This window comes from Enterobacter sp. Bisph1 (assembly GCF_000814905.1).
Classification (GTDB): Bacteria; Pseudomonadota; Gammaproteobacteria; order Enterobacterales; family Enterobacteriaceae; genus Kosakonia.
On record NZ_JXAG01000048.1, the window covers coordinates 57,144 to 159,882 of the forward strand.

Genomic DNA, 102,739 nt, shown 5'->3' on the forward strand with positions numbered 1-102,739 from the left:
TTTTCAACGCAAAGACCCCGGTAATGGATAGCCTGTGGGCAACGCGTCCGCATACGCTGATTGACGCTTCCGGCCTCGAAGTCGGTCTGCCGGATCGCCAGATGGGTAACTCCGAAGTCGGCCACGTAAACCTCGGCGCGGGCCGTATTGTTTACCAGGATCTGACTCGCCTCGATAAAGAAATTAAAGAACGTACTTTCTTCAGCAACCCGGTACTGAGCGGTGCGGTTGATCAGGCGGTTGCGGCGGGCAAAGCCGTGCATATCATGGGTCTGCTCTCCGCAGGCGGCGTGCACAGCCATGAAGACCATATTCTGGCGATGGTGGAACTGGCGGCAGAACGCGGCGCAGAAAAAATCTACCTGCACGCCTTCCTCGACGGTCGCGACACCCCGCCGCGCAGCGCGGAATCTTCCCTGAAAAAGTTTGAAGACAAATTTGCCGCATTGGGCAAAGGCCGCGTCGCCAGCATTATTGGTCGTTACTTCGCTATGGACCGCGATAACCGCTGGGATCGCGTTGAACAGGCTTACGACCTGATGACCCAGGCGAAAGGCGAGTTTACGGTGGATAGCGCCGTGGCGGGTCTGCAAGCCGCTTACGCTCGCGATGAAAACGACGAATTTGTCAAAGCGACCGTGATTCGCGCCGCAGGCCAGGCCGATGCGGCAATGGAAGATGGCGATACGCTGATTTTCATGAACTTCCGCGCCGACCGCGCACGCGAGATTACCCGCGCGTTTGTGAACGCCGATTTTGACGGTTTTGCGCGTAAAAAAGTGGTTAAGCTTGCTAATTTCGTCATGCTGACGGAATACGCCGCCGACATCAAAACCGCCGTTGCCTACCCGCCCGCTTCTCTGGCGAACACGCTGGGCGAATGGATGGCGAAGCATAACAAAACCCAGCTGCGTATTTCCGAAACGGAAAAATATGCTCACGTTACCTTCTTCTTTAACGGCGGCGTTGAAGAGCCGTTCCCGGGTGAAGACCGCATTCTGATTAACTCGCCGAAAGTGGCGACCTATGATTTGCAACCGGAAATGAGCTCCGCTGAACTGACGGAAAAACTGGTCGGCGCCATTACCAGCGGTAAATACGACACCATTATTTGTAACTACCCGAACGGCGATATGGTCGGTCACACCGGCGTGTTTGACGCCGCTGTTGCCGCGGTTGAAGCGCTGGATCACTGCGTTGAGCAGGTGACTAAAGCGGTTCAATCCGTTGGTGGCCAGATGCTGATCACCGCCGACCACGGTAACGCGGAACAGATGCGCGACCCGTCAACCGGCCAGGCGCACACCGCGCACACCAATCTGCCGGTGCCGCTGATCTATGTTGGCGACAAAGGGTTGAAAGCCGTTTCCGGCGGTAAACTTTCCGACATCGCGCCGACCATGTTGACGCTGATGGGCATGGAAATCCCGCAAGAGATGACTGGTAAGCCGCTGTTCATCGTGGAATAATCGCTCCCCATGAGGGGAAAGGCGATTTTTTCAATTACATGGGCCGGGATCCGGCCCATGCTCTGCGCCAGCGCACTCAGCGCTGGCGTTTTGCTGTGCGCCGTTTCCGCCCACGCGGATGACCGCGATCAGCTCAAATCTATTCAGGCCGATATCGCCGCGAAAGAGCGCGCGGTACGCCAGCAGCAACAGCAGCGCGCAGGCCTTCTGGCGCAGTTAAAAGCGCAGGAAGAGGCTATCTCTGCGGCTACTCGCCAGCTGCGGGAAACACAAAACACCCTCGCTCAGCTCAACAAACAGATCGACGAGATGAACGCCTCGATCGCCAAACTGGAACGTCAGCGCATCTCGCAGGAGCACAACCTTGCCGCTCAGCTCGACGCCGCGTTCCGTCAGGGCCCCCATACGGGTATTCAGCTGATTTTAAGCGGTGAAGAGAGCCAGCGCGGCCAGCGTTTGCAGGCCTATTTTGGTTATTTAAACCAGGCGCGGCAGGAAACCATCGCCCAGTTAAAACAGACGCGTGAAGAAGTCGCTACGCAAAAATCAGCGCTGGAGGAGAAGCAGAGCCAGCAACAAACGCTGCTGTACGAACAGAAAGCACAGCAGGCGAAGCTGGAACAAGCGCGCAGTGAGCGGCAAAAAACCCTTTCCGGCCTTGAATCCTCCATTCAGGAAGGCCAGCAGCAGCTGAGCGAAATGCGCGCTAACGAATCCCGTCTGCGCGCAAGCCTTGCCCGCGCCGAAGCCGCGGCGAAAGCCCGTGCCGAACGCGAAGCCCGCGAAGCGCAGGCCGTGCGCGACCGTCAAAATGAAGCCAGCCGCAAAGGCACAACCTATAAACCCACCGAAAGCGAACGTTCGCTGATGTCCCGCACCGGCGGCTTAGGTTCGCCATCGGGCCAGGCGTTCTGGCCGGTTCGCGGCCCGCTGCTACACCGTTATGGCGAACAATTGCAGGGTGAACTACGTTGGAAAGGGATTGTTATTGGTGCCTCTGAAGGTAGCGAAGTCAAAGCGATTGCCGATGGCCGCGTGATCCTTGCCGACTGGCTACAGGGTTACGGGCTGGTGGTGGTGGTTGAACACGGTAAAGGCGATATGAGCCTGTACGGTTACAACCAGAGCGCGCTGGTCAGCGTGGGCACCCAGGTTCGCGCCGGTCAGCCGATAGCGCTGGTAGGGAGCAGTGGCGGTCAGGGCCGACCTTCACTCTATTTCGAAATTCGCCGTCAGGGTCAGGCGGTCAATCCACAGCCGTGGTTGGGAAGATAAGGTTTGCTTCAATTTCGTCGTATTGTTTTCACCCTCGCCAGCGCGCTGGCGTTTTCCGCTCCGGTCCTTGCCGGGAAACTGGCTATCGTTATCGACGATTTCGGCTACCGTCCACAAACTGAAAACCAGGTGCTGGCGATGCCGCCGGCGGTTTCCGTTGCCGTGTTGCCTAACGCAACCCATGCACGCGAGATGGCGACCAAAGCGCATAACAGTGGTCATGAAGTGCTAATCCATCTGCCGATGGCACCGCTGAGTAAACAGCCGCTGGAAAAAGACACCCTGCGCCCGGATATGAGCAGCAACGAGATCGAACGCATTATTAGCGATGCCGTAAGTAAAGTGCCATTTGCCGTAGGGCTGAACAACCATATGGGCAGCGCAATGACATCAAGCCTGTTTGGTATGCAAAAAGTGATGCAGGCTCTCGATCGGTATAATCTCTATTTTCTCGATAGTATGACCATCGGCAACAGCCAGGCGCTGCGTGCCTCTACCGGTACCGGCGTGAAAGTGATTAAGCGCAAAGTGTTCCTCGACGATACGCAAAACGAAGGGGATATCCGTCGCCAGTTTGACCGCGCGGTACAGCTGGCGCGCCGCAACGGCTCCGCTATTGCCATTGGTCACCCGCATCCGGCTACCGTTCGCGTATTGCAGCAGGCGCTCAATAATCTGCCGGCGGATATTACGCTGGTGCGCCCAAGCGAGCTGCTGAACGAACCTCAGGTCGATACTTCAACACCCAACGCAACGCCGCCCGGCAGCCCTGTGCCGCCGCCGCGCAACCCGTTTCGCGGGGCGAAACTGTGCAAAGCGAAGCATAAACCTGAGCCGGTGTATGCCAGCCGCTTCTTTAGCGTAGTGGGTGAAAGCGTGAGTGAAAGCACGCTGGTGCAGTATATGCAGAATCAGTGGCGTGGCTGGGCTGCGCAGAAAAAGTAATTTCAATTTTTTACGCCGGTCAGGTGCGCGGCAACAGACGGTGCCCGGCGCGTATTACGCAGGGTTAAAGTAAATAATCAGAAGGTTAAGAGATGGCGCAACGCTATAAGATACTGCTGCTCGATACGGGTAAAGAGTGGGGTGGCGGTACTAACAGTATGCTTGAGCTTCTGAAGCGTATCGATCGGCAGAAGTTCGATATAACCTGCTGTTTTTACAGTAACTATGCTCGCGCACAAGGGCAAACCATCGAGCAGGTTTTACACAGTATCGGCATCCCGCTGGTGGTTATTCCACAACGTAAACAGCCCTGGTGGGCCAAACTCGCGAAAGAAGCGGGCCGTGGCGTACTCTTTTTCTCGCGAAACGGGCGTAAATCCCTTACCCGTTATATTGACCGGCTGTGGCGCATACAGCCGAATGTTCAGCGTATCGAGAATCTGTTGAAACAGGGCGGCTACGATACGCTCTATATGAACAATCAGCCCGGCTCCAACGAAGAGGGCTATCTGGCAGCGGCGAGATTGCCCATCCGCCTGATTCAACACTGCCGTATTGAGCCGGTGTTGAATGACGCACTGGTAACGTTGGTCAACCGTCATGTCTCGCAGGTTATTGCCGTGTCTCACGGCGTTGAACGCGTTTTATTGCAGCATGGCGTTAAGCCAGAATTGTGCACAACGGTAAACAATGCGATTGATATTCATCAGAAAATGCCCGACCGCCTCGCGATGCGTCAACAGTTGGGGCTGGATGATGATACCTTTATTTTTGGCAGTATTGGCTCGCTTATCCCACGCAAAGCCAACCATCATACTCTGAGCGCCCTGAGCACATTTAGCCAGCGTCATCCTGAGGCGAAATGGAAGATGATCATTGTCGGTGAAGGCGCGGAACGCAACGCATTGATGAATCAGGCACAATCGCTGGGGATTGCAGATCGGCTGGTGTTCACAGGTTTTCAGAACCAGCCTTTTGATTACCTGTCCACTTTCGATGCTTTTATCCTGGCATCGCAAAGCGAAGGTTTACCGCGCGTTGTGCTGGAAGCCATGCTGTTAAAAATCCCTGTTATCGGATCCGCCGGTACCGGCACGGCCGAGCTTATCGAAGATAAGGTCACCGGATTATTGTTTCCATGGAGTGATATCGCACAGCTTTCATCCCATCTGGAGCAGATCTGGGCCAGCGAAACGCTACGCGCGCAGCTGGTCGCCCGAGCCTTCGAAAATGTGTGCCGTCATTACGCCATTGAACATTACGTGGCGGGCGTTGAAGCCGTGCTAGCAAACCCATCTTTCGAACGAGAGCGCCATGTTTAAATTTCTCAACTCGCGATACCGCCATCTTACCGGCCGCCATAATATTCCTTACGCAAGCCTTTCGCAGGACGAGAAACGCGTCGCGGTGGATTCCGTCGTCATTCCCTGCACCGGCGCGGATTACATTGAGGAAGCGTTGTTGTCGGCGATGTTTGCCGAGCGTTATGCGAAAGAGATGGCTGAAATTGTTATCGTCAGCGACCAGCCGGCATCGGCATTTGGTCAGCTTCCGGCTAAAACACGCGTTGTAACCCTCGATTTGCCGAAGCGTGAAGAGACCTATCGCTATAAACAGATTTACCTGAGCCGTCTGGTTAAGCTTAATGCCCCTCTCCAGGCAAAAGGTGAAGGTATTTTGATGATCGACTCCGACCTGAATTTACTTAAAATGCCTGAGATTCAGATGACGGACATGTCCATTTATTCCAGCTTCCGTCAGGGAAAAATGATTGCCAAGCTGGATGGTGCCCCCACAGAAAAGGTGCCGGCTTATTATAAAGAGACCGTGCGCCCCTATTTAGTAGATCACGTTAATGGCGCATTCCTCGCTGCAACGAAAAAAACCTGGCGGCGTATTTGCCCACTTTGGCTGACATTGTTTCAAGATACCTGGGAACTGATGGATGACAGCCAGCCGCCAACGGATCAATTACCCCTGGCTGCGTTACTGGATCTGCTTGATCTTAAAACCATCAATTTAGGTGACTGGATGAACTGGCCAGTTTCCAAAAAAATCGGCGGCCAGGAATCCATAATCCCTAAAGAGGTTATTGGTGCCCACGGCGGTTTCCCGCTTTCCGAATGGCAAAAATATCTCGACTCGGTAGAGCATAAGCTGCTGTTTAAAGGCCAGGATTATACGCGCAAAGTGCGCTACCTGACCGATGCCGAAAAGTTGCAGAAATAGTACAGGGGCTGCGGCCCCTTATCTTTGCAGCAAAAAGAAAGACTTATGGTGACGTTTTCTGCCGCTCTCCCGCCGTAGCTGAAGCTTGTGCTTCCCTAACGGCATACCAGGCTTTGAAGTATTTCATAAAGCTATACAGCGTGGCATACAGCCCCGTTGCCGCGCCGACTTTACCTGTGCGCCATGCGCCGCTGAACAGATACCATTTAAAAAAGGCACCGATAGCGCTGATAATTCCCCGGGTCAGAGAAGGTCTGACGCGGCGATATTTCACCAGCCGCGTGGTGTAGCCATTCACCTTATTAAACATTTCATGCAGCGTATAAAAGGTGTCATGGCGAACGCGCCCCGGAATTCTGCTGCTGCTAATGCTGCCGACAACCTGGTCATCAACCGGGCGGTCATTAAACTGCGCATGCTGACGGTTAAATAATCGTACGGGGAAATCGGGGGATGAAATAGGGTAAATAGTACGAACTTCTTGCCCCAGTACATACCAGTAGCGCGGCAATCGCCAGCTGCAATCCGCGGCGGGTTCCTCGCCTGCTTTCAGCTGGAGAAGATACTCCACCACTTCTTCATTAAGAATTTCATCGCTGTCCATACATAACACCCAATCATAGGCAGCGAGCTTAACGGCATGATTCATCTGCTGACCATGCATATCAAAAGGGCGATGGTGAACCTGCAAGCCATACTGGCGGCAAATATCAATGGTTGCGTCGCTGCTGCCGGAATCGAGCACCACAAAGTCGTCAGCAACGATAAGCAGAGGGGGTAAAACTTCCTGTAACAGTCGGGCCGAATTAAACGTTAAGAGACATACCGAGAGTTTTAACATAAGGAAAACCTCATGCAGAAGTTAAACGCTTGCTCAACAGAGTAGTCGCCCCGGCGAGAAAGAGGAGGAATATTTTACCTGGTGGGTGAAAAGGTCCTGAATAAAAAAGGGATAAAAAAGGCGCCTGACAGCGCCTTTTTCATTATTAATTCCAACTGAGAATGACTTTCCCGGACTGACCCGAACGCATCGCGTCAAATCCCTGCTGGAACTCATCGATACTGAAATGATGGGTAATGATAGGGGTCAGATCCAGACCAGACTGGATCAACGCCGCCATCTTATACCAGGTTTCAAACATTTCGCGGCCGTAGATCCCTTTGATAAACAGCCCCTTGAAGATGACCTTAGTCCAGTCGATAGACATATCGGACGGCGGAATCCCCAGCATGGCAATGCGGCCACCGTGGTTCATGGTATCGAGCATGGTACGAAACGCCGGCGGCGCGCCGGACATCTCCAGACCGACGTCAAACCCTTCCGTCATGCCCAGCTCCGCCATCACATCCGTCAAATTCTCTTTGCTGACGTTAACCGCACGGGTAACGCCCATTTTACGCGCCAGATCAAGGCGATACTCATTCATATCGGTGATCACCACATGGCGCGCGCCAACGTGTTTTGCCACCGCGGCCGCCATAATGCCAATCGGGCCTGCGCCGGAAACCAGCACATCTTCGCCCACCAAATCAAAGGAGAGCGCAGTATGAACCGCGTTACCGAACGGGTCGAAAATCGACGCCAGATCGTCAGAGATATTGTCCGGGATTTTGAAGGCGTTAAACGCCGGGATGACTAAATACTCGGCGAAGCAGCCGGGACGGTTAACACCGACGCCGGTGGTATTGCGGCACAGATGGGTGCGCCCGGCACGGCAGTTACGGCAGTGGCCGCAGGTAATATGACCTTCACCGGAAACGCGATCGCCAATTTTGAAACCCTTCACTTCCTGACCGATACCCACCACTTCACCGACATACTCATGACCGACAACCATCGGCACTGGAATGGTTTTTTGCGACCAGTCGTCCCAGTTGTAGATATGCACATCGGTGCCGCAAATCGCGGTCTTGCGGATTTTAATCAGCAGATCGTTATGACCGACATCCGGCTCCGGTACGTCGGTCATCCAGATGCCTTCTTGCGCTTTCAGTTTAGACAACGCTTTCATTACACATCCTCAGGCAATCACACCCAGTTGTTTACCAATGCGGGTAAAGGCAGCTACCGCACGCTCAATTTGTTCAGGCGTATGCGCTGCAGACATCTGCGTACGAATACGCGCCTGGCCTTTTGGCACCACCGGGAAGAAGAAACCGGTGACGTAAATCCCCTCTTTTTGCAGCTCACGCGCGAAGTTTTGCGCTACTACCGCATCCCCCAGCATCACCGGAATAATGGCGTGATCCGCCCCCGCAAGGGTAAAGCCTGCGGCGGTCATTTTTTCGCGGAACAGGCGCGCGTTATCCCACAGGCGCTGACGCAGCTCGGCGCCGGACGCCAGCATTTCCAGCACCTTAATAGATGCCGCAACAATGGCCGGTGCCAGCGAGTTGGAGAATAGATACGGGCGCGAACGCTGACGCAGCCATTCCACCACTTCTTTACGCGCCGCGGTGTAACCACCGGATGCGCCGCCGAGCGCTTTGCCCAGCGTGCCGGTGATAATGTCTACCCGGCCCATCACTTCGCAGTATTCATGGGTGCCGCAACCGTTCTCACCGACAAAACCCACCGCGTGAGAGTCGTCGACCATCACCAGCGCGTCATATTTATCCGCCAGATCGCACACGCCTTGCAGGTTGGCAATGACGCCATCCATGGAGAAAACACCATCGGTGGCAATCAGGATATGGCGCGCACCGGCGTTACGTGCTTCCTGCAGACGGGCTTCCAGCTCCTGCATATCGTTGTTGGCGTAGCGATAGCGCTTCGCTTTACACAGACGAACGCCGTCAATGATCGACGCATGGTTCAGGGCGTCGGAAATAATGGCATCTTCAGCGCCGAGCAGGGTTTCAAACAGCCCGCCGTTGGCGTCGAAGCAAGAGGAGTAAAGAATCGAATCTTCCATACCGAGGAATTCGGCCAGTTTTTTCTCCAGCGCTTTATGGCTGTCCTGCGTACCGCAGATAAAGCGGACCGACGCCATACCGAAGCCGTGACTGTCCATGCCGGCTTTCGCCGCAGCAATCAAATCAGGGTGGTTGGCAAGGCCAAGATAGTTATTGGCGCAGAAGTTAATGACATGGCCCGCGTTCGCCACGGTGATATCAGCCTGTTGAGCCGACGTGATAATGCGTTCTTCTTTAAACAACCCTTCCGCACGAGCGGTTTCCAGATCGTTCGTTAACTGTTTATAAAAATCCCCACGCATCGCAATTCTCCAGACTGGGCAAATTTCGGCACATATTACCGAAAGGTATACGCTGATACGAGATGACACATCATCCGTTACTCATTTTGTAGCATAAATCACGCATAGCCATCCCCTTCACTGGGTGAATGGCTGTAGGGTCGCTAATGTGATGGTATGATAAGAGTCATTAGTGTCTGAGGTAGTCTCAACGCTCCACTTTTCAAAGGTACAGTTATGATCATCGTGACCGGCGGCGCAGGTTTTATCGGCAGCAACATCGTTAAGGCTCTGAATGATAAAGGTATCACCGATATTCTGGTGGTGGACAACCTGAAAGACGGCACCAAGTTCGTCAATCTGGTCGACCTGCATATTGCCGACTATATGGATAAAGAAGATTTCCTGATCCAGATTATGTCCGGCGAAGAGTTTGGCGATATTGAGGCGGTGTTCCACGAAGGTGCTTGTTCTTCTACCACCGAGTGGGACGGTAAGTACATGATGGACAATAACTATCAGTACTCCAAAGAGCTGCTGCACTACTGCCTGGAACGCGAAATTCCGTTCCTGTATGCCTCCTCTGCTGCCACCTACGGCGGCCGTACGTCTGACTTTATTGAATCCCGCGAGTATGAAAAGCCGCTTAACGTTTACGGCTACTCAAAAATGCTCTTCGACGAATACGTGCGCAGCATTCTGCCGGAAGCGAATTCACCGATTGTCGGCTTCCGCTATTTCAACGTGTACGGCCCACGCGAAGGACATAAAGGGAGCATGGCGAGCGTCGCTTTCCATCTCAATACGCAACTGAATAACGGCGAAAGTCCGAAACTGTTCGAAGGCAGCGATAACTTCAAACGCGATTTCGTCTACGTGGGCGATGTAGCGGCGGTAAACCTGTGGTTCTGGGAGAACGGCGTGTCCGGTATCTTTAACCTGGGCACCGGGCGAGCGGAGTCTTTCCAGGCCGTTGCCGATGCGACGCTGGCTTTCCACAAAAAAGGCAGCATCGAATACATTCCCTTCCCGGATAAGCTGAAAGGCCGCTATCAGGCGTTTACCCAGGCAGATCTGACTAACCTGCGCGCCGCCGGCTACGACAAGCCGTTTAAAACCGTGGCCGAAGGCGTAACCGAATATATGGCCTGGCTGAACCGCGACGCGTAAGTATGAAAATTTTGGTTATCGGCCCCTCCTGGGTCGGCGACATGATGATGTCGCAGAGTCTTTATCGCACGCTTAAAGCGCGCTTTCCCCAGGCGATAATTGATGTGATGGCACCCGCGTGGTGCCGTCCGCTTTTATCACGCATGCCGGAAGTTAACGAAGCGATCCCGATGCCGCTCGGTCACGGCGCGCTGGAAATTGGCGCCCGCCGCAAACTCGGTATCAGTCTGCGCGAGCGCCGGTATGACCGCGCTTACGTGCTGCCAAACTCCTTTAAATCGGCGCTGGTGCCGTTCTTTGCCGGAATCCCGCACCGTACCGGCTGGCGCGGCGAAATGCGTTATGGCTTGCTCAATGACGCTCGCGTGCTGGATAAACAAGCCTGGCCGCTGATGGTGCAGCGTTATGTCGCGTTGGCCTATGACAAAGGCATAATGAACTCGGCGCAGGATCTGCCGCAGCCGCTGCTGTGGCCGCAGTTGCAGGTTAATGACGGCGAAAAATTGCAGGTCTGCGCGACGTTTGCTATTTCCGCCGAGCGCCCAATGATTGGCTTTTGCCCCGGCGCAGAGTTCGGTCCGGCCAAACGCTGGCCGCACTATCACTATGCTGAGCTGGCAAAACAGTTAATTGACGAAGGCTACCAGGTGCTGCTGTTTGGCTCGAAGAAAGACCATGACGCAGGCAACCAGATTCTGGCTTCTCTAAGCATCGAGCAGCAGGCCTGGTGCCGCAATCTGGCAGGCGAAACAGAACTGGAACAGGCGGTAGTGCTGATTGCCGCCTGTAAAGCGGTGGTCTCCAATGACTCCGGTTTAATGCATGTCGCCGCCGCCCTTAATCGCCCGCTGGTGGCGCTTTATGGCCCCAGCAGCCCGGATTTCACGCCGCCGCTGTCACACCAGGCGCGCGTCATTCGCCTGATTTCCGGCTACCACAAAGTGCGTAAAGGCGACGCGGCCGAAGGCTACCATCAGAGTCTGATCGATATTACGCCGCAGCGCGTGCTGGACGAGCTAAATGCGCTATTGCTGGACGCGGAAGGATAACCGATGCGGGTACTGATCGTTAAAACCTCTTCGATGGGCGATGTGCTGCATACACTGCCCGCCCTTACCGACGCCGTACAGGCGATTCCAGATATCCATTTTGACTGGGTGGTGGAAGAGGGTTTCGCCCAAATCCCCTCATGGCATGCAGCCGTGGACCGCGTTATTCCGGTAGCGATTCGCCGCTGGCGCAAAGCCTGGTTCTCCGCGCCCATCGCGGCAGAGCGCAAAGCCTTTCGCGAGGCGGTACAGGCGATAAAGTACGATGCGATTATTGATGCGCAAGGGCTAGTAAAAAGCGCCGCGCTGGTCACCCGACTGGCCCGTGGCGTGAAGCACGGTATGGACTGGAACAGCGCACGCGAACCGCTGGCGAGCCTGTTTTACACCCGCCGACATCATATTGCTAAACAGCAACATGCGGTTGAACGTACGCGCGAGCTGTTCGCCAAAAGCCTCGGCTATGCTAAACCCCAAACGCAGGGCGATTACGCCATTGCCCGCCACTTTGCTGACGGGGCTGCCGCGCACTCGCCGTATGCGGTTTTTTTACACGCCACCACGCGCGATGATAAACACTGGCCGGAAGCGCGCTGGCGCGAATTGATTCAACTAATGCAACCAACCGGTATCCATATTAAACTGCCGTGGGGCGCTGAACATGAACGCCAACGCGCTGAACGTCTGGCGGCGGGTTTTACCCATGTCGAGGTTCTGCCTAAACTCTCTCTGGCGCAGGTTGCAAAAGAACTGGCGGGCGCGCAATGTGTCGTTTCCGTCGATACGGGACTGAGCCATTTAACGGCCGCACTCGATCGTCCAAATATCACCCTGTTTGGCCCAACCGATCCGGGATTAATTGGCGGATACGGTAAAAATCAGCACCAGGTGGTAAGTCCTACAAAGCGGATGGGAGATATAACAGCGGATGAAATTATCACGATGCTTCAGAACTTTCAGCCATTGCCGGACAGAGATCCTTAACCAATGAGCTATATTTTTCTGCTGATTTTAATGCTGCCGGTGAAAATTATCGGCAACTTTTTCCGGAAGGAAACCGGACGGAATTTGGTCATTCAAACGGCTAAAATCGGCGATTTTATCAACGTAACACCGTTGTTGGCGTATTTGCAGAAAAGTGATGTTTTGATAAGCCGTAGCGTTAGCCCACTTGCAAAGCATGATGAGACCATCGAAACGGTTTATTTTATTGAGCAGCAAAAACGCAATCTGTGGCAGAAGCTCAGCTTCGCCTGCCATATCATGAACCGCTACGATAATATTTATCTACTGCAACCCAATAACGCTAACCTGTTCTTTGCCGCTGTCTGTAACGCGCGTAATAAGCAGTTTCTCAGCACCTACGCGCGCAAATGGTATCACTGGATTTTTTACCGCACCGCCGACGGCATCGTCAAACATGGAAAGAAGACGCTTTCGGTCAACAATTACCTGCAGCTGGCTGACCGTTCCCTGTGCTGGGAGAGTTCGCCCAAACATGCAACAAAACCCCTGTTCCGGCCTGCCGTTTATCCGGACATTCTCGATAAACCCGACGTCATTCGCATCGGGATTAGCATCTCTGCGGGGAATAAAGCCAAAACGGTTCCCCCGATAATCTGGAAGCGTATTGTCGATCGCCTTGCCGCGCTGCCCTGTCTGTTTTATGTGTTTGGTGCGCCTAACGAACAATCCTGGATGGATGACATCACCACCGCCTACGGCGAGATCCCCAATTTTATTAATATGATAGGGAAGATTGCGCTGGAAGAACTGCCCTGGGCTATTTCGCGGATGGACTGCTACATCGCCTCGGATTCTGGAAATGTGTATATCGCCGATGCGGTTAATGTCCCGGTGATATTGCTGTTTGGCCCCTGTTGCCATTATGAACAGCGTCCGTTAGGAAAAACGCTGTTGATTGGTGATGATAAGAATATCTGTTCTTACGTATTTGAAACGCAAAACTATTTTCAGCAGGATCGTGAAGAACTGTTTGCCGTTACCGACACCTCGCTCGAGCAGATGGAACACTTCATTCGTGATTTGCCCAAAGCTAACGCCTTACTAAATACCGGCGACGCATAAGGACACTTATCTAATGGCTTTTCTAAGCGTCATTATTGCCGCACATAACGCTGAAAAAACACTTCCCGCGACTCTTGAAAGCCTGCTGGCAGCTATTGGTGGCCGCGCGAAAGCGCTCGAAGTGATTATTATCAATGACAGCTCACAGGATGCAACCCAGGCCATTATTGACGCCTGGGCAGATAAATTACCGCAGCTTATCGTCCGCCAGGTCAATTACCGCAATGTGGGTCAGGTGCGTAACTGCGCCGTATCCCTGGCAACAGGCGAGTACATCACTATGCTCGATAGCGATGATCTATTGAAAGCAAATAGCCTGGCTGACGCGGTGGATTTCCTCGAAGTACAGCGGCCAGATATGCTGTTGACGCGGTTGCTGGAAATCCGCGATAGACGCAAAATATCCCCGTCATGGCAAGGCTTTAGCCCAATTCCATTATCAACCAATGATGCCGTGCGGCGTTTTCTGCAGCATAAAGATTTTCAGGCGCATCTTATTGGGCAATTTATCCAGCGTAAGTTGTATACCGAAAATCCGATTCCTGCGATGATCTGTTACGAAGATTTTGCGATATTTCCTGCGATGTTGATGCAGGCAAAGAAAATATTTTATCAGCGTCAGGGCCACTATTATTACATCAAACGTAGCGACAGCCTTTCCAGCGACCTGAATGCCAGTAAGATCGCGCCGCTGGTTGAGTGCACATTACGCATGGAACAAACCTTTCCTACGCAGTTCCGCCATTTGATGAATTGCCACTGGTTTGATATTTACCGCAATCATAAAAAGCATCTCTCTGCCGATCAGCTTCGAACAGTAAAGCAGCGCGTCGATGCGCTTTACTCGCTTTCATTTTTTCTCTCGAAAGACGTACGTTTCAGCTATAAAAAAAGGGTTATTAAGGCGTTGTGGAAAAAGTAAGATTACGGCTTTATCAACATTAGGTTACTGTTTGAAAAAAGGATTCCCTTTCTTCCTTTTACCATTGCGCTAATCATTGTTTTGCCAGGCGTGCTCAATTAATAACGAACCGGCTGAAAATGAGATCATGATAAATACGGCCCGATTTCTCGGGCCATGTTTATTTTTGCTGCTGATAAAACTCCGCCAGCGTCATTCCCTGCGTTCTGCCCGCCAGCCATGTAAACAACTGCTCCAGATCCTGATACAACCCGTCAATGGCGGCCTCATCCTTAAAGGTTGGGCTGCCGCCCGGCATAAATTCTGAAGAGTGCAGCATAAATTCGACGTAGCCATTGCCCTGATTCAGGCATTTTTGCGCCACATCAATCATCTGTGCCGCGTTTCCACCCGCAGGACGAAGCCAGTTGACTGAAGGTGAACGGTATTTACCGCGCAGCCGGTCATAGCTCTGTTTAACCGCATTAAGCCAGCCTGGATGTTTATATTGAATGCTCATGGGAACCTCAAGCAGCGTGCTGGTTCCCGGCTTCGAAATATCGTCAACGTCAATGAAATAAGCATGCTGTGGGAAATGCTGATAATCCGTACCACCGGAACCTTGCGGCGCGCCTTTAGCGTTACGCCAGTTCACACGAGGCGTCACCGAGCAATCCACCTGGTATCCCAGCTCGATAAGCAATTTGGCATAGCGGCTGTCGAACGCCCAGCGTCCGGCGCGATGACTCAGCATTTTGGTATTGAACGTCTCTTCCAACAGCTGCGTCATAAAACGGACTTTTTCACGCATAACGTCGAGAGGGTATTCAATCAGATAGGGTTGCCAGCGCCAGTCATCGCCCGTTAAGTCATGATCGGGCGGACTGTTCCAGGCATGCAGATGCATGCCAACCTCGCCTGCACCACGGGCAATAACGTCTTTTGCGAATTCGACAAAGAACGGATCCGTTGCCATTTCATAATTGGTTAGCCACACGGGCTTGAACCCGAAGCGATCGCACAATGCCTGGAAACGTGCCAGGTAGCGCGCGTTCTCGGTTTTGATCTCACGCCGATTTTGCCAGAGGTTATCGCCCTCGGTATCAATCGTGATGATAAACGCAGGTTTATCCATATTTAGCTCAGATTTTATAAAAGTCAGCGCTATGTTAAGCATTCCTACAACATTGAGTAAACCAGAATAGATAAATTCCTGAGAGTATGGAGAAAGAGTGCAAGAGCCCATCAGGTCTATTAGAATTGCAGGTACGTTGTTGCCGATAAAACGATGATGAATAATTTACACAACACGCCAGATTTACGCATTTTACTGATTAAATTACGTCACCATGGTGACATGTTACTGACAACGCCATTGATTAACTCGCTTCGCCAGCGCTGGCCCGCTGCGCAGATCGATGTGCTGTTGTATGAAGAGACACGCGACATGCTGGCAGCGCATCCGGCGATTCACAGGGTTTATGGGATCGATCGTAAATGGAAGCAGTTGGGTGCGGTTAAACATATGCTTAAAGAGTGGCAGTTGCTGCGCACTCTTCGGGCACGCCACTATCATCTGGTGATAAATCTCGCCGATCAATGGCGCAGCGCGATTGTAACTCGTTTTACCGGCGCGCCGGTTCGTCTTGGCTTTGGCTTCAATAAGCGTAAAAATGCTTTTTGGCGTTTTTGCCATACGGAGCTTGCTTCGGTCAAAAACCATCAAGCGATGCATACCGTGGAGCAGAATTTATCGATTCTCGCCCCGCTAGCCATTCCTGCCGTCTCAAATGTGACCATGAGTTACAGCGCGGACGACTGGGAACATGCCCGTCAAAAGCTTATCGCCCACGGCATTGACGATCGCTACATTGTGATTCAGCCAACATCGCGCTGGTTCTTCAAATGCTGGGACGAAGGCAAAATGGCGCAAACTATCGCCGCGCTGCAGCAGGAAGGACATACCATTGTGTTGACCGCCGGGCCGGATAAAAAAGAGCTTTCGATGATTGACCGTATCCTCAGCGCCTCGCCGCAAAGCGGCGTGGTTTCGCTGGCAGGCCAGCTTTCGCTGCGCCAGTTGGCTTCCCTTATCGATCATGCCGAGCTGTTTATCGGCGTTGATTCCGTGCCGATGCATATGGCCGCCGCGCTGCAAACGCCTTGCGTTGCCCTTTTCGGCCCGTCAAAACTCACATTCTGGTCACCCTGGCAGGTCAATGGTGAAGTTATCTGGGCGGGTGATTATGGTCCCCTTCCCGATCCTGACGCCGTCGATACCAAAACCAGTGAACGCTATCTCGACGCCATACCTGTTGATGCGGTGGTCGCTGCCGCGAAGAGGTGCCTGGCATGAAACGTCATCGTCTGGCGATTGTTCGGCAAAAATACCGTCCTGATGGCGGTGCGGAGCGCTTTGTCTCCCGCGCGCTCATGGCCCTTGGCAATCAGGATCTGGAATTAAATGTCATTACCCGCGAGTGGCAAGGGGAGCGCCAGCAAGATTGGCATCTCCATATTTGCAATCCCGCGAAATGGGGGCGCATCAGCCGCGAACGAGGCTTTGCTAAGGCGGCACGCGCGCTCTGGCAGGCGCAGCAGTTTGATATCGTGCAGAGCCACGAGCGCATTGCGGGCTGCGATATTTATCGCGCTGGCGACGGTGTGCATCAGCGCTGGCTGCAACAACGTGCCCGCATTCTTCCCGGCTGGCGGGCAAAAATGCTAATGCACGATAGCTATCACCGCTATGTGATGCACGCCGAACACGAAATGTACCAGGCACCAGAGTTGAAAGCGGTGATCTGTAATGCACAGATGATCAAAAAAGAGATCGTTGAAGACTTTAGTGTTGACGCAAAAAAGATTCATGTCATTTATAATTCGATTGATTCCAGCCGTTTCGTTCCAGCAGAAAGCACCCAGCGCGCACTGTTGCGCCAGCAGTATGGGTTGCCTGCCGCGGCCACTGTTTTTTGTTTTGTAGGATCCGGTTTTGAACGAAAAGGCCTCGCCGCGGCGATTGAGACGGTAGCTGGCACCCCAGCTTACTTAATCGTCATCGGCCAGGATAAAGCAGAAAAGCGCTATCAGGCGCTCGCCCAATCTTTGGGCTGTAAAAATCGGATCCGTTTTATGGGTATGCAAAAAGAGACGCTGCCTTTTTATCAAGTTTCCGATGGGCTGTTACTGCCCACGCTATATGATCCTTTTCCCAACGTCATTCTGGAAGCGATGGCCTGCGGTTTGCCCGTCATCACTTCAGATAGCTGCGGTGGGGCGGAATTTATCGAGCAGGGCAGAAATGGTTTCTTCTGTGACGCGCTGGATATCAACCGGTTACGAGACGCTGTAATGGCCGTTCCGGCACTGGAAAAGAGTAATGAAATGGGCATGAAAGCCCGGGATAAGGTTAAGGACTCAACCCCAGAAAAGCTGTCGACCCAGCTAATTTCGCTTTATAAAAATATTCTGGATTAATATGCGCATCCTGATGATTATTGATGGCTTACCCGGTGGAGGCGCTGAAAAGACTGTCCTCACGCTCTCCAGCGGCTTAGTGAAAATGGGACACCAGGTCTCACTTTTTTCCTTGCGAAAAGTTTGCGATTACCCCATTCCGGAAGGTGTGGATTTTCAGGTAATTCAGGATAAATGCAAAAAACCATGGCGCAAGCTCACGGAGATCCCGCGCCGGGCAAAGCTGCTTGATAAAGCCATTACTGTGGCAGAGCGCAGCGGGAAGTTTGATATTGTCTTTTCCCATTTGCACAAAACCGATCGCATCGTTGCCCACAGCCGCGCGCTCGTTCGCGATAAAGTCTGGTTTTGTATTCATGGCATGTTCTCTTTCTCCTATCTTTGCCACCGCCGTGGAATTTCGCGCTGGTTTAAGAATTTGAAAATTCGCCATACCTATGAAAACCGTAACGTGGTGGCCGTCTCTTCAGCCGTACTGCGCGATCTTACCGACACGCTGGCGATTCCTCTGCGCCGCAGCGCGGTGATTCATAATCCTTTCGATATTGAAGCTATTCAGAAACTGGCCGAACAGCCGTTTGAAATGCAGGGACGTGAATACCTAATCCACGTCGGGCGTTTCCACGAACATAAACGGCACGATCGCCTGCTGCGCGCGTATGCCCTCAGTAAAATCGACGCCCCTTTAGTGATGATGGGGAACGGCTCTGAGGAGAAAATAGTCCAGTTAAAGGCCCTTGCCGAAAGCCTCGGCATTGCTGATCGGGTCACGTTCCGTGAGTTTGTGCCTAACCCCTATCCGTGGATCAAAGGTGCGCGCCTGTTAGTGTTAAGTTCAGACTGCGAAGGGTTTGGTAATGTGCTGGTCGAAGCGATTATTTGCCAGACGCCGCCGGTGAGCACTAACTGCCCGGGCGGACCGGCCGAAATTTTGACGGGACCGCTGGCGCGAGGGCTGAGCGAACTCAGCGACGCGTCGTTGGCAGCCACCCTTGCGGATATTTACGCCACGCATCCCCAGGGTTTGGATAGCGAGAAAATTTTGTCCTACGGTATCAATGCGATTTGTCAGCAGTATATTGCGCTGGCGGAAAATAATAATTAGTCAGGTTTCTTATGCAAATTTCAACGCCGGTGTTAAGCGTGGTGGTTGCCGTTTATAACGGCGAAGCGTTTCTCGACCAGTTCTTCACCTGTTTGGTGGCGCAAAAAATCGACAGTATGGAAGTGATCATCGTCAACGATGGTTCAACGGATAGATCCATGCAGATTGTTGAACAGTGGCGCGATCGGCTGCCGCAGCTGCAGGTTATTGAGCAACAAAACCAGGGCGTTTCGGTTGCCCGTAATACCGGGCTTGCCCAGGCAACAGGGCAATATCTCTCTTTCCCGGACATTGATGATGTTTTCAAACCCGGGATGTATCAGCGCCTGCTGGATATGGCGATAACGGGTAATCTGGATGTGGCGACCTGCAACGGAAACTATGTCTGGGAAAATAATAAGAAACCAACCCGACCGATTCTTCCGCCCGAAAAGGTGCAATCAACGGGCGTGATGACCGGTCCGGCGTGGCTTAAACAGGCGCTGGATTCGCGTAAATTCCTCCACGTCACCTGGCTCAATATTTACCGCCACGATTTTATTCGTCAGCATAAATTTCACTTCGAGCCGGGCCTTCGTCATCAGGATATTCCGTGGACCACGGAAGTTTTGCTGGCGGCCGAGCGCGTGCAATATACCAGTGAACAGTTCTACGATTATTACATTCACTCTGCATCTGTATCGCATATGCCGGACACTGACGACACGCTGATTCGCTCGGCGCGCCATTACATGAAAATTCTGCAAATGCTCGACGCCATCAACCAGCGCTATGCGGATAAAGTCAAAAATATCCCCGCCTGTTACTGGCAGATAGCCAAAGAAGGGCTCGGCATCATCCACACCTTTGATAACATGAAGGATGAGAGCAAAAAGGCGATGATCATTCGCGAATTTTTCGACAAGGGTATCTGGAGCCTTATCTGGAAAAGTGCTAAAAGCCCCCGTTTGCGCTGGCGCCTTGGTCGCCGCTATTTCCGTCTCAGAAGGTATCTGGCATAAGGTATAGCTTTAAGCGGGCTAAATGCTTAGAATTTGCCCGCCGAATCTTAAAAAAACGGATAGTCGCTTGGAATTGCTGTATACCACCCTGCTTTACTTAATTCAGCCTCTGGTGTGGGTGCGATTATTACTTCGCAGCCGCAAAGCCCCCGCTTATCGCAAACGCTGGGCTGAACGCTATGGTTTTTGTCGTAACAAAGTGAAGCCGGACGGTATTCTGCTCCATTCCGTTTCAGTGGGCGAAACCCTGGCGGCGATCCCGCTGGTTCGCGCGCTGCGCCATCGCTACCCTTATTTACCTATCACCGTCACCACCATGACGCCCACCGGCTCAGAACGGGTGATGTCCGCGTTTGGTAAAGACGTGCATCATGTCTATCTACCCTATGATTTGCCCTGCGCGATGAACCGTTTCCTTAATAGCGTTCGCCCGAAGCTGGTGATCGTGATGGAAACCGAACTGTGGCCGAACATGATTTCCGCCCTCAAAGCCCGCCAGATCCCCTTAGTGATCGCCAACGCGCGCCTGTCAGCGCGTTCTGCGAAAGGGTACGGCAAGCTGGGTAAATTTACGCGCCGCCTGCTGAGCAAAATTACGCTGATCGCTGCGCAAAATGAGGAAGATGCCGACCGTTTCCTGCAGCTCGGCCTGAAGCGCAGCCAGTTGACGGTGACCGGCAGCCTGAAATTCGATATCTCCGTCACGCCGGAACTTGCCGCGCGTGCCGTGACCCTGCGCCGTCAATGGGCACCTCGCCGCCAGGTGTGGATTGCCACCAGTACCCATGATGGCGAAGAGGAGATTATTTTACAGGCACACCGCAAGCTGCTGGAAAGTTTCCCTGATTTGCTGCTGATCCTGGTGCCTCGCCACCCGGAACGTTTCCCCGATGCGCGCAACCTGACGCAGAAAGCCGGGTTCAGCTATACCCTGCGCAGCTCGGGCGAAATCCCATCTGCCAGCACGCAGGTGGTGATTGGCGATACGATGGGCGAGCTTATGCTGCTGTACGGTATCGCCGATCTGGCGTTTGTTGGCGGCAGCCTGGTCGAGCGCGGCGGTCATAACCCCCTTGAGCCTGCGGCGCATGCGATCCCGGTGCTGATGGGACCACATACCTTTAACTTCAAAGATATTTGCGCACGCCTGCAAGAAGCGGAAGGGTTAATTACCGTGACCGATGCGGATTCGCTGGTGAAAGAGGTTTCTACCCTGCTGCGCGACGAAGATTACCGCTTATGGTACGGCCGTCATGCGGTAGAAGTGCTGCATCAGAATCAGGGCGCGCTGGCCCGCCTGCTTCAGCTTTTGCAACCCTATTTGCCTCAGCGGAGCCATTAATGTCCAAACGTTTGTCGGTGGTGATGATCGCCAAAAACGCGGCGCATCTGCTGCCCGATTGCCTGGCGTCTGTCGACTGGGCCGATGAGATCGTGCTGCTCGATTCCGGTAGCACAGATGACACGGTGGACATCGCCAGCCGCGCGGGCGTAAAAGTGTTCAGCCATACCGACTGGCCGGGCTACGGGGTACAGCGCCAGCTGGCACAGCGTTACGCCAGCGGCGATTACATCCTGATGCTGGATACCGACGAACGGGTCACCGAGGAGCTTGCCGCGAACATTCGTGCCACCCTGGCTGCGCCGCAGCCGGGAGCCGTCTACAGCATCGCCCGACGTAACTATTTTCTTGGCCGCTTTATGCGCCACAGCGGCTGGTATCCGGATCGCGTAACGCGCCTGTATGAGCGCGAGCGCTATCAGTACAATGACAATCTGGTCCATGAATCGCTGGATGCGCCGCAGGCGCAAGTGATCGCCCTTAGCGGCGATTTGTTGCATCTAACCTGCCGCGATTTCGCCAGCTTTCAACGTAAGCAGTTCAATTACGCCACGGCGTGGGCGCAGGAGCGTCATCAGCGCGGTAAAAAAACCTCGCTGGCGGGGATTTTCGCGCATACTGTGGGCGCGTTTGCCAAAACGTTGCTGCTGCGCGGCGGCGTGCTGGATGGTAAACAGGGCTGGCTGCTGGCGGTGGTTAACGCGCAGTATACTTTCAATAAATACACCGAGCTGTGGGCGCTGAACCACGGTTATTCAGAGAAAGAATAAGCGATGAGCACAAAAGCGATTTATCCCGGCACCTTTGATCCTATCACTAACGGCCATGTCGATATTGTCACCCGCGCCGCCACGATGTTTGATGAAGTTGTCTTAGCGATTGCCGCCAGCCCCAGCAAGAAACCGATGTTTGATCTGGACGAGCGTGTGGCGCTGGCGCAAGCAGCGACGGCGCATCTGTCGAACGTTACGGTGGTCGGCTTTAGTGATTTAATGGCTAATTTTGCCCGCGCCCAGCAGGCCAACATTCTGATCCGCGGTTTACGCGCGGTAGCGGATTTTGAATATGAGATGCAGCTGGCGCATATGAATCGCCATCTGATGCCGGATCTGGAAAGCGTCTTTCTAATGCCGTCCAAAGAGTGGTCATTTATCTCTTCCACGCTGGTGAAAGAAGTGGCGCGCCATCAGGGCGATGTCACCCACTTCCTGCCGCCTGCGGTTCACCAGGCGCTGATGGAGAAGCTAAAGTAAGCTCCCGCTTATTTCTGGCAGCCCCGGCAATAAAAGGTGGAACGCTGCGCATGTTTTGCCGCCACGATCGGCATGCCGCAGACGCGACACGGTTTGCCTTCACGGCCATACACCTGCAGCTCCTGAGCGAAATAGCCCGGTTTTCCGTCGCTTTGCAAAAAGTCTTTTAGCGTCGTGCCGCCCTGTTCAATCGATCGCAACAGTACCGCTTTGATCACCCGCACCAGAATTTCACACTCCTGCATTGAAAGTGACGAGGCCAGCCGATCGGGATGGATCCCGGCAGCAAACAGTGATTCGCTGGCGTAGATATTGCCCACGCCGACCACCAGCTTGTTATCCATCAGCCAGGGCTTAATCGCGGTCTTTTTCTTCGCGCATTTCCGCCGCAAATAATCCGCGTTAAACGCGTCGCTAAGGGGCTCGGGGCCGAGGTGCGCCAGCACGTTGTGACCTTCCAGCTCTTTTGTCCACAGCCACGCGCCAAAGCGACGCGGATCGGTGTAGCGCAGCACTTTGCCATTGCTCATCACCAGATCGACATGGTCATGCTTTTCAGCGGGCAGTTCATGGGGAAGAATACGCAGGCTACCGGACATGCCGAGGTGAATGATTATCCAGCCGTCAGGCAGCTCAAGCAGCAGATATTTGGCGCGGCGCTGAACGCTCAGTACCGGTTTATCGCTCAGGCTATGGATCTCTTCGGAAACCGGCCAGCGCAAACGCCCGTTGCGCACTACCGCATGAAGAATGGTTTCGCCAACGAGGTGCGGTTCAATGCCTCGGCGACTGGTTTCGACTTCGGGTAACTCAGGCATCTCGTCTCCGCTTTACGGGTGGTCAGAAATGCAAAAACCCCGACAGTGCGGGGTTTTTGTGCAAGAAAACTAAAATTATTTGATTTTAGCTTCTTTGTACAGCACGTGCTGACGGACAACTGGATCGAATTTTTTCAGTTCCAGTTTTTCCGGCTTAGTACGTTTGTTCTTCGTGGTGGTGTAGAAGTGACCAGTACCAGCGGAAGAAACCAGCTTGATTTTCTCACGAATACCTTTAGCCATGATTTATATCCTTTAAGTACTTAGTACTTTTCGCCACGGGCACGCAGTTCAGACAGAACTGTATCGATGCCTTTTTTATCGATTACACGCATACCTTTAGCAGATACACGCAGGGTGACAAAACGCTTTTCGCTCTCAACCCAGAAACGGTGAGAGTGCAGGTTCGGCAGGAAACGGCGTTTAGTCGCGTTCAGTGCGTGGGAACGGTTATTACCGGTCACCGGACGCTTGCCAGTAACTTGGCAGACTCGGGACATGTCTATTCTCCAAAAATCAAATTAGCTCGAGCTTCGTATGGGGTATCGGCGCCTCGTCAGGCTTTACAGCCCGGTCATCGCAGTTCTATGTGAACTCTCGATTGCCAGGCCCAATTGCCAAACCCGAGATTCTCAAAGGTGGCGTAGTATACGCTGAGTCGGCGGTGTGCTCAAGTCCCGAACAGACAAAGATCCCGATGGATCGCGCAAAGCCGCCTAAATCCATCCCCGTTCGGCAAATGAAACATACTCACCACGGCCGATAACCAGATGATCGAGCACCCGGATATCCATGAACTGGCAGCATTTTATTACCCGCTCGGTAATCTGCCTGTCCGCTTTACTCGGCTCAGCATTACCCGACGGGTGATTATGCGCGAGGATCACGGCGGCCGCATTGACTTTTAACGCTTCGCGCAAAATTTCTCGCGGATGCACCTCAACCTGATTAATGGTGCCGGTAAAAAGCCGACAGTGTTTCAGTATCCGGTTCTGGTTATCCATCAGAATCACCATAAACACTTCGCGCTCTTCGCCGGACAGCTGGCTTTGTAAAAACTCGCGCGTCATCTCAGGGCTCAGCAGCGAGCTATCCTCCAGCAGGCGCGCATTATAGTAACGCCGCGCCAGTTCGCCGATACCGCGTAGCTGAGCGTATTTGGCGAGGCCGATACCCTGCACATCTTTAAAATCCTCAAAATCGGAGGAGAGCAGCGTATATAACGAACCAAAATGCTTCAGCATCTCGCGTGCCACGGTAAGTACGCTCTTGCCGTGGGTGCCGGTGCGTAGAAAAAGCGCCAATAACTCTGTATCGGACAGCGACTCAATACCGAACTGCAACATCTTTTCGCGCGGCTTCAGCGGGTTAATAACAATATCCATCTTCACTCCTCCTCATCCCGAATCCATGCTGCCACATCTGCCGTGACCCGCAACTGCACCGCGATATCGCTGCGTAACGCCTCGCAAAGTGGATTGCGGGCAAGCACGCGACGACACAATGATTGTGATAAAATGCTCAACTTCTGGTGACATCCAACAGGAAAGAATCATGATCAGTCTGGCGGGTAAAAAGATTGTCCTCGGTGTGAGCGGCGGTATTGCGGCCTATAAAGCGCCCGAACTGGTGCGCCGTCTGCGTGAGCGCGGCGCGGAAGTGCGTGTCGCCATGACCGAGGCGGCTAAAGCCTTTATTACGCCGATGAGCCTGCAGGCGGTTTCCGGCTATCCGGTTTCTGATAGCCTGCTGGATCCCGCCGCCGAAGCGGCAATGGGGCATATTGAGCTGGGTAAATGGGCCGATTTGGTTATCCTCGCGCCCGCCACCGCCGATTTAATTGCGCGCGTTGCTGCCGGTATGGCTAACGATCTGGTGTCGACAATCTGTCTTGCCACCCCTTCGCCTGTTGCCGTGGTTCCCGCCATGAATCAACAGATGTACCGTGCCGCCGCCACCCAGCATAATTTGCAGGTGCTGGCCTCACGCGGGCTGCTGCTGTGGGGGCCGGATAGCGGTAGCCAGGCCTGCGGCGATGTTGGTCCCGGTCGCATGCTCGATCCGCTGACCATTGTGGATATGGTCGCCGCGCATTTCTCGCCGGTGAAAGATTTGCAGCATCTGAACATCTTAATTACCGCCGGTCCAACGCGTGAGCCGTTAGATCCGGTGCGTTACATCACCAATCTTAGTTCCGGTAAGATGGGCTTTGCCATTGCCGCCGCCGCCGCAAGCCGCGGCGCGAAAGTCACGCTGGTTGCCGGTCCGGTCTCGCTGGCGACGCCGGCGCTGGTCGAACGGGTCGATGTCACTACCGCGCTGGAAATGGAAGCCGCCGTTCAGAGCCGTGCCCAACAGCAACACATTTTTATTGGCTGCGCCGCCGTGGCGGACTACCGCGCTGCCAGCGTGGCTGAGGAAAAAATTAAAAAGCAAGGCGATGAAATCACGATAAAAATGGTGAAAAACCCCGATATCGTCGCCGGTGTCGCTGCGCTTGCTGAGCATCGCCCTTATGTCGTTGGGTTTGCCGCCGAAACAAATAATGTGGAAGAATATGCCCGGCAAAAACGCGCCCGCAAGAACCTTGATCTGATTTGCGCCAACGACGTTTCGCAGTCAAATCAGGGCTTTAATAGCGATAACAATGCATTACACCTCTTCTGGCAGGAGGGTGACAAACGCTTGCCGCTGGAGCGCAAAGAACTTCTGGGACACCTATTACTGGACGAGATCGTTACCCGTTATGATGAAAAAAATCGACGTTAAAATTCTGGACCCGCGTGTTGGCAAGGATTTCCCGCTGCCGACCTATGCCACCTCCGGCTCCGCCGGACTTGACCTGCGCGCCTGTCTCGACGACAACGTCGTTCTGGCGCCGGGCGCGACAACATTAGTACCAACCGGCCTGGCGATTCATATTGCCGATCCCTCACTGGCGGCGGTTATCCTGCCGCGCTCAGGGCTTGGGCATAAACACGGCGTGGTACTGGGTAACCTGGTTGGGCTGATTGACTCAGATTATCAGGGGCAACTGATGGTCTCCGTCTGGAATCGCGGGCAAGAGAGCTTTACTATCACGCCGGGCGAGCGCATCGCACAAATGGTCTTTGTGCCGGTTGTGCAGGCAGAATTCAACTTGGTGGAATCCTTTGACGCGACCGCACGCGGTGAAGGCGGCTTCGGCCATTCAGGGCGTCAATAACCCGCCCTTTTTAACGCATCACACGGCGAAATAATGCGATAACATCCCCGCAAACACCTATCGTTTGCGGGTCGCCCTGTGGTTGCTCGCCAGACAAGTGCTTATTTTCAGGGGTATTTTGCAACATGGCAGAAAAACAAACCGCGAAAAAGAACCGTCGCGAGGAAATACTGCAATCTCTGGCGCTGATGCTGGAATCCAGCGATGGAAGCCAGCGTATTACGACGGCAAAACTGGCGGCGTCCGTTGGCGTTTCTGAAGCGGCGCTGTACCGCCACTTCCCCAGTAAAATGCGCATGTTCGACAGCCTGATCGAGTTTATCGAAGATAGCCTGATTACCCGTATCAACCTGATTTTAAAAGATGAGAAGGATACGACTTCGCGCCTGCGCCTGATCGTGTTGCTGATTCTGGGCTTTGGCGAGCGTAATCCGGGTTTAACGCGCATTCTGACCGGGCATGCGCTGATGTTTGAACAGGATCGCCTGCAGGGGCGCATTAACCAGCTGTTCGAGCGTATTGAAGCGCAGCTGCGCCAGGTGCTGCGTGAACGTAAAATGCGTGAAGGCGAGGGGTATGCCAACGACGAAACGCTGCTGGCAAGCCAGATACTGGCCTTTTGCGAAGGCATGCTGTCACGCTATGTGCGTAGCGAGTTTAAATATAGCCCGACGGACGATTTCGACGCTCGCTGGCCGCTGTTGGCGGCGCAACTACAGTAATATTTTATGCAGCCCTTGTGGCTGCATTCTCATTTCCCCGCATTCTGTGAAAAAGCCCAACCTTATTCGTTAATATGCCAGATGTTTTGGCGACGCCGTTTTTCTACCCTCCCTCTGGCAGTCTCATTCTACTTAAGCGAAATAATCCTCAAAATACCCTACAAATAAGGAGACGCTTGATGGCAACATCACGTCGGGAACTGCTTAAACTCAGCGGTATCGCTACCGCATCCCTGCTTATCAGCCACAAAAGTCTTGCCGCCTGGGCTCCCTCGGCCCGCTATCCCGATCCCGCCATCGTCGCGCTGGATGACTCATTTCGCGACTATATGGTTGCCAGCGCTAAAGTGGAGCAGATTGCCACCGGATGCCGCTGGGCGGAGGGTCCGGTGTGGTTTGGCGATGCACGCATGCTGCTGTGGAGCGATATTCCCAACAACGCAGTGATGCGCTGGGATGAAGCCACCGGTACCACCAGCGTCTTTCGCCAGCCCTCAAATAATGCCAACGGTCATGCACGCGACCGAGAAGGGCGACTCATCAGTTGTGAACACGATACCCGACGCATAACGCGTACAGAATATGACGGCACCGTCACCGTACTGGCGGACAGCTATGACGGGAAGCCCCTGAACTCCCCGAACGATATTGCCGTCAAATCAGACGGCTCTATCTGGTTTACCGATCCACCGTTTGGCATTGCCGGGTTTTATGAAGGTCATAAAGCGACTTCGCAGCTGCCGCAAAACGTTTACCGCCTGGATCCTGAAACACGCAAGCTGGACGTTGTGTTGGGCGACGTTAAAGGGCCAAACGGCATTTGCTTCTCACCGGATGAAAAAACGCTTTACGTGGTGGAGAGCCGCGCCACGCCAAACCGCCTGATCCTGGCGTGGGATGTTGAGGCGAATACGCTAAAAAACCGCCGGGTGCATATTGATTGCGGTAACGGTACAGCTGACGGCATCGCTATCGATATGCAAGGCAATTTGTGGTGCGGCTGGGGAATGGGAACAGAGGAGCTGGACGGTGTGCGGATATTCAATCCACAAGGCAAAGCGATTGGCATGATCCATCTGCCGGAGCGCTGCGCCAATTTATGCTTTGGCGGCGAACAGCGAAATCGCCTGTTTATGGCATCCAGCACCTCGGTCTATGCGCTCTATGTGAATACTCAGGGGGCAAAACTGGTCTGAAATTGACCCGGCAGGCTCGCTGCCGGGCTCATTTTTATACGCCGTACTGCTCGCGATAAGCGCGCACTGAGGCCAGGTGATCGGCCATCTCCGGTTTCTCTTCCAGATAAGCAATCAGATCTTTCAGCGTGATAATCGAAATTACGTTGCAGCCATAATCGCGTTCCACTTCCTGAATCGCCGAAATATCGCCGCGTCCGCGCTCCTGGCGATCCAGTGAAATCAATACGCCAGCGAGGGTTGCGCCGTTCGCCTGGATGATCTCCATCGACTCGCGAATCGCCGTACCGGCGGTGATCACATCGTCCACCAGCATCACGCGGCCCTGCAAGGCGCTGCCCACCAGATTGCCGCCTTCACCGTGGTCTTTCGCTTCTTTGCGGTTAAAGCAGTAAGGCACATCGCGCTCGTGATGTTCAGCCAGCGCCACCGCGGTGGTGGTAGCGATAGGAATGCCTTTATAGGCCGGGCCAAACAGCAGATCAAAATCGATACCGGAATCCACCAGCGCTTCGGCGTAAAAACGGCCTAACAACGCCAGATCGCGCCCGGTATTAAACAGCCCGGCGTTGAAGAAATAGGGGCTTTTGCGCCCGGATTTCAGCGTAAACTCGCCGAACTTCAGTACCTGTTTGTTAAGCGCAAATTCAATAAACTGACGCTGGTACGCTTTCATGGATCCGCTCCTCATCTCACTTTTCATCGTTTACAGATTACGTCACACACTTCGCGCCGCCTTGTGTTATCGGCCTGAAGTATGATGCGCAAAAAAAAGGGCGACTTCTCAGTCGCCCTTAAAATTAATTCGCTAACGCCGCTTTCTGCGTAGCGATAATCGATTCGATCCCCCCTCTGGCCAGCGCCAGCAGGGTCATTAGCTCTTCATGGGAGAAGGGTTCGCCTTCTGCCGTGCCTTGTACTTCAATCATACGGCCGTCTTCGGTCATCACCACGTTCATGTCGGTTTCAGCCGCGGAATCTTCCACGTACTCAAGATCGCAAACCGCTTCGCCATTAACGATGCCCACGGAAACTGCGGCAACCATGCCTTTCATCGGGTTCGTTTTCAGCTTCCCGGCAGCAACCAGTTTATTCAGCGCATCCGCCAGCGCAACACATGCGCCGGTGATCGACGCCGTACGCGTACCGCCATCGGCCTGAATCACGTCGCAGTCGAGGGTGATGGTAAATTCACCCAGCGCGTTTAAATCCACCGCTGCACGCAACGCGCGTGCAATCAGGCGCTGGATTTCCATCGTGCGACCGCCCTGTTTCCCTTTCGCGGCTTCGCGCGCATTACGGGTATGGGTCGAGCGCGGCAGCATGCCATATTCGGCGGTGATCCAACCTTGTCCCTGACCTTTCAGGAAACGCGGAACGCCCTCTTCAATGGAGGCGGTGCACAGCACTTTGGTATCACCAAATTCAACCAGCACGGAACCTTCAGCGTGTTTTGTGTAATTACGGGTCAGGGTAACGGGGCGCACTTGAGTGGCGCTACGGCCTGCTGGACGCATGATAATTTCTCCGGCTTATCGAATGTGGCTGCGCATTATACTGGCTAAGCCAGGTTATTCCTATCCTGATAAGGCCATGAAAGCTATAATCCCCGCATCTCTCTATTAAAAACGGGAACGTCTATGATCCGCAGTATGACCGCCTATGCCCGGCGTGAAATCAAGGGCGAATGGGGCTCTGCCTCCTGGGAACTGCGCTCGGTTAACCAGCGTTATCTGGAAACCTACTTCCGACTGCCTGAGCAATTTCGCAGCCTTGAACCGGTGGTACGTGAACGTCTCCGTAATCGACTGACGCGCGGTAAAGTTGAATGTAATCTCCGTTTTGAGCCCGATGTCAGCGCGCAAAGCGAACTGATCCTCAACGAAAAACTGGCTAAACAGCTGGTAACGGCGGCGAACTGGGTAAAAATGCAGAGCGACGAAGGCGAGATCAACCCGGTTGATATTCTGCGCTGGCCAGGCGTTATGGCAGCCCAAGAGCAGGATCTGGACGCTATCGCCGCGCAAATTCTCGGCGCACTGGATGGCGCGCTGGATGATTTTATCATCGCCCGTGAAACCGAAGGTCAGGCGCTGAAATCTCTGATTGAGCAGCGTCTGGAAGGTGTAAGCACCGAAGTCAGCAAAGTCCGTGCCCATATGCCGGAAATCCTGCAGTGGCAGCGCGAGCGGCTGGTTTCTAAGCTGGAAGAGGCGCAGGTGCAGCTTGAGAACAATCGTCTCGAGCAGGAGCTGGTGATGATGGCGCAGCGTATTGACGTGGCGGAAGAGCTGGATCGCCTCGAAGCGCACGTGAAAGAGACTTACAACATTCTGAAGAAAAAAGAGGCTGTTGGTCGTCGTCTCGACTTTATGATGCAGGAGTTTAACCGCGAGTCGAACACGCTGGCTTCCAAGTCGATTAATGCGGAAGTGACTAATTCTGCCATCGAGCTGAAAGTGCTGATTGAGCAAATGCGCGAGCAGATTCAGAATATCGAGTAATACCCTTAACCGTAAAATATATTCTATAACGCCCTGAAAAAAGGGCGTTTAACGCCTAAACACTTCATAAGTGTGTCCACTTGAATCCAACAACGTCCCGCTTACTCTGGGTAGTAAATTGGGTACTAAATCTCTTTACTTCCCCTTCTAGGTACCATATAAACCGTCTACTACCCACACCCTTTCCAGAGCTACCTATCCGTGCATGGGCTGAACAGAGGCTTATATGGGAACGTTAACGGTTAAAGAAGTGCAGGCTATCGTCAGGAAGGGTAAAGCTGGGCGCTATGGAGACGGCGAAGGTCTTTACCTAATGCTTCCACCTAAAGGATCCCCATATTGGATGATCCGCTACACTATCAACGGTAAAAGAAAAGCGCTTACCCTTGGCAAGCAAACGGATTTATAGCTTGCGGAAGTTCGGTCTGAAGCAGACGCAGCACGTAAAAAGGTAAGAGCCGGTAATGACCCAGTCGCGGAACGCAAGTTAAGCCGTCCTGCAGCTATCACCACTGTGAATGAACTCTTTGACGACTGGTTTGTTGAATTACAAAAAAGACTCAAAAATCCTCAAATCCCAGAACGAGTGTTCAAAAAAGACATTTCACCTCAGATAGGTCTACTCGCAATCGACAAAGTTACACCTCTGCACGTAAGAGCGATCATTCGAAAAATATTTGATAGCGGAAGGCCTTCAATTTCCAATGACGCTTTGCTTTACATGAAGCAGCTGTTCAATCATGCGATTAAACTTGGCCTTACCATGCACAATCCCGCAGCGGCCTTCAGAGTAAACGACGCAGGCGGAGTGGAGAAAAGCAGAGACAGAGCACTGACACTTGACGAGATTGGCTTCGTTTTCAAAAAATTCAAGGAAAACTCAGATAGCTTCAGTAGAGATAATTATATCGCATGCGCCCTTTTGATTTTGTTGGGGGTCAGGAAGACAGATCTGACAGAAAGCAAATGGACAGAATATAAACTGGAAGATAGCAAGTGGGTGTTACCTGCTGACAGAAGTAAGATTGGCAAAGAGATTGCCATACCTCTTTCACCACTTGCATAAACTTTTTTCAACGAACTAAAAGTTCGTGCATGTGGTTCAGAGTATGTATTTCCAAACAGACGAGTAAGCAAAACACCTCATATGGGCAAAGATACGCTTAACAGAGCGATAGCAAAACTATTCGGTCAGGAGCCTGGTAAGAAGATTCAGCCACCCAATAAAATGGAAAATCTTGAATATTTCACCGTTCATGACTTGAGAAGAACCTGCCGAAGCTTGCTCGCTTCATTGTCCGTACCACCTCATATTGCAGAAAGGTGTCTGAATCATAAAATAGAAGGCGTGCGGGGAGTTTATGACCGTTACGATTATTACAATGAGATAAAAGAAGCTTTAAATAATTTAAGTATAAATGTGAGAAATATTTTTTGAAAAAAATAACTAGAAATATATTTGATGAATCAAAAAAAGGATGAAATTATATTAAGAAAGGAGATGAAAGAATGAAAAAAACAACAATATTTTTATGCTTTTCTATTATCGCAAACATTGCTTCTGCCGCTTATTTTTATGAGCAGGGAACAACAGAAGTTAGTGGCTTGTGGGGGAATTTAGCATCTGCGGTTACCGGAATTAGCGCGTCACTATTCCCTATAATAATAATGATTGGATTAGATATGAGAAGTAAAGCAAGGGTTAAAGGAAAGAATTAACTGCCCACAACCCTCATTTTTTATTTTCAGATTAGCCTACTTAATTGATTCTTCTCTATAAGCAGAAACCGCTTCTGAGAAGGATATGCAACACTTCATTACAGCTGCAACAGCTAAACAAAAAATATAAACAGCACCCAAGGTTGAATTAAATATAGAATAAAGGTCTTGGTTGGTTAAATCCAACCTATATTTGACGATTAGATATGCGGCAGCGATAGATGCAGGTAAATATAAAACAGTATCTACAGCTGACTTTAAGAATTTCTTAAAGCTCGGGTATATAAAGCGAGTAAGGGCGATACCAAATATCAATGGTAAATCAATTAGTAAGTATCCCCACCAATTGAGATTTAACTGACAGGCCACAAAAGCCATAACAAAAAAATAAATCAGCACTAATAATATAGCAAAATTACGCTCCTTGCTAAAAAGCTTATTCTTCATAAACTAAACCTTTTAAATTAATTTTTATAAAAAACTGGAAAAAAATTATCGATAAAATCATAATTTAAAACCTTTCAAATTGTAAAGGAAATCTTATGAAAAATTGGTCCACGGAAGACACCAAGGCCGTCAAAACATGGTTAAGCATTGAAAAATACAAAAGATTTGAAGAAACCACTTTAAACTGTTTGTACCATGAACTCTGGGCGAGAGCCCTCCTCTTCAAACCATGGTCTACAGTAGAAGAGAAGAGCGGCCTTGGCGGATACATGAGTCAAATTTTTAGTGGCAAGCCATTCCTCTTTGAGCGTAAACAGCTCGACTACTTGCAAAGTGAGCAAACTCTTCAAAGCGTTCCTCACATCTTCATTACAGATATAACCAGACTTGCTGAACTCAGTGTAACTGGCCTCAGAGCTAATTTGTTCACTTGGGAGGAAGGTAGCGACGAGTACTGTGTCAATCTTCCTGACCACGAGGACTACGTATCAACGGTTATGACAGCGATATGTGAGAAGACAGTTCTATTAGAGATAGATCTTGCGAGCGGAACGGACGACGAAATTGCTGAATCAATCAGAGCGGCGTTACCGCAGTGGCGCAAAGTCTTAGGAGTGGAAGAGAAGAGCTGTCAGGCATGGTTCGCTTCGGATATGGGACGATAAAGAAAATTATCACTTACAGGCTAATCGCTATGCTCGACGTGCTTCTATGGGCAAAAATGAATGATCTGCGCCTCTCTGACGATAGGCTGTCGAGACTCTTGTACACAGACGAAGACGACGAGGCAATGATTCGTCTGAACTACCATATCAAAGACGCAGACAGGCCCTTGGCTATGAAAGCAGCAACGATAGACTTCATTAGGCAGTTCAACTTCTTCATAAATCGAAACCCTCATCTTAAAAAGATGAAGGTTTAGGAAGTTATGAAATTACAAGTGCAGATTAAATCATTTACATTCTATAAAATTTAAATAAAGAGAGGAATTGTGTGGGAAGTGACATGATCTTGGAAAGACTTAAAGAAAAATGGAAACAAAACTTCGAGTCCAGATTTGAATTTTTCTTAAACCTTACAGGAGAGGAAAGGAAATTCACAAAAGACATTTACGAAGCATTTTTAATTTCGCTGGAACAAATTTATAAAGATTTTATACCTTATAAAGACAAACACTTTGACATAGAAATCTTATCAAAAGAAAGCGAAAAATATGACCAACGTATTGCCGAAGTTTTATTCAACTTTCATTTAAGAAGAACAGGTTTTGTCGATATCAAGAGTAAAAACGAAGGACCTGATTTCTTTGCCACAAAAAATGGGCACAAATTCTGTTTTGAGGTTGTAACACCGACTCCAAATCAAGAAATAAAAAAATTAATCAACAAAAAAGAGCTTAATGATTCAGAGAGGATATTACTGTATAAGGAGCGTTTGTTAACGGTAACTTCATCGATATCTAGAAAGCTTGAAGACTTAGAAAGATTCAAGGAAAAAGGAATTGTAAATGAAGATGAAAATTACATAATTGTCATTAATGATTCTTTATTATTACCCTATGACGCCCCATGGTATGGCGTCATTAACAATGTATGTATATCTGACAGCACCCTACCGATTTCAGTAGATGCCACGATGGGAAGATCTGAAATAGATTTTGACATGGAACTATATAATGAAAATTATGAAAATACAACTTCCAAATCAAACATAAAACTTAAAAAAATGGTTGTGAAGAATAATATAAGCGTAACATTTAACAATCAGACGTCAACTGGAAGCGATAGCTTTTTATACATTAATGTGAAAGAAATGATACCAACCCGCAAAGCTTCAAACACGATAATTGTCGATATATCTGAATCGACAAATGCTGCAGGGTTTTATCAAATAACACTTAGAGAAGATATTTTCTTTTTATTAGTATTTGAGCACATGAGGACTAACTTGCCCAAATCAGCATTAATAAGCAGGACTCAAGAAAAATATATACTTAGAAAAAACATTCCATATTATGTTTTTTATAATATACACGAAGATAAGGTTCAACCCGATATATCTCCTGCATATATTTTAGGTAAAGATTTAGACCATTTTAATAATCAAAGCATATACAATAATCTATATAGTAAATTTATCAAAAAAAAATAGAAACATAAGGCTTTCGCAGCAACTGAAATTCTCGGGTTCCAGCTGACCTATCCTTCAGTGGCTCTGTTTTTTCGAGCCACCCTAACCCGACTCTCCCTCTCTCAAGTACATTTGCTCTCGTCGAAAACGAACCAAGGAGAGCAACATGAATCCGCAAAACACCAACCTAATGCAGAGGCCTGAGTGTGAAGCGCAGACGACGTCGTAAAGGTCTGGCGACTGAGCGGCTTCCGCTTCTTCGCCCGGATGCGCCGAACCTGACATGGTCGATGGTTTTTGTCATGGATGCACTTGCCAGCGGCCGTCGGATTAAGTGCCTGACTTGTGTGGATGATTTCACGAAGGAGTGTCTGACGATCACCGCTGCTTTCAGTATTTCAGGCGTTCAGGTCACGCGTATTCTGGACAGCATCGCGCTCTTTCGTGGCTATCCGACGACAATAAGAACCGATCAGGGCCCGGAATTTACCTGCCGCGCGCTCGATCAATGGGCCTTTGAGCATGGTGTGGAGTTGAGACTTATCCAGCCAGGTAAGCCAACGCAGAACGGATTTATTGAGAGTTTCAACGGTCGCTTTCGGGATGAATGCCTGAATGAACACTGGTTCAGCGATATTCTTCATGCCCGGAAAATCATTAATAACTGGCGGCAGGACTACAACGAGTCCAGACCTCATTCATCGCTGAATTACCAGACGCCGGCTGAATTTGCAGCAAGCTGGAGAAATGGAAAATTAGAAGGTAAACAAACCGACTTTACTAACTGATCGTTGTATCTAATACTGGGGGCAGGTCACATTATTTATATTAATCACCATTCAGATTCAGAATATCGAATAACGTCCAGCACAACGCATCAATAAACAACGCTTAAAAGCCCGTCATTCGACGGGCTTTTAATTATCCAGCGTTATCAAAATTCGGCAATAGAATGCATATTTCTGCCGTATACAAGGTTGTACTCCTGCATTTTCCCTTCGCTTTAGGGACGCCACATAAATAACCCGAAAAGATAAATTTCATCTGATGCGAATAAGCTTACGATTCGGAACCTTTATCGCCTTATGGACGCCGTTGCCAAAACGGACAAAAGCCTTCACCTGTTACACATAGACCGTTCGCATTAATGGATTTAACCCGACTTATTTTGGTGAATAATCTTATCCATTAAAATAAGCCCTTTACTGCTGACGGCTTCTAATGTGCAGAATTAGCAACAAAACTCTCTTTTTAATGCATTAGTTAAACTTATCCAAATTAGCCACCCTTAGAAAAACTCAATCGAATACCACAGCGCAAATCGTTACCCTGCCGCCTCTGATTAGCGAGGGCGGCATGCTATTACACACTCTTTATCTTATTGGCATTACGGCCGAAGCCATGACCGGCGCGCTGGCGGCGGGTCGGCGTAGAATGGACACCTTTGGCGTTATCATTATCGCCACGGCCACGGCGCTGGGCGGCGGTTCGGTACGCGATATCCTGCTCGGGCACTACCCGCTCGGGTGGGTAAAGCACCCGGAATACGTCATTATTGTGGCCGTGGCAGCAGTATTAACCACGATTTTTGCCCCGCTGATGTCCCATCTGCGTCGCCTGTTTTTGGTTCTCGACGCCCTCGGTTTGGTGGTGTTTTCCATTATCGGTGCGCAGGTTGCCCTTGATATGGGTGAAGGCCCGGTTATTGCCGTGATTGCTGCCGTTACCACCGGCGTATTTGGCGGCGTATTGCGGGATATGTTCTGCAAACGTATCCCGCTGGTATTCCAAAAAGAGCTGTATGCCGGGATCGCTTTCGCCTCTGCCGTCCTCTATATCGTTCTTGATCGGCTGGTGTCCGGCCACGATATGGTGGTCATCGCAACGCTACTGTTTGGCTTCACCACCCGTTTACTGGCGATCCGCTGGAAGCTCGGCTTGCCGGTGTTTCACTATAAACACAACGTTCACTGAAACGCTTTTATCCCCTGCGCCCCCAGCCACGCCGCCAGCCGCTGGATATCAGGGGCATGGATAAAAGCCACTGCCTGCCGGGCTTTTTCCGCACCCATTGCCGGGAAACGCTGCCACGCCTGTTCGTTACGCTCGCGCATCTGCTGCCAGCTTGTGTCGCCAGCGGCTCTCATTGCGGACTGCGGCAAGGGTGTACCCAAAGCAACAAGCCAGCGCGGAAAGGGTCTGTCTCGTACTAGCGTAAAGCGATGCCAGAGCTGCAACCCGCGCGCCGGTGAAATGCCCGGCGTCGACTGCAGTTGCTCCTTCGTTAGCGCCAGCCAGGAAAAAAGGTGTTCGAAGCGATGCGCCTGATGCAGCGCCCGCCAGCCGCTTTCGCCAAGCCCTTCTATGCCCAACGCTCTTGCCGAGCTGAGCCACACCAGGCGGGCAACAAATTGTTCCTCGCACTCGGCGCTGGCAAAAAAGCAGGTTAACGGGGTAAAGCGTGGCGCGGGCGGCACAGGTTTATCCCGGACAAGGGAGCGCCAGACCACACCGTCAATGCGCGGAATACCCTGCCCGGCAAGGCTAATGGCTATATGATCGCCGGGCGCAATATCCTGCTCCTCCCAGCGCCTGACGGATCCCAGATTGACCCGCTGAACCCGCTTGTCATCAAGCTGTACCGGTTCGAGCAGTGCCACCGCAGAAATTTTGCCGGTACGTCCAATGGCGAAGCGAATATCTTTTACCGTTGCCACTTCCTCAACCGGGTCATATTTCCATGCCACAACCCAATGGCTTTGGCCCGGCAGCCAGCTATTACCCGCCGGTTCGCTGCCATAACGCACCACCAAACCGTCCGTGACGAACGGCATCGGGGAGGTAAACCAACGGCTGCGTAGCTGTTCAACTTCCTGTAGCGAACTTACCGGCACGCTATAGTGTATCTCTTCGCTAAACCCGGCTTTGCTCAGCTCAATCAGTTTCTGCGCAAGGGTTGGCGGACCGTCTGGCCAGGCCCAGACAAAGAATACCAGCTCATTAAGGATGGCGGGATCGTTGCGGCGCATCATCGCGCCCGCCACTTTTGCCCTCGCATTCAGCCCGCCCGCCTGTTTTTGGATATGGTTTTCGAGGCGTAAAAACAGTTCACCCTGCAAGACGCTGTTTGTCAGCGCGCCGCTCACCGTTTTGGGTATCGACGGAACGGCGCGAATTCTTGCCGTCCAGTCTTCCCCGGCTAGCCCATCCCCACGGCTGATGGCCTGGGCCAGTTCACCGTCGCGATAGACCAGCGTTACCGCGACGCCATCCACTTTGGGCTGTGCCCAGAGATCGTTTTTTCCGGCCATCCAGCGCTGGAGCGCATGTTTATCCGACAGTTTTTGCACCCCCGTGTGCGCCACCGGATGTTTTATAGTGCCTGCGGGCAAGGCAGGCATAGACGTTGCTGGCTCAAGGGAAAAACAGCGTTGCCAGTTCGCCAGCCGCGCGCTCAGCTGATCATAAACCGTATCGCTGACCTCGCTTGCCCCTTGCTTCCAGTACGCCTCGTTCCACTGGGCAAGCTGCTGTTGCAAACGGCTGACTTCTTCCTGCGCCCGCGAGAGCGACCAGACCGGGCATACGGCCTGGCTCACCATGCTTACCAACAGCAGACAAACAGCGATTCCGGCTTTTTTCCACATCATCCTTTCTCCTTGTGATAGCGCCGCCGTTATAGCGCGGCCAATGCCGCAATGACGACGGCGAAAAGAGAGGAGTGCGAGGACGGTTCCGGCAAATCAGCGTAGCAGTGAAAATTTGCAAACAAATCAGGGAAGCCGAGCGTAAAATGTCAACCGCAGCGGGAAAAAGTGTGACAAAGGCTACGTCACATAGCGCTGATGTGTATAATAGGCACGTATGTAAGTTTCCTTTCGCAATTCACATACAAAAGACTCTCATGGCTCAAGGCACGCTCTATATAGTTTCCGCCCCCAGCGGCGCGGGTAAATCAAGCCTCATCCAGGCTTTGCTGAAAACCCAACCGTTATACGACACGCAAGTTTCTGTCTCGCACACCACGCGCGCGCCGCGCCCGGGTGAAGTGCACGGTGAACACTATTTCTTTGTTAATCATGACGAATTTAAATCCATGATCGGCAACGATGCGTTTTTAGAACATGCGGAAGTCTTTGGTAACTATTACGGCACCTCGCGCGCCGCTATCGAACAGGTACTGGCGACGGGCGTAGATGTCTTTCTGGATATCGACTGGCAGGGCGCGCAGCAAATTCGCACCCGCATGCCGCAGGCGCGCAGCATCTTTATTCTGCCGCCGTCGAAGCTGGAACTCGATCGCCGCCTGCGCGGGCGCGGTCAGGATAGCGAAGAGGTTATCGCAAAGCGTATGGCGCAGGCCGTTGCGGAAATGAGCCATTACGCCGAATATGATTATCTGATTGTGAATGATGATTTCGATACCGCATTAGGCGATTTGAAAACCATTATTCGCGCCGAACGTCTGCGTATGGCCCGCCAGAAGCAGCGACATGACGCTTTAATCAGCAAACTATTGGCAGACTGAGCCTGGTTTAAGTATCATGCCCAGTCATTTCTTCATCTGTGGAGCATTTTAAATATGGCACGCGTAACTGTTCAGGACGCTGTAGAGAAAGTAGGTAACCGTTTTGACCTGGTGCTGGTCGCCGCGCGTCGCGCTCGTCAGATGCAGGTTGGCGGTAAAGATCCTTTAGTACCGGAAGAAAACGATAAAACCACCGTTATCGCGCTGCGCGAAATCGAAGAAGGTCTGATCAACAACCAGATCCTCGACGTGCGTGAGCGCCAGGAACAGCAAGAGCAGGAAGCCGCAGAACTGCAGGCTGTTACCGCCATTGCTGAAGGTCGTCGTTAATTAACCTGCAGGTCACCCTTGTATCTGTTTGAAAGCCTGAATCAGCTGATTCAAAACTATCTGCCTGAAGACCAGGTTAAGCGTCTCAGGCAGGCTTATCTCGTTGCACGTGACGCTCACGAGGGCCAGACACGTTCAAGCGGTGAACCTTATATCACGCACCCGGTGGCGGTAGCCTGCATTCTGGCCGAGATGAAACTCGACTACGAAACGCTAATGGCGGCGCTGCTGCATGACGTGATCGAAGATACCCCGGCCACCTACCAGGATATGGAACAACTGTTTGGCAAAAGCGTTGCCGAGCTGGTGGAAGGGGTGTCGAAACTTGATAAGCTCAAGTTTCAGGATAAAAAAGAGGCGCAGGCCGAAAACTTTCGCAAGATGATTATGGCGATGGTGCAGGACATCCGCGTCATTTTAATCAAGCTTGCCGACCGCACCCACAATATGCGCACGCTCGGCTCTCTTCGCCCGGATAAGCGTCGTCGCATCGCCCGTGAAACCCTAGAAATCTACAGTCCGCTGGCGCACCGTTTAGGTATTCATCACATCAAAACCGAGCTTGAAGAGCTGGGCTTTGAAGCGCTGTATCCCAATCGCTATCGCGTGATTAAAGAAGTGGTAAAAGCCGCACGCGGCAACCGCAAAGAGATGATTCAAAAAATCCTCTCTGAAATCGAAGGGCGTTTACAGGAAGCCGGTATTCCGTGCCGCGTCAGCGGGCGTGAAAAGCACCTTTACTCCATTTACTGCAAAATGGTGCTTAAAGAGCAGCGTTTTCATTCGATTATGGATATCTACGCGTTTCGCGTTATCGTCCTCGATCTGGATACCTGTTATCGCGTGTTGGGTCAGATGCACAGCCTGTACAAGCCGCGTCCCGGCCGCGTAAAAGACTATATCGCCATTCCCAAGGCGAACGGCTATCAATCTCTGCACACCTCGATGATTGGCCCGCACGGCGTGCCGGTTGAGGTACAGATCCGTACGGAAGATATGGATCAAATGGCGGAGATGGGGGTTGCCGCGCACTGGGCTTATAAAGAGCATGGCGAAAGCAGCACTACCGCGCAAATCCGCGCCCAGCGCTGGATGCAAAGCCTGCTGGAGCTGCAACAGAGCGCCGGTAGCTCGTTTGAATTTATTGAGAGCGTTAAATCTGATCTGTTCCCCGATGAGATTTATGTTTTCACCCCGGAAGGCCGCATTGTCGAGCTGCCCGCTGGCGCGACGCCGGTGGACTTCGCCTATGCGGTGCACACGGATATCGGCCATGCCTGCGTCGGCGCGCGCGTCGATCGCCAGCCCTATCCGCTGTCGCAGTCCCTCGCCAGCGGCCAGACGGTAGAGATCATTACCGCACCTGGCGCACGCCCGAATGCCGCGTGGCTGAACTTCGTTGTCAGCTCGAAAGCGCGGGCCAAAATCCGTCAGATGCTGAAAAACCTCAAGCGTGACGACTCCGTAAGCCTCGGTCGCCGCCTGCTGAATCACGCGCTGGGCGGAAGCCGTAAACTGGCGGAGATCCCGCCGGAGCATGTGCAACGCGAGCTGGACCGCATGAAACTCGCCTCCCTCGACGATCTGCTGGCAGAGATTGGTCTGGGCAACGCTATGAGCGTGGTGGTGGCGAAAAACCTGCAGCAAGGGGAAGCCACTCAGGTTGCGCAAGCCTCATCCGGCACCAGCAGCGGTCATCTGCCGATCAAAGGCGCTGACGGCGTGCTTATTACCTTTGCCAAATGCTGCCGCCCCATTCCTGGCGATCCGATTGTCGCCCACGTCAGTCCTGGCAAAGGGTTGGTGATTCACCATGAATCCTGCCGTAACATTCGTGGCTACCAGAAAGAGCCCGAAAGATATATGGCCGTCGAATGGGACAAAGAGACCGCGCAGGAGTTTATCACCGAGATCAAGGTCGATATGTTCAACCATCAGGGCGCGCTGGCGAACCTGACGGCGGCGATTAACACCGCCTCTTCGAACATTCAAAGCCTGAACACCGAAGAGAAAGATGGCCGCGTCTACAGCGCGTTCATCCGGCTGACGGCGCGCGATCGCGTTCATCTGGCGAATATTATGCGCAAAATCCGCGTGATGCCGGATGTGATTAAAGTCACCCGCAATCGAAACTAGTCTTAAACACACAGCCATTTGCATGCCGTCATAACGCGCTGGCCCTCACCCCGAAGGGACGAGGCGGTAAGCCGAATAACGCGCAAGCGAATGGGTGCCCGGTCACGTGAAGAACAGGTAGCCGGGGTGAAAAGGCCGTTTAAAGGATGAAGTTTTTATGAATTCACAGCGTTATGCACGGATACGCGAAATGCTCGCCAGGCGTCAGCCTGATCTGACGGTCTGCATGGAGCAGGTGCATAAACCTCATAACGTCTCCGCCATTATCCGCACCGCCGACGCCGTTGGCGTGCATGAAGTGCACGCCGTCTGGCCAGGCAACCGCATGCGTACCATGGCCTCTTCCGCCGCAGGCAGCAACAGCTGGGTGGAAGTGAAAACCCACCGCACCATCAGCGATGCCGTTGGCACGCTAAAAGCGCGCGGTATGCAGATCCTCGCCACCCACCTTTCTGACAAAGCGGTTGATTTTCGCGAGATCGACTACACCCGCCCGACCTGTATTTTGATGGGTCAGGAGAAAACCGGGATCACCCAGCAAGCGCTGGATCTGGCGGATCGGGATATCATCATCCCGATGACGGGCATGGTGCAGTCGCTGAACGTCTCCGTTGCTTCCGCCTTGATCCTCTATGAAGCGCAGCGCCAGCGGCAAAACGCCGGAATGTATCAGCGCGAGAACAGTATGCTGCCGGACGAAGAGCAGCAGCGCCTGCTGTTCGAGGGGGGTTACCCGGTGCTGGCTAAAGTGGCGAAACGCAAAGGCCTGCCTTATCCTCACGTTAACAGTGAAGGACAAATCGAAGCCGACCCAACGTGGTGGGCAACTATGCAGGCCACGGAGTAATCAATGAAAGGTAAGCTGCTCGATGCTGTGCCCTTAAACTCGCTGACCGGAGTCGGCGCGGCGCAGAGCAGTAAGCTGGCGAAAATCGGCCTTAACAGCGTGTCGGATCTCCTGCTTCACCTTCCCTTGCGCTACGAAGATCGTACCCAGCTCTACCCGATTGCCGACCTGCTGCCGGGCATTTACGCCACGGTGGAGGGCGAAGTGCTGAACTGCAATATCTCCTTCGGCGGCCGCCGGATGATGACCTGCCAGATAAGCGACGGCACCGGCATTCTGACCATGCGCTTTTTCAACTTCAATGCGGCAATGAAAAACAGCCTTGCCACCGGCCGCCGCGTGTTGGCCTATGGTGAAGCGAAGCGCGGAAAGTACGGCGCAGAAATGATCCATCCGGAATACCGTGTGCAGGGCGATCTCAGCACGCCGGAGCTGCAAGAAACCCTGACGCCGGTTTATCCCACCACCGAAGGCATTAAACAAGCCACGCTGCGTAAGCTTACGGATCAGGCTTTAGAACTGCTGGCCACCTGCGCCATCAATGAACTGCTGCCGCCGGAGCTGGCTCAGGGGTTAATGAGCCTGCCGGAGGCATTGCACACGCTGCACCGCCCGCCGCCGACGCTGCAGTTAAGCGAACTGGAGAGCGGTCAACATCCGGCGCAGCGCCGCTTAATTCTTGAAGAGCTTCTGGCGCACAACCTCAGCATGCTGGCGCTGCGCGCCGGGGCACAGCGTTACCATGCCCAGCCGCTGGGCGCGAAAGATGAGCTTAAAAACCGGCTGCTGGCCTCCCTGCCCTTTAAACCGACCGGCGCACAGGCGCGCGTGGTGGCAGAGATTGAGCGCGATATGGCCCTTGATATGCCGATGATGCGCCTGGTGCAGGGTGATGTCGGTTCCGGTAAAACGCTGGTGGCCGCGCTGGCGGCGCTTCGCGCGATTGCCAACGGCAAGCAGGTCGCCATGATGGCACCCACCGAACTGCTGGCTGAACAGCATGCCAATAATTTCCGCAACTGGTTTGCCCCCCTCGGCATTGAAGTAGGCTGGCTGGCGGGTAAGCAGAAAGGCAAAGCACGACAGGCGCAGCAAGAGGCGATTGCCTGCGGCCAGGTGCAGATGATTGTCGGTACCCATGCGATTTTTCAGGAGCAGGTGCAGTTTAACGGCCTGGCGCTGGTGATAATTGATGAACAGCACCGCTTCGGCGTTCACCAACGCCTGGCGCTGTGGGAGAAGGGCCAGCAGCAGGGTTTTCATCCCCACCAGCTGATCATGACCGCCACGCCAATTCCGCGCACGCTGGCAATGACCGCCTATGCCGATCTTGACACTTCGGTGATTGATGAACTGCCACCGGGGCGTACGCCGGTCACCACCGTCGCGATTCCCGATACGCGTCGCAACGAGATTATCGACCGCGTGCGCAGCGCCTGTACCGGCGAAGGTCGCCAGGCGTACTGGGTATGTACCTTAATTGAAGAGTCTGACCTGCTGGAAGCGCAGGCGGCGGAAGCGACCTGGGAAGAGCTGAAACTGGCGCTGCCGGAACTGAACGTCGGGCTGGTGCATGGGCGCATGAAGCCCGCCGAAAAACAGGCGGTGATGCAGGCGTTTAAACAGGGCGAGCTGCATCTGCTGGTGGCGACAACGGTGATTGAAGTGGGCGTCGATGTGCCCAATTCCAGCCTGATGATTATTGAGAATCCCGAGCGGCTCGGTCTTGCGCAACTCCACCAGCTGCGCGGGCGCGTCGGGCGCGGTGCGGTCGCCTCCCACTGCGTGCTGTTGTATAAATCCCCGCTGTCAAAAACGGCGCAAAAGCGTTTACAGGTGCTGCGCGATAGCAACGATGGCTTCGTGATTGCGCAAAAAGATTTAGAGATCCGCGGTCCGGGTGAATTGCTGGGTACCCGCCAGACCGGCGCTGCGGAATTTAAAGTCGCCGATCTGCTCCGTGACCAGGCGATGATCCCGGAAGTGCAGCGTATCGCCCGCCATATTCATGAACGTTATCCGCAGCTTGCCGAAGCGCTGATCGACCGCTGGATGCCGGAAACGGAACGCTATTCCAACGCCTGAGTTTAGAACCTTATGCGGCAAAACAAACATCCCTTAGAAAAGTATGTTTTTAGCAAAGCAACCGTTTGCTTTTAGCAAACAGTCCGCTAGAATCAGCGCTTTTCCATCAGGGGATTGCTTGAGATGTCCGTAAATACCATCGAGTCAGCAGATGCGCAACCGGTTGCGCAGACTCCTTCCAGTGAATTGATCTACCGCCTTGAAGATCGCCCGCCCTTGCCGCAAACCCTGTTTGCCGCGCTACAGCACCTGCTGGCGATGTTTGTCGGCGTGATCACCCCGGCATTACTGATTTGCCAGGCGCTGGGTTTACCGGCTCAGGACACTCAGCACATTATCAGCATGTCGCTGTTCGCCTCCGGCGTCGCATCCGTTATACAAATCAAAGCCTGGGGTCCGGTCGGCTCCGGGTTGCTCTCCATTCAGGGCACCAGTTTTAACTTTGTCGCGCCGCTGATTATGGGCGGTACGGCGCTGAAAACCGGCGGGGCGGACGTGCCGACAATGATGGCTGCGCTGTTCGGAACCCTGATGCTGGCCAGCTGTACCGAAATGGTTATTTCGCGCATTCTGCCGCTGGCGCGCCGTATTATTACCCCGCTGGTGTCCGGCGTGGTGGTGATGATTATCGGCCTGTCGCTGATTCAGGTAGGTTTGACTTCCGTCGGCGGTGGTTATGCAGCGATGGCGAACCACACCTTTGGCGCACCGAAAAACCTGCTGCTGGCAGGGGTGGTGCTGGGGCTGATTATTCTGCTTAACCGCCAGCGCAACCCGTATCTGCGTATTGCTTCGCTGGTGATCGCAATGGCGGTGGGATATGTGCTGGCGATGCTGCTGGGCATGCTGCCGGAATATAATGCGCCGGAAAGTACCTTTATGGTGCCGACACCGCTTTACTATGGCCTGAGCATCGACTGGAGCCTGCTGCTGCCGCTGATGCTGGTGTTTATGATCACTTCGCTGGAAACCATCGGCGATATCACCGCAACCTCTGATGTGTCAGAACAACCGGTGACCGGTCCGCTGTATATGAAGCGCCTGAAAGGCGGCGTGCTGGCAAACGGCCTGAACTCTTTTGTCTCTGCCGTTTTCAACACCTTCCCGAACTCCTGTTTCGGCCAGAACAATGGCGTGATCCAGCTGACGGGCGTTGCCAGCCGCTATATCGGTTTCTTTATCGCCATGATGCTGATAGTGCTGGGCCTGTTCCCGGCGGTTAGCGCTTTTGTGCAGCAGTTGCCTGAGCCGGTACTCGGCGGCGCGACGCTGGTGATGTTCGGCACCATTGCCGCGTCCGGCGTGCGAATTGTCTCTCGCGAGCCGCTGAACCGTCGCGCCATCCTGATCCTCGCCCTGTCGCTGGCCGTGGGTCTGGGCGTATCCCAGCAGCCGCAAATCCTGCAGTTTGCCCCGGACTGGCTGAAAAACCTGCTCTCTTCCGGCATTGCCGCAGGTGGTATTACGGCGATTGTGCTGAATCTGATTTTCCCACCCGAGACGAACTGATTACCCTGCGGCAACGGCATTAAGACCGTTGCCGCCGTCACCTTCTTTCATCATTCCGCCCTTGAGCATTGCGCATAAATCGTGCATAACTGCCTGTCTGGCACGTGGAGATGGAAGATCATGAAATTTATTGGAAAGCTGCTCCTTATCGTTGCTATCGTTCTGCTGGTAGCGATACTTATCTGCTATTTCCTGCTGCAGACCCGCTGGGGTGCAACGCAGGCCAGCAAGTGGGTGAGCGACAACAGCGACTATCACCTGACCTTTGACGCGATAGATCATCGTTTCTCTTCCCCTTCTCATGTGTTGCTGAAAGGCGTGAATTTTGGCCGTAAAGGCAAACCTGCAACGCTGGTCGCTAAAAGCGTCGATATCGGCCTGAGCAGCCGCCAGATAACCGATCCGTTGCATGTCGACACCATTGTGTTAGAAGACGGCACGCTGAACTTTTCCCCGGCCACCGCGCCGCTGCCTTTCCAGGCCGACCGCCTGCAGCTGAAGAATATGGCGTTTAACAGCCCAACCACCGGCTGGGATCTCAGCGCCCAGCGCGTGACGGGCGGCGTTGCGCCCTGGCAACCCGTTACCGGCAACGTGCTCGGCAGCAAAACACAGATTCAGATGAGCGCCGGTTCGCTGACCTTAAACGGCGTTCCCGCCAGTAATGTTTTAATTCAGGGCAGCATCGATAAAGATGTCGTCACGCTGACCACCATTGGTGCTGATATGGCGCGCGGTTCCCTGACCGGTGATGCGCGCCGCGCCGCTGATGGCAGTTGGGTAGTGAATACGCTGCGGTTAAACGATATCCGTCTGCAGAGCGATAAATCCCTGCTCGATTTCTTCCGCCCGCTGACCACCTTGCCCTCGCTGAAAATCGGCCGTGTTGAAGTCACCGATGCGCGTTTACAAGGCCCCGGCTGGGCAGTTACCGATCTGGATTTAAGTTTGCGTAACCTGACGCTGATAAAAGACGACTGGCAAAGCGAAGATGGCAGGCTTTCGATGAACGCCAGCGAGTTTATTTACGGCTCGCTGCACCTGTTCGACCCGATCCTTAACGCCACGTTTTCACCCCAGGGCATTACGCTACAGCAGTTCACCTCGCGCTGGGAAAACGGGATGGTGCGCACCTCGGGGAACTGGTATCGCGCCGGCCACGCGCTGGTGCTGGATGACGCCGCCTTTGCCGGGCTGGAATATACGCTGCCGGACAACTGGAAACAGCTGTGGATGGAGGATCTGCCGGACTGGCTAAAGACCATAACGCTGAAAAAATTTAGCGCCAGCCGCAACCTGGTGATCGATATCGACCCGACATTTCCGTGGCAGCTGACGGCGCTGGATGGCTATGGCGATAACCTGCAACTGGTGCGCGAGGGTAAATGGGGCGTGTGGGGCGGAACGGCGAAACTGAACGCCGCCGCCGCGACCTTTAACCGGGTGGATGTCCGTCGTCCTTCGCTGGCGCTCAACGCCAACAGCAGTATCGTCAATATCACCGAGCTAAGCGCCTTTACCGGCCAGGGCTTACTGGACGCCAAAGCGGTGGTCTCGCAAACGCCGGATCGCAGCGTAAACCTCAGCCTGAACGGGCGCGGCGTACCGGTAAATATTTTACAGGAGTGGGGCTGGCCCGTTCTGCCCATCAGCGGCGACGGTAACTTACAGCTGACCGCCAGCGGCACCGTACGCGCCGATGCTCCGTTAAAAGCGTCGGTAAACGGTGAACTTTCGGTGATTAACGTCCAGAAGCAGCAGATCAAGCAGAGTATGCACGGCGGCGTCGTGTCCGGTGGCGTGGTTGCGCCACCGGCAGAACCAGCGCCAGCCCCTTCACCTCAGCCCGCGCCCTGAAACCTGTCTGCATGCCCTCTCCTTTACGGGAGAGGGCACAGCAAACTTACAGCGTAATGCGAATTTCACTCCCCTGAGGCGTGAGTACCACGCCCGCTTCGCTCCCCGCTTGCGTGGCGCCCTGCACGCCAGCAATCTGCGCGATATTGCGCAGGCACAGCGTCCAGTGATGGCACTCCCCTTCCGTCCGCACGGTGATAGCGCCCGCGTCGCGTGTTGCGCGCAAGCGGAAGATAACCGTACCGCTGGCGTCCGGGATTTCGCACTGTGCTTCGCGCCCCTCTTCCAGCGCAAACAGCTGGAAAGCGGTGCCTTCATGCCAGGCGTAATCCGGGCGTTGATCGTTCTCGCCCAGCGCCAGCAACGTGTTGCTGCGCACATAGACCGGCAGGCTCATAAAGTCGTGGCGCTGTTTATGCCAGCGGCTACCGCTGAGCGTGTCGTTGTGCCACAGGTGCGTCCAGCTGCCTTCCGGCAGGTAAAACTGCACATCGCCCGCCTCGCTAAACACTGGCGCGACCAGTAGCGCATCACCGAGCATATATTGCCTGTCGAGATAATCGCATGCCGGATCGTCCGGGAAAGCGAGCATCATGGCGCGCATCATCGGTAAACCCGACTCATGGGCCAGCGCCGCCTGGCGATAAAGGTAGGGCATCAGGCGACATTTAAGCTGGGTGAAATGGCGCACCACATCGCAGGACTCTTCATCGTAAGCCCAGGGCACGCGGTAGGATTTGCTGCCATGCAAGCGGCTATGGCTGGAGAGCAGACCGAACGCGCACCAGCGTTTGTAGACATGGGCTGGCGCGGTATTTTCAAAGCCGCCAATATCGTGGCTCCAGAAACCAAACCCGGACAAGCCAATGGATAACCCGCCGCGCAGGCTCTCCGCCATCGATTCGTAGTTGGCGTAGCAGTCGCCGCCCCAGTGCACCGGAAACTGCTGTGCGCCAACGGAGGCCGAGCGGGCAAACAGCACCGCCTCCTGTTCGCCAACGGTCTCTTTCAACACCTTCCACACCAGTTCGTTGTAAATATAGGCGTAATGGTTGTGCATTTTCTGCGGGCATGCGCCGTTGTGCCACACCACATCGGTGGGTATACGCTCGCCGAAGTCGGTTTTGAAGCAATCCACGCCCATCGCCACCAGTTCTTTGAGTTTATCCGCATACCACCGGCAGGCTTCCGGGTTAGTGAAGTCATAAATCGCCAGCCCAGGCTGCCATTTATCCCACTGCCACAGCGAACCGTCCGCGCGTTTCAGCAAATAGCCCTTCTCTTTCAGCTCACGGAATACCGGGGATTTCTGGCCGATATACGGGTTGATCCAGACGCAGATTTTCAGCCCGCGCGCTTTCAGGCGTTTAATCATCCCGGCCGGGTCCGGGAAGGTCACCGGATCCCATTCGAAATCGCACCACTGAAAAGCCTTCATCCAGAAGCAGTCGAAGTGGAACACATGCAGCGGCAGCTGGCGCTCCGCCATGCCGTCGATAAAGCTGTTCACCGTCGCTTCATCGTAATTGGTGGTAAAGGATGTGGTGAGCCATAAGCCGAATGACCACGCAGGCGGCAGCGCCGGACGACCGGTAAAGTGCGTATAGCGGTTCAGCACCCCTTGCGGCGTTGGCCCGTCGATAACGAAATACTCCAGGTATTCGCCTTCAACGCTGAACTGCACTTTTGAGACCTTCTCCGAACCAACTTCAAATTCCACCGCTTCCGGATGATTGACCAGCACGCCGTAGCCGCGATTGGTCAGGTAAAAGGGGATATTTTTGTACGACTGCTCGGTGCTGGTACCGCCATCGCGGTTCCAGGTTTCCACCGTCTGGCCGTTACGCACCAGTGCGGTAAAACGCTCGCCGAGGCCATAAACCGTTTCACCAACACCCAGATCCAGCCGTTCGAAAAGGTAATTGCGCCCGCTGTTATTGTCCTGCACATAACCGTTGTTTTTCAGCTGGCTACCGGTGATGCGCACGCCATCGCGCAGGAAATCGAGGGACCAGTTTTCGCCTTTACCCACGCGCACACTGAGCGAGCCGCTTTGCAGCTCGGCAAACTCTTTTGTCTCGCGTATGGCGATATTCACGTCCTGCGCAATATTAAGGGGAAAGTGCGGACCCTTATCCACCGCGCCCTGAAAATGCTCAATGCGCACGCCAATAATACCTTCCTGCGGCGAGAAAAAGCGCAGGGTAAACAGCGGGGTATCCAGTTGCCAGGTGCGCTCGCGCACATCGCGCGGAGCGGCATACACCACCATTTCGTTGCCCTGCTGCTCAACGTCAAATACCTGAACCGGCTGAATCAACGTTAATCCGGGCTGGATAAGCCAGTTGCCGTCACTGATTTTCATGGAATCCTCCTTACAGTAATTCTTCCCGCGCAGAAACATGGCCAACGCCTTGTTGGCCGCGGCGTTCTCCGCGTGCCAGTTGCGCCATAATGGATTTCAAATACGGTGTTTTCAGGCTGTAGTAGCGTTTGGCGATAAAGGCGCTCAGCAGATAGCAGACGGCGGGGACCAGCGTGAACAGCGCAATAATGATGCTGATGGTGGTGCTGTTCTGGCTCTGGGCTGCGGCATTGTACCCGCCTCCGGCCAGCGCCCAGCCGATCAGCGCGCCGCCGATGGCGAGACCGAGTTTCAATACAAACAGCGTACCGGCAAAGCTGATGCCGGTGAGGCGCTTGCCGTTGCACCATTCGCCGTAATCAACGGTGTCGGACATCATCACCCACTGAATGGGCGTCACCAGCTGGTGCAGCACACCAATGGCGAAGATAAAGATAAACATGGTAACGCTGGCCTGAATCGGCACGAAGAACATGGCAACGCTCAGCACAGTGAGCGCAGCGTTGGTCCACCAGAAGATGGTGACTTTGCATTTCCAGTCCGTCAGCGGTTTCGCCAGCGCGCTACCGATCAAGTTGCCGACGCAGTAAGTGGTGAGGAAAGCGGTGAAAATCGCGGCATTACCCATGATCCAGGTGACGTAATACATCATCGCTCCGCCGCGCACGCATACCGCGAGGATATTAAGGATGGTCAGCAGGCCCACGATGCGCCACTGGTCGTTTTGCCAGATATCCCGCAGGTCTTCACGTATAGCAGTCGTGCTCGGCGGCACCTGAATGCGCTCTTTGGTGGTGAAGAAGCAGAACGCCAGCATCATAAAGGCGACCACCGAGAGCACTGCGATACCGCCCTGGAAGCCGAAGACTTTGTCATCGCCACCGATCAGTTTTACCAGCGGCATCATCAGCACCGTGGAGAGCATGCCGCCCGCCGTTGCCAGCACGAAGCGCCAGGACTGCAACGAAATGCGTTGCTGCGGGTCGTTGGTGATCACGCCGCCAAGAGCGCAGTAAGGAATGTTAACCACGGTGTAAAGCAGGGTGAGTAACGTATAAGTGACAGCGGCATAGATCATTTTGCCGTTCAGGCTGAGATCCGGCGTGCTATAGGCGAGAACGCAGACAATGCCGAAGGGCAGCGCACCGAAGATAATCCATGGGCGGAATTTCCCCCATCGGCTGCGGGTGCGGTCGGCAAGCAGCCCCATACAGGGATCGGAAATGGCGTCTAAGGCGCGCGCCAGCAGAAACATGGTGCCAACAAAGCCGGCGGGGATGCCGAAGATATCGGTATAGAAGAACATCATGTACAGCATTACGTTATCAAAGACGATATGGCTGGCGGCATCGCCCATTCCGTAGCCAATCTTTTCTTTCACCGAAATAATCTGACTGTCCATTTTTGTTTCCTTTACGCATGAAAAATACGCAAAAAGCGGTATCTTTCGTTGTAAACGATTGGTTTTCAGCCGGGTATTGCGAATTCTGGTTATCGAATTACGTTTCTTCTTTTCTGTGATCGCGGTTGTTTTCACGCAGGCAAAAATGCTAAGTCTTGGAAAAAATAGGGATTTATCCTAAACCGGCTTTTGTGGTGGAAGCACAATGCGAAAAATTCTGAGAAGAGTGTGTGGTAAATGTATGAAAGTAGCTATAATGCGCCCCGCCTCCATGTAGCAATGCAGGCGCGGAAGATCGTCATCTCCGGTGAGGTGGCTGGACTTCAAATCCAGTTGGGGCCGCCAGCGGTCCCGGGCAGGTTCGACTCCTGTGATCTTCCGCCAATTTGCTTCCCTATCCGCCCTTTTATTACTAAAAAACAAAAAGTTAAAATAATTATCGTCGATATGTGACTATAGTCGGTTTCTGAAATCCGCTTAAAAAATGTATATTAATATGTACAGGATGTCGTGGCTAACACAGGGCTATACATATGGCACTCACAAATCCTGAGGTAAAGCGGGCTCGACCTACAGGAAAAGTTAACTAATTTTTCATGGTTGAAAAGAACATGTATTATAGAATCAACAAGTGATAAAAATATGCACATTCCATTATTTAAATGGCATTGATAAATAGGATGACTATATGGAGAAAGATAACTACAGAGATGAACTAATCCAAGCATATAAGTCTAAATCACTCTTTGAAAAAATTACCCAGATATATTTAGCCGAAATTAGATCAAGCTCTAAAATTCTACCAACTCTACTTGCGGAGATACATAATGAAAAATTATTGGATTTAAATAAATTTTTTCAAATCCTAGATACTGAAAGCAATAAACGAGATCTTTATATTTTATTCAATACTTATTCATTAGCATTACCGATGATGTCATGCTCAATAGAAGATGTATTAATAACAATAGAACAACTAAATAAGAAAAACAAATCTTCCATTGACATTCACGATGGCATTTACAACTTTTGTAAACACGATTTGCTCTATGCTCAACAAGGGCTCTATTATATTAAGGAAAACCCTGAGAATTTAACATCGTACATCTCATCGGTCATTTCCTCAGCAAATAGTCATGATCCGACATGGTGTCTTTCTCAGACACAAAGCTTGATAAGCAGTAGCGATCACTCTATTAGGTCTCAAGCTTATTGGACAATAGGCAGGCTACAGTTAACAAATGAATGTGATATTATTTTAGCCAAATCGTTACTTAACGCCTCAAGTGATAACGAAGATAACAATATTGCTAATATAAACTTACTCAGAGCGCTCATTAATTTTGGGAAAAATCATAGCCAATGTTGGCATGATATAAAGAATAGCATTTCACATATTTTACACAAAAATGATGATGACATCTTAACTAGCGCAGCACAACAATGTCTTTGGGAATTTCAAAAAATCCCTAACGATATTTTCCATTTATTACTTGATGCCGTTAAAAAAAACCCACTAAAATCTGAAGCATTAAATAGTATCGACTTACTATTTATTGATTTAATTAAAAATAATCAACACGATTTAGCAATAGCTTTGTTGGAAGATATTTTAGCAAAAAATAACAATATCGGAATTACAAGCTTTGACTCCTTTAATCATTACCTCATTAAAGAAAACAATACTCTTTTTTGTAAGTTGGTAACTAAATGGTTGTTATCAGGAAAAAACCAGTTGTGCCGAAGCGTATTAGATTTATTTAATAATATTCATGATGAAATACTTGAATCTCATGTTGATAAAGAATTATGTGCCGATCTATCTGAAAATATCAAACTTTACCTTTCAAGAAAAATTATTGGCTGGTTGATTACCAAACCAACGGATGTATTTACACTTATATCATCTGTTTACGTAATCTCGTCGCATCAACTACAAAACAAACTTGAGGATCTTTTATTCGACCCACTGTTTATTAATTACCCACGTGATTTAGGGAAATATTTAGAAATTAGAAAAGAAAAAGAGGGTGATAATTCTTTGATTGCCTTGATCCATAATCTAGAAATTAGAATGAAAAACTATGTAAATGGATATGAGCAAGTTTACTCTATAAAAGAATTAAAAACCCCTGATAACAATCGACATCTATACTGGAAAATGTCAGATAGACTAATGCAGAAGGCAAAAAATAATGGTCCTAAATCGATATTTGAAGATATGTTTAATATTAAACACCTTCTTTATGGGAATAGCTCAATTTACTATATGCATAGCTCAACCAATGAAAAACCGCAAAGGACAGAAACCCCTATGCACACTTTCTCTTATTCATCAGAAATACCTAACATGGATATAATTGATCCATTTAACTTTAATTATCGCTTGCTTAGATTCAGGATTGAAAGGATCGAAGATGAAATTAATAATTAAACAATATCTTTCTTCGCTAAAAGAACGCAGTGAGCTTGACATTATACTACCAAGTTTATTGAGCCATATGGGACTTAATGTCTTTGCCAGGCCTATACGTGGCACTAATGAATATGGTGTTGATATTGCTGCCGTTGGTAAAATTAATCAGGATAAAGAATGCGTTTATTTATTCTCTGTGAAATCAGGGAATTTAACACGATCTACTTGGCACAGTGGTACAACTGATCAAACTCTGCGCCCCTCATTAGAAAGTATTTTAGATTCGTACATTCCACACCGTCTCCCCCCTGAACATAGAAACAAACCTGTCGTAATCTGTTTATGCTTCGGTGGTGATATCCAAACAAATGTTAGGCAAGAAGTAACTGGATTTACCAATAAGTATACTACCAATAATATTTCTTTTGAAGAATGGAATGGCGATAAATTATCAGATCTTATTATAGAACATCTCTTAAATGAGGATTTATTACCTAAAAATTGGCAATCATTACTAAGAAAATCAATAGCATTGCTTGATGAACCTTATTCATCTCATCAAAATTTCAGGCAGTTAGTTTTAGAAATATCTAGAACTATCGGAGAAAATGATAAATCACAAGTAACTCTTATTAATACGATAAATATTTGTTTATGGATTTTATATTCCTGGTGCAGAGATGAAGATAATATTGAATCAGCATATTTATCTGCCGAATCAGCAATACTCTATGTTTGGGACGTGCTCAAAAAAAACTTTACTTTAAAGCAAAAAACCTCTTTCGATGAATTAATTTCGACATATCAAAAAATAACAGAAGAGTATGTACAAAAATGCATACTACCATTTTGCAAAAATCTGCATGCTATATCTAGAGGCATCAATACCCAATGTTCTATTGATATAAACTTAAAGCTCTTCGACATTCTTGGTAGAGTTGCTATGCATGGCGAATGGTTACTCTATAGATTACAGAAATCGCACATTGCTTTTCCTCCTTCTGAAGGTGAAAATCAAGAGCAACTTGAGATTAGAAGTCAAATCGAAAGGATTTCAAAAACAATTCAAGAACTTGTTTCTAACAATCCTTTGTTGTTATCACCCTTCAAAGATGATCAAGCTATAGATATAAGTCTTGCAGCACACGTTTTATTACAGAACTCAAATAATGAAATTTTCCTACAAGGCTGGATAAAAAACCTGGCTGACAGAATAATGTTTTCATATAAAGCCAATATACCATCTATCTATATGCACGCTACTACGCTGACAAATTACGATGAAATTTTAGAATATAAGAATGACGATAACCATAAATTATTGCGAGAGAAATATACTCAAGGAAGCATCCTATATCCTACATTAATGATGCTTGCAGAAATACTCATAAAACCAAAATTCAAAGAAGACATAGTTGAGTTTTGCAATGAAAATCTTAAACATTGCACTTTACAATTCTGGTTTCCGAATCACACCTCAGAAAACTATTATTATAATAATAATGAAATACATGGTTCCTCCTTTTCAGAGATTACGGAAACACAGTATTTTTCCCTCCAAAGCATCTTAATGGAATGTAAAAGTAGTTCAATTGATAAGTTATCTGCAATAAAACATGGATATGCCCCACTGTTACTTTTAGCCTCCAGACATTATCGCTACCCTGTTCCACTTCATTTCTTTACAACTATTATTGAAGATACTCTGGATAACAATAAATTGTAACATTCTAATCTTCATTTTTTTAAGCCGTACAATTGTCATAAGTTGGCGGTTTTTAACACTCAAACTATAACTTTAATATGATAGGATTAAATTAATAATGATAGAGCTATTCCGAACTGAATGATAAGGAGAGTTTATGATTCACGAGTCAAGTTATTGGAAGAATGATCTTTTAAAACGGGCTAACCGATTAGCGCTGAGATTGATTCAAACCAGATGGGGAGAAAAGAATTTTTATACTATAGAAAAAGAAATATTTATTTGTTTTTATTCCATCCGCGAATTAATATAATCCCAAAAAGTATCTGACTCCATAAAACAAAAAAATATGTACTTAAAGAATTTCTCTATAATAGAAATCATGGCTCTATTATAGATCCTTATAAGTTAACAGATTATTCTTTCAATAAAGTAAACACATCAAAAAACAGCATAGCATCATTATGCAATCAATTTATCCACAGTTATCACTTCGTTCCATTTATTCCTAACGGTAAAAAATTTTATTGGTGTATTCTTCAACTCTGACTATAAACGGGCAACAGGTCTATATTTTATAACTTTGTTTGATATTGTAGACATTTTTAGATGTGTAGGTAAAAATCATCCATCATCTATGCATGTTATGCGCACTCAAAATGGAAAAATCATCACAGAAATAGAATGAATGAGTTAATATGAATGATATTTATCATATCTAAGTTGAATAGGTGTACTATAGCCTGAAAAGTAAAAATTAACAGGCTATATTTCAACAAGAAAGGTGATAACTGATGATTTAATGATCGCAAATTTCTTTCAGATACTTAATGATCGGTACTTTATGAATATCGACATGCCCTAAATTTGGCTTTAAAATTTGCTTCCAGTATAGATTTGCGTTATAAGGTTTACTCTTGTCACTTGTTTGAACAAAACGCAACTCTTCAGGGACACAATCATTTTGATGTGCAGGCTCGAATGTTGTCGAATGAACTCTTAATATACCAACAAAATTTTTATTTTTAGACTTATCTAGTTGATATTGTTCAGAAATTGTTTTTTGAATCCCTTTATCAAAAAAAGGACATCCATCAACGTCATGACTAATAATAGTAGCTTGATCAGTATCAAATATGGCATGGTATTTAATATTAAATTTAGAAAATATTTTCTGATAAAAAGGAATATTATTTACTGTGCCACAGTTCATTATAAATATATTTTTATTAATTTGTTGTTCCTGTAAATAGGCTCTTGAGATAATTTCCTCTGTAGGCCCTTCGATAAGTACTACCTCATCAGCATAAAATGATTCGCACATAAATGGATTGAACCTAAGAACCTCATACATTTCTTGTTTGAGCTCTTCATCTGTTTTTATATCTTTTGCTTCTTTTAAAAAAGAATCGTTTATTTGGAATATTTTAGTCCCGTTACTGGTTTTAACAAGTCTAATTATTGAAGATTTTGGTTTCGATATGTCGATCATTGTTGGTGAATGGGAAGCACATAGCACCTGATAAGGTAAATCTTCAGTACTTACTTGATAAATTAGCTCCCTTAACTCCTTAACCATTTTTGGATAAAGGAAAAGCTCTGGCTCCTCAAAAAGAACCATATAATCTTTCCTACCAGCCCTCCTTTCGAATTTTTCAGCTACATCTTTCATTAACAATAAAGTGAAAATAGCCGTGCGAATTGTTCCATGCCCTACACTATTGTGTGAACAAGGAATTTCATCATCTCTTTCTCCATCAATTGTAGTCTTGACAAACTCTATATCAAATTCTTTCCCAAGTTTGTTTTCTGTCCAAGCTAATCGTTCTTTTATATCTTTAAATGCTACACGAGTATCATCAAATATTTTCTTAAAATAATTATTTACTGAATCTTGATAAGATGCAATAGTTTCTGTGTTATACATTTTATCTTGAAGTTCTTTTATTTTAGCCCTAGCATCTTCTAATTCCTGAAGTTCAGCAACTTTCAAAGTACTTTCGGCCATGGTTTTTAATATTTCATTTAATGTCTTCTTAGCTTCCTCTTCTGTAGGCATTGCTTTAATAAATATGGGTTTTGGCATACACGACTGAAAGACCCTATGCAACCCTATAGAGGCATACCCAATTTCTTCATAAGAATTTTTTTCATAATCGAATGTGTAATTTTTGACTTTTACTTTTCCCTTTTCAAGGAACCATATTTTCTTTATTCTTATATTATTATTAACTGCATATTTTTTATAACTTTCCTTTTGTTTAGGTGCGTTCGTTTCTATCCTATCTCGATCTAGTGCATCGAGCTCAACCTCTAACTCAAATTCTATACTATTTTGTAAGTTTTTCCTGTAAAAATCATCTTTAGAAGGTTCCTCATCATTATAAAAAAATTCGTATGCTTTGAGAAAACTTGATTTCCCTGCATTGTTCTGGCCATATATAAACAGCGTATTTGTGTCCTTGAATATTATTTTGTTTATATCAAGGCCTCCAGATATTCCACGAAAATTATTAACTGAAAAGAAGGTTATTTTCATCTTAATGCCTTGTGTTAGTAAAAACACAACAATAGCAATTAATAGAATTTGTTAAATGTCCTATTTTCAAATAGTTGCGCAAGGTCAAACTCACACAAGATAATTTATATGTAATTCGGGTGTTATCAATTGCGCGTGGCTTTTCTCAACCATTTTGCGTTATATTGGTCACTTTGCGGCAAAACCGCAACCGGAATTGGCGTTCCGAATTATCACGAGTGTCGGTAGCGATGTTTGCAGAGCTACTGGCGCGGCCTGTGCTCGCCCCTTCAATGGTGGCTCAGGCAGGGGCTTCGAAAGAAGCGCCGGGTCGTGATAACCGGTACGCCAACCCTGTCTGGGTCATCACCAGTGAGCCTGGCGTCTCCGGTGATGGCGTTAACCTGCTTATCACGAAGCGGAGCGTTGTGTATGTACCCCGTCCTGCTATCCCCGTCACATTTGCCTCCGCCGGAGGTATCTATGAAAATTACGATAGAACAACCCTCAGCCCGAGAATTAGTTGATCGCTCCCGGGTTCTTGTACATGTTATGGTTGATAATCCTGATGAAATCGGCCCGAACTATGTGCTATTGCTCGTTCTGGCTGAACAGTTGCAGCAACTACGCGATATCTTTGAAGAGGATGAAGTCCGGAGGTTGAGGGACTAAAAATTACCTCGGTAATTACCTACCTCTTACAGCATCAGGGAAGATGCTGTCCTTGCCTCGAGCCCCCAAATTATCCCCCACTTTCTTTTCCCTGGCTGACGTCCCCATTTTCTGGGACAAAAAAGCAGGAAAAACACAACTGGTGAGGCATTGGGTGAAATCCCCCACTTTTCCCGGCTAAATACGAAAATAGTGGGGGACAACGTGACTTTCCGGCATATTTCCCCACTGTTCAGGTATCCCCCCATTATTCCCCCACATCAGCCAGTCGGATCTCTTCATCATCGAGAACAATCAATTGTTCGCGCAGCAGCTTTTCAAGCCAGCGGGAAAATTTCTTGTCCATGTTCATACCTCTGGCACGCAGGTCGTCGCGCAGCAGTGCCCGCCTAAAGGACTGGTTCCGACTGATACGCCGATTTATACATTTCCAGAGAGCGGCATGGTTATGCGTCATATAGGGCACACCGTGTGATACCGGAATCCAGCCGCGCCTGAATATTACTCTCGATATGCGATGATTTTAGATGCTGGAGATCCTTAATCTGGATATTCAACCTGTGCAGATGCTGGCTTAAACGTCCGGCAATGCGGATACGGTCATGGATGGTTTTAAAACTGCCGCCAGCCAGCAGGGCGAGTTTTTCTATGCGTTGCGTAAGTCTCGGCATAGCACTTCTCCACTCAGTCCTCCGGCGCGCGGTCTGGTCACAGCGTGCTGTGTCGAAAGATACCGGTGCGCCGGAAGATGCGCGGATGAGGTATGACGGGGTACGGTGATGCACGAATGCAGCCGCCTGCCAGAGCAGGTAAATCCCCACAGGCACGATTGCCTGTCCTCCGGTATCGGTTCGGTAAAGCTGTTTACTCCTCTGTTTTTGGGTTGAAATTCTGACAGCCGTTTTAGGTGTCAGTCGGATTGTTGCTGTAATTTTGCAGACAGGTACTGGGCTGGAGCGGCGTTGCGCACTGGCGTCACTTTCACCCGCTTACGCGTATTAAAGTGACGCCGCGTTTACCTCTCCGGCAGGAATCCGGACGCAAAGCCTTCGCCATTGCCGTCCTGATTTCCTGCCTGCCCTCTGTCTGGTCTTTGTGCCTACAACAGCTCAACGATAAAAAGATGTGGTCATCTGTATCAAAAACAGACAGTCAGTTTCAGACCACGCTACTTCCGTATTGACCTGCGGGATTGATCGCCATCAGCGCTTCTTTCAGATCACTGCTCATCCTGGAACGGGAAGCTTTTGGGCGCAGCATCGCTGCCATGTGTTGCAAACAGGCTAGATCAGGAGAAAAGAAAAAGATGCAGGAAACTGTATTTGGGATTTGAAGAATTTATTTGCTAATAAAATCATTGAATAACAGAGGTGTGATTATAGTACCATTTACATAATCGGCAGGAATGTTTGTTGATGCTTGGATATCACCAAGATAAGAAACCGACGGCTGGAGAAGGATGAAAAGACCTTCGGATCAAGCAACCATCAAGCAAATTGCAGAACGGGAAAGACTCTATCTTTTTGTTTTCAATAATGAAAATATAAATCACGCTTACAACTAAGAGCCAGAATCAAGCAACCATCAAGCAAATCCCCAACTACGCCCAGAATGGGATGTAGCGCATTGCCTTGGTTCCTACTGATGAATCGTATTGTTTGATACGACCTTCTTTCATTGCTTCCTTGATGATACGGCTAATCATTGCGCTGTTTTTTTCATCAACACCAAATCTTTCCCGCAGCGTGGTGTTATTCATCGGAACCTTTTCAAGGTACTTCAATACACAATGAAGGTAAGTCGCCCTGACTTTTTCCTCATTATCCATATCCTTAAAATCGCGATGAGCAAACAAAGTGACTTTCGTATGCTCCTGATAAACTTCAAACTGAGGGGCTGGAAGCTGATAAATCTCAGTTTCAATAACAACTTTATCGATACCGCTTCCTCGTTCTTCACAGATCCCCATCCTGCGCATGAGAGAGGCTATTCTTTCATTACGGCTACGCGGGGGAGAATCAAGAAGGCGATCAATCGCCACTAAGGGTATGCCAGGATTCGAAATTTCCATGCGATCGGCGAACAACTCAAGCATTGGCCCCGTCCCGCCAATGTTGAAATCCTGGTGAATCAGCGAGTTGGCAACAACTTCCCGTATAGACAGCTCCGGATACATTCTTACTTCGCTGCGAAAAGCCTTCCCAATCACCTCATTTGATGGCAAAAGGTTATTTATATAATCAATCAAGCCTTCAAAACCGACGGCATAACCTTTATGGCCTTGTAATTCCTTTACCGTTTTAAAACGATTATTTGCATCGTACTGGATTAAACGAATGGCTTTGCGGGACAAATTTTTAAAGGCATCTAATTCTCGTGCAAAAAGTATTGCACCAAGATTGGAAATATCCCAGGACCCTGCATCATTTCTCTCAACAACAAAATCCTTTGCGAGGTAATCCATTATATAATCTTTGTTTTCTGGTAACGGTTGAGATAAGAGCGAGAAGAACGATGGGTAGTCGATTAACTGCAACACCTCATCTATAGAGCACTTGTCCCGTGCTACGCGGTATTCCCAGGGTTTCCGATCAAAGACACGCCAGAGGGCACGCTCTTTTTCTGGATGTTTACCCAGCGGTTTTTTATAAGAGCCAATACGAATAAATTCTGTTCCCGAAAAACGCACAGGGGTATGGCAATTTGCATTTATCTCCAGAATGACAACAGCATCGTTCTCAGGTGTCGAAAATTCATGAAATGTAAAATCAATCTTTGGTTCCAGGCCCTGCAACAGCCAGCTTTCCAGCTCCTGCTGTTTATGCTTAGCGAGAGAGGGTTTGAAATCCGTACCGATTATAGAATGAGTCTCATCATCAACACCCCACACCATATAGGCTGTTGGCTTTCCAAGCAAAGCAGCCGAATTTGCCAGTGCCGAGATATACTCTCCGAGTTCTTCTGGTTTTATTGCATTATGCTTAAATTCTGCCCACTCAGTCTCTTTCGGCAATGAAATCAGCTCTTTCAGCAACGAACGCAAATCTATTTCCTCTTTATAAACAGACATTTAAGCAACGAACAATAGTTATACCAGGTTACAAGGATATGGCTTTAGACTGCCCATGGCAATGTTCCACATCACATCGCCTGATTCTGAGGACAGCCAATGAAAAGTAATCTCAATGAACGCCTTGGCCCCCTGCTAGCATATCCTGACATTCAAGGATGCTGCTGATATTGCGGCTAAAGGTAGCGTGTATCGGAATGTGAATATAAACCCAGAACAATTAAAACAAAATTATTTATTATCATAATATTAGGTCATTGACGGTACTCCTGTGATCTTCCGCCAATTTGCTTCTGTTCTCATTCGTGAAACTGTAAAAAGCCTTTATTTCCCCAGGAAAAATCAAAATTATTCATCCGTAATAGTCCGACACATTCACTGCATTCCATTAAAATATGTGCTGCGATGCGTATACATTTATAAATTCCACGATTAAAACCACAACTTTACCGCCAGTATCATAAGTTTTATTTGGCAAACTATCGTGCGTTCACCCTCTATGGCGGAAGAGCGCACGTCCAGTAAAGCAAAAAAGAGCATACCGGCAGGCATATACATATAAGACCAATTACCAAACATAGCCGCAGCAAAGGTAAACAAGAAAATCGCAACGATATAATACCGGGTCATGATAATTGACTTTCTCGCCTCTTCCTTTATCAGTGCTGGAAGCGTCATTCCAACGGTCAGATTAGGATGATAAGTTGCTTTTAATTGCCCATACTGCCGCTTAAATCCTAAAAGCTCTTGTTTACTAAAACCGGCATTTGCAACCTTCACTTTATAAGTTAACACTGACTGCTCCTGTAACGTATTAATATCAAAATATTTCAACGTATTAATAAGAAGATCCATCACCGATTTATGTCATATTTTTCTGGATAAATGATAATCTTTAACACGCTACTTTTACCTATTTTATAATTATCATTGCAAGCTCTGATCATAAACATCAATCCTACTGTAATTAGTATCCCCCCGATAATAGACCCAAGCGACTCCTTACTAAAATGGTACTTATCCAGACCGACAGTGTTATTTTTAAGTGACTGTTTTTCTTTAATACAATTTTATTGTCAGCCTGAAAAGTATAGGTCAGTAAAACATCAACCTTACCCAATTCATTTGGAGTCTTGGGAAATAGCCAACAATCTTCGGCAAAAAACGCATTACAACTTTAAAAAGATATAACTCAGGCCTTGGGTTCAATCCCCCTCACTCGTAAAGCCTCCCTCGCCAGCTCTTTTAGCCAGCTGGCGAGGCTTACGCCTTCCTGTGCTGCAACAGCATCCAGTTGTTCTTTCAACGCAGGATCGATGCGCATTTTGAACTGTGGTGACTGACCACCACCTTTTGGTTTTTTTTCGCGCGATATGGTTGACATGGGGCCACCTATTTAATTATCCTTGCCATATAGGAGGCCACCTAAATAACAAGCTTCCTGGCGTAAGTAACACTCCGAAAGTGCAGGAACACAACCGGAGCGTCTAACCATCCCCCAACTATCAAGGAGTTGATAATGGCTAATCCGCATTCTACCTCAGACTTCACCATTGCCGGAACCGAGCACAACGTAATTGTGCGTTATCGCCCGAATCAGGGCGATGCCAGCACGCCGAGCATTACCCTTTCCGGCAAGTGGCTGCGCGATGCCGGGTTTGATACCGGGCAACATATTCTGGTGAAAGTGATGAACGGCTGCATTGTGCTGGTGAAATACAGTGATAAAGAGGAGTGGCTGGCGGCTGCGCTGGATAAAACCCGTAAGCAGCTGAGGGAAGTAAAAGCGGTAATGAAAAATGCCTATCTGCAATCAAAACCAGACTGAAAAGCAGCCCTGTCTGAATGATTGGGCTAATGAAATGCAGCATGTGTCTTAGTTACGTTACCAATCTAAAATATAGTGCGCAACGACATCATCTTTTTACGCTTAAAATCCACAGCGTTATTTCGAATTCAATAACGCTGTAGGAATGCAGCCATTATTCACAAGATGCAGTAAGTTTGTCGTTCTTATCGTAAGCAACAGAGCATTTTTTTGCTGTTGCCGGAACAATCAACTCAACGGTCTGTTTCGTGTTCTTATAGCGGCAAATAAAATAGAGCGATGTTTTATGCTCTTTGGCCTCGTCCTGGTAATCAGGCAATGTCCATACCGTTTCACGGTCATCATCCGGCATCAGGTCAACCAAATCTTTTGGTGGCCCGACAAATAAACTGGCATCGTTTAAGGTGTGACTTTTATCTTGCGAAGCCGGATATTGCGGGCAAACTGTCGCGCTTGCCTGCGCCGCGCCATTGGATAACAGCAACCCTGCACTGAGTAACAGCGTCTTACTCCACGACATAGTAATTATCTCCGTTGTTTTCCACGCGGGGTGCTTTATGAAAAGTTATAGTGCGCTGGCTAACAAAATGCGGCCCCGTCTCGCGGACACCAGAAGAAAGTGTACGGTGTTGCATCCACTGATCCAGGACTTGTATTCCCGACGCATCTTGCCCTAAATAAATAGCGGCATGGGAACGGCCGTCAGTATGATTGCCATAACGGCCATCTGCATCGAAAGTGGCGATCGCCGTACCGGGCGCAATCGTCATATTACCCTTCACCAATGCACCCCGTTTCCATGCAACCGTCCGCGGCATATTTGCCGCTTTTTGTGTATACGCCACACATTGACCATTACCCACAGACTGACCGACATACGCTAAAGGTGTTTTTGCGATATATGCCATCACATTAATCCCATGAGGTTGAGTGTTGTCATTCTGCTCCAAATGTAAAGTTATGCAAATGGATGGTGACAAGGGATTTTAAATTAAGACAATTCCTGGACGCTAATTATATGTATTTTTTCAGTCGCTTATGTAAAAAAAGGACGAAAAAATGCTGCTGAAGACTAACTACCACAGGTTATTTCTGCAGTTTTAAATAAGTTGTGTTTATTCCCCCACCCAACCCTCCAGCGCTAACGCTGCAAAACGTCATGCGTTTTTTACCTGCATGCAGTAACACCTGCGTTCCTTTGCGGCATTCCGCCATTTGCATCATCAGGGTGATCGCAAAGAAAGCGCTCTCGTCACTCACTTTACCGAGCCAGTGCGGAAGGTAATGTTGGGTTAACTCCGCGTTTAGCGCTAGCGTCTGTAAACAGGCCGTGCGTTGAATCATAAAAGGCGCTGCCAGCGGCAGCGATCCGGCGTTCAACCACAGATCTGAGGCCTGTTGCGCCAACGGCTGATAACGGAGAAATTGCCGGAGATCGGCTGATGCATCACCCTCTGTCGTCACCTGCGGGCGATGCAGGCAGCAGCGCACCGGCAAGGGCGATGTATGCTGCATAGGCCCAAGCAGCCAGGCCGCCGCTCCCTGAGTTGTTTCACCGGCGTCATCCCAGTCGGTAAATATCACCAGCCGCGCGGCTCTGTTTTCTACGTCGTGTGTCCAGTTGAACAGCCGGGTCAAAATATCGCTGTTGTCCGGCTCTATAAGCGTGATATCCGTCAGCGGCAGGCCAAGTTCTTCTAAAACATGATGAAAATCCCGCTCGCAGAAGGAGTAAGGAAGCGATACCGCCAGCGAATGATGTTCTAACAGCACGCGCAGGCCGGAATGCAGCGGAAGCAGCAGCTCGCGTAATAAGGTTATCGCGCCGGGATAAGGGCCGGGAGAGAACGCCTCTTCGCTGGCAACCTGCTTAACCGTAAGCGACACGGGCGGGATCTCTGCTGGCAATATGGCGCTGTAATCCAGCACCGGCAGGCTTTCTTGTCCCCAGCGCTGCCACTCTTTTTGCCATAAACGATTATAGTCGCGCACCGCTTGCGCCGCTTTACGCTCAACGCCATAACGATACCTCACCCAACCGACTATCAGCGCGCAGACCAGCGTCCATGCAAGGAGAGCACTGAAAGCATAAAGCAGGATGTGCGCGTCTTTGCGCCAAACCCAGGCTGCGGCGCTAACAAAAAGTATCAGCACGCTAACCAGGGTGAAGAGTCGTCCCCAGAAATCCCAGCTCGGCGGTTTAACATCAGGAACAGCGTGAGGTTGGGGTATGTTCCAGCGCATCGGTTATCCTTACCCGCTAAAAGTGGCACCGGCAGGGCAACTCAACACCTGCCAATGCCCTGTCACGCTTCAGCGCGTTGTTATTTACCACCTCCATTACCAGCACTAGGCTGTCCTGTAATAGCGCGTGAATAAGGTTATCTTGCGGGTTGGGGTTAATACGCAGCGGAACTAGCATGAAAGAATATCCTTTTCTCTACATGGGGAAGCGAGACGGTAATTTAAGCTTCGAGGGTCGTCATCGCGGTGAGTGTTACAAATTGTAAAATTAAATGAGAAAAATAACAGAGGGCGCATTCGCAAAGGAACGAGACAGACAAGAAGAAAACTCTGAAAATGTTAAAAACGAAAATTTGCCAAAAAAACTGATAATTAAGGCGTAAAATAACCGCTCCGATATTCCGATAGACGACCACCGATGAAGCGCTTCCCTGTTATTCTCTCCACCGTTTTTATTTTCAATTCCGCCTTTGCCGCCGCGCCTTTACCGAAAGACGTAACGGATTTTCGCACCCTTGCCGAACAGTGCGAGCATTTTGCCAGTGAGCAAGATAGCGATCTGGATGCACAGCAACAGAAAGAGCTGGACGCCAGCCTGCAAGCCACCTGCGGTAAAGCGGTTGAACGCCTAAAAACGCTGCGGGTAAAGTACAAAAACGATGCGGCAATGATGAACGTTATTAATGCTTATGATTTTTGACGTTGTGCTGAAAAACGCAAAAACGGGGAGTTAGTTCCCCGTTCTGTGATCTTTTCGCGTTGGAGGTCCAGCGCTTTGCTTGTTTGCCGCCAACCCGTTTCCACCGCTGGAAATGACATTGGGCATAAACGGCGTTGCAAAAAAGGGCAGGCTGGTTAATTGGATAACAGCAGGTGTTTCTCTGCGCGTCGCGTGGGTTTTCGCCACGTTTGCTTGGTAAAAAGCGGCAATTCAACCGGTTTCGTCGCTTGTGCATCCGCCGCTTTGATCATTTTTAATTCATTTGTGCCGATACCTGGCAAAAAGATCGCTCCCGGCATGACTTTACCTTTTAAACTACAAAAGCAATGGTTCCAGTTGTTATAGATATGCATAAGATCTGCCATACTGTTTAAGCCCAGCTTGCGCAAGATGGCATTTTTGTAATTACTGACGATTTTTTTATCGAGACCCAATACTTCGGCGATGGTGTCGCTTGACTGGTAATCGAGAAAGCGCAGCATGATTTTGTACTCCGTGGTGCTAAAGTGCACCTCACGAAAAGAGTACATCTCTTCATTACCCTTGAGAAAAGTTAATATTTTCCGTAACTCATGACGCAGTAATGACACAGAAGAATTTTTATCAATCGTAATAAACCTTGTACAAATAAAGGAATTAAACCCTCTATCGTCGCTAAGGATATATAACAGGGAATTCATACTAAAAAATAAAATCTTGCCATCACCCCGATCAAACGCAACGAGTGTATGCGTCGCATGCGGGTTAATGGCTTTAAGAAGCTTATCCATGCCCATGACAAAATAAGTATCCTGAGAGATGATATACATATCCAACCTCCAGACGATGTTTTTGCCAGTGAAACTAGCGGCGCTCAACGTTGATACCTGGTATTGTTTTATATAATTAAGTAATAAAAATGCATTAATCGTAATAAGTATGTAATAAACGCAGTGACTATTTGTCGTTTACGCTTCGATTAACCAGCACGTAGCCGTTATTGCCCGTCGCATAAGCCCATGAATTCAACAGTACGCATAAAGCCAGAAGGGAGTATGTCATCGCAGGAAAGATAAATCTTTCTAAACAATCACCTAAAAGCATTATTTTATACAATAAAAATTTCAGACGGTAGACACAAGCGCAAGGTAAGCGGGAAAAAAACAACAAATCAAAGGATTATTTTCAGATCACCTTCGGACAAGCAAAGAGTATTAAAAAAATTAGCTACGCGATCTGGTTAACGCAAGGCAGTTAATATTAGTTTAGGAATTTTCATAAAAATGAGTGTCCGCCAGCAAAAAATGCTTGCCATATGAGGGTTTAAAACAGCAAAAACATCAGTAAAATATAATATATCTTTTTTTAGAGAAAATATTTATCGCAAAAAAGGTCAACACGCTTTACGCATAAATTAGCGCGCTAATGACTTTTTACCATGTCGATAGGGATGCCGCTAACGGTAATAAATCTCCGGATAAACCACGGCCTAAAGTTAAATTAACGCACGCAAGTAAAAGGTGCCCGTCTGGAGAGTTTGCAGCAACGATAAATCAGGCATACATTCAAAAGCCTTATAGCGCTTTTTAAGACGTTCTTTTTCGAAAAGCGTAACGTTGTTGATGGTTCGTGTCGCCGTTGCTGTGATGCGCAGGAGGTGCTGCTAGTGGCGATTCACATTCCCTTATTTCGCAATGGCTTACTGCTTATTGCCCTCTCGCTGCTTTTTGTCGTGGTGCTGGAGGTTATCCATCTGCCTGCGGCATTACTGCTCGGCCCGATGTTTGCGGGCATTATTCTGGCTATCTTTAACCGTCCGGTTACCATCAGTAGACAGAGCTTTGGCGCGGCGCAAGCGGTGGTCGGCGCGATGATTGCCCATGCGATCCCACCTTCGGTATTTGGTCGTATCGCCGCCGACTGGCCCTTGTTTATCAGCTGTATTTTCTCGGTGATTTTTGCCAGCGCTATTCTTGGCTGGATCATGGCGAAATTACAGGTTTTCCCCGGTTCAACCGCCATTTGGGGCTCATCCCCCGGCGCGGCGGCGGCCATGACGATTATGGCTGAGAGCTTCGGTGCCGACGTGCGGCTAGTGGCGTTTATGCAGTATCTGCGGGTAATGATTGTCGCGCTGGTCGCGGTGCTGGTGACCCGCATGTGGATGGGGACGGCGAGCCCGGATCGCGCAGTGGCCGCTTTTACCCTGTTCGGTCCGCTTCACTGGCTGCCGTTTGCCGCAACGTTGCTGGTTATTGCGGCAGGTTATCTGCTTGCCCGCTGGGTCAAAATCCCGTCCGGGCCGATGTTGATAACCTTAGTACTGGGGACCCTCGTTGAAGATACCGGTTTGCTGACTCTGGAGCTGCCACCGTGGCTGCTGGCGCTCTCCTACGCGATTATTGGCTGGAGCATTGGCCTGCGCTTCACGCGGGAAATTGTCCTCTACGCCGCACGGGCGCTACCGCGCGTGTTGCTGTCGGTGCTGACGCTGGTTGCCGTATGCTGCGGGTTTGCCTTTTTGCTGGTGCAGTTCGCCGGTATTGATCCGCTGACGGCGTATCTCGCCACCAGCCCCGGTGGGGCGGATACGGTGGCGATTATCGCCTCGTCGAGCCACGTCGATATCTCGTTTGTGATGGCCATGCAGACCGGGCGCTTTATCCTGGTGCTGATCACCGGCCCGGCCATTTCACGCTTTGTGGCAAAACGGCTGGAAACGTAACGCCATTTTACTCACACCGCAGGCGTAGCTGCTCCACCACTTCTGCCACCTGACGCCGGGCTTCTCCGGTAAGCGTCTGTAACGGCGCAGGCAAACACGATGCGCCAGCGATACCGAGCAGTTCTGCCGCCGTGGCAATAACGCGCAGGCTGCCGCCGTAGCACGTAAAGAGCTGCCAAAGGGGCTGCAGCGCAGCGGATTGCGCACGCGCCTGCGGGAAATCCCCGGCCTGTGCCGCACGGGAAATAGCCAGCGCCGCTTGCGGAAACAGCCCGCCCAGCACCGAATACCAGATACTGCATCCGGCACTTAATCCTTCCACCGCGCTGGCATCACCGCTGATGCCCAGCGTCACCGTCTGCGGCAGGTGCGCACGTAATCGGTCGGCTCGCTGTGCGGCATCAGCGGGCGGAATTTTGATCGAGCCAATGTTGGGTAACTGCGCAATACGCAGCAGCAGTTCGTCGCTAAAGGAGAAGTGCGTCGTGTTCGGGTTATCGTACACACAGAGCGGCACGGAGAGTTCACGGGTGACGACAGCAAAGAGGTTAAAGACCTCTTCATCCGTTAAATGATGATAGGAGACCGGTGCCAGTAACACCGCGCTGACGCCCGCTTTCTGCGCATCTTCCGCCAGCCCCAGCACGTCGCGCGTACGCAGTGCGCCAATGCCGGCAATCACCGGCACCGCGCCGGAAAACTCCGTGGCCAGACGCAGCGTATTAGCGCGCTCGGTACGGTTGAAATAGGGGTAACAGCCTGTTGAACCCAACGCGCCGATCGAATCGACCCCGGCAACGCGCAGCCGCTCAATTAAGTGAATATACGCCCCTTCGTCGAGCCGTTCATCGCGCAGCGGCGAGAGCGGAAAAGCGCACAATCCTGTGAAATCCATGCTTCTCTCCTTTAGAGTTCCAACCCGAGCAGAGTTTTATCTATCCCACAACCTGACATCATACGTTGCAAACCAGCCATCGGTTCATCGCCTGCCTCACATAATGCGTCCAGCGGCATTTCCGGCAGACTCTCGAGGATAAACCACATCTGGCTGTCGCCAGCGCATAAGCGGGTGCGCACGCCTTGTCGCCAGTTCCAGCGGCGGCACGTAACGCCGATATCGTCGCGCCAGATAACCTCCCCTGGCACAAACCGATACCCCGCACCACTACGCCAATGAGAACGCCCAGCCGGTGGTATTCACCATGACCGTCAGTGAACGTCATACCTGAAAAGAGATTATGACGCCATGATGAATGAATGGCGTTATCTTTCCCGCCTGCAAGCTACGCTTTAATAGGTGTTTAAAGACTGGAGAAGAGCATGAAAATTATCCGCAGCGCATCGATTCCCTCCACGCAAGGTTCCGCAGATTATTTCACCGGTCGTGTACGTATCGACGCGCCGTTTAAAGCCGACGAACCCGCGCGCGTGAGCGGCGCAACGGTCACCTTCGAGCCCGGCGCGCGTACCGCATGGCACACCCATCCGCTGGGCCAGACGTTGATTATTACCCACGGCAAAGGGTGGATTCAGTGCGCAGGCGAAGCCATTCAGGAGATGAACCAGGGCGATATTGTCTGGATCCCAGAAAATATCAAGCACTGGCACGGCGCGACCGCCGACACAGCGATGACTCATATCGCCATTGCCGAATCCGTAAACGGTAGCCCGGTAACCTGGCTTGAGCAGGTCACCGATGAGCAATATCGCGGTAAATAGGCTGGAGCAGTCAGCCTGCTATCTCGGCCCCGTACCGTGCGCGTAGCGCGTGTGCAGATCCTGCTCAAACTCTTCGCGCAGCGACGCCGGGGAAAGGATGCCAATATCTGGTAACCAGTAGCGCAGCCAGCGAAACAGCGCGTGCGGATCGGTAATAGCGGTGGCAAGGGTTAAGCTGCCGTCATTATGCTGCTCAACGATACGCTGCGCAGGGAACAGCGCCCGCCGGGTGACGTATTCAGCGGCATGCGCCGAGACGCGCAGCAACGCTTCAATGCGTGAACCAAAACGGATCCCGCCGCTACTTTCCAGCTCCGCCAGCACCTCCGCGCGCGGGCTAAAACTCACCGCGGTGCGGGTTAAGTTTTCTATCCGCGCCACTTCAAAGGCTTTTAGCTGCCCTTTTTCGACCGCCGCCAGATACCACAGCCCGTACTGATTAATCAGCCGATAGGGCTCTGCGCAGCGGGATTTATCGCGATAGCGGTATTCCACCCGGCATTTATTGCAAATGGCTTGATTGAGTTGGTTAAGCAGATTTTCAATTTGCCGGTTTTCCCGGCTGCTGGGCGTATGAAAGGTGATATTGCTGCGCTGCTGTAAGCTGTTACGCAAAGATTGACCATCCTGGCGCGGAAAGAGGTGCGCGACGCCGGTAAAATCGGCGAACTCTGCCAAATGACCGTTATGCAAGGCGGGAAGAAGGTGAATGCTGAGTTTATAACGTCCCGGCGATACCTGATCGAGAATATGCCCAAGCCTCGCCAGATCGCGATAAGCCGTCCGTTCCGTGATGCCGAACTTTTCACACAGCCATGCTTTATCAATGATCTTACCCTGATAAAGCGCCGCGAAAATCTCGCACAGCCGCTCAATCAACGGGTCATGTTTTTTATCGTGACTGTCCATCATCGTTGCTTGTTCCGTAATACAACGTCTCAGAAGAGGGTTACGGTGCACGGCCTGACCTGCGCGCCACGGCCCTGCTTTACAGGTAAAACTTTGTTTTTTCATAGTGGTTAACGGCAGCGGGACAAAAAACTAAAATGAAATTTCCGCCTGAAGGGTAACAATCGCACCCTGCCATGATTTCGCTCAGAGAAAGGTAAATGATTGGCCTGCCAGGGGAGGCTAACGAACGTTTTTTTACCCGTTAGCCGTGGGCGAGCGTCAAAACGGCATCAACAGCGTGAATGTCAGCGCAGCAGCCCAAAAGGGAAAACAGCCCGGTAGCCGAACGCCACCGGGCAGGAAGGTTATGCGCCCGCTTTATTCAGCAGGCTGACCTCATCGGCGGTAAGGTTTAACGATACCGCCGTGGTGAAGCTGTCGATCTGAGCAAGTTTGGTGGCGCTGGCAATCGGTGCGGTCACGCCCGGCTGCTGCATCAGCCACGCGAGGGCCACTTCGGCAGGTTTAACCTGGTGCTGTGCGGCCACTTTATCCAGCGCGTCAAGAATGGCGAAACCGCGCGGTGTGAGATATTTCGCGATGCCCTGCCCGCGCTGGCTTTGGTGCAGATCGTTTTCGCTGCGGTATTTACCCGACAAGAAACCCGACGCCAGGCTGTAATAAGTCACCACACCGATATTTTCGCGGATTGTCAGCTCCTGTAACGCCCCTTCAAAGCTTTCGCGGTCATACAGGTTATATTCCGGCTGCAATACCTGATAGCGCGGCAGGCCCTGCGCATCCGCGATCGCTAACGATTCCGTTAGCTGCTGCGCATTGAGGTTCGATGCGCCCACGGCGCGGATTTTACCAGCTTTGAGCAATGTCTCATACGCGCCGAGGGTTTCGTCATATCCCGTTTCGCTGTCCGGCCAGTGGGAAAAGTAGAGATCGATATAGTCCGTTTGCAGACGTCGCAGCGACGCTTCCACCGCCTGGGTTATCCAGCGTGCGGAAAGGCCTTTTTTACCCGGTTCGCCCATATCGGCACCCACCTTGGTAAAGAGGGTAATTTTGTCGCGCGCGCCGGGATGCGCCGCCAGCCAGTTACCGATAATGGTTTCCGATTCGCCACCCTTGTTGCCCGGCGCCCAACGCGAGTAAACATCGGCGGTATCAATGGCGGTAAAACCGCGCTCTAACAGGGCATCCAGCACGCTGAAGCTCTGTTTTTCATCGACCGTCCAGCCAAAAACGTTGCCGCCAAAAACCAGCGGTGGGATCTGTAACCCGGTGGTACCCAGTGAACGTAACGCCATATGCTTCTCCCTCTGTGAGATAACGTAGCTTCAATCCTGGCGCGCTGTGGCACAGATCTTTTGGTCATCCGTGCGGTTTAAACGCCGGGTGCGTTTGCAACAGCGCGGTAATGGGCTGCAGATGCGCGCGCAGCTCGCTATGCAGATGGCGCACGGCCGGGGAAAATTGTTTGCGGTGGGGGCAGATGAGATTGAGGGGCGTTGCCTCGCCGGGATGCTGCGGCAGCAACACTTCCAGCCGGCCTTCAAGCACATCGGCGCTGATATCGATCCATGACTTATAAATAATCCCTAAGCCCTCCAGCGCCCAGCGGCGCGCCACATCGGCGTTATCGCACAGCATACGGCTTTTTACGATCAGTTGCCGCCGCATGCCATTTTCTGGAAAACTCCATTTGTCATACACCTGGCTGTTCATGGTAAAGAGCAGGCAGTGATGATTCACTATCTCATCCAGGGTTTGCGGGCGGCCATACTGCGCCAGGTAGGCAGGCGAGGCTGCCAGCACGCGCCGGTTATCCTCCGCCAGCGGCAGAGCGACATAGCTGTTGTTGTCGAGCACGCCGTAGCGAATAGCAATGTCCACCGGATCGCGAAATACATCGCTGATATGATCGGAAAGGGACAGGCGCAGCGACACTTTCGGGTGCTGCTCGCAAAAACGGGTGATCAGCGGTAATAAGATGTTGCGCCCGATATCGGAAGGCATCGCCACGCGCAATTCCCCCTGAATCTCTTTATCGCCGCTATGCAGGCTTTCGGCTCCCGCCGCGACTACCGCCAGCATCTCCTGGGCGAAGGGGAGATATTTTTCCCCCTCGGCGGTCAGGCGTAGGCTGCGGGTAGAGCGTGCAAACAGGCGCTTATCGAGATCGCGCTCCAGCCGGTGCACAGCGGCGCTTACCTGCCCCGGCAGTAAACCGGCTTCACGCGCGGCGTTTGAAAAACTTCCTAATAGCGCTGAGCGAACAAACAGCGTGACATCTTCCAGCCGAATCATGACTTCTCCGCAGCAAATAAGGCGAGTGGCGATACTGTTGTGCCAGAAAACGCCCGCCGGGCAAACCTGATTTTCACTCGATAAGTGAAAGTGCTGCCTTTTTTCATCGATTTATCTTGTACTGCTTTGCGTTTATTCTCCTCCCACACTACGGGACGGTACGTCCCAAATTTTCCTTTCATGCGCCAGGAGAACCACGATGACACTTGATGATGCCGTAATTGCCCGCCATACCGTGAAAGCGTTTGAACCCGGTAAAACGCTACCGGATGAGCAGATCGAGACGCTGCTGAATCTGCTGCAAAACAGCCCCTCTTCCGTGAACTCACAGCCGTGGCATTTTGTTGTCGCCTCCACGCCGGAAGGCCGCGCGGCGATGGCAAAAGGCGCGACCGCCGAGTTTGTTTATAACGAGGCGAAAATCGTTAACGCATCCCACGTAATTGCCCTGTGTATGCGCCGCGATCTCGACGAACAGCATCTGCAAAATGTGCTGGCGCAAGAGCAACAAGATGGTCGTTTTAAAGCGGAAGGCGCGCAGGCGGGCCAGGATAAAGGCCGCCGTTCTTACGTGGATATGCACCGTTATGAACTGCGCGATGTTCCGCAGTGGATGGAAAAACAGGTCTACCTGGCTCTTGGCGGTCTGCTGCTGGGCGCAGCGATGCTCGGCATTGACGCCACGCCGATGGAAGGCTTCGATTCGCGCGAGCTGGATCGCGCCCTTGGCCTGCGTGAAAAAGGGTTCACCAGCGTGGTACTGGTCTCTCTTGGCTATCGCGCAGCCACGGATTTCAACGCCGATCTGCCAAAATCGCGCCTGCCTCGCGACGAGATTTTCACCTTTATTTAATGAAAAAAGGCTGCCTCTCAGAAACGGGAGGCAGCCTCGTTATTGCATTATCTGTTAAATCGTTGCCTGTTTCGCATTCATTCCAGGAATGAGGATCACTTTGCGGCAATCTTCCGCGTGCTTATCGAAGATCTCATATCCGCGGGCAGCATCTTCCAGCGGCAGATGGTGCGTAACAATCTCTTCAGGTTTTAAATGGCCCGATTCAATCAGCGGTAACAGATCCGGCAGGAACGCATGCACATGGGTCTGGCCCATTTTAAAGGTCAGCCCTTTATCAAAGGCGTCACCAAACATAAAGGCGTGAATAAACCCGGCGTAAACACCCGGTACGCTGACAATCCCGCCCCGACGCGTGGCCGCTATCGCCTGTCGCAGCACTTTCCCGCTGCTGCCTTCAAGTTTCAATGTGCTGAGAACCGTTTCGGTGGTGCTGCCTTTGGCTTCAAAACCCACGGCATCAATAACCGCGTCCACGCCGCGGTGACCGGCGGTATTTTCGATAATCCAGGCGGCGGGATCGTCATTGTTATCGAAGTTAATCGGCACCACGCCATAGCGATCCCGGGCGAAGGCCAGCCGATAATCGCTGTCATCAATCATAAAGATCTGCTCTGCCCCTTCCAGACGCGCGCAGGCTGCCGTCAACAAGCCGACCGGCCCGGCACCGTAAATCGCCACGCTTGAGCCGGGCTTCACTTCGGCGTTTTTCACTGCCTGCCAGGCGGTGGGTAAGATATCTGAGAGAAACAGGACTTTTTCATCCGTCAGCGTATCCGGCACTTTGAACGGCCCGGTGTTAGCTTTTGGCACGCGAACATATTCCGCCTGGCCGCCGGGAATACCGCCGTACAAATCGCTGTAGCCGAACAGCGCCGCCGGCGGCGTAATCCCTTTGCGGTTTAGCGCCGCGCCTTTGCCGCTGTTGGTGCTTTCACAGGCGGAGTATTGATGCAGTTTGCAAAAGAAACATTCGCCACAGGCAATCACAAACGGGATCACCACCCGGTCGCCTTTGCTAACGGCATGTACGCCCGATCCGGTTTCCACCACTTCGCCCATAAATTCATGACCGAAAATATCGCCGTGGTTAGTGCCGGGTATTTTTCCGTGATAGAGATGAAGATCGGAACCGCATATTGCCGTTGCGGTCACGCGAAGAATAATATCGTCTGAAGATTCGATAACCGGATCGGGGCGGTTATCGACGCTGACTTTATGTGCGCCGTGATAAGTAAGTGCTCTCATATATCCTGTTCCTTAATATTCAGACAGAAGGGATAAGCATAGAACAGGCCGGACCAGGGAAATAAAATTAGCCACAATTCTTAAACTTAGCGAAGCGGCTAATTAAGCACTCTGGACAATGCTTTCGTTAATTTACCGCTTCGCTTAATCAGCACCAAAGCTATTAATTTCTCGTGCTGCTTAATGCTATTTCTTTGTCGAATTTAAAGCGAACACGCGCGGGAAAATATCCCTGTCGCGGAAATAGCGTTATACCAAATGGCACGCCACATGATGTCCGGGAGCCACTTCGCGAAGCGCCGGGATTTCGCGGCGGCAGCGCTCCGTCGCCAGCGGGCAGCGGGATGAAAAGCGGCAGCCGGAGGGCGGATGTGACGGATCGGGGATCTCGCCCTGCACCACGGCAACGGGTTCGCTGTCGGGATCGAGCGTCGGTACCGCCGCCAGCAGCGCCTGGGTATAAGGGTGCAGCGGCTGCTGAAATAAGATGTCCCGGCTGGCAGTTTCCACCAGTTGCCCGAGGTACATTACCGCCACGTCATCACACAGATGCTCGACCACGCCCAAATCGTGGGAGATAAACAGGAACGTCACGCCATGATCGTCGCGCAGGTCGGCAAACAGGTTGATAATTTGCGCCTGAATAGAGACATCCAGCGCCGAGATCGGCTCATCGGCAATAATAAAATCCGGGTTGAGGATTAGCGCCCGGGCAATGCCGATGCGCTGGCGCTGGCCGCCGGAAAACTCATGGGGAAAGCGATTATAGTGCTGCGGCGCAAGCCCGCAGATTTTCATCACTTCCAGCACTTTATCGCGCAGCTCCGCTTTGCTGCACAGCTTGTGCTCCAGCATCGCCTCGCCAATTGCGTCCCCCACGCGAATACGCGGATTGAGGGAACTGTAGGGATCCTGAAACACCAGCTGGATTTTCGGCCGCAGGGCGCGCATCTGTTTCGCCGTTAGCGCATGGAGCTCCTGGCCGCGATATTTCACGCTGCCCGCCGTTTTGTCGTACAGCCCAAGCAGTGTGCGGCCAACGGTGGTTTTGCCACTGCCGGACTCGCCCACCAGACCAAAAATGGTTCCCTGGCGTATTTTGAAACTGACGCCGTCGACGGCGCGCAGTTGCCCGGTCTCCTGTCCAAACAGCCCTTCGCGCAGCGGGAAGTGTTTTTTCAGGCCGTCCACTTCAATCACATACTGCTCGCTCATGCTGTTGGCTCCGCTAACGCACAGTGAATACAGGCTGCCTGTCGCGTGTGCCCGAACAGCGGCGGAATGCCTTCCCGGCACGCGTCGGTGGCGCGTTCGCAGCGCTCATAAAAGGCGCAATACGGCGGCAGGGCGGCCAGATCCGGCACCTGGCCGGGAATCGAGTAGAGCCTGCGGCGGCGCTCGCCGGGGATCGGACGCGCGGCAATCAGCCCTTTGGTATAGGGATGCATAGGATTACGCAGTACCTCGGCGGTTGGACCCTGTTCGACAACGCGCCCGGCGTACATCACCACGACATGCTCCGCCATCTGGGCGATTACCCCTAAGTCATGAGTGATCAACATCAGCGCCATATTGTTGGCCTGCGCCTGGTCGCGCAGAAGCCGTAAGATTTGCGCCTGCACGGTGACATCCAGCGCGGTGGTCGGTTCGTCGGCAATCAGCAGCTTCGGCTGGCAGCTAAGGGCCATGGCGATCATAATGCGTTGCAGCATGCCGCCGGAAAGCTGATGCGGATAACTTGCCATCAGGCTTTCGGCACGCGCCAGCCCGACTTCGGTAATTAACTGGGTGGCGCGCGCCCAGGCTGCTTTCGGCGTTTCGCCGCGATGACGGATCAGCGGTTCGCACAGCTGCTCACCGATGGTCAGCACCGGGTTAAGGGCCGTCATTGGCTCCTGAAAAATCATTGCCAGCTCGTTGCCGCGCAGATCGGCCATTTTTGCCGCTTTCAGTCGCAGCAAATCGGTGCCCTGAAACAGAATTTGCCCGCCGTCGATGCGCGCCGCCTGGGGTGGAAGCAGCCCCATTAACGCCATCGCGGTGACGCTTTTCCCGCAGCCGGATTCCCCTACCACGCCGACTATCTGCCCGCCGTGAATGGTAAATGAGACCTCCTGCACGGCACGCACGCGGCCCTGTTCGCTGGCAAATGAGAGGGATAACTGGTTGTAGGCGATCAGCGGTTCGCTCATTTCACGCTCCGTTTCATCTTCGGATCCAGCGCATCGCGCAGGCCGTCACCCAACACGTTAATCGCAATCACGGTAATAAAAATGGCGATACCCGGCGGCATCCACAGCCACGGGCGACGCTGAAAATCGATCAGGCTGTTGGCGGCGTCCATCATATTGCCCCACGAGGGCGTTGGCGGCACCACGCCGAGACCAAGATAACTGAGGGCAGATTCCATCAGAATAGCGTTAGCCACCGCCATAGTTGCCATCACCACCAGGATCGGAATGGTGTTCGGCAGCAGGTGTCCAAACAGACGGCGACGCGACGACAGGCCAAGCACCTGCGTCGCCAGCATAAAATCGCGCTCGCGCAGAGAGAGGATCTGCCCGCGCACCAGCCGCGCCAGCTTCGGCCACTCCAGCAAGCTCAGCATGACAACCACCATATAGATGCGCGATTCGGCAGAAAAATCGAGCTCCGACAGCATGGCTCCGGCAACAATTAGCAGCGGCAGGCTCGGAATGGTCATCACTAAATCCGCCAGCCGCATAATCAGTTTATCGGTCCAGCCGCCGGCATAGCCCGACACCGCGCCGAGCAGGTAGCCCAGCGCCACCGAAAGCAGCATGGTCAGCAGGCCAATAATCAGCGAGATGCGCCCCGCCAGCAGCAGACGCGTATAGACATCGCGCCCGAGAAAATCCGTGCCCAGCCAGTGTGCAGCGCCCGGCGGCTTGTTGATCATCAACGCATCGGTGGCATCATTTTTCCATGGCGACCACAGCGGGCCCATCACGCACCACAGCGTCATCACCACCAGCAAAAACAGGCACAGCATCGCCAAATGATTGTGCCGCAGCGCTTTCCACGCCTGTCGCCAGGGGGAAGGCGTCGCCTGCGCCAGCGCCGGGATCTCCGCGACGCGCAGTTTGCGATTGCTTGAAAAGAGGGAACCCAACATTACGACCTCACCCGAATACGCGGATCGGCCCACGCGTAGAGCACATCGGCAATCAGGTTGCCGAGAATAGTTAATACCGCAAGGAAGAGGGTAAAGCCCATCAACACCGGGTAATCACGCGCCGCCAGCGAATCGATATGAATATGCCCCGCGCCCGGCCAGTTAAAGACTTTTTCGGTAATGATCGCGCCAGAAAACAGCCCCGGCAGCTCAAAACCCAGCAGAGTAATGATCGGTAGCAGGGCATTGCGCAGGGCGTGTTTGAAAATGACCGTCCGTTCGCGCAGCCCTTTTGCCCGCGCGGTGCGAATAAAGTCCATCTTCACCACATCGAGCATGCTGGCGCGGAAATAGCGCGTCAGGCTGCCCGCCTGCAGCATCACCAGCGCCAGTACCGGCAACACCAAATGTGCCGCAACCTGTAGCACCCATGCCCAACCGCCTTCGTCGCTGCCAGTATTGGTCATGCCGCCGACGGGCAGCCAGTGCAGATCCACCGCGAACCACTTAATTAATAGCAGGCAGAGGAAGAAGGTCGGAAAGGACATGGCGGCAAACACCACTACGCTTACCAAATGGTCGAATAGCGAATTGGGCCGCAGCGCCGAAGCGATACCGACCGCCAGACCAATTCCCCAGTAAAAGACCAGCGCCACGCTTGCCAGCAGGAACGAGTTCCAGATGTACTGATTCAGCAGTTGGCTGACGGGAATTTGATACTGCAGAGAGAAACCGAGATCGCCGCGCAACAGCTGACCAAGCCAGTGCACATAGCGGGTAAACAGAGGTTGGTCGAGGCCGTAAATGGCTTTTAGCTCAGCGGCGCGGGCGGCGGTCAGCGTAACGTTGCCGTCGATAAAATCGCCCGGGGTTTTCGCAAACAGCATAAAGATAATCAGCGACGCGAGCAGCAGCATGGGTATGGTTTGCAGCAGCCGTCGCAGGATAAAATTTCGCATAGCGTTCTCATGACAACTGCCGGGAAACCCCGGCAGTTATCTCAGGCGTTACTTGACGATTTTCACATCCGGCAGGCTGCCGGTCAGGCCGTTGTAGACATCCGGTTTAAACCCGGTGACGCGGGCGCTGCTCGCCGACAAGATTTCGCGGTAGCCAAGCAGAATCACCGGCGGATCGTCCGCCAGCACTTTATACAGCTGGTGGTAGATCGGTTTACGCTGTTCCACATCCAGCACTGCATTGGCTTCGTTTATCAACTTGTCGACCTGCGGATTGTGATAGCCGGACTCTTTCGCTTCCGTGCTGTAGTAATCCCACACGCCATCATGGGGATCGTTCAGCGTGCTGGTGCTAAAGGAGGCTAAATCATAGTTGCCTGCTTTGCGCTGCGCCATCAGGGCGTTGAAATCGACAACCTGCGGTTTTAGCAGCACGCCAATCTGCTGCCAGTTCTCTTTAGCGATTGGAATCAGCGCGTCATTAAGCACTTTTTTGCTCACCAACAGCGTCAGCTCCAGCCGTTTGCCATCCTTAACGCGAATACCGTCCGGTCCCGGTTTCCAGCCCGCTTCATCCAGCAGTTTTTTCGCCTGCGCCGGATCGTATTGATAAGGGTTCACCCCTTCAGCGTTATAGGCCCACGAGATGGGCGCGATCGGCAGGGTGGCGACTTTGCCGTAGCCCTGATACACCACATCAATCAGCTTTTGCCGATCGAGACCGTAAATCAGCGCCTGGCGCACTTTGACATCCTGCAACGCCGGGCGATGGACGTTGAATTCGACTTTGCTGTAATCGCTGGAGCCGAACAGGTTGATATTGGCGAAGCCGAGCATTTTCAGCTGTTCAATATCGTCCGGACGCGAGGTAAAAGAGTCGTAATCCGTCTCGCCGGTCTGGAACAGCTGGAAGTTGGTCGACGGGTTGGTTACGCGGTAGATAAAACGCGGCGTCGGCGGCGTGCCACGATAGAAATGGGTATTCGCGTGGAAACGGATCTCCTGGCCGGGAATATATTTGTCATAGACATACGGCCCGTTACCAAGGGGTTTACCGTGCAGCGTGCGTAAGTAATCAAGATTACCGCGCTGATAACCTTTGCCGTAATAAGCTTTCGAGAGCACCGGGCCGCCGATTTTACCCAGCGTCGTCGCACCCGGTTGGGTGGTGGTGACCTGCAGCGTTAACGGATCAATCACTTTCAGGCCGCTGACGCTGTCCGCTTTACCCGCTTTGTACTCAGCGCCGCCCGCAATGTTGGCCAGGGTAATATCCGTATCGCCATCGTATTTCGGGTCGTAGAGCACCGTCAGGGTAAAGGCCACATCTTCTGCGGTCAGCGGCGAGCCGTCGCTAAAGGTCAGGTTCGGGCGCAGCTTAATAGTGTAGACCTTGTTGTCCGGGCTAACGGTCCAGCTTTCGGCAAGGCCGGGTACTAGCTTGCCGTTACTGTCCCAGTCAATCAGCCGCGAGAAGATGACGTTGGTGACGTTTTCATCCCAGCCATTGACAAAGAAATAGGGGTTAAAGATACCCTGCGGTTCAGAAATACCGGCCACCACCGTATCTTTACGCAGCTTCGCCGCCGTCGGGATCTGGCTGGCATCCGTTGCGGGTGTGATCCCCTCTTTTAATACCTCATCGGCGAAGGAGGCAGACGAGAAGGCCATCACGCCACCGAGCAGGGCGATTTTCAATGCAAGGGTGAAACGTGTGGGTTGAATAGTTAAGCGGTTCACGAAGCTGGCCAAAATGGCTCCCTCATCAAATGATTGCGTGAAATTTACAATTCATGACGAACGATAAGAGCCGTGCTGCACCCTGTCTAACAACGAAAACCTATGGCTTATAACCAATCGGCCTTAGCAAACTTATGGATAACGATTGCCAGATTTCTACTTATTGACTACCCGCTTGCGGCCTGCCGCTTTTGAGGTTCTCGGATTAAATTTTTATAACCGCCAATAAAACTTAATTTAAAAAGGCTGGTGAGTAGAATATTTGATTTGTAGCCTGTCTGACTTACCCCTCAAGCAGACTCAAAAAATAGGAGCGTTAATGGCCATTATTTTAAGCCAGGCTAAAACGTCAGCATTTATCAATAAGAAATTAAAATGCCGGTTCAATCCACTCCCAACCTAAGATTAATCTCAAAAAAATAACCATGTTATAAATGAGGTTTTGTTTTTTTAGGATTTCCTCACCTGACGACGCCCTATTTCTTATTAACAAAAATTCCTGGTTGCGGCGGATGCTTAAAGTGCTACAAAAACAAAATATATTATAAATCAGACCAGGATAATTTTGTGATATTTATCACTCAAAAAAATCTATTTCGACCTGAAACATTGTTCTTGACGATTCGAAAACCAAATCATCAAAAGAAAGCTTGCCATTAAGATAGTAGGATGCGGCATTCGCCCAATATGCATCCGGTGAGATAAATGGGAATTCACAAGAGCAAATTTGAAGAATCGCTTAATGTTAATGAAAACACTAATGCGCTGGTGGAAGTGGTAATAACCTTATTCTCCGCCAGACGAGATATCATTTGTTCGGGCATCGCCGGTTTTTTACTGGCGGTATTGAGCACCTTTTATTACCCACAACAATGGATTACCTCAGTAACTATCAGTTCTCCGGAAAAATTTACCGTTTACCCGCTGATTATGTGCTTGCAAAAATTTTATCGATCGCAGGGGTTAATTAGTCCAGAAGATCTTTTTACCTCTTATATTTATCGTTTACAGACCATTATTAATCGCAATGCCAGGAAAGAAGTCGATATTCAACTTGAGAGCAAAAACGATGTCACCTTATCCGTAGCCTCCTACGGCGCAAGTTCGCAAATTTTAGTCATCAACGATTTGCTCAATCAAGCCAACATCGAACAAAATGAATTGATTATGGAAAAAAGCAAATGTAATACCGAAATTGACTCGCCGCTTTTTTACAGCGTGGAAAAAAATGCCTACCGTTTTTATCCTCGGCGTATTAGTTACAGTTTGAGAATGCTCATCGGAATCGTTTTTGGCATAGTGTTTGCGTCTGCACTGATATTACTAAATGGAATATTGCAAAAAGTTGAAAACACATGGTATTACCGGCAAACAAGGGAACTTATGGAAATAAAAAACGCAGATGACTGTCAGCTTAATAAATTAAGCAATCGCGAGGAGCTCACTGATGCCCTCCTGCAACCCAGGCAAAAGAAGCTCAGCGATGGCGCTGTAGCAGCGATCGCAATCTACGTTATGATGCTGATTGTTAGCTTATTTTGGCTTGGCCTTGAAATCTATACCGGTCTTTAAAATGGAACATTACTTCACGCAAGTGAGAAGCTAATGGAGATCATGTAATGTCAGCCGATTTTATTTTATTCAGTTATTCGTGGCCGACCCAGTCGGCAATAAATCTGTTCTTAGAACGACATGAATTTCAGGTAATAAAAATATATCAGGATGAGCAAAAGCTATTGGAGACATTGCATCAAAACACCTCAACAGCATTGATTTTTGATGCACCTGCACATCGTAAAATATTGCTTATCGCGGCGATAGCTACTACCTCCAGGCTGCGAACTGTATTTTTTACTACCCGCAAGATAAATATCAACGATAGAGCAGTTGCTGATTTTTATTTTGAGGAAAAAAATTGCTTCACCCACTCAGAACTGATTGCTATGTCCAGGGAGGATATTTTTAGAGCAATGAAAGTTGAACGTTCACCGGTTTACTTGTCGCCAGGCATTATGCGCCCACGGATCATGAATCTGTTATATGATGGAAAAGCATTATATAAAGAGATTCAAAATAAAATTTATCATAAACTCTACCTGATAGGTGCCACTACCAATGAAATAAATACGCTACGGCTTTTGATTGCTGGCCTCTCCATACAAACCATTGCTCAAATGAAAGGAGTGCAATTAAAAACTATCTATGCCTATAAAGCGCAACTGGCGCAAAAGGTAGAACATAGCACCTCGTCCCGTGAGCTCTTACGCGTTTTAAGCGTAGGAGAAAAAAATCAGGATAACGAGTATCTTAATCATCTCTATAACACGCGATGTAACAGCGAAACGTCACTTTGCGATGTCTGTCCGCTCTATCAATTCTGCTACGAACCAGAAGCTGCGAGATGCAGTACGGCATGCAATGAGTGTTTTAAATAATAGCGAGAACGGCCTCAGTCGGTATGAGTAAATATCTCTGATAATAAATTTTACGATTATTGTGCTCGTTTTTAATTTTGACAACACCAGGACTTTTTTCTTATTGCGTAGATCTGAATGCATTTGTCTGGGCACTGCGGGCAACCCCCAACCTTCAAACCATTCGAAGGTAGTGCCCAGACGAATGGATTTACCCGCCGCTAAAATGTCATTGCTGTTGCTGCCTTTAACTGCCGAGGGTGCTTCTTCCCCGATTCAAATTTGCCAGACCGATGGCAATAACCTCAATTTCACGTAGTGACATCCCTTTTAGTTCTTCGGCATCGATTTCCAGTCTGACGGTGCGAAACACCCGGCCGTTAGTCAGGGAAACCAACGGGCAATACAGGCGACTGCCGAGGTTCGATATACCACTCACCCTCCACGGTGCATCTTTTTCTTCCACGTTAATACTCCTTTATGCGGGCTGCTATCGCTCAAAAAAAAAGCCGGTCAGAGGACCGGCCAAAGAGACAAGTTATACAAGCCAGACTATCAACGCTTGGGGGCGTCGTAATAACAACAACAACAACCAACGAGTTCAGAAGCACACACTACGAAAAGAATTACAGCAACACGGCGATCCCTCTTGCCAACCCGTTTCAGGGCACCCTGCGTAGCCAGCATCCGGCGAGTCGTAGCTGGAAAGAAGAGTGCGTTTTCTGGCGCAGTTATCATCATCGTTTATAAGCGCGTCACAAATATGTACGCTGCGCTTGCAGGAGAGGGAGCTGTCCTCGCACATGCACGATGAGGGCGACGGGCACTGGCCGAAAAGGGTATCGCTGCGCCAGGAGAGATCGGGATGTTTAAACAGCGTCGCCGTCTCGTCACTACAGGTGTAAAACACGTGTATAAACGGATCTGCCACCATTAATGTCTCTTCACTCGTCTGTTCGGCTGAAATAGCGGACGTGGCGACGAGCATCACAATCAAGGCTGTCAGAGTTTTTCGCCCTGACGCGCGGGTTTTCAACTGACACATGAATAGATTCCTTATCTCAGTTAACCCAAATGGGAAGATAAAGCGTCAATCCAGCGACTTCTATTCCCAACTGTTGAATAAGTGTGCTGCTTAATTTTTAGACGTTCAATAGAAATAAAAAGTCGTGTCGATTAATAATACAAATGAGTAAGGATTAACGTTAAGAAAACCAGACAAAAAATAATCGTTAATTGCTAAAATAAATTAAGCAAGCTTTTGATATATAGACGGTTATATCTTAATGCATTTACCGCCTAAAAATTTCACCAGGCGCAAGAGGGGTAATAAAACGGGTATTTTACCAGGTATGGTTAGCTTATTATCGGAAGTTTTTACATGCAGACAGAAATATTCTTATGAAAGAGTAAAAAAAGCCCCTGGCGGGGCTTACGGTCATTATTTACCGCTTAAGGACATCAGGAATAATTAAATCCCCACGCATGCGATACGAACCCAGCACGCTTTGGGTTTTCTCGTTCAGCCACGCCACAATACGCGCCGCCATTGCATCCATTGAATATTCAATCGCCGGAATCACCGGAATACCGGGTAAATGCAGCGAACCGGCAAGGCTGAACACCATAATGTCGCCGGGCACGGATTTATTAAACGCCTGCAGCTGAGGGATCACGCGCTGCGCTTCCTGCTCGTCTGCCACCAGCAAGGCGTTGAAATTAAGCGTAGTCGCGTTATTCAGCAATACTTGTAACGCCACGGATGAAGAGGTGTCATCCATAAAGACCAGGTTACGGTTAAACGGCAGGAAATTGTTTTCCAGCGCCAGCTTATAGCCATGCAGAACCTGCTCAGCAGCGGCGGTGCGCGGATGAATCAGCGCTATCTGTCGGCGACTTTGGCTAATCAGATAGTTACAGGCGGTTTCGGCGGCAAAGGCACGATCGAATTGAATGCTGTTGGTCGTGGCATCGACCGACTCAACGCAGTCCACCAGAATGACGTTTTCATCATCGACCTTAAGGGGGAAACGCGCGCCAATAATCAGCACATCGTCGCATAGCCCGCAGGTCAGCTCGTCCAGCGCGCTCAGCACTTCCGCTTTGCTATTGGCGAAGCGCAGCAGCAGATGTTTCTGGCTCTGGCTTAAATGCTTTTCCAGCGCGTAAAGGTAACCGGTGGTTTGGTTGATATTGTCCTGAGCACAGATAACACCGATGCAGCCTGTCGACTGGCTGAGCAAAGACTGCGCGATAACATTGGGCCGATAATTCAACTCTTCGACCGCTTTTAGCACCGCGAGGCGACTGGCTTCCTTAACGCCGCGCGAACCGCTCAACACCCGTGAGACTGTGGCTTTCGACACCCCAGCTAAACGTGATACATCGTTGATTGTAGACATCTTTCTCCCCTGGCAGGCGCAGAGTACGCCCGCAAAATCCCATCACTTCTACGGCTAATATATAACCACACGAGTATAGCGGTTTCGGTTTTCTATGGAAACCGATTTTCCATTTTGCGCTTTTTGATGTCCTTAAAGTGCCAAATTTCGTGATGTAAATCCAATTACGACATCAGATTATTCACAGACATTGATAGCTATCACACTTCTGCGGCGAATTCATGGAAACCGGTTTCCATATGATATCCAATCGTCCCCGCAATAACTTTTTACACTTCGAGGATGGGTCACGATGTTCAGGATCATGTTGTGCTGTTCAGCCGGGATGTCCACCAGCTTACTGGTGAGAAAAATGGTGGATGCCGCGAATGAGCGACAGATACCGGTAGAGATCGACGCCTATGGCGTTGCGGAGTTCGACACGCAATTTCCGCGCTATCAGGTCGTGCTGCTCGGCCCGCAAGTTAAATATATGTTAAAAACACTGTCAGAAAAGGCCGCCGCGCACGGCATTCCGGTTCAGCCCATCAACCCGATGGACTACGGCATGCAGCGCGGCAATGAGGTTCTGGACTATGCATTGTCGCTCATAGAAGCGGCGCATTAAAAAGGTGTTCGTATGAGTTCCTTCTATCAATCAATGATTACGGTAATCGAGCAAAGCATCACCCCGCTGGCCGGTCGTCTGGGTCAGCAGAAGTACGTTATCGCTATCCGTGACGGCTTTACCGCCGCGCTGCCGTTTATGATCATCGGCTCGTTTATGCTGGTGTTTATCTTCCCACCGTTTTCCGCCGATACCACCGTCGGTTTCGCCCGCGCATGGCTCGATTTTTCTACCGAGTACCGCGCACAGCTGATGCTGCCGTTTAACCTCAGCATGGGGGTAATGACCTTTTTTATCTCCGTGGGGATAGGTGCGAGCCTGGGTCGCCAGTTTAACCTCGACCCGGTGATGACCGGTCTGCTGGCATTTATGGCGTTTCTGCTGGTTGCCGCACCCTACGCGGATGGCAAAATTTCCACCCAGTATCTTTCCGGCCAGGGCATTTTTACCGCGCTGCTGACCTCGATTTATTCCGCCCGCGTTTATGCCTGGCTTAAACAGCACAACATCACCATTCGCCTGCCGAAAGAGGTACCGACCGGCGTTGCCCGCTCGTTTGAGATCCTCATTCCGGTGCTGGTCATTATTGGTACGCTGCATCCGCTGAACCTGTTTATTGAAGCGCAAACCGGCATGATCCTGCCGCAGGCGATTATGCACCTGCTGGAACCGCTGGTCTCCGCTTCAGATTCCCTGCCGGCGATTCTGCTTTCTGTCCTGCTGTGCCAGATTTTCTGGTTCGCCGGTATTCACGGCTCGCTGATTGTCACCGGCATTATGAACCCCTTCTGGATGGCAAACCTTTCCGCCAACCAGGCCGCGCTGGCGGCGGGCGCTGCACTGCCACATGTCTATCTGCAAGGCTTCTGGGATCACTACCTGCTGATTGGTGGTGTAGGTTCTACGCTGCCGCTGGCCTTCCTGCTGCTACGCAGCCGCGTCGCGCATCTGCGTACTATCGGCAAAATGGGCGTGGTACCGAGCTTCTTTAATATCAACGAACCGATACTGTTCGGCGCGCCGATCATTATGAACCCGATGCTGTTTGTGCCGTTTGTCTGCGTGCCGCTGGTCAATGCCGTGCTGGCGTATACCGCCACCAAAATGGGGCTGCTGGCGCAGGTCGTTTCCCTGACGCCGTGGACCACACCTGCACCTATCGGTGCTTCCTGGGCGGCGAACTGGGCTTTGAGCCCGGTGGTGATGTGCCTGGTTTGTATGGTGATGTCTGCCCTGATGTATCTGCCGTTCCTGCGCGCTTACGAGCATTCGCTGATGAAAGCCGAAGAGGAAAAAGCCCAGGCCAACGCGCCGATGGCGCAAACCGTGGGTAGCAACTAAGCCGTAGCACACAGCCGTAACGAAAAGGAGTCGGTAATGAAATATCAGTTTCCCGCAAACTTCTGGTGGGGCAGCGCCAGCTCGGCGCTACAAACCGAAGGGGAAAGCCAGCAGGGCGGTAAAAGCGCCACCACGTGGGATGCCTGGTTCGCCAGCCAACCGTGGCGCTTTCATCAGCAGGTGGGGCCGCAAGAGACCTCGACGTTTTACCGCCATTGGCGGCAGGACATCGCGCTGTTAAAGCAGCTTAAGCACAACAGCTTTCGCACCTCTTTAAGCTGGTCGCGACTGATTCCCGATGGCGACGGGGAAGTGAATCCACAGGCGGTGGCGTTCTATAACAACGTTATCGACGAACTGCTGGCGCAGGGAATTACGCCGTTTATTACCCTGTTTCATTTCGATATGCCGATGGTAATGCAGGAGAAAGGCGGCTGGGAAAATCGCCAGGTAGTGCAGGCTTTTAGCCGTTACGCGCAGATCTGCTTCGAACTTTTTGGCGATCGGGTGCAGCACTGGTTCACCTTTAACGAGCCGATTGTGCCGGTAGAAGGCGGTTATCTGTATGATTTCCATTACCCGAACGTGGTGGATTTCAAACGTGCGGCCACGGTGGCCTACAACACGGTGCTGGCCCACGCCAGCGCGGTACGGGCCTTCCGCGCCGGGCATCACGCCGGTGAGATTGGCATCGTGCTTAATCTCACGCCGTCCTACCCGCGTTCGCAGCATCCGGCGGATGTGAAAGCGGCACACTATGCCGATTTGCTGTTCAACCGCAGTTTTCTCGACCCGGTGCTGCGCGGTGAATATCCCGCCGACCTGGTGGCGCTGCTGAAAGAGTACAATCAGTTGCCCGCCTGCCAGCCGGAAGATATCGCGCTGATTGCAGAGGGCAAGATTGACCTGCTCGGCATTAACTATTACCAGCCACGGCGGGTAAAGTGCCGGGAAAGCGCGGTCAATCCCGATGCGCCGTTTATGCCGGAGTGGCTGTTTGATTATTACGAAATGCCGGGGCGCAAAATGAACCCCTATCGCGGCTGGGAAATCTACGAGCCGGGCATTTACGATATTCTCACTAACCTGCGTGTTAATTACGATAATCCGCGCTGTTTTATTTCCGAAAACGGTATGGGCGTTGAGAATGAACAGCGCTTTATCGAGGACGGGCAAATAAACGATAGCTACCGCATTGCTTTTGTGCGCGATCATCTTATCTGGCTGCATAAAGGCATTAGTGAGGGCTGTAACTGCCTCGGTTACCATATGTGGACATTTATTGATAACTGGTCATGGTGTAACGCCTATAAAAACCGTTACGGTTTTGTGCAATTAGACCTGGCTACTCAACAACGCACCATTAAGAAAAGCGGGGAGTGGTTTGCCGCTACCGCAGAAAATAATGGTTTTAATCAGGATTAAATGATGGTCGAACTCGAAGAGGCGGTAATGGAAATTATCGTCAACGCCGGACAGTCACGCAGCCTGTGCTTTGAAGCGCTGCGTGCGGCAAGGGTAGGAGAGCTGGACGAAGCCCGCCAGCTGCTGAAGGAAGCGGATGGCTACGCGCGCCAGGCGCATCAAATGCAAACCAAATTAATCGAACAGGATGCCGGTGAAGCCCGGCAGCCTATGACATTAATTATGGTACATGCGCAGGATCATTTGATGACGTCGTTATTAGCACGCGAGTTATCCGAAGAGATTCTTGCACTACACACTTTATATCGGCAGTAATTAACGGAGAATTAATCACGCTAAAACGTTATTAATCTGTACCCACACTTATAAATAAAAGCAGTTCGTAATGGTGATGGCAATAATCTCTGCCCGGTCGCCCGGGATGGTTATTGTCTGAGAACAACTTACTAATTGAGATAACCATGAGAATAAATAAAAAACTTCCAGTGGCGCTGGCGGTTGCGGCCACCCTTTGCTCTGGCTCCGTCTTCGCACAAGAGTTTACCCAAGAGCAAATCGATGCCATCGTCGCCAAAGCGGTGGATAAAGCGCTGGCGGAACGCCAGGCGAAAATGGACTCCGCCATCAATAAAAAAGCCGATGTGGTGGTAGAGCCGCAAAGCACGGCGCAAACGCCGGATATGGCGATTCCTTACGGCGTGAAGTTTAGCGGCTACGCCCGCTATGGCGCGCACTTCCAGTCCGGCGATCAGAAATATGTCGGCGTCGATGGCTCCTATAACGGCGCCTCGGCGATTGGCCGTCTGGGGAACGAAGGTAACGGCGGCGAGTTCCAGCTCTCCAAAGCGTTCAAAGGCGATAACGGCGCTATCTGGGACGTGAACGTGATGTTCGACCACTGGGGCGATGAAGTTAACCTGAAAAAAGCCTATGCCGGGGTGACCAACCTGTTGGCTTCCAACCCGAACGCTTACTTCTGGGCCGGACGTGATTTCCACCAGCGTCCGCAACAGGGGATCAACGACTACTTCTGGATGAACCACGACGGCCAGGGCGCCGGGGTGAAAAACTTCGATATTGGCGGCGTGCAGTTTGACGTTGCAGCGGTGGCATCCGTGGCTTCCTGTAGCCCGGAAGTGCTGGAAGATGAATCTAACCCGTCACGTATCACCTGTACCGGCGGCTCCAACGTCGGCGATAAAGGCAACTATGCGGTGACCTCTAAAGTCCACGGCATGAAAGTCGGGCCTTTGGATCTGGAAATCTACGCTAACTACGGCTTCGATTCGAAAGCCATTGAAAGCGAAGATCGCCTGAAGGCCTGGCAAGGCGGCGTGGTGCTGAGCCATACCAACGATCACGGCGTCAACAAAGTGATCGCCCGCTACTCCGATAATTCGGATAACAGCGTCTTTAACAAAACCGACGACCTGACGGCCATCTACGCCAGCTTCGAAGGCAGCTATAAATTCAGCCGCCAGACGCAGGTTGATTACCTGCTGGCATTCCACGATTACGACAACAGCACTTACAAAGCGGATAACCGCCGCAACTATGGCGCGATTATTCGCCCAATGCACTGGTGGAACGACGTGCACTCTACCTGGCTGGAAGCCGGTTATCAGCGCGTCGATTACGATGACGGCGGCGATAACCACGGCTGGAAGCTGACCCTTTCGCAGAACATCTCCATTGCGATGGGGCCGGAATTCCGCCCGATGCTGCGCTTTTACGTCACCGGCGGCCAGGTGGATAACAAACGCACCGCTCGCGTAACCGGCACCGACGATACCACGCTCGACTCGTTCAACGTCGGCGCGATGTGGGAAGCCTGGTTCTAACCGGCAACCGGGGGCGGTTGATGGATAGCCGCCCCCGGTTAAGCACGCTTCATGTGATATGATGTGCGACCTAACAATAAGTCTTTCGCATCACAGAGTTGGGTTGCACATGGGTTCAGGCAAGAAAGGAATGGTGTACGTGCTGGCCGCCGCCGTTTTATGGGGCAGTTCCGGGGTTTGCGCGCAGTACATCATGCAGAAGAGTCATATCTCCTCCACGTGGTTAACCATGACGCGGTTGTTATTTACCGGGGTCATTTTGTTAACGCTGTCGTTTGTTCACAGCGACAAAATCTTTACCATTCTGAAAAACCGTAGAGACGCATTCAGCCTGCTGTTCTTCTCGCTGTTCGGCGCGCTAACGGTGCAGTTGACCTTCCTGTTAACCATTGAGAAATCCAACGCTGCTACCGCCACGGTGCTGCAATTTCTCTCCCCGACCATTATCGTGGCGTGGTTTGCCGTCGTGCGCAAAGCGCGCCCCACGCTGCCCGTCGTGCTGGCGATTGTCACCTCGCTTATCGGCACGTTTTTACTGGTGACTCACGGCAATCTCACCTCATTATCCATTTCACCGCAGGCGCTATTGTGGGGGATTGTCTCGGCGTTTGCCGCCGCGTTCTACACCACTTATCCCTCACAGCTGATCGCCCGTTACGGCACGCTGCCGATTGTCGGCTGGAGTATGTTGCTGGCGGGATTAATGCTGACGCCGTTTTGTGGCGGGCAGGGGGGCGAGTTTGTGGTGGATGGTCGGCTGTTAATCGCCTTTTTCTATCTGGTGGTGATCGGCACCGCGCTGACCTTTAGCCTCTATTTGAAAGGGGCGCAGATGATTGGCGGGTCGAAAGCCAGCATTCTGAGCTGTGCCGAGCCGCTCAGTAGCGCGTTGCTGTCGGTGGCGCTGCTCGGCGTGGCCTTCTCCCTGCCGGATTGGCTCGGCACGCTGCTGATTGTCTCGTCGGTTCTGCTGATTTCCTGGGATTCGCGCCGCAAAATACGCGGCGCTTAAGCCGTTACCCTTTTACCCGCACTTTTGCCGCCACCAGCAGGGCGGTGAGCAGCATTAAGATGCCCGAGAGCACCAGCGGCGAGAGCAGGCCGTAATGATCCAGCGCAAAGCCGCCAATCGCCGCGCCGCAGGTGTTGGCAAGCTGGATCACCGCCACCTGAATGGAACCGGCTTTTTCTGCCTGATCGGCAAGAGTACGGGTGATCCATGTCGACCAGCCCACCGGGATTAAGGCAAATCCCAGCCCCCAGATAATGGCAATCGCCGCCGCGACCGCTTTATCGCTGCCCCATAAAAACAGCACCAGCGCGCTAATAGCGAGGGTGAGCGGCGCAAGAGTCAATGCCAGTTTGACCGAGCGTTTCATCACCAGCGAAGAGATGGAAGTGCCGACAAAGCTGGCGATACCAAAACTCAACAGCACCAGCGTAAGCCCCTCGACGCTAAACCCGGCGAGATTCATATAGATCGGGCGAATATAGGTAAAGAATGAGAACTGCCCGGCGAAGACCATAAAAATGGCGATCATCCCTGCCAGCACGCCTGGGCGTTTGAGCAGCCCAAACATATTCTCATGATGTTCGGGTTTGCCCGGCAGCGAAGGTAATGCCTGCCAGACCCAGACAATACAGGCGATACCCATTAGCGCCGCGCCGTTAAAGACGTTACGCCAGCCGATAATCCCGCCAAGAAAGCTGCCGAGCGGAGCGGCGATCACCAGCGCAATTGACACCGCACCGAAGATAACCGACAACGCTTTCGGCACGGTGCGCATTGGCACCAGCCGTATGGTCAGGGAAGCCGACATCGCCCAGAAGCCACCCAGCGCCAGGCCAAGGCAGGCGCGGCCTACCAGCAACAAAGTGAAGTTAGTGGCGAAGGAGACCAGCAGGCAGGAGAGGGTTAACAGCAGCGCAAAGGCGAACACTACATAGCGGCGGTCGGCAGCGCGAATAATGGTGGTAATAAACAGGCTGGCGAACATGGCGACAAAGGCGGTCACGGTAACGGTCTGCCCGGCAAGGCCTTCTGAAACACCCAGATCCTGCGCCATCGGCGTAAGCAGACTGACCGGTAAAAACTCGACGGTAATCAGACATGCCACACAGAAAGCCACGGCGAAGACCGCCGACCAGTTCGGACGGGTGACCGCATCCGGTGAAGGGGGGGTTACAGATTGCTCACTCATTCGTTACCTGCTTAGTTTTTATTCGTGAAAGTCGCGCAGTGTAACATTCAAAATCTGTGACGCAATTAACAATTTGGCAACTCATGTCACGTCAGCAACAGCAGAGCGGTACAGCATTAATCGTCAAATAACGTGCGTTGATAAACCCGCGATATCAGTGCAGCCAGTAAACCCCTTCTTCCGGGGTGAAAAGTGCGTTATAGCGCAGCTGAAAGTTATTCAGCTCGGCTCTGTCCGGCTCCAGCTCACGCAGAAACCCGAGCGCCAGGCGCAGATGCGCATCGGTGATGGGGGCTGCCAGCCGCGCTTTTTGCATCAACCGGTGCCAGTAAAGTAGGTTCTGTTCGCTGCTATCGACAATAAATACCTGCCAGATAAGCAGAACCTGGGCGGCGTTTTGCAGGTGCGCTTCGTCCGGGCGCGTCAGATAGCTGAGAAATTCATTACCGGCGCTTTTACCCATCTGATCGATCATCGATTCTACCGGCACGGGCTGGATGTTGAGTCGGTCGGTGAGACGGCGTATCGCGCGGCGAGAGTCAGAGGTTAATACCCTGAAACCAATGACAAAAACTACCACCAGCGTTGCCAGCATCAACCAAATCATAACCCCTCCCCGAGCGCAAAAGAGGCTCATCATACGGGGAAATACCCCGCTGCGGACAGCCACAGCGATAATCTTTTTTATCCCCCAGGCTGGAATAATGCTGCCAGAGGCCGCCAAAAATCTTTATATGCTGCCGGTGAGTTGCCCGCGCGAAGGGCCATTACCCGCTACGAACGCGGCTACAACCGCGTGGCGCGCCGTGCGGGTCGATCAGCGAGTCATTACTCAAAAAACAGACCGAGTTTATTAAACACCCCGGGATCGGTCTGGTGACGGATGATTTGCACCACATCTTCCAGCTTATCGATCTGGCTTATCATCTGCTCGAGGCGCTGATCGTTCGCTACCTGTAGCCAGATGCGGCTCTGCTCGCCGCTTTGTAGCGGTAGGCAAAGGATCCCTTCGACGTTAAAGGCGCGGCGGGCAAACAGCCCACAAACATGGGTCATAACGCCCGGATGGTTGCGCACGGTGAGTTCCAGAATGACGTTGTCGGTAGTTTGCATGGCTTATTCTCCCACCATTTCTGTATTCGCCGCGCCCGGCGGCACCATCGGGTAAACTTTTTCTTGCGGGTCGATGCGCACATGTACCAGCGCCGGACCGGGGCGAGAGATGATCTCCTGCAACGCGGCCTGCGGATTGGCCTCGGCGTTTAGATCGCAGGTGTACAGGCCGAAACCGGCAGCAATCTGCATAAAGTTGATCATGCCCGGATAAGTGGCGGCAAACACGCCCGCTTTATAAAACAGGCTCTGCTGTTGATGCACCAGTCCCAGCGCTTCGTTGTTCATCAGGATGATTTTAATATCCAGATTATTTTCCGCTGCCGTCGCCATCTCCTGAATATTCATCATCAGGCTGCCGTCCCCGGAGAAGCAGATCACTTTACGCTCCGGGTTGGCCAGCGCTGCGCCAATCGCCGCTGGCAGACCAAAGCCCATCGTACCCAGCCCGCCGGAGGTGAGCCACTGACGCGGGCGGTTTAACGGATAGGCTTGCGCGGTCCACATCTGATGCTGACCGACATCGGTAGTGATAATGGCAGAGTCATCAACGCAGGCGGCAACCGCATTGATCAAACCGTAATGGGTCAGCGGGTCGCCGCCCTGCGGGATCGCGCCAGGAAACTCTTTTTGCAGCTGCGCGACGGTATTACGCCAGACATGACGGGAGTGGGCTTCCACCTGCGGGATCAGTGCATCAAGCACCTCACCCACATCGCCCTGGATGGCAACATGTGCCTGCTTTACTTTGCCCAGTTCGGCGCGGTCGATATCGACATGAATGATTTTGGCGTTCGGACAGAACTGTTCCGTTTTGCCAATCGCCCGGTCATCAAAACGTGCGCCGAGGACCACCAGCAGATCCGCCTCCTGCAAAATAAAGTTGGTGCTGCGCGCGCCGTGCATCCCCAGCATACCGAGGGAGAGCGGGTGCTGTTTAGGCAGCATGCCGAGGGCCATCAGCGTCATGGTGGTAGGCAAATTGGCTTTTTCCGCCAGGTGACGGATCTGCTGCGGGGCGTTAATAACCCCGCCGCCCAGGTAGAGGACGGGACGTTCGGCGGCATTGATCATCTCGGCGGCCGCCTGTACCGACTGGGCGTTCCAGGCAGGCGCCGGGTCTTTATAGCCCGGTTCCGGCAGCTCGTTTAAGGTGATTTCCGCCGTTTGCACATCTTTAGGAATATCTATCCACACCGGGCCGGGGCGACCAGACTGGGCAATGCGAAACGCATCGCAAATCACCTGCGGCAGTTCGCTGATATCGCGCACCAGATAGTTGTGTTTGGTGATGGGGATAGAGATGCCGTAAGTGTCCACTTCCTGGAAGGCGTCAGTGCCAATCATCGAGGCCGGAACCTGGCCGGTAATGCAAACCAGCGGAATCGAATCCAGCCGCGCATCGGCAATCGCCGTCACCAGGTTGGTCGCCCCCGGCCCGCTACAGGCCAGACACACCGCCGGTTTACCCTGGGTACGCGCCATGCCCTGGGCGATAAACCCCGCACCCTGCTCGTGGCGCGCCAGTACATGGCGAATCTGCTTACTTTGGCTAAGCGCGTCGTATAACGGCAGAACGGTGCCGCCGGGAATACCGGTGACGGTGGTGATACCTTGACGTTCCAGTAAATGAACAATCAGCTGCGCGCCTGTATAGCGTGTGGATTGTGATGTGCTGCCCGAACTTGCCATGCTCCAGTCCTTTTGTTCTGAGCCAGCTTTGCGGGAGGGGCTAAAACGAAAAACCCCGCCCGGTTTGCGCCGGCGGGGTTTGGAATCGTGTGTTCCGGACCCTACGGCGCATTGCCGACGACGACCACCACACGCACGACGACCACCGCGGCGTTATGCGCGGTTTTTAGTAGGTTCATCGGGTGGTTGAAAGCGGTCATTAGGGGCCTGTCTGTTGTGTGATTTACCGGATTTATACAAGCACAGGAATCATTCGCCGACAACTGCTTTTTACGCACCCGCAGAAAAATGCGTTATCGATCACGTTTATTATTCTGGCGTCAGAAAACAAAAAACCCCGCCGGAGCGAGGTTTTTGTCAGCATTTTTGCGGTTGGTGGCCGCAAAACACACTGCGTTACGTCAACTACGCAACTATACGATATTTACTGCGCATGCGCAATTTTCAGGCGTTTTTTCCCGCTTTGAGTATGGATCAATGCCGCAATTTTCGCCAATAAACACTGTATATATAAACAGTGTTAATATATAATGACCTTGCTAACCAGCGTGAGGGGACGCGTTCTACGGCGCAAGAATTCCTGGCTGAAACGGGTGGTGCCGTCAGTGCCTTAACCCCTCGAGAGCACACTGCGTTACGCCAACAACACGGCTGGCAACAGGTAGCGGAAAGGTACGTCAGCCGGTGCTCCTTGACCAGAGGAGAAGCGTATGGGCGGAATGGAGATGGTAATTCTGATCCTGAAACTCATTGTTGCGTTACTGCAACTGCTTGAAGCTGTCCTGAAGTTTTTGCGGTAGTTCAGCGTCAAGTCGCACTAAAGAGGGGCGGGTAACCGCCCCTCTTTTACACGCCGTCCGGCAGCTTTTCCTGCGTGAATTATAACCGGGGTGAATGTTCAAGCGTCTCATGTTACATTTCGTTGACATTTCCCCGACTTAGTCCGCCATGACACTCTCTGTCTTTTGCGTTTTGCTGTTCGCCGCGCTGCTGCATGCTAGCTGGAATGCCATTGTCAAAGCGGGCAGCGACAAACTCTATTCCGCCATTGCCGTCAGCGGTTCCGCTGCGTTAATCGCGCTGATTTTACTGCCTTTTTCCCCACAGCCAAATCTTGCCAGCGCCCCCTGGCTCGCCGCCAGCTGCGTTTTGCAGGTGATTTACACGGTGCTGGTCGCCAAAACCTATCAGGTTTCGGATATGAGCCAGACTTATCCCTTAATGCGCGGCACCGCCCCGTTGCTGGTAGCGATAATCAGCGTGCTATGGCTCGGTGATTCACTGTCGACGCTGGCATGGGGTGGGATTGCGGTGATCTGTCTGTCGATTCTCGGGATGGCGTTTAATGGCCGCAGCCAGTCGCGAAAGGGGATTTGGCTGGCGCTACTCAACTCCTGTTTTATCGCCGGTTATACGCTGGTGGACGGCACCGGCGTTCGCCTTTCTGGTTCTACCCTCGGCTACACGCTGTGGACCTTTTTTATGAATGGCTTCTGCCTGCTGCTGTGGGCGATGATCGCGCGGCGACAAGAAGTGACGCGCTATTTAGTGGCGAACTGGAAAAAGGGCTTACCCGGCGGCATCGGCACCCTGGGTTCCTATGGCCTGGCGCTTTGGGCAATGACGCAAGCGCCGCTGGCGGTGGTCGCCGCGCTGCGGGAAACCTCGATTCTCTTCGGCGCGCTGCTGGCCTTTTTACTTCTTAAGGAGAAAGTGGCCGGGCTGCGTATTGTTGCCGCCTGCGGTATTGCCCTTGGTGCCATTTTGCTGCGCCTCTCCTGAGAGACTGGCAACTTAAGTTGCCGACAAATGTTTACAAAACCTGCCTGGCACAACATTACCATTACGGCGCTCTGTAGTGGCGCTGTCATCTCTCTGTGCTAGATTCATCCCGCATTAAGGCTTTATTGCAGCCATATATTCTTTATTTTCCCATTTTCTTAAAGTAATCATCGAAATGAAAACGCAGAGAAACGTCAATTTGTTGCTGATGCTGATGCTTCTGGTCGCCGTCGGGCAGATGGCGCAGACCATCTATATTCCGGCTATCGCCGATATGGCGCGCGATCTGAATGTCCGTGAAGGCGCCGTGCAGAGCGTGATGGCTGCTTATTTGCTGACCTACGGCGTCTCGCAGCTGTTTTATGGCCCGCTGGCGGACAGAGTCGGCCGACGCCCGGTGATCCTCGCCGGGATGACTATTTTTATGCTGGCAACGGTTATCGCTCTTTCCACCCATAGCCTGACGGTGTTGATTCTGGCAAGTGGGTTACAGGGCATCGGTACCGGTGTTGGCGGCGTAATGGCGCGAACATTACCGCGCGATCTCTACGCGGGCACCGAGCTGCGCCACGCGAATAGTCTGCTGAATATGGGGATTTTGGTGAGTCCGCTGCTGGCTCCGCTGATTGGCGGCGTGCTGAATACGCTGGTGAACTGGCGCGCCTGCTTTATGTTCCTGCTGGCGCTTTGCGTGATTGTCACCTTCAGTATGGCGCGCTGGATGCCGGAAACCCGCCCGAAGGATGCGCCACGCGTGCGGCTTATCGCCAGCTATAAAACCCTGTTTAGCCACGGTGCGTTTAACTGCTATGTGCTGATGTTGATCGGTGGCCTGGCGGGGATTGCGGTATTTGAAGCCTGCTCCGGCGTACTGATGGGCGGCGTACTGGGCCTGAATAGCATGACCGTTAGCGTATTGTTTATCCTGCCGATTCCGGCGGCGTTTTTCGGCGCATGGTTTGCCGGGCGGGAGAATAAACGCTTTAGCACGCTGATGTGGCAGTCGGTTATCAGCTGCGTAGCGGCGGGGGTGCTGATGTGGATCCCCGGCTGGATGGGCATCATGAATATCTGGACGCTATTAGTGCCTGCCGCGCTGTTCTTCTTTGGGGCCGGGATGCTGTTTCCGCTGGCGACCAGCGGCGCGATGGAACCTTTCCCGTTTCTGGCCGGTACGGCTGGTGCGTTGGTGGGCGGTCTACAGAATATCGGCTCCGGCGGGCTGGCGTGGTTATCCGCGCAGCTGCCACAGAACAGCCAGTTTAGCCTTGGGATGCTGATGACGCTGGCCGGGCTTTTGATCCTGCTGTGCTGGCTTCCGCTGGCGTCGCGTTTTGCTCGCCACGAACCGGCGGTTTAGATTCACGATGGCCCGGCTTAATGTCGGGCTTTTCACAATTCGGCGTAATCATCACTTTCAATAACGGCTCAGGCGCTGGTCGCCACGCGCCCTCTTCACCATCATAAAATTGCGCGTCGGTATTTATCGCATAAGGAATTTTTGCCTTATTCAGCTCGCAGGCCATAAAGCGGGCAAATGCCAGCTGCGACTCCGTTGGCGCGCTTTTAATCGACTCGCCCACCGCCCAGCCGCCGACCCAGCTTGCATGTCCCGTTTTCTGCTGCCAGCGCACCGCCGTATTAATGCGGGCGCGAATTGCAGCTTTCTCAGCTGCCGTGCCGGATGTCCATGGGTATTTACCGTTCGCTTTCAGCGGTCCCCACGGGAAAATGTGCCACTCCGCCAGTATGAAGCTTTGACTATGGGGCGGCAGCTTAAGGGAGGGTAAATCTTCCGGCGCGGCGCGCATGCGCGGGGCGATAAAAATCATCCGCTGCGGATTAATGTCGTGCAGGGTTCGGATGACATTTTCATATCCGCGGTTCAGCGCCGAGAGATCGTGGTTAAGTTTATCCGCCGGTTCATAAATGAGATCAAACCCGAGAGTGGGGTGGTCGGTCCCAAAAAAGGTGCCCACGGTTTTCCACCAGGCCACCAGCTGCGCTTCGTTTTTAGCATCGGGATCGGCTTTAAAGCTGTCCGCCTGGTAGGCGATGATAGGGATCACGCCATACTCTTCGCAGGCTTCCACCAGTTTACGCAGATGAATCAGGCGGGATTCGGTCATATTATCGGCGACACGAATACGCACATGGTGAATGCCCGCTGCTGCGAAATCGCTCACTACCAGCGGGTCAAACTCGCGGATCCCGCGCTCGGTTCGCGCCCAGTCCACATCCATTCCCACCCCCAGCTGCTGCGCGTAATGCGCCGCCGTCAGCGGAGTATCCGCGGCAAACGCAGCGTTTGCCGCCAGCAGCATAGCAACAGCAATCAGTGGCTTAAACACAGTTAACCTTGTGAGAATGGGGGTGAAGAGAAGTATTTAGCATGCTTTACGCTACTACGTGTAGCGCCAAAACGTAATAAATTTTCACCAACTCTCCATAGTGGCATTGTTAGCCTCTCAGAACATAACCCAGTCGGCCACAATGCGTGAATTTTCAGTACTCCACTGTATAGCGCGAGAGAGTATCTGTTGATATAACGTGGCCTGTTCAAAAAACAGACGCCACGGCTGTTTTGCCAAAACCAGAACCTATTATTACCTGCATAGTTAATACTGAAAGACTCCTGTATTCAGCACGTTGATAGATTGGCCATGATGAAAACCGGCAAGGAGCAAGGATGTATTACGACGATGAAGTCATCGGTTATTTACAGGATAATAAAATTCTGGCGCTCCAGTTCGATCGCGTTTTAACGGGCACGGGAGAGATGGTTGCGGATTCGATTGATACGTTAGAAGCGGGTTTAACGCGTGCGCTTTATTACACGTCATGTTTTACAGAAGAGTATCAAGACGTTTGTAA

96 protein-coding genes, 1 tRNA gene and 4 pseudogenes (1 of these 101 running past the window's edge) are annotated in these 102,739 nt (G+C 51.4%); 59 read left to right on the forward strand and 42 right to left on the reverse strand.

Annotation, left to right across the window (positions count from 1 at the left end):
- From gpmM to RW65_RS16725, 5 genes are all read left to right on the forward strand, one after another.
- Positions 1–1,469, forward strand: partial view of a 2,3-bisphosphoglycerate-independent phosphoglycerate mutase gene (gene gpmM / locus RW65_RS16705; RefSeq protein WP_039057930.1) — the 3' portion only. 79 nt of this gene lie to the left of the window's left edge; the window shows 1,469 of its 1,548 coding nt (coding positions 80–1,548); its start codon lies beyond the left edge, outside the window; the stop codon is at positions 1,467–1,469.
- A 9-nt stretch (positions 1,470–1,478) separates the two neighbouring features.
- Positions 1,479–2,744, forward strand: coding sequence for a murein hydrolase activator EnvC (envC, locus tag RW65_RS16710; RefSeq protein WP_039057931.1), 1,266 nt, complete (start codon positions 1,479–1,481; stop codon positions 2,742–2,744).
- A gap of 3 nt (positions 2,745–2,747) precedes the next feature.
- Positions 2,748–3,689: a divergent polysaccharide deacetylase family protein gene (locus tag RW65_RS16715; protein ID WP_039057932.1), complete on the forward strand. Its 942-nt coding sequence runs from the start codon at positions 2,748–2,750 to the stop codon at positions 3,687–3,689.
- Positions 3,690–3,781: 92 nt separating this feature from the next.
- Positions 3,782–5,011 (forward strand): glycosyltransferase, encoded by a 1,230-nt coding sequence (locus RW65_RS16720; protein WP_039057933.1) that lies wholly within the window; start codon positions 3,782–3,784, stop codon positions 5,009–5,011.
- Positions 5,004–5,918, forward strand: a complete 915-nt coding sequence (locus RW65_RS16725; RefSeq protein WP_039057934.1) for a hypothetical protein — start codon at positions 5,004–5,006, stop codon at positions 5,916–5,918. The genes RW65_RS16720 and RW65_RS16725 overlap by 8 nt, the downstream gene beginning before the upstream one ends.
- A gap of 43 nt (positions 5,919–5,961) precedes the next feature.
- Here the strand turns inward: RW65_RS16725 and RW65_RS16730 are convergent, their stop codons facing one another.
- The 3 genes from RW65_RS16730 to kbl all read right to left on the reverse strand — a co-directional run bounded on the left by RW65_RS16730 (position 5,962) and on the right by kbl (position 9,136).
- Positions 5,962–6,759: a glycosyltransferase family 2 protein gene (locus RW65_RS16730; RefSeq protein ID WP_039057936.1), complete on the reverse strand. Its 798-nt coding sequence runs from the start codon at positions 6,757–6,759 to the stop codon at positions 5,962–5,964.
- A gap of 145 nt (positions 6,760–6,904) precedes the next feature.
- On the reverse strand, positions 6,905–7,930 hold the full coding sequence (tdh, locus tag RW65_RS16735; protein WP_039057937.1) for an L-threonine 3-dehydrogenase: 1,026 nt from the start codon (positions 7,928–7,930) through the stop codon (positions 6,905–6,907).
- A gap of 9 nt (positions 7,931–7,939) precedes the next feature.
- Positions 7,940–9,136 (reverse strand): glycine C-acetyltransferase, encoded by a 1,197-nt coding sequence (gene kbl, locus RW65_RS16740; RefSeq protein ID WP_039057938.1) that lies wholly within the window; start codon positions 9,134–9,136, stop codon positions 7,940–7,942.
- A 216-nt stretch (positions 9,137–9,352) separates the two neighbouring features.
- Between kbl and rfaD the strand changes: the two genes are divergently transcribed.
- Genes rfaD through RW65_RS16765 form a run of 5 tightly spaced genes read left to right on the forward strand, consistent with a single transcriptional unit; the run spans position 9,353 to position 14,344 of the window.
- Complete coding sequence (rfaD, locus tag RW65_RS16745) at positions 9,353–10,285, forward strand: ADP-glyceromanno-heptose 6-epimerase (RefSeq protein ID WP_039057939.1); 933 nt, start codon at positions 9,353–9,355, stop codon at positions 10,283–10,285.
- Between the two features lie 2 nt (positions 10,286–10,287).
- Positions 10,288–11,334 carry an ADP-heptose--LPS heptosyltransferase RfaF gene (rfaF, locus tag RW65_RS16750; protein WP_039057940.1) on the forward strand — a complete coding sequence of 349 codons (1,047 nt, stop codon included), beginning with the start codon at positions 10,288–10,290 and terminating at the stop codon, positions 11,332–11,334.
- 3 nt (positions 11,335–11,337) lie between these two features.
- Entirely contained in the window at positions 11,338–12,318 is a 981-nt protein-coding gene (gene rfaC / locus RW65_RS16755; RefSeq protein WP_039057941.1) for a lipopolysaccharide heptosyltransferase RfaC, read from the forward strand.
- Between the two features lie 3 nt (positions 12,319–12,321).
- A complete protein-coding gene (locus tag RW65_RS16760; RefSeq protein ID WP_039057942.1) occupies positions 12,322–13,422 on the forward strand; it encodes a glycosyltransferase family 9 protein in 1,101 nt (366 codons plus the stop codon).
- 13 nt (positions 13,423–13,435) lie between these two features.
- On the forward strand, positions 13,436–14,344 hold the full coding sequence (locus tag RW65_RS16765; protein WP_039057943.1) for a glycosyltransferase family 2 protein: 909 nt from the start codon (positions 13,436–13,438) through the stop codon (positions 14,342–14,344).
- A 160-nt stretch (positions 14,345–14,504) separates the two neighbouring features.
- Here the strand turns inward: RW65_RS16765 and RW65_RS16770 are convergent, their stop codons facing one another.
- Positions 14,505–15,458: a polysaccharide deacetylase family protein gene (locus tag RW65_RS16770; RefSeq protein ID WP_039058017.1), complete on the reverse strand. Its 954-nt coding sequence runs from the start codon at positions 15,456–15,458 to the stop codon at positions 14,505–14,507.
- Between the two features lie 153 nt (positions 15,459–15,611).
- Here RW65_RS16770 and rfaQ point away from each other — a divergent pair, with 153 nt between their 5' ends.
- The 7 genes from rfaQ to coaD all read left to right on the forward strand — a co-directional run bounded on the left by rfaQ (position 15,612) and on the right by coaD (position 22,504).
- On the forward strand, positions 15,612–16,679 hold the full coding sequence (gene rfaQ / locus RW65_RS16775) for a putative lipopolysaccharide heptosyltransferase III (RefSeq protein WP_039057944.1): 1,068 nt from the start codon (positions 15,612–15,614) through the stop codon (positions 16,677–16,679).
- A complete protein-coding gene (locus RW65_RS16780) occupies positions 16,676–17,803 on the forward strand; it encodes a glycosyltransferase family 4 protein (RefSeq protein WP_039057945.1) in 1,128 nt (375 codons plus the stop codon). Before rfaQ ends, RW65_RS16780 begins: the two co-directional genes overlap by 4 nt.
- A 1-nt stretch (position 17,804) precedes the next feature.
- Positions 17,805–18,908 (forward strand): glycosyltransferase, encoded by a 1,104-nt coding sequence (locus tag RW65_RS16785; RefSeq protein ID WP_039057946.1) that lies wholly within the window; start codon positions 17,805–17,807, stop codon positions 18,906–18,908.
- A gap of 11 nt (positions 18,909–18,919) precedes the next feature.
- On the forward strand, positions 18,920–19,909 hold the full coding sequence (locus RW65_RS16790) for a glycosyltransferase (RefSeq protein ID WP_039057947.1): 990 nt from the start codon (positions 18,920–18,922) through the stop codon (positions 19,907–19,909).
- 67 nt (positions 19,910–19,976) lie between these two features.
- On the forward strand, positions 19,977–21,251 hold the full coding sequence (gene waaA, locus RW65_RS16795; RefSeq protein ID WP_039057948.1) for a lipid IV(A) 3-deoxy-D-manno-octulosonic acid transferase: 1,275 nt from the start codon (positions 19,977–19,979) through the stop codon (positions 21,249–21,251).
- On the forward strand, positions 21,251–22,021 hold the full coding sequence (locus RW65_RS16800; protein WP_039057949.1) for a glycosyltransferase family 2 protein: 771 nt from the start codon (positions 21,251–21,253) through the stop codon (positions 22,019–22,021). The genes waaA and RW65_RS16800 overlap by 1 nt, the downstream gene beginning before the upstream one ends.
- Positions 22,022–22,024: 3 nt before the next feature.
- Positions 22,025–22,504, forward strand: a complete 480-nt coding sequence (gene coaD / locus RW65_RS16805; RefSeq protein ID WP_039057950.1) for a pantetheine-phosphate adenylyltransferase — start codon at positions 22,025–22,027, stop codon at positions 22,502–22,504.
- 8 nt (positions 22,505–22,512) lie between these two features.
- On the opposite strand, the gene mutM is transcribed toward coaD, so the two are convergent.
- The 4 genes from mutM to radC form a co-directional block, all read right to left on the reverse strand.
- Positions 22,513–23,322, reverse strand: a complete 810-nt coding sequence (gene mutM / locus RW65_RS16810) for a bifunctional DNA-formamidopyrimidine glycosylase/DNA-(apurinic or apyrimidinic site) lyase (protein WP_039057951.1) — start codon at positions 23,320–23,322, stop codon at positions 22,513–22,515.
- A gap of 75 nt (positions 23,323–23,397) precedes the next feature.
- Positions 23,398–23,565, reverse strand: coding sequence for a 50S ribosomal protein L33 (rpmG, locus tag RW65_RS16815; RefSeq protein WP_003024094.1), 168 nt, complete (start codon positions 23,563–23,565; stop codon positions 23,398–23,400).
- Between the two features lie 20 nt (positions 23,566–23,585).
- Positions 23,586–23,822 (reverse strand): 50S ribosomal protein L28, encoded by a 237-nt coding sequence (rpmB, locus tag RW65_RS16820; protein WP_002436699.1) that lies wholly within the window; start codon positions 23,820–23,822, stop codon positions 23,586–23,588.
- A gap of 216 nt (positions 23,823–24,038) precedes the next feature.
- Complete coding sequence (gene radC, locus RW65_RS16825; RefSeq protein WP_039057952.1) at positions 24,039–24,707, reverse strand: RadC family protein; 669 nt, start codon at positions 24,705–24,707, stop codon at positions 24,039–24,041.
- Positions 24,708–24,876: 169 nt separating this feature from the next.
- On the opposite strand from radC, the gene coaBC reads away from it, so the two are divergent.
- The 4 genes from coaBC to RW65_RS16845 all read left to right on the forward strand — a co-directional run bounded on the left by coaBC (position 24,877) and on the right by RW65_RS16845 (position 28,445).
- On the forward strand, positions 24,877–26,091 hold the full coding sequence (gene coaBC / locus RW65_RS16830) for a bifunctional phosphopantothenoylcysteine decarboxylase/phosphopantothenate--cysteine ligase CoaBC (protein ID WP_039057953.1): 1,215 nt from the start codon (positions 24,877–24,879) through the stop codon (positions 26,089–26,091).
- Positions 26,069–26,527, forward strand: coding sequence for a dUTP diphosphatase (gene dut, locus RW65_RS16835; protein WP_039057954.1), 459 nt, complete (start codon positions 26,069–26,071; stop codon positions 26,525–26,527). The genes coaBC and dut overlap by 23 nt, the downstream gene beginning before the upstream one ends.
- Before the next feature lie 125 nt (positions 26,528–26,652).
- Positions 26,653–27,249 carry a nucleoid occlusion factor SlmA gene (gene slmA / locus RW65_RS16840; protein WP_039057955.1) on the forward strand — a complete coding sequence of 199 codons (597 nt, stop codon included), beginning with the start codon at positions 26,653–26,655 and terminating at the stop codon, positions 27,247–27,249.
- 179 nt (positions 27,250–27,428) lie between these two features.
- Positions 27,429–28,445: an SMP-30/gluconolactonase/LRE family protein gene (locus RW65_RS16845; protein WP_082022463.1), complete on the forward strand. Its 1,017-nt coding sequence runs from the start codon at positions 27,429–27,431 to the stop codon at positions 28,443–28,445.
- Positions 28,446–28,479: 34 nt separating this feature from the next.
- On the opposite strand, the gene pyrE is transcribed toward RW65_RS16845, so the two are convergent.
- Both pyrE and rph read right to left on the reverse strand, forming a co-directional pair.
- The gene (gene pyrE, locus RW65_RS16850; protein WP_039057956.1) at positions 28,480–29,121 is read right to left on the reverse strand and encodes an orotate phosphoribosyltransferase; all 642 of its coding nucleotides are present in this window, start codon (positions 29,119–29,121) and stop codon (positions 28,480–28,482) included.
- A gap of 124 nt (positions 29,122–29,245) precedes the next feature.
- Positions 29,246–29,962 carry a ribonuclease PH gene (gene rph / locus RW65_RS16855; protein ID WP_039057957.1) on the reverse strand — a complete coding sequence of 239 codons (717 nt, stop codon included), beginning with the start codon at positions 29,960–29,962 and terminating at the stop codon, positions 29,246–29,248.
- 123 nt (positions 29,963–30,085) lie between these two features.
- Between rph and RW65_RS16860 the strand changes: the two genes are divergently transcribed.
- The 5 genes from RW65_RS16860 (at position 30,086) to RW65_RS16870 (ending at position 32,668) form a co-directional block, all read left to right on the forward strand.
- Complete coding sequence (locus tag RW65_RS16860) at positions 30,086–30,949, forward strand: YicC/YloC family endoribonuclease (protein ID WP_039057958.1); 864 nt, start codon at positions 30,086–30,088, stop codon at positions 30,947–30,949.
- 226 nt (positions 30,950–31,175) lie between these two features.
- Complete coding sequence (locus RW65_RS23260) at positions 31,176–31,358, forward strand: Arm DNA-binding domain-containing protein (RefSeq protein WP_353599063.1); 183 nt, start codon at positions 31,176–31,178, stop codon at positions 31,356–31,358.
- Positions 31,359–31,463: 105 nt separating this feature from the next.
- Positions 31,464–32,015: a tyrosine-type recombinase/integrase gene (locus RW65_RS23080; RefSeq protein WP_231564401.1), complete on the forward strand. Its 552-nt coding sequence runs from the start codon at positions 31,464–31,466 to the stop codon at positions 32,013–32,015.
- An 81-nt stretch (positions 32,016–32,096) separates the two neighbouring features.
- Entirely contained in the window at positions 32,097–32,387 is a 291-nt protein-coding gene (locus tag RW65_RS23085; RefSeq protein ID WP_231564402.1) for a site-specific integrase, read from the forward strand.
- Positions 32,388–32,458: 71 nt separating this feature from the next.
- Positions 32,459–32,668, forward strand: coding sequence for a hypothetical protein (locus tag RW65_RS16870; protein ID WP_039057959.1), 210 nt, complete (start codon positions 32,459–32,461; stop codon positions 32,666–32,668).
- Between the two features lie 36 nt (positions 32,669–32,704).
- On the opposite strand, the gene RW65_RS16875 is transcribed toward RW65_RS16870, so the two are convergent.
- Positions 32,705–33,115, reverse strand: a complete 411-nt coding sequence (locus RW65_RS16875; RefSeq protein WP_052250335.1) for a hypothetical protein — start codon at positions 33,113–33,115, stop codon at positions 32,705–32,707.
- Positions 33,116–33,210: 95 nt separating this feature from the next.
- Here RW65_RS16875 and RW65_RS16880 point away from each other — a divergent pair.
- The 4 genes and pseudogenes from RW65_RS16880 (at position 33,211) to RW65_RS16895 (ending at position 37,219) form a co-directional block, all read left to right on the forward strand.
- Positions 33,211–34,037, forward strand: a pseudogene (locus RW65_RS16880) (DUF6387 family protein).
- Between the two features lie 71 nt (positions 34,038–34,108).
- Positions 34,109–35,266: a hypothetical protein gene (locus RW65_RS16885; RefSeq protein WP_156124019.1), complete on the forward strand. Its 1,158-nt coding sequence runs from the start codon at positions 34,109–34,111 to the stop codon at positions 35,264–35,266.
- A gap of 176 nt (positions 35,267–35,442) precedes the next feature.
- A pseudogene (locus tag RW65_RS16890) lies at positions 35,443–36,033 on the forward strand (integrase core domain-containing protein); the annotation flags it as partial.
- 568 nt (positions 36,034–36,601) lie between these two features.
- Entirely contained in the window at positions 36,602–37,219 is a 618-nt protein-coding gene (locus tag RW65_RS16895; RefSeq protein ID WP_039057960.1) for a trimeric intracellular cation channel family protein, read from the forward strand.
- Here the strand turns inward: RW65_RS16895 and ligB are convergent.
- Complete coding sequence (gene ligB, locus RW65_RS16900; RefSeq protein WP_039058022.1) at positions 37,213–38,892, reverse strand: NAD-dependent DNA ligase LigB; 1,680 nt, start codon at positions 38,890–38,892, stop codon at positions 37,213–37,215. The genes RW65_RS16895 and ligB overlap by 7 nt on opposite strands.
- 257 nt (positions 38,893–39,149) lie before the next feature.
- On the opposite strand from ligB, the gene gmk reads away from it, so the two are divergent.
- From gmk to RW65_RS16935, 7 genes are all read left to right on the forward strand, one after another.
- A complete protein-coding gene (gmk, locus tag RW65_RS16905) occupies positions 39,150–39,773 on the forward strand; it encodes a guanylate kinase (RefSeq protein ID WP_039057961.1) in 624 nt (207 codons plus the stop codon).
- A 54-nt stretch (positions 39,774–39,827) separates the two neighbouring features.
- A complete protein-coding gene (rpoZ, locus tag RW65_RS16910; RefSeq protein ID WP_007369481.1) occupies positions 39,828–40,103 on the forward strand; it encodes a DNA-directed RNA polymerase subunit omega in 276 nt (91 codons plus the stop codon).
- A gap of 18 nt (positions 40,104–40,121) precedes the next feature.
- Positions 40,122–42,239, forward strand: coding sequence for a bifunctional GTP diphosphokinase/guanosine-3',5'-bis pyrophosphate 3'-pyrophosphohydrolase (spoT, locus tag RW65_RS16915; RefSeq protein WP_039057962.1), 2,118 nt, complete (start codon positions 40,122–40,124; stop codon positions 42,237–42,239).
- A gap of 157 nt (positions 42,240–42,396) precedes the next feature.
- Positions 42,397–43,086: a tRNA (guanosine(18)-2'-O)-methyltransferase TrmH gene (trmH, locus tag RW65_RS16920; RefSeq protein ID WP_039057963.1), complete on the forward strand. Its 690-nt coding sequence runs from the start codon at positions 42,397–42,399 to the stop codon at positions 43,084–43,086.
- Positions 43,087–43,089: 3 nt separating this feature from the next.
- Complete coding sequence (gene recG, locus RW65_RS16925; RefSeq protein WP_039057964.1) at positions 43,090–45,171, forward strand: ATP-dependent DNA helicase RecG; 2,082 nt, start codon at positions 43,090–43,092, stop codon at positions 45,169–45,171.
- A 123-nt stretch (positions 45,172–45,294) separates the two neighbouring features.
- A complete protein-coding gene (locus RW65_RS16930) occupies positions 45,295–46,680 on the forward strand; it encodes a nucleobase:cation symporter-2 family protein (protein ID WP_039057965.1) in 1,386 nt (461 codons plus the stop codon).
- A 120-nt stretch (positions 46,681–46,800) separates the two neighbouring features.
- Positions 46,801–48,537, forward strand: coding sequence for an AsmA family protein (locus RW65_RS16935; RefSeq protein ID WP_039057966.1), 1,737 nt, complete (start codon positions 46,801–46,803; stop codon positions 48,535–48,537).
- 46 nt (positions 48,538–48,583) lie between these two features.
- Here the strand turns inward: RW65_RS16935 and yicI are convergent, their stop codons facing one another.
- Together yicI and RW65_RS16945 are read right to left on the reverse strand one after the other, a co-directional pair.
- Positions 48,584–50,902 (reverse strand): alpha-xylosidase, encoded by a 2,319-nt coding sequence (yicI, locus tag RW65_RS16940; RefSeq protein WP_039057967.1) that lies wholly within the window; start codon positions 50,900–50,902, stop codon positions 48,584–48,586.
- A gap of 10 nt (positions 50,903–50,912) precedes the next feature.
- Positions 50,913–52,304, reverse strand: coding sequence for a glycoside-pentoside-hexuronide family transporter (locus RW65_RS16945; protein ID WP_039057968.1), 1,392 nt, complete (start codon positions 52,302–52,304; stop codon positions 50,913–50,915).
- A gap of 289 nt (positions 52,305–52,593) precedes the next feature.
- On the opposite strand from RW65_RS16945, the gene RW65_RS16950 reads away from it, so the two are divergent.
- From RW65_RS16950 to RW65_RS16960, 3 genes are all read left to right on the forward strand, one after another.
- Positions 52,594–52,688, forward strand: a tRNA-Sec gene (locus tag RW65_RS16950).
- A gap of 304 nt (positions 52,689–52,992) precedes the next feature.
- Positions 52,993–54,738 carry a hypothetical protein gene (locus tag RW65_RS16955; RefSeq protein WP_039057969.1) on the forward strand — a complete coding sequence of 582 codons (1,746 nt, stop codon included), beginning with the start codon at positions 52,993–52,995 and terminating at the stop codon, positions 54,736–54,738.
- Positions 54,722–56,446 carry a hypothetical protein gene (locus RW65_RS16960; RefSeq protein WP_039057970.1) on the forward strand — a complete coding sequence of 575 codons (1,725 nt, stop codon included), beginning with the start codon at positions 54,722–54,724 and terminating at the stop codon, positions 56,444–56,446. The genes RW65_RS16955 and RW65_RS16960 overlap by 17 nt, the downstream gene beginning before the upstream one ends.
- Positions 56,447–57,224: 778 nt before the next feature.
- On the opposite strand, the gene RW65_RS16965 is transcribed toward RW65_RS16960, so the two are convergent.
- Positions 57,225–58,964 (reverse strand): ATP-dependent nuclease, encoded by a 1,740-nt coding sequence (locus tag RW65_RS16965; protein ID WP_039057971.1) that lies wholly within the window; start codon positions 58,962–58,964, stop codon positions 57,225–57,227.
- 272 nt (positions 58,965–59,236) lie between these two features.
- On the opposite strand from RW65_RS16965, the gene RW65_RS23395 reads away from it, so the two are divergent.
- Both RW65_RS23395 and RW65_RS16970 read left to right on the forward strand, forming a co-directional pair.
- Complete coding sequence (locus tag RW65_RS23395) at positions 59,237–59,470, forward strand: ash family protein (RefSeq protein ID WP_502685564.1); 234 nt, start codon at positions 59,237–59,239, stop codon at positions 59,468–59,470.
- A complete protein-coding gene (locus RW65_RS16970; RefSeq protein ID WP_039057972.1) occupies positions 59,427–59,615 on the forward strand; it encodes a hypothetical protein in 189 nt (62 codons plus the stop codon). Before RW65_RS23395 ends, RW65_RS16970 begins: the two co-directional genes overlap by 44 nt.
- A gap of 446 nt (positions 59,616–60,061) precedes the next feature.
- On the opposite strand, the gene RW65_RS16975 is transcribed toward RW65_RS16970, so the two are convergent.
- From RW65_RS16975 to RW65_RS16990, 4 genes are all read right to left on the reverse strand, one after another.
- Complete coding sequence (locus tag RW65_RS16975) at positions 60,062–60,286, reverse strand: phage integrase N-terminal domain-containing protein (protein ID WP_039057973.1); 225 nt, start codon at positions 60,284–60,286, stop codon at positions 60,062–60,064.
- Between the two features lie 929 nt (positions 60,287–61,215).
- Positions 61,216–62,658 carry an ATP-binding protein gene (locus RW65_RS16980; protein ID WP_231564403.1) on the reverse strand — a complete coding sequence of 481 codons (1,443 nt, stop codon included), beginning with the start codon at positions 62,656–62,658 and terminating at the stop codon, positions 61,216–61,218.
- A gap of 459 nt (positions 62,659–63,117) precedes the next feature.
- Positions 63,118–63,480 (reverse strand): hypothetical protein, encoded by a 363-nt coding sequence (locus RW65_RS16985; protein WP_156124020.1) that lies wholly within the window; start codon positions 63,478–63,480, stop codon positions 63,118–63,120.
- A gap of 397 nt (positions 63,481–63,877) precedes the next feature.
- Entirely contained in the window at positions 63,878–64,069 is a 192-nt protein-coding gene (locus RW65_RS16990; RefSeq protein ID WP_039057977.1) for a toxin-antitoxin system HicB family antitoxin, read from the reverse strand.
- Positions 64,070–64,204: 135 nt separating this feature from the next.
- Between RW65_RS16990 and RW65_RS16995 the strand changes: the two genes are divergently transcribed.
- Positions 64,205–64,513: a SymE family type I addiction module toxin gene (locus RW65_RS16995; protein WP_039057978.1), complete on the forward strand. Its 309-nt coding sequence runs from the start codon at positions 64,205–64,207 to the stop codon at positions 64,511–64,513.
- A 154-nt stretch (positions 64,514–64,667) separates the two neighbouring features.
- Here the strand turns inward: RW65_RS16995 and RW65_RS17000 are convergent, their stop codons facing one another.
- The 3 genes from RW65_RS17000 to RW65_RS17010 form a co-directional block, all read right to left on the reverse strand.
- Entirely contained in the window at positions 64,668–65,033 is a 366-nt protein-coding gene (locus RW65_RS17000; protein ID WP_039057979.1) for an STY0301 family protein, read from the reverse strand.
- Positions 65,020–65,421, reverse strand: a complete 402-nt coding sequence (locus RW65_RS17005; RefSeq protein ID WP_039057980.1) for a BPSL0067 family protein — start codon at positions 65,419–65,421, stop codon at positions 65,020–65,022. The genes RW65_RS17000 and RW65_RS17005 overlap by 14 nt, the downstream gene beginning before the upstream one ends.
- A 178-nt stretch (positions 65,422–65,599) precedes the next feature.
- The gene (locus RW65_RS17010; protein WP_052250337.1) at positions 65,600–66,757 is read right to left on the reverse strand and encodes a KPHS_23130 family T6SS system protein; all 1,158 of its coding nucleotides are present in this window, start codon (positions 66,755–66,757) and stop codon (positions 65,600–65,602) included.
- Between the two features lie 418 nt (positions 66,758–67,175).
- On the opposite strand from RW65_RS17010, the gene RW65_RS17015 reads away from it, so the two are divergent.
- Positions 67,176–67,457 carry a hypothetical protein gene (locus tag RW65_RS17015; RefSeq protein ID WP_039057982.1) on the forward strand — a complete coding sequence of 94 codons (282 nt, stop codon included), beginning with the start codon at positions 67,176–67,178 and terminating at the stop codon, positions 67,455–67,457.
- A 155-nt stretch (positions 67,458–67,612) separates the two neighbouring features.
- Here the strand turns inward: RW65_RS17015 and RW65_RS17020 are convergent, their stop codons facing one another.
- Entirely contained in the window at positions 67,613–68,287 is a 675-nt protein-coding gene (locus RW65_RS17020) for a helix-turn-helix transcriptional regulator (protein WP_039057983.1), read from the reverse strand.
- Positions 68,288–69,123: 836 nt separating this feature from the next.
- On the opposite strand from RW65_RS17020, the gene RW65_RS17025 reads away from it, so the two are divergent.
- Complete coding sequence (locus tag RW65_RS17025) at positions 69,124–70,182, forward strand: AbrB family transcriptional regulator (RefSeq protein WP_039057984.1); 1,059 nt, start codon at positions 69,124–69,126, stop codon at positions 70,180–70,182.
- A gap of 7 nt (positions 70,183–70,189) precedes the next feature.
- Here the strand turns inward: RW65_RS17025 and RW65_RS17030 are convergent, their stop codons facing one another.
- Complete coding sequence (locus tag RW65_RS17030) at positions 70,190–71,077, reverse strand: dihydrodipicolinate synthase family protein (RefSeq protein ID WP_039057985.1); 888 nt, start codon at positions 71,075–71,077, stop codon at positions 70,190–70,192.
- Positions 71,078–71,088: 11 nt separating this feature from the next.
- A pseudogene (locus RW65_RS22195) lies at positions 71,089–71,325 on the reverse strand (hypothetical protein); the annotation flags it as partial.
- A 177-nt stretch (positions 71,326–71,502) separates the two neighbouring features.
- On the opposite strand from RW65_RS22195, the gene RW65_RS17035 reads away from it, so the two are divergent.
- Positions 71,503–71,901, forward strand: coding sequence for a (R)-mandelonitrile lyase (locus RW65_RS17035; protein ID WP_039057986.1), 399 nt, complete (start codon positions 71,503–71,505; stop codon positions 71,899–71,901).
- An 18-nt stretch (positions 71,902–71,919) separates the two neighbouring features.
- On the opposite strand, the gene RW65_RS17040 is transcribed toward RW65_RS17035, so the two are convergent.
- From RW65_RS17040 to RW65_RS17050, 3 genes are all read right to left on the reverse strand, one after another.
- Positions 71,920–72,813 carry a WYL domain-containing protein gene (locus RW65_RS17040; RefSeq protein ID WP_039057987.1) on the reverse strand — a complete coding sequence of 298 codons (894 nt, stop codon included), beginning with the start codon at positions 72,811–72,813 and terminating at the stop codon, positions 71,920–71,922.
- A 344-nt stretch (positions 72,814–73,157) separates the two neighbouring features.
- Positions 73,158–74,111: an aldo/keto reductase gene (locus RW65_RS17045; protein WP_039057988.1), complete on the reverse strand. Its 954-nt coding sequence runs from the start codon at positions 74,109–74,111 to the stop codon at positions 73,158–73,160.
- Between the two features lie 64 nt (positions 74,112–74,175).
- Positions 74,176–75,111, reverse strand: coding sequence for a LysR family transcriptional regulator (locus tag RW65_RS17050; protein WP_039057989.1), 936 nt, complete (start codon positions 75,109–75,111; stop codon positions 74,176–74,178).
- A gap of 199 nt (positions 75,112–75,310) precedes the next feature.
- Here RW65_RS17050 and nfsB point away from each other — a divergent pair, with 199 nt between their 5' ends.
- Positions 75,311–75,964 carry an oxygen-insensitive NAD(P)H nitroreductase gene (gene nfsB, locus RW65_RS17055; RefSeq protein WP_039057991.1) on the forward strand — a complete coding sequence of 218 codons (654 nt, stop codon included), beginning with the start codon at positions 75,311–75,313 and terminating at the stop codon, positions 75,962–75,964.
- A gap of 54 nt (positions 75,965–76,018) precedes the next feature.
- Here the strand turns inward: nfsB and RW65_RS17060 are convergent, their stop codons facing one another.
- The 6 genes from RW65_RS17060 to RW65_RS17085 all read right to left on the reverse strand — a co-directional run bounded on the left by RW65_RS17060 (position 76,019) and on the right by RW65_RS17085 (position 82,978).
- Entirely contained in the window at positions 76,019–77,212 is a 1,194-nt protein-coding gene (locus RW65_RS17060) for a zinc-dependent alcohol dehydrogenase (RefSeq protein WP_039057992.1), read from the reverse strand.
- Between the two features lie 249 nt (positions 77,213–77,461).
- Positions 77,462–78,427, reverse strand: a complete 966-nt coding sequence (locus RW65_RS17065) for an ABC transporter ATP-binding protein (protein WP_039057993.1) — start codon at positions 78,425–78,427, stop codon at positions 77,462–77,464.
- On the reverse strand, positions 78,424–79,404 hold the full coding sequence (locus tag RW65_RS17070) for an ABC transporter ATP-binding protein (RefSeq protein ID WP_039057994.1): 981 nt from the start codon (positions 79,402–79,404) through the stop codon (positions 78,424–78,426). The genes RW65_RS17065 and RW65_RS17070 overlap by 4 nt, the downstream gene beginning before the upstream one ends.
- The gene (gene opp4C / locus RW65_RS17075; RefSeq protein ID WP_039057995.1) at positions 79,401–80,348 is read right to left on the reverse strand and encodes an oligopeptide ABC transporter permease; all 948 of its coding nucleotides are present in this window, start codon (positions 80,346–80,348) and stop codon (positions 79,401–79,403) included. The genes RW65_RS17070 and opp4C overlap by 4 nt, the downstream gene beginning before the upstream one ends.
- Complete coding sequence (locus RW65_RS17080; RefSeq protein ID WP_039057996.1) at positions 80,348–81,307, reverse strand: ABC transporter permease; 960 nt, start codon at positions 81,305–81,307, stop codon at positions 80,348–80,350. Before RW65_RS17080 ends, opp4C begins: the two co-directional genes overlap by 1 nt.
- 48 nt (positions 81,308–81,355) lie before the next feature.
- A complete protein-coding gene (locus RW65_RS17085; protein WP_231564404.1) occupies positions 81,356–82,978 on the reverse strand; it encodes an ABC transporter substrate-binding protein in 1,623 nt (540 codons plus the stop codon).
- Positions 82,979–83,752: 774 nt separating this feature from the next.
- On the opposite strand from RW65_RS17085, the gene RW65_RS17090 reads away from it, so the two are divergent.
- Entirely contained in the window at positions 83,753–84,619 is an 867-nt protein-coding gene (locus RW65_RS17090; protein WP_039057998.1) for a hypothetical protein, read from the forward strand.
- A gap of 47 nt (positions 84,620–84,666) precedes the next feature.
- Complete coding sequence (locus RW65_RS17095) at positions 84,667–85,482, forward strand: hypothetical protein (RefSeq protein ID WP_039057999.1); 816 nt, start codon at positions 84,667–84,669, stop codon at positions 85,480–85,482.
- Between the two features lie 226 nt (positions 85,483–85,708).
- Here RW65_RS17095 and RW65_RS17100 read toward each other — a convergent pair whose 3' ends face one another.
- A complete protein-coding gene (locus tag RW65_RS17100) occupies positions 85,709–85,927 on the reverse strand; it encodes a hypothetical protein (RefSeq protein ID WP_039058000.1) in 219 nt (72 codons plus the stop codon).
- A gap of 979 nt (positions 85,928–86,906) precedes the next feature.
- Positions 86,907–87,863 (reverse strand): LacI family DNA-binding transcriptional regulator, encoded by a 957-nt coding sequence (locus tag RW65_RS17105; protein WP_039058001.1) that lies wholly within the window; start codon positions 87,861–87,863, stop codon positions 86,907–86,909.
- A gap of 292 nt (positions 87,864–88,155) precedes the next feature.
- On the opposite strand from RW65_RS17105, the gene RW65_RS17110 reads away from it, so the two are divergent.
- The 6 genes from RW65_RS17110 (at position 88,156) to RW65_RS17135 (ending at position 94,089) form a co-directional block, all read left to right on the forward strand.
- On the forward strand, positions 88,156–88,470 hold the full coding sequence (locus RW65_RS17110) for a PTS sugar transporter subunit IIB (protein WP_039058002.1): 315 nt from the start codon (positions 88,156–88,158) through the stop codon (positions 88,468–88,470).
- 12 nt (positions 88,471–88,482) lie between these two features.
- Positions 88,483–89,811, forward strand: coding sequence for a PTS sugar transporter subunit IIC (locus RW65_RS17115; RefSeq protein ID WP_039058003.1), 1,329 nt, complete (start codon positions 88,483–88,485; stop codon positions 89,809–89,811).
- Between the two features lie 36 nt (positions 89,812–89,847).
- Entirely contained in the window at positions 89,848–91,236 is a 1,389-nt protein-coding gene (gene gmuD / locus RW65_RS17120) for a 6-phospho-beta-glucosidase GmuD (protein ID WP_039058004.1), read from the forward strand.
- A 3-nt stretch (positions 91,237–91,239) separates the two neighbouring features.
- The gene (locus RW65_RS17125) at positions 91,240–91,551 is read left to right on the forward strand and encodes a PTS lactose/cellobiose transporter subunit IIA (protein WP_156124022.1); all 312 of its coding nucleotides are present in this window, start codon (positions 91,240–91,242) and stop codon (positions 91,549–91,551) included.
- Positions 91,552–91,697: 146 nt separating this feature from the next.
- Positions 91,698–93,077: a carbohydrate porin gene (locus tag RW65_RS17130; protein WP_039058006.1), complete on the forward strand. Its 1,380-nt coding sequence runs from the start codon at positions 91,698–91,700 to the stop codon at positions 93,075–93,077.
- A 109-nt stretch (positions 93,078–93,186) separates the two neighbouring features.
- Positions 93,187–94,089 carry an EamA family transporter gene (locus tag RW65_RS17135; protein ID WP_039058008.1) on the forward strand — a complete coding sequence of 301 codons (903 nt, stop codon included), beginning with the start codon at positions 93,187–93,189 and terminating at the stop codon, positions 94,087–94,089.
- A 4-nt stretch (positions 94,090–94,093) separates the two neighbouring features.
- Here RW65_RS17135 and nepI read toward each other — a convergent pair whose 3' ends face one another.
- From nepI to ivbL, 5 genes are all read right to left on the reverse strand, one after another.
- On the reverse strand, positions 94,094–95,278 hold the full coding sequence (gene nepI / locus RW65_RS17140) for a purine ribonucleoside efflux pump NepI (protein ID WP_039058009.1): 1,185 nt from the start codon (positions 95,276–95,278) through the stop codon (positions 94,094–94,096).
- Between the two features lie 154 nt (positions 95,279–95,432).
- Positions 95,433–95,885 (reverse strand): DUF1198 domain-containing protein, encoded by a 453-nt coding sequence (locus RW65_RS17145; RefSeq protein WP_039058010.1) that lies wholly within the window; start codon positions 95,883–95,885, stop codon positions 95,433–95,435.
- A 221-nt stretch (positions 95,886–96,106) separates the two neighbouring features.
- On the reverse strand, positions 96,107–96,391 hold the full coding sequence (gene ilvN / locus RW65_RS17150) for an acetolactate synthase small subunit (RefSeq protein ID WP_017458118.1): 285 nt from the start codon (positions 96,389–96,391) through the stop codon (positions 96,107–96,109).
- Between the two features lie 3 nt (positions 96,392–96,394).
- Positions 96,395–98,083: an acetolactate synthase large subunit gene (gene ilvB / locus RW65_RS17155; RefSeq protein WP_039058012.1), complete on the reverse strand. Its 1,689-nt coding sequence runs from the start codon at positions 98,081–98,083 to the stop codon at positions 96,395–96,397.
- Positions 98,084–98,184: 101 nt separating this feature from the next.
- Complete coding sequence (gene ivbL / locus RW65_RS22750) at positions 98,185–98,283, reverse strand: ilvB operon leader peptide IvbL (RefSeq protein ID WP_156124021.1); 99 nt, start codon at positions 98,281–98,283, stop codon at positions 98,185–98,187.
- A 525-nt stretch (positions 98,284–98,808) separates the two neighbouring features.
- Between ivbL and tisB the strand changes: the two genes are divergently transcribed.
- From tisB to emrD, 3 genes are all read left to right on the forward strand, one after another.
- Positions 98,809–98,883: a type I toxin-antitoxin system toxin TisB gene (tisB, locus tag RW65_RS22200; RefSeq protein ID WP_231564405.1), complete on the forward strand. Its 75-nt coding sequence runs from the start codon at positions 98,809–98,811 to the stop codon at positions 98,881–98,883.
- Between the two features lie 148 nt (positions 98,884–99,031).
- Entirely contained in the window at positions 99,032–99,865 is an 834-nt protein-coding gene (locus tag RW65_RS17165; RefSeq protein WP_039058013.1) for an EamA family transporter, read from the forward strand.
- A gap of 175 nt (positions 99,866–100,040) precedes the next feature.
- Complete coding sequence (gene emrD / locus RW65_RS17170; RefSeq protein WP_039058014.1) at positions 100,041–101,225, forward strand: multidrug efflux MFS transporter EmrD; 1,185 nt, start codon at positions 100,041–100,043, stop codon at positions 101,223–101,225.
- Here emrD and RW65_RS17175 read toward each other — a convergent pair.
- On the reverse strand, positions 101,128–102,216 hold the full coding sequence (locus tag RW65_RS17175; protein WP_197058898.1) for a cellulase family glycosylhydrolase: 1,089 nt from the start codon (positions 102,214–102,216) through the stop codon (positions 101,128–101,130). The two genes, emrD and RW65_RS17175, sit on opposite strands and share 98 nt — an antisense overlap.
- 338 nt (positions 102,217–102,554) lie before the next feature.
- Here RW65_RS17175 and RW65_RS17180 point away from each other — a divergent pair.
- Positions 102,555–102,739 (forward strand): annotated as a pseudogene (locus tag RW65_RS17180) (hypothetical protein); the annotation flags it as partial.

Excerpts from the sequence above, each read along its gene's own strand:
- envC (WP_039057931.1), top strand. The coding sequence starts at position 1,479 with ATGAGGGGAAAGGCGATTTTTTCAATTACATGGGCCGGGATCCGGCCC.
- RW65_RS16720 (WP_039057933.1), top strand. The coding sequence starts at position 3,782 with ATGGCGCAACGCTATAAGATACTGCTGCTCGATACGGGTAAAGAGTGG.
- RW65_RS16725 (WP_039057934.1), top strand. The coding sequence starts at position 5,004 with ATGTTTAAATTTCTCAACTCGCGATACCGCCATCTTACCGGCCGCCAT.
- RW65_RS16730 (WP_039057936.1), bottom strand. The coding sequence starts at position 6,759 with ATGTTAAAACTCTCGGTATGTCTCTTAACGTTTAATTCGGCCCGACTG.
- tdh (WP_039057937.1), bottom strand. The coding sequence starts at position 7,930 with ATGAAAGCGTTGTCTAAACTGAAAGCGCAAGAAGGCATCTGGATGACC.
- kbl (WP_039057938.1), bottom strand. The coding sequence starts at position 9,136 with ATGCGTGGGGATTTTTATAAACAGTTAACGAACGATCTGGAAACCGCT.
- rfaD (WP_039057939.1), top strand. The coding sequence starts at position 9,353 with ATGATCATCGTGACCGGCGGCGCAGGTTTTATCGGCAGCAACATCGTT.
- rfaF (WP_039057940.1), top strand. The coding sequence starts at position 10,288 with ATGAAAATTTTGGTTATCGGCCCCTCCTGGGTCGGCGACATGATGATG.
- rfaC (WP_039057941.1), top strand. The coding sequence starts at position 11,338 with ATGCGGGTACTGATCGTTAAAACCTCTTCGATGGGCGATGTGCTGCAT.
- RW65_RS16760 (WP_039057942.1), top strand. The coding sequence starts at position 12,322 with ATGAGCTATATTTTTCTGCTGATTTTAATGCTGCCGGTGAAAATTATC.
- RW65_RS16765 (WP_039057943.1), top strand. The coding sequence starts at position 13,436 with ATGGCTTTTCTAAGCGTCATTATTGCCGCACATAACGCTGAAAAAACA.
- RW65_RS16770 (WP_039058017.1), bottom strand. The coding sequence starts at position 15,458 with ATGGATAAACCTGCGTTTATCATCACGATTGATACCGAGGGCGATAAC.
- rfaQ (WP_039057944.1), top strand. The coding sequence starts at position 15,612 with ATGATGAATAATTTACACAACACGCCAGATTTACGCATTTTACTGATT.
- RW65_RS16780 (WP_039057945.1), top strand. The coding sequence starts at position 16,676 with ATGAAACGTCATCGTCTGGCGATTGTTCGGCAAAAATACCGTCCTGAT.
- RW65_RS16785 (WP_039057946.1), top strand. The coding sequence starts at position 17,805 with ATGCGCATCCTGATGATTATTGATGGCTTACCCGGTGGAGGCGCTGAA.
- RW65_RS16790 (WP_039057947.1), top strand. The coding sequence starts at position 18,920 with ATGCAAATTTCAACGCCGGTGTTAAGCGTGGTGGTTGCCGTTTATAAC.
- RW65_RS16800 (WP_039057949.1), top strand. The coding sequence starts at position 21,251 with ATGTCCAAACGTTTGTCGGTGGTGATGATCGCCAAAAACGCGGCGCAT.
- coaD (WP_039057950.1), top strand. The coding sequence starts at position 22,025 with ATGAGCACAAAAGCGATTTATCCCGGCACCTTTGATCCTATCACTAAC.
- mutM (WP_039057951.1), bottom strand. The coding sequence starts at position 23,322 with ATGCCTGAGTTACCCGAAGTCGAAACCAGTCGCCGAGGCATTGAACCG.
- rpmG (WP_003024094.1), bottom strand. The coding sequence starts at position 23,565 with ATGGCTAAAGGTATTCGTGAGAAAATCAAGCTGGTTTCTTCCGCTGGT.
- rpmB (WP_002436699.1), bottom strand. The coding sequence starts at position 23,822 with ATGTCCCGAGTCTGCCAAGTTACTGGCAAGCGTCCGGTGACCGGTAAT.
- radC (WP_039057952.1), bottom strand. The coding sequence starts at position 24,707 with ATGGATATTGTTATTAACCCGCTGAAGCCGCGCGAAAAGATGTTGCAG.
- coaBC (WP_039057953.1), top strand. The coding sequence starts at position 24,877 with ATGATCAGTCTGGCGGGTAAAAAGATTGTCCTCGGTGTGAGCGGCGGT.
- dut (WP_039057954.1), top strand. The coding sequence starts at position 26,069 with ATGATGAAAAAAATCGACGTTAAAATTCTGGACCCGCGTGTTGGCAAG.
- slmA (WP_039057955.1), top strand. The coding sequence starts at position 26,653 with ATGGCAGAAAAACAAACCGCGAAAAAGAACCGTCGCGAGGAAATACTG.
- RW65_RS16845 (WP_082022463.1), top strand. The coding sequence starts at position 27,429 with ATGGCAACATCACGTCGGGAACTGCTTAAACTCAGCGGTATCGCTACC.
- pyrE (WP_039057956.1), bottom strand. The coding sequence starts at position 29,121 with ATGAAAGCGTACCAGCGTCAGTTTATTGAATTTGCGCTTAACAAACAG.
- rph (WP_039057957.1), bottom strand. The coding sequence starts at position 29,962 with ATGCGTCCAGCAGGCCGTAGCGCCACTCAAGTGCGCCCCGTTACCCTG.
- RW65_RS16860 (WP_039057958.1), top strand. The coding sequence starts at position 30,086 with ATGATCCGCAGTATGACCGCCTATGCCCGGCGTGAAATCAAGGGCGAA.
- RW65_RS23260 (WP_353599063.1), top strand. The coding sequence starts at position 31,176 with ATGGGAACGTTAACGGTTAAAGAAGTGCAGGCTATCGTCAGGAAGGGT.
- RW65_RS23085 (WP_231564402.1), top strand. The coding sequence starts at position 32,097 with ATGGGCAAAGATACGCTTAACAGAGCGATAGCAAAACTATTCGGTCAG.
- RW65_RS16870 (WP_039057959.1), top strand. The coding sequence starts at position 32,459 with ATGAAAAAAACAACAATATTTTTATGCTTTTCTATTATCGCAAACATT.
- RW65_RS16875 (WP_052250335.1), bottom strand. The coding sequence starts at position 33,115 with ATGAAGAATAAGCTTTTTAGCAAGGAGCGTAATTTTGCTATATTATTA.
- RW65_RS16895 (WP_039057960.1), top strand. The coding sequence starts at position 36,602 with ATGCTATTACACACTCTTTATCTTATTGGCATTACGGCCGAAGCCATG.
- ligB (WP_039058022.1), bottom strand. The coding sequence starts at position 38,892 with ATGTGGAAAAAAGCCGGAATCGCTGTTTGTCTGCTGTTGGTAAGCATG.
- gmk (WP_039057961.1), top strand. The coding sequence starts at position 39,150 with ATGGCTCAAGGCACGCTCTATATAGTTTCCGCCCCCAGCGGCGCGGGT.
- rpoZ (WP_007369481.1), top strand. The coding sequence starts at position 39,828 with ATGGCACGCGTAACTGTTCAGGACGCTGTAGAGAAAGTAGGTAACCGT.
- trmH (WP_039057963.1), top strand. The coding sequence starts at position 42,397 with ATGAATTCACAGCGTTATGCACGGATACGCGAAATGCTCGCCAGGCGT.
- recG (WP_039057964.1), top strand. The coding sequence starts at position 43,090 with ATGAAAGGTAAGCTGCTCGATGCTGTGCCCTTAAACTCGCTGACCGGA.
- RW65_RS16930 (WP_039057965.1), top strand. The coding sequence starts at position 45,295 with ATGTCCGTAAATACCATCGAGTCAGCAGATGCGCAACCGGTTGCGCAG.
- RW65_RS16935 (WP_039057966.1), top strand. The coding sequence starts at position 46,801 with ATGAAATTTATTGGAAAGCTGCTCCTTATCGTTGCTATCGTTCTGCTG.
- yicI (WP_039057967.1), bottom strand. The coding sequence starts at position 50,902 with ATGAAAATCAGTGACGGCAACTGGCTTATCCAGCCCGGATTAACGTTG.
- RW65_RS16945 (WP_039057968.1), bottom strand. The coding sequence starts at position 52,304 with ATGGACAGTCAGATTATTTCGGTGAAAGAAAAGATTGGCTACGGAATG.
- RW65_RS16955 (WP_039057969.1), top strand. The coding sequence starts at position 52,993 with ATGGAGAAAGATAACTACAGAGATGAACTAATCCAAGCATATAAGTCT.
- RW65_RS16960 (WP_039057970.1), top strand. The coding sequence starts at position 54,722 with ATGAAATTAATAATTAAACAATATCTTTCTTCGCTAAAAGAACGCAGT.
- RW65_RS16965 (WP_039057971.1), bottom strand. The coding sequence starts at position 58,964 with ATGAAAATAACCTTCTTTTCAGTTAATAATTTTCGTGGAATATCTGGA.
- RW65_RS23395 (WP_502685564.1), top strand. The coding sequence starts at position 59,237 with ATGGTGGCTCAGGCAGGGGCTTCGAAAGAAGCGCCGGGTCGTGATAAC.
- RW65_RS16970 (WP_039057972.1), top strand. The coding sequence starts at position 59,427 with ATGAAAATTACGATAGAACAACCCTCAGCCCGAGAATTAGTTGATCGC.
- RW65_RS16975 (WP_039057973.1), bottom strand. The coding sequence starts at position 60,286 with ATGCCGAGACTTACGCAACGCATAGAAAAACTCGCCCTGCTGGCTGGC.
- RW65_RS16990 (WP_039057977.1), bottom strand. The coding sequence starts at position 64,069 with ATGTCAACCATATCGCGCGAAAAAAAACCAAAAGGTGGTGGTCAGTCA.
- RW65_RS16995 (WP_039057978.1), top strand. The coding sequence starts at position 64,205 with ATGGCTAATCCGCATTCTACCTCAGACTTCACCATTGCCGGAACCGAG.
- RW65_RS17000 (WP_039057979.1), bottom strand. The coding sequence starts at position 65,033 with ATGTCGTGGAGTAAGACGCTGTTACTCAGTGCAGGGTTGCTGTTATCC.
- RW65_RS17005 (WP_039057980.1), bottom strand. The coding sequence starts at position 65,421 with ATGGCATATATCGCAAAAACACCTTTAGCGTATGTCGGTCAGTCTGTG.
- RW65_RS17010 (WP_052250337.1), bottom strand. The coding sequence starts at position 66,757 with ATGCGCTGGAACATACCCCAACCTCACGCTGTTCCTGATGTTAAACCG.
- RW65_RS17015 (WP_039057982.1), top strand. The coding sequence starts at position 67,176 with ATGAAGCGCTTCCCTGTTATTCTCTCCACCGTTTTTATTTTCAATTCC.
- RW65_RS17020 (WP_039057983.1), bottom strand. The coding sequence starts at position 68,287 with ATGTATATCATCTCTCAGGATACTTATTTTGTCATGGGCATGGATAAG.
- RW65_RS17030 (WP_039057985.1), bottom strand. The coding sequence starts at position 71,077 with ATGGATTTCACAGGATTGTGCGCTTTTCCGCTCTCGCCGCTGCGCGAT.
- RW65_RS17035 (WP_039057986.1), top strand. The coding sequence starts at position 71,503 with ATGAAAATTATCCGCAGCGCATCGATTCCCTCCACGCAAGGTTCCGCA.
- RW65_RS17040 (WP_039057987.1), bottom strand. The coding sequence starts at position 72,813 with ATGATGGACAGTCACGATAAAAAACATGACCCGTTGATTGAGCGGCTG.
- RW65_RS17045 (WP_039057988.1), bottom strand. The coding sequence starts at position 74,111 with ATGGCGTTACGTTCACTGGGTACCACCGGGTTACAGATCCCACCGCTG.
- RW65_RS17050 (WP_039057989.1), bottom strand. The coding sequence starts at position 75,111 with ATGATTCGGCTGGAAGATGTCACGCTGTTTGTTCGCTCAGCGCTATTA.
- nfsB (WP_039057991.1), top strand. The coding sequence starts at position 75,311 with ATGACACTTGATGATGCCGTAATTGCCCGCCATACCGTGAAAGCGTTT.
- RW65_RS17060 (WP_039057992.1), bottom strand. The coding sequence starts at position 77,212 with ATGAGAGCACTTACTTATCACGGCGCACATAAAGTCAGCGTCGATAAC.
- RW65_RS17065 (WP_039057993.1), bottom strand. The coding sequence starts at position 78,427 with ATGAGCGAGCAGTATGTGATTGAAGTGGACGGCCTGAAAAAACACTTC.
- RW65_RS17070 (WP_039057994.1), bottom strand. The coding sequence starts at position 79,404 with ATGAGCGAACCGCTGATCGCCTACAACCAGTTATCCCTCTCATTTGCC.
- opp4C (WP_039057995.1), bottom strand. The coding sequence starts at position 80,348 with ATGTTGGGTTCCCTCTTTTCAAGCAATCGCAAACTGCGCGTCGCGGAG.
- RW65_RS17080 (WP_039057996.1), bottom strand. The coding sequence starts at position 81,307 with ATGCGAAATTTTATCCTGCGACGGCTGCTGCAAACCATACCCATGCTG.
- RW65_RS17085 (WP_231564404.1), bottom strand. The coding sequence starts at position 82,978 with ATGGCCTTCTCGTCTGCCTCCTTCGCCGATGAGGTATTAAAAGAGGGG.
- RW65_RS17090 (WP_039057998.1), top strand. The coding sequence starts at position 83,753 with ATGGGAATTCACAAGAGCAAATTTGAAGAATCGCTTAATGTTAATGAA.
- RW65_RS17095 (WP_039057999.1), top strand. The coding sequence starts at position 84,667 with ATGTCAGCCGATTTTATTTTATTCAGTTATTCGTGGCCGACCCAGTCG.
- RW65_RS17105 (WP_039058001.1), bottom strand. The coding sequence starts at position 87,863 with ATGTCTACAATCAACGATGTATCACGTTTAGCTGGGGTGTCGAAAGCC.
- RW65_RS17110 (WP_039058002.1), top strand. The coding sequence starts at position 88,156 with ATGTTCAGGATCATGTTGTGCTGTTCAGCCGGGATGTCCACCAGCTTA.
- RW65_RS17115 (WP_039058003.1), top strand. The coding sequence starts at position 88,483 with ATGAGTTCCTTCTATCAATCAATGATTACGGTAATCGAGCAAAGCATC.
- gmuD (WP_039058004.1), top strand. The coding sequence starts at position 89,848 with ATGAAATATCAGTTTCCCGCAAACTTCTGGTGGGGCAGCGCCAGCTCG.
- RW65_RS17125 (WP_156124022.1), top strand. The coding sequence starts at position 91,240 with ATGGTCGAACTCGAAGAGGCGGTAATGGAAATTATCGTCAACGCCGGA.
- RW65_RS17130 (WP_039058006.1), top strand. The coding sequence starts at position 91,698 with ATGAGAATAAATAAAAAACTTCCAGTGGCGCTGGCGGTTGCGGCCACC.
- RW65_RS17135 (WP_039058008.1), top strand. The coding sequence starts at position 93,187 with ATGGGTTCAGGCAAGAAAGGAATGGTGTACGTGCTGGCCGCCGCCGTT.
- nepI (WP_039058009.1), bottom strand. The coding sequence starts at position 95,278 with ATGAGTGAGCAATCTGTAACCCCCCCTTCACCGGATGCGGTCACCCGT.
- RW65_RS17145 (WP_039058010.1), bottom strand. The coding sequence starts at position 95,885 with ATGATTTGGTTGATGCTGGCAACGCTGGTGGTAGTTTTTGTCATTGGT.
- ilvN (WP_017458118.1), bottom strand. The coding sequence starts at position 96,391 with ATGCAAACTACCGACAACGTCATTCTGGAACTCACCGTGCGCAACCAT.
- ilvB (WP_039058012.1), bottom strand. The coding sequence starts at position 98,083 with ATGGCAAGTTCGGGCAGCACATCACAATCCACACGCTATACAGGCGCG.
- ivbL (WP_156124021.1), bottom strand. The coding sequence starts at position 98,283 with ATGACCGCTTTCAACCACCCGATGAACCTACTAAAAACCGCGCATAAC.
- RW65_RS17165 (WP_039058013.1), top strand. The coding sequence starts at position 99,032 with ATGACACTCTCTGTCTTTTGCGTTTTGCTGTTCGCCGCGCTGCTGCAT.
- emrD (WP_039058014.1), top strand. The coding sequence starts at position 100,041 with ATGAAAACGCAGAGAAACGTCAATTTGTTGCTGATGCTGATGCTTCTG.